General features: G+C 37.6%; 101 protein-coding genes, 1 tRNA gene and 1 pseudogene. 52 read left to right on the forward strand and 51 right to left on the reverse strand.

The window, feature by feature from the left end:
- Positions 1-288, forward strand: a 288-nt coding sequence (locus EYS08_RS25805) for a hypothetical protein (protein ID WP_208745885.1), incomplete at its 5' end; no start/stop codon positions are given.
- Positions 289-447: 159 nt separating this feature from the next.
- Here the strand turns inward: EYS08_RS25805 and EYS08_RS16795 are convergent.
- Complete coding sequence (locus tag EYS08_RS16795; protein WP_131031120.1) at positions 448-1,731, reverse strand: M16 family metallopeptidase; 1,284 nt, start codon at positions 1,729-1,731, stop codon at positions 448-450.
- Between the two features lie 11 nt (positions 1,732-1,742).
- Positions 1,743-3,032 carry a M16 family metallopeptidase gene (locus EYS08_RS16800; protein ID WP_244215981.1) on the reverse strand — a complete coding sequence of 430 codons (1,290 nt, stop codon included), beginning with the start codon at positions 3,030-3,032 and terminating at the stop codon, positions 1,743-1,745.
- Positions 3,033-3,277: 245 nt separating this feature from the next.
- Between EYS08_RS16800 and EYS08_RS16805 the strand changes: the two genes are divergently transcribed.
- The 4 genes from EYS08_RS16805 (at position 3,278) to EYS08_RS16820 (ending at position 8,016) form a co-directional block, all read left to right on the forward strand.
- The gene (locus EYS08_RS16805) at positions 3,278-3,955 is read left to right on the forward strand and encodes a 3'-5' exonuclease (protein WP_131031122.1); all 678 of its coding nucleotides are present in this window, start codon (positions 3,278-3,280) and stop codon (positions 3,953-3,955) included.
- A complete protein-coding gene (locus EYS08_RS16810; RefSeq protein ID WP_131031123.1) occupies positions 3,945-5,396 on the forward strand; it encodes a DUF294 nucleotidyltransferase-like domain-containing protein in 1,452 nt (483 codons plus the stop codon). The genes EYS08_RS16805 and EYS08_RS16810 overlap by 11 nt, the downstream gene beginning before the upstream one ends.
- Positions 5,397-5,519: 123 nt before the next feature.
- Positions 5,520-5,849: a YegP family protein gene (locus EYS08_RS16815; protein ID WP_131031124.1), complete on the forward strand. Its 330-nt coding sequence runs from the start codon at positions 5,520-5,522 to the stop codon at positions 5,847-5,849.
- A 565-nt stretch (positions 5,850-6,414) separates the two neighbouring features.
- Positions 6,415-8,016: a discoidin domain-containing protein gene (locus EYS08_RS16820; protein ID WP_131031125.1), complete on the forward strand. Its 1,602-nt coding sequence runs from the start codon at positions 6,415-6,417 to the stop codon at positions 8,014-8,016.
- Positions 8,017-8,099: 83 nt separating this feature from the next.
- On the opposite strand, the gene rplT is transcribed toward EYS08_RS16820, so the two are convergent.
- The 9 genes from rplT to EYS08_RS16865 form a co-directional block, all read right to left on the reverse strand.
- A complete protein-coding gene (rplT, locus tag EYS08_RS16825) occupies positions 8,100-8,444 on the reverse strand; it encodes a 50S ribosomal protein L20 (protein ID WP_025144714.1) in 345 nt (114 codons plus the stop codon).
- A 75-nt stretch (positions 8,445-8,519) separates the two neighbouring features.
- Positions 8,520-8,720, reverse strand: a complete 201-nt coding sequence (gene rpmI / locus EYS08_RS16830) for a 50S ribosomal protein L35 (protein WP_029279105.1) — start codon at positions 8,718-8,720, stop codon at positions 8,520-8,522.
- 29 nt (positions 8,721-8,749) lie between these two features.
- Positions 8,750-9,319, reverse strand: coding sequence for a translation initiation factor IF-3 (gene infC / locus EYS08_RS16835; protein WP_051691975.1), 570 nt, complete (start codon positions 9,317-9,319; stop codon positions 8,750-8,752).
- Between the two features lie 16 nt (positions 9,320-9,335).
- Positions 9,336-11,261, reverse strand: a complete 1,926-nt coding sequence (thrS, locus tag EYS08_RS16840) for a threonine--tRNA ligase (RefSeq protein WP_057934170.1) — start codon at positions 11,259-11,261, stop codon at positions 9,336-9,338.
- Between the two features lie 279 nt (positions 11,262-11,540).
- Positions 11,541-12,632, reverse strand: coding sequence for an acyltransferase family protein (locus EYS08_RS16845; RefSeq protein WP_131031126.1), 1,092 nt, complete (start codon positions 12,630-12,632; stop codon positions 11,541-11,543).
- Between the two features lie 193 nt (positions 12,633-12,825).
- Entirely contained in the window at positions 12,826-13,725 is a 900-nt protein-coding gene (locus EYS08_RS16850; RefSeq protein WP_131031127.1) for a hypothetical protein, read from the reverse strand.
- A gap of 499 nt (positions 13,726-14,224) precedes the next feature.
- Positions 14,225-14,962, reverse strand: coding sequence for a (Fe-S)-binding protein (locus EYS08_RS16855; protein WP_131031128.1), 738 nt, complete (start codon positions 14,960-14,962; stop codon positions 14,225-14,227).
- Positions 14,963-14,984: 22 nt separating this feature from the next.
- Complete coding sequence (locus EYS08_RS16860; protein WP_131031129.1) at positions 14,985-16,292, reverse strand: MFS transporter; 1,308 nt, start codon at positions 16,290-16,292, stop codon at positions 14,985-14,987.
- 117 nt (positions 16,293-16,409) lie between these two features.
- Positions 16,410-18,302 (reverse strand): RecQ family ATP-dependent DNA helicase, encoded by a 1,893-nt coding sequence (locus EYS08_RS16865; RefSeq protein WP_131031130.1) that lies wholly within the window; start codon positions 18,300-18,302, stop codon positions 16,410-16,412.
- Between the two features lie 72 nt (positions 18,303-18,374).
- On the opposite strand from EYS08_RS16865, the gene EYS08_RS16870 reads away from it, so the two are divergent.
- From EYS08_RS16870 to EYS08_RS16880, 3 genes are all read left to right on the forward strand, one after another.
- Positions 18,375-21,602, forward strand: a complete 3,228-nt coding sequence (locus EYS08_RS16870) for an amidohydrolase family protein (protein WP_165456491.1) — start codon at positions 18,375-18,377, stop codon at positions 21,600-21,602.
- A gap of 140 nt (positions 21,603-21,742) precedes the next feature.
- Entirely contained in the window at positions 21,743-23,155 is a 1,413-nt protein-coding gene (locus EYS08_RS16875) for a S41 family peptidase (protein WP_131031131.1), read from the forward strand.
- A 17-nt stretch (positions 23,156-23,172) separates the two neighbouring features.
- A complete protein-coding gene (locus tag EYS08_RS16880; RefSeq protein ID WP_131031132.1) occupies positions 23,173-23,364 on the forward strand; it encodes a hypothetical protein in 192 nt (63 codons plus the stop codon).
- A 199-nt stretch (positions 23,365-23,563) separates the two neighbouring features.
- On the opposite strand, the gene EYS08_RS16885 is transcribed toward EYS08_RS16880, so the two are convergent.
- The gene (locus tag EYS08_RS16885) at positions 23,564-25,780 is read right to left on the reverse strand and encodes a B12-binding domain-containing radical SAM protein (protein ID WP_131031133.1); all 2,217 of its coding nucleotides are present in this window, start codon (positions 25,778-25,780) and stop codon (positions 23,564-23,566) included.
- Positions 25,781-26,044: 264 nt separating this feature from the next.
- On the opposite strand from EYS08_RS16885, the gene EYS08_RS16890 reads away from it, so the two are divergent.
- Entirely contained in the window at positions 26,045-26,761 is a 717-nt protein-coding gene (locus tag EYS08_RS16890) for a hypothetical protein (protein ID WP_131031134.1), read from the forward strand.
- Positions 26,762-27,116: 355 nt separating this feature from the next.
- On the opposite strand, the gene EYS08_RS16895 is transcribed toward EYS08_RS16890, so the two are convergent.
- The gene (locus tag EYS08_RS16895; RefSeq protein WP_131031135.1) at positions 27,117-28,307 is read right to left on the reverse strand and encodes a BaiN/RdsA family NAD(P)/FAD-dependent oxidoreductase; all 1,191 of its coding nucleotides are present in this window, start codon (positions 28,305-28,307) and stop codon (positions 27,117-27,119) included.
- 54 nt (positions 28,308-28,361) lie between these two features.
- On the opposite strand from EYS08_RS16895, the gene EYS08_RS16900 reads away from it, so the two are divergent.
- Both EYS08_RS16900 and purE read left to right on the forward strand, forming a co-directional pair.
- Positions 28,362-29,501, forward strand: a complete 1,140-nt coding sequence (locus EYS08_RS16900; protein ID WP_131031136.1) for a 5-(carboxyamino)imidazole ribonucleotide synthase — start codon at positions 28,362-28,364, stop codon at positions 29,499-29,501.
- An 81-nt stretch (positions 29,502-29,582) separates the two neighbouring features.
- Complete coding sequence (gene purE, locus EYS08_RS16905) at positions 29,583-30,095, forward strand: 5-(carboxyamino)imidazole ribonucleotide mutase (protein ID WP_131031137.1); 513 nt, start codon at positions 29,583-29,585, stop codon at positions 30,093-30,095.
- Positions 30,096-30,473: 378 nt separating this feature from the next.
- On the opposite strand, the gene EYS08_RS16910 is transcribed toward purE, so the two are convergent.
- Complete coding sequence (locus EYS08_RS16910; protein WP_131031138.1) at positions 30,474-31,037, reverse strand: YqgE/AlgH family protein; 564 nt, start codon at positions 31,035-31,037, stop codon at positions 30,474-30,476.
- Positions 31,038-31,083: 46 nt separating this feature from the next.
- Here EYS08_RS16910 and pdxH point away from each other — a divergent pair, with 46 nt between their 5' ends.
- The 4 genes from pdxH to EYS08_RS16930 all read left to right on the forward strand — a co-directional run bounded on the left by pdxH (position 31,084) and on the right by EYS08_RS16930 (position 35,543).
- On the forward strand, positions 31,084-31,734 hold the full coding sequence (gene pdxH / locus EYS08_RS16915; RefSeq protein ID WP_131031139.1) for a pyridoxamine 5'-phosphate oxidase: 651 nt from the start codon (positions 31,084-31,086) through the stop codon (positions 31,732-31,734).
- An 89-nt stretch (positions 31,735-31,823) separates the two neighbouring features.
- Positions 31,824-32,717, forward strand: a complete 894-nt coding sequence (locus tag EYS08_RS16920) for a 3-hydroxyacyl-CoA dehydrogenase family protein (RefSeq protein ID WP_131031140.1) — start codon at positions 31,824-31,826, stop codon at positions 32,715-32,717.
- A 31-nt stretch (positions 32,718-32,748) separates the two neighbouring features.
- Positions 32,749-33,771 (forward strand): Holliday junction branch migration DNA helicase RuvB, encoded by a 1,023-nt coding sequence (ruvB, locus tag EYS08_RS16925; RefSeq protein ID WP_121283333.1) that lies wholly within the window; start codon positions 32,749-32,751, stop codon positions 33,769-33,771.
- A gap of 263 nt (positions 33,772-34,034) precedes the next feature.
- Positions 34,035-35,543, forward strand: a complete 1,509-nt coding sequence (locus tag EYS08_RS16930; protein WP_131031141.1) for a bifunctional GNAT family N-acetyltransferase/carbon-nitrogen hydrolase family protein — start codon at positions 34,035-34,037, stop codon at positions 35,541-35,543.
- Between the two features lie 63 nt (positions 35,544-35,606).
- Here the strand turns inward: EYS08_RS16930 and EYS08_RS16935 are convergent, their stop codons facing one another.
- Positions 35,607-35,813, reverse strand: coding sequence for a hypothetical protein (locus tag EYS08_RS16935; RefSeq protein WP_131031142.1), 207 nt, complete (start codon positions 35,811-35,813; stop codon positions 35,607-35,609).
- A 138-nt stretch (positions 35,814-35,951) separates the two neighbouring features.
- Between EYS08_RS16935 and queG the strand changes: the two genes are divergently transcribed.
- Positions 35,952-36,887: a tRNA epoxyqueuosine(34) reductase QueG gene (gene queG, locus EYS08_RS16940; RefSeq protein WP_131031202.1), complete on the forward strand. Its 936-nt coding sequence runs from the start codon at positions 35,952-35,954 to the stop codon at positions 36,885-36,887.
- Between the two features lie 191 nt (positions 36,888-37,078).
- Here the strand turns inward: queG and EYS08_RS16945 are convergent, their stop codons facing one another.
- On the reverse strand, positions 37,079-38,938 hold the full coding sequence (locus EYS08_RS16945) for a M1 family metallopeptidase (RefSeq protein WP_131031143.1): 1,860 nt from the start codon (positions 38,936-38,938) through the stop codon (positions 37,079-37,081).
- A gap of 81 nt (positions 38,939-39,019) precedes the next feature.
- Positions 39,020-39,973, reverse strand: a complete 954-nt coding sequence (locus tag EYS08_RS16950) for an exonuclease domain-containing protein (RefSeq protein ID WP_131031144.1) — start codon at positions 39,971-39,973, stop codon at positions 39,020-39,022.
- A 183-nt stretch (positions 39,974-40,156) separates the two neighbouring features.
- On the opposite strand from EYS08_RS16950, the gene EYS08_RS16955 reads away from it, so the two are divergent.
- Both EYS08_RS16955 and EYS08_RS16960 read left to right on the forward strand, forming a co-directional pair.
- Complete coding sequence (locus EYS08_RS16955) at positions 40,157-42,130, forward strand: DUF3857 domain-containing protein (protein ID WP_131031145.1); 1,974 nt, start codon at positions 40,157-40,159, stop codon at positions 42,128-42,130.
- Positions 42,131-44,038: a DUF3857 domain-containing protein gene (locus tag EYS08_RS16960; RefSeq protein WP_131031146.1), complete on the forward strand. Its 1,908-nt coding sequence runs from the start codon at positions 42,131-42,133 to the stop codon at positions 44,036-44,038.
- Here EYS08_RS16960 and EYS08_RS26480 read toward each other — a convergent pair.
- Positions 44,022-44,144: a hypothetical protein gene (locus tag EYS08_RS26480; RefSeq protein ID WP_255512125.1), complete on the reverse strand. Its 123-nt coding sequence runs from the start codon at positions 44,142-44,144 to the stop codon at positions 44,022-44,024. The genes EYS08_RS16960 and EYS08_RS26480 overlap by 17 nt on opposite strands.
- Positions 44,145-44,480: 336 nt before the next feature.
- On the opposite strand from EYS08_RS26480, the gene EYS08_RS16965 reads away from it, so the two are divergent.
- Positions 44,481-45,266, forward strand: a complete 786-nt coding sequence (locus tag EYS08_RS16965) for a murein L,D-transpeptidase catalytic domain family protein (RefSeq protein WP_131031147.1) — start codon at positions 44,481-44,483, stop codon at positions 45,264-45,266.
- On the opposite strand, the gene EYS08_RS16970 is transcribed toward EYS08_RS16965, so the two are convergent.
- Positions 45,263-45,706, reverse strand: a complete 444-nt coding sequence (locus EYS08_RS16970; protein WP_131031148.1) for a hypothetical protein — start codon at positions 45,704-45,706, stop codon at positions 45,263-45,265. The genes EYS08_RS16965 and EYS08_RS16970 overlap by 4 nt on opposite strands.
- A 203-nt stretch (positions 45,707-45,909) precedes the next feature.
- Between EYS08_RS16970 and topB the strand changes: the two genes are divergently transcribed.
- A complete protein-coding gene (topB, locus tag EYS08_RS16975; protein WP_131031149.1) occupies positions 45,910-47,763 on the forward strand; it encodes a DNA topoisomerase III in 1,854 nt (617 codons plus the stop codon).
- A gap of 54 nt (positions 47,764-47,817) precedes the next feature.
- On the opposite strand, the gene EYS08_RS16980 is transcribed toward topB, so the two are convergent.
- The 4 genes from EYS08_RS16980 to EYS08_RS16995 all read right to left on the reverse strand — a co-directional run bounded on the left by EYS08_RS16980 (position 47,818) and on the right by EYS08_RS16995 (position 51,871).
- Complete coding sequence (locus EYS08_RS16980; RefSeq protein ID WP_131031150.1) at positions 47,818-49,731, reverse strand: AAA domain-containing protein; 1,914 nt, start codon at positions 49,729-49,731, stop codon at positions 47,818-47,820.
- Between the two features lie 180 nt (positions 49,732-49,911).
- Positions 49,912-50,295 carry a DUF3037 domain-containing protein gene (locus EYS08_RS16985; RefSeq protein ID WP_131031151.1) on the reverse strand — a complete coding sequence of 128 codons (384 nt, stop codon included), beginning with the start codon at positions 50,293-50,295 and terminating at the stop codon, positions 49,912-49,914.
- Positions 50,273-51,085 carry a HipA family kinase gene (locus tag EYS08_RS16990; RefSeq protein WP_394343121.1) on the reverse strand — a complete coding sequence of 271 codons (813 nt, stop codon included), beginning with the start codon at positions 51,083-51,085 and terminating at the stop codon, positions 50,273-50,275. The genes EYS08_RS16985 and EYS08_RS16990 overlap by 23 nt, the downstream gene beginning before the upstream one ends.
- A gap of 597 nt (positions 51,086-51,682) precedes the next feature.
- Positions 51,683-51,871: a hypothetical protein gene (locus EYS08_RS16995; protein WP_029277933.1), complete on the reverse strand. Its 189-nt coding sequence runs from the start codon at positions 51,869-51,871 to the stop codon at positions 51,683-51,685.
- 110 nt (positions 51,872-51,981) lie between these two features.
- Here EYS08_RS16995 and EYS08_RS17000 point away from each other — a divergent pair, with 110 nt between their 5' ends.
- From EYS08_RS17000 to EYS08_RS17010, 3 genes are read left to right on the forward strand one after another with little or no spacing between them, the layout of a single operon-like run.
- Positions 51,982-52,362, forward strand: coding sequence for a hypothetical protein (locus EYS08_RS17000; RefSeq protein WP_131031152.1), 381 nt, complete (start codon positions 51,982-51,984; stop codon positions 52,360-52,362).
- A 44-nt stretch (positions 52,363-52,406) separates the two neighbouring features.
- Entirely contained in the window at positions 52,407-52,610 is a 204-nt protein-coding gene (locus EYS08_RS17005) for a KTSC domain-containing protein (RefSeq protein WP_131031153.1), read from the forward strand.
- A 1-nt stretch (position 52,611) separates the two neighbouring features.
- Positions 52,612-53,349 carry a DNA-formamidopyrimidine glycosylase family protein gene (locus tag EYS08_RS17010; RefSeq protein ID WP_131031154.1) on the forward strand — a complete coding sequence of 246 codons (738 nt, stop codon included), beginning with the start codon at positions 52,612-52,614 and terminating at the stop codon, positions 53,347-53,349.
- Positions 53,350-53,544: 195 nt separating this feature from the next.
- Here the strand turns inward: EYS08_RS17010 and idi are convergent, their stop codons facing one another.
- From idi to EYS08_RS17030, 4 genes are all read right to left on the reverse strand, one after another.
- Positions 53,545-54,087: an isopentenyl-diphosphate Delta-isomerase gene (idi, locus tag EYS08_RS17015; RefSeq protein ID WP_131031155.1), complete on the reverse strand. Its 543-nt coding sequence runs from the start codon at positions 54,085-54,087 to the stop codon at positions 53,545-53,547.
- A complete protein-coding gene (locus tag EYS08_RS17020; RefSeq protein ID WP_131031156.1) occupies positions 54,088-54,924 on the reverse strand; it encodes a phytoene/squalene synthase family protein in 837 nt (278 codons plus the stop codon). It lies immediately after the preceding gene.
- Positions 54,908-55,810 (reverse strand): MerR family transcriptional regulator, encoded by a 903-nt coding sequence (locus tag EYS08_RS17025; protein WP_131031157.1) that lies wholly within the window; start codon positions 55,808-55,810, stop codon positions 54,908-54,910. Before EYS08_RS17025 ends, EYS08_RS17020 begins: the two co-directional genes overlap by 17 nt.
- A 156-nt stretch (positions 55,811-55,966) precedes the next feature.
- Positions 55,967-56,242: a hypothetical protein gene (locus EYS08_RS17030; RefSeq protein WP_131031158.1), complete on the reverse strand. Its 276-nt coding sequence runs from the start codon at positions 56,240-56,242 to the stop codon at positions 55,967-55,969.
- A 289-nt stretch (positions 56,243-56,531) separates the two neighbouring features.
- On the opposite strand from EYS08_RS17030, the gene EYS08_RS17035 reads away from it, so the two are divergent.
- The 10 genes from EYS08_RS17035 to EYS08_RS17080 all read left to right on the forward strand — a co-directional run bounded on the left by EYS08_RS17035 (position 56,532) and on the right by EYS08_RS17080 (position 63,915).
- Positions 56,532-57,272: a LytR/AlgR family response regulator transcription factor gene (locus tag EYS08_RS17035; protein ID WP_131031159.1), complete on the forward strand. Its 741-nt coding sequence runs from the start codon at positions 56,532-56,534 to the stop codon at positions 57,270-57,272.
- 91 nt (positions 57,273-57,363) lie between these two features.
- Positions 57,364-58,446 (forward strand): sensor histidine kinase, encoded by a 1,083-nt coding sequence (locus EYS08_RS17040; RefSeq protein ID WP_131031160.1) that lies wholly within the window; start codon positions 57,364-57,366, stop codon positions 58,444-58,446.
- Positions 58,447-58,609: 163 nt separating this feature from the next.
- On the forward strand, positions 58,610-59,368 hold the full coding sequence (locus EYS08_RS17045) for a LytR/AlgR family response regulator transcription factor (protein WP_131031161.1): 759 nt from the start codon (positions 58,610-58,612) through the stop codon (positions 59,366-59,368).
- Positions 59,369-59,494: 126 nt separating this feature from the next.
- Positions 59,495-59,848: a response regulator gene (locus EYS08_RS17050; protein ID WP_244215983.1), complete on the forward strand. Its 354-nt coding sequence runs from the start codon at positions 59,495-59,497 to the stop codon at positions 59,846-59,848.
- 10 nt (positions 59,849-59,858) lie between these two features.
- Positions 59,859-60,485: an autotransporter outer membrane beta-barrel domain-containing protein gene (locus EYS08_RS17055; protein WP_131031163.1), complete on the forward strand. Its 627-nt coding sequence runs from the start codon at positions 59,859-59,861 to the stop codon at positions 60,483-60,485.
- A gap of 129 nt (positions 60,486-60,614) precedes the next feature.
- Positions 60,615-61,988: an exonuclease domain-containing protein gene (locus EYS08_RS17060; RefSeq protein WP_131031164.1), complete on the forward strand. Its 1,374-nt coding sequence runs from the start codon at positions 60,615-60,617 to the stop codon at positions 61,986-61,988.
- 16 nt (positions 61,989-62,004) lie between these two features.
- A complete protein-coding gene (locus EYS08_RS17065) occupies positions 62,005-62,340 on the forward strand; it encodes an MmcQ/YjbR family DNA-binding protein (protein WP_131031165.1) in 336 nt (111 codons plus the stop codon).
- A 316-nt stretch (positions 62,341-62,656) separates the two neighbouring features.
- The gene (locus EYS08_RS17070; protein WP_131031166.1) at positions 62,657-63,073 is read left to right on the forward strand and encodes a VOC family protein; all 417 of its coding nucleotides are present in this window, start codon (positions 62,657-62,659) and stop codon (positions 63,071-63,073) included.
- An 87-nt stretch (positions 63,074-63,160) separates the two neighbouring features.
- Entirely contained in the window at positions 63,161-63,478 is a 318-nt protein-coding gene (locus tag EYS08_RS17075; protein ID WP_131031167.1) for an ArsR/SmtB family transcription factor, read from the forward strand.
- 2 nt (positions 63,479-63,480) lie between these two features.
- Positions 63,481-63,915, forward strand: a complete 435-nt coding sequence (locus EYS08_RS17080; protein WP_131031168.1) for an SRPBCC family protein — start codon at positions 63,481-63,483, stop codon at positions 63,913-63,915.
- Between the two features lie 215 nt (positions 63,916-64,130).
- On the opposite strand, the gene bioA is transcribed toward EYS08_RS17080, so the two are convergent.
- From bioA to EYS08_RS17095, 3 genes are read right to left on the reverse strand one after another with little or no spacing between them, the layout of a single operon-like run.
- On the reverse strand, positions 64,131-65,435 hold the full coding sequence (gene bioA, locus EYS08_RS17085; protein WP_244215982.1) for an adenosylmethionine--8-amino-7-oxononanoate transaminase: 1,305 nt from the start codon (positions 65,433-65,435) through the stop codon (positions 64,131-64,133).
- 2 nt (positions 65,436-65,437) lie between these two features.
- Positions 65,438-65,890 (reverse strand): NUDIX domain-containing protein, encoded by a 453-nt coding sequence (locus EYS08_RS17090; protein ID WP_131031169.1) that lies wholly within the window; start codon positions 65,888-65,890, stop codon positions 65,438-65,440.
- The gene (locus EYS08_RS17095; protein ID WP_131031170.1) at positions 65,877-66,863 is read right to left on the reverse strand and encodes a cation diffusion facilitator family transporter; all 987 of its coding nucleotides are present in this window, start codon (positions 66,861-66,863) and stop codon (positions 65,877-65,879) included. Before EYS08_RS17095 ends, EYS08_RS17090 begins: the two co-directional genes overlap by 14 nt.
- Positions 66,864-66,976: 113 nt before the next feature.
- Here EYS08_RS17095 and EYS08_RS17100 point away from each other — a divergent pair, with 113 nt between their 5' ends.
- Positions 66,977-68,173, forward strand: a complete 1,197-nt coding sequence (locus EYS08_RS17100; protein WP_208745886.1) for a pyridoxal phosphate-dependent aminotransferase — start codon at positions 66,977-66,979, stop codon at positions 68,171-68,173.
- A 561-nt stretch (positions 68,174-68,734) separates the two neighbouring features.
- On the opposite strand, the gene EYS08_RS17105 is transcribed toward EYS08_RS17100, so the two are convergent.
- On the reverse strand, positions 68,735-69,979 hold the full coding sequence (locus tag EYS08_RS17105) for an ABC transporter permease (protein WP_131031171.1): 1,245 nt from the start codon (positions 69,977-69,979) through the stop codon (positions 68,735-68,737).
- Between the two features lie 201 nt (positions 69,980-70,180).
- Between EYS08_RS17105 and queA the strand changes: the two genes are divergently transcribed.
- Positions 70,181-71,230 (forward strand): tRNA preQ1(34) S-adenosylmethionine ribosyltransferase-isomerase QueA, encoded by a 1,050-nt coding sequence (queA, locus tag EYS08_RS17110; RefSeq protein WP_131031172.1) that lies wholly within the window; start codon positions 70,181-70,183, stop codon positions 71,228-71,230.
- 58 nt (positions 71,231-71,288) lie between these two features.
- Positions 71,289-71,954: a 2-C-methyl-D-erythritol 4-phosphate cytidylyltransferase gene (locus EYS08_RS17115; RefSeq protein ID WP_131031173.1), complete on the forward strand. Its 666-nt coding sequence runs from the start codon at positions 71,289-71,291 to the stop codon at positions 71,952-71,954.
- A gap of 97 nt (positions 71,955-72,051) precedes the next feature.
- On the opposite strand, the gene EYS08_RS17120 is transcribed toward EYS08_RS17115, so the two are convergent.
- The 6 genes from EYS08_RS17120 to EYS08_RS17145 form a co-directional block, all read right to left on the reverse strand.
- Complete coding sequence (locus tag EYS08_RS17120) at positions 72,052-72,210, reverse strand: lmo0937 family membrane protein (protein WP_116250957.1); 159 nt, start codon at positions 72,208-72,210, stop codon at positions 72,052-72,054.
- 165 nt (positions 72,211-72,375) lie between these two features.
- The gene (locus EYS08_RS17125; RefSeq protein ID WP_010603503.1) at positions 72,376-72,597 is read right to left on the reverse strand and encodes a DUF2795 domain-containing protein; all 222 of its coding nucleotides are present in this window, start codon (positions 72,595-72,597) and stop codon (positions 72,376-72,378) included.
- Between the two features lie 85 nt (positions 72,598-72,682).
- Complete coding sequence (locus EYS08_RS17130; RefSeq protein ID WP_131031174.1) at positions 72,683-73,231, reverse strand: cob(I)yrinic acid a,c-diamide adenosyltransferase; 549 nt, start codon at positions 73,229-73,231, stop codon at positions 72,683-72,685.
- A 67-nt stretch (positions 73,232-73,298) separates the two neighbouring features.
- On the reverse strand, positions 73,299-74,057 hold the full coding sequence (locus tag EYS08_RS17135) for an ABC transporter ATP-binding protein (protein ID WP_131031175.1): 759 nt from the start codon (positions 74,055-74,057) through the stop codon (positions 73,299-73,301).
- A 115-nt stretch (positions 74,058-74,172) separates the two neighbouring features.
- Positions 74,173-74,463 carry an Asp-tRNA(Asn)/Glu-tRNA(Gln) amidotransferase subunit GatC gene (gatC, locus tag EYS08_RS17140; protein ID WP_029278731.1) on the reverse strand — a complete coding sequence of 97 codons (291 nt, stop codon included), beginning with the start codon at positions 74,461-74,463 and terminating at the stop codon, positions 74,173-74,175.
- A 2-nt stretch (positions 74,464-74,465) separates the two neighbouring features.
- Entirely contained in the window at positions 74,466-75,191 is a 726-nt protein-coding gene (locus EYS08_RS17145; protein WP_131031176.1) for a lysophospholipid acyltransferase family protein, read from the reverse strand.
- A 206-nt stretch (positions 75,192-75,397) separates the two neighbouring features.
- On the opposite strand from EYS08_RS17145, the gene trpS reads away from it, so the two are divergent.
- The 3 genes from trpS to kdsB all read left to right on the forward strand — a co-directional run bounded on the left by trpS (position 75,398) and on the right by kdsB (position 77,969).
- Positions 75,398-76,396 (forward strand): tryptophan--tRNA ligase, encoded by a 999-nt coding sequence (gene trpS / locus EYS08_RS17150; RefSeq protein WP_131031177.1) that lies wholly within the window; start codon positions 75,398-75,400, stop codon positions 76,394-76,396.
- 71 nt (positions 76,397-76,467) lie between these two features.
- Positions 76,468-77,082: a deoxynucleoside kinase gene (locus EYS08_RS17155; RefSeq protein ID WP_025144984.1), complete on the forward strand. Its 615-nt coding sequence runs from the start codon at positions 76,468-76,470 to the stop codon at positions 77,080-77,082.
- A gap of 98 nt (positions 77,083-77,180) precedes the next feature.
- On the forward strand, positions 77,181-77,969 hold the full coding sequence (gene kdsB / locus EYS08_RS17160; RefSeq protein ID WP_131031178.1) for a 3-deoxy-manno-octulosonate cytidylyltransferase: 789 nt from the start codon (positions 77,181-77,183) through the stop codon (positions 77,967-77,969).
- A 75-nt stretch (positions 77,970-78,044) separates the two neighbouring features.
- Here the strand turns inward: kdsB and EYS08_RS17165 are convergent, their stop codons facing one another.
- The gene (locus tag EYS08_RS17165) at positions 78,045-78,998 is read right to left on the reverse strand and encodes a bifunctional helix-turn-helix transcriptional regulator/GNAT family N-acetyltransferase (protein WP_131031179.1); all 954 of its coding nucleotides are present in this window, start codon (positions 78,996-78,998) and stop codon (positions 78,045-78,047) included.
- A gap of 105 nt (positions 78,999-79,103) precedes the next feature.
- Between EYS08_RS17165 and EYS08_RS17170 the strand changes: the two genes are divergently transcribed.
- The 6 genes from EYS08_RS17170 to EYS08_RS17195 all read left to right on the forward strand — a co-directional run bounded on the left by EYS08_RS17170 (position 79,104) and on the right by EYS08_RS17195 (position 88,913).
- Positions 79,104-79,673: a hypothetical protein gene (locus EYS08_RS17170; RefSeq protein WP_131031180.1), complete on the forward strand. Its 570-nt coding sequence runs from the start codon at positions 79,104-79,106 to the stop codon at positions 79,671-79,673.
- A gap of 60 nt (positions 79,674-79,733) precedes the next feature.
- Positions 79,734-80,276 carry a hypothetical protein gene (locus EYS08_RS17175; protein ID WP_131031181.1) on the forward strand — a complete coding sequence of 181 codons (543 nt, stop codon included), beginning with the start codon at positions 79,734-79,736 and terminating at the stop codon, positions 80,274-80,276.
- A 447-nt stretch (positions 80,277-80,723) separates the two neighbouring features.
- Positions 80,724-82,340 carry a CTP synthase gene (locus EYS08_RS17180; RefSeq protein WP_131031182.1) on the forward strand — a complete coding sequence of 539 codons (1,617 nt, stop codon included), beginning with the start codon at positions 80,724-80,726 and terminating at the stop codon, positions 82,338-82,340.
- Between the two features lie 20 nt (positions 82,341-82,360).
- The gene (gene yidC, locus EYS08_RS17185) at positions 82,361-84,154 is read left to right on the forward strand and encodes a membrane protein insertase YidC (protein WP_131031183.1); all 1,794 of its coding nucleotides are present in this window, start codon (positions 82,361-82,363) and stop codon (positions 84,152-84,154) included.
- Positions 84,155-84,497: 343 nt separating this feature from the next.
- Positions 84,498-87,356, forward strand: coding sequence for a S9 family peptidase (locus EYS08_RS17190; RefSeq protein ID WP_131031184.1), 2,859 nt, complete (start codon positions 84,498-84,500; stop codon positions 87,354-87,356).
- Between the two features lie 285 nt (positions 87,357-87,641).
- On the forward strand, positions 87,642-88,913 hold the full coding sequence (locus tag EYS08_RS17195) for a nucleoside recognition domain-containing protein (protein WP_131031185.1): 1,272 nt from the start codon (positions 87,642-87,644) through the stop codon (positions 88,911-88,913).
- Between the two features lie 114 nt (positions 88,914-89,027).
- On the opposite strand, the gene EYS08_RS17200 is transcribed toward EYS08_RS17195, so the two are convergent.
- The 4 genes from EYS08_RS17200 to EYS08_RS17215 form a co-directional block, all read right to left on the reverse strand.
- Entirely contained in the window at positions 89,028-89,207 is a 180-nt protein-coding gene (locus EYS08_RS17200; protein ID WP_131031186.1) for a hypothetical protein, read from the reverse strand.
- A gap of 163 nt (positions 89,208-89,370) precedes the next feature.
- Positions 89,371-89,811, reverse strand: a complete 441-nt coding sequence (locus EYS08_RS17205; RefSeq protein ID WP_131031187.1) for a PaaI family thioesterase — start codon at positions 89,809-89,811, stop codon at positions 89,371-89,373.
- A 209-nt stretch (positions 89,812-90,020) separates the two neighbouring features.
- Positions 90,021-92,411 carry a TonB-dependent receptor gene (locus EYS08_RS17210; RefSeq protein WP_131031188.1) on the reverse strand — a complete coding sequence of 797 codons (2,391 nt, stop codon included), beginning with the start codon at positions 92,409-92,411 and terminating at the stop codon, positions 90,021-90,023.
- A gap of 576 nt (positions 92,412-92,987) precedes the next feature.
- Positions 92,988-95,378: an ABC transporter permease gene (locus EYS08_RS17215; protein ID WP_131031189.1), complete on the reverse strand. Its 2,391-nt coding sequence runs from the start codon at positions 95,376-95,378 to the stop codon at positions 92,988-92,990.
- A gap of 384 nt (positions 95,379-95,762) precedes the next feature.
- On the opposite strand from EYS08_RS17215, the gene EYS08_RS17220 reads away from it, so the two are divergent.
- Positions 95,763-96,221, forward strand: a complete 459-nt coding sequence (locus EYS08_RS17220; protein ID WP_029274701.1) for a MaoC family dehydratase — start codon at positions 95,763-95,765, stop codon at positions 96,219-96,221.
- 2 nt (positions 96,222-96,223) lie between these two features.
- Here the strand turns inward: EYS08_RS17220 and EYS08_RS17225 are convergent, their stop codons facing one another.
- Positions 96,224-96,868 carry a hypothetical protein gene (locus tag EYS08_RS17225; RefSeq protein WP_131031190.1) on the reverse strand — a complete coding sequence of 215 codons (645 nt, stop codon included), beginning with the start codon at positions 96,866-96,868 and terminating at the stop codon, positions 96,224-96,226.
- A gap of 933 nt (positions 96,869-97,801) precedes the next feature.
- Between EYS08_RS17225 and EYS08_RS17230 the strand changes: the two genes are divergently transcribed.
- From EYS08_RS17230 to EYS08_RS17240, 4 genes and pseudogenes are all read left to right on the forward strand, one after another.
- The gene (locus EYS08_RS17230; RefSeq protein ID WP_208745887.1) at positions 97,802-98,491 is read left to right on the forward strand and encodes a phosphonatase-like hydrolase; all 690 of its coding nucleotides are present in this window, start codon (positions 97,802-97,804) and stop codon (positions 98,489-98,491) included.
- A gap of 501 nt (positions 98,492-98,992) precedes the next feature.
- A pseudogene (locus EYS08_RS26675) lies at positions 98,993-99,076 on the forward strand (SnoaL-like domain-containing protein); the annotation flags it as partial.
- Between the two features lie 300 nt (positions 99,077-99,376).
- A complete protein-coding gene (locus tag EYS08_RS17235) occupies positions 99,377-100,276 on the forward strand; it encodes a phytanoyl-CoA dioxygenase family protein (protein WP_131031191.1) in 900 nt (299 codons plus the stop codon).
- Between the two features lie 169 nt (positions 100,277-100,445).
- Positions 100,446-101,024 (forward strand): hypothetical protein, encoded by a 579-nt coding sequence (locus tag EYS08_RS17240; protein ID WP_131031192.1) that lies wholly within the window; start codon positions 100,446-100,448, stop codon positions 101,022-101,024.
- A 110-nt stretch (positions 101,025-101,134) separates the two neighbouring features.
- On the opposite strand, the gene EYS08_RS17245 is transcribed toward EYS08_RS17240, so the two are convergent.
- The 8 genes from EYS08_RS17245 to EYS08_RS17280 all read right to left on the reverse strand — a co-directional run bounded on the left by EYS08_RS17245 (position 101,135) and on the right by EYS08_RS17280 (position 112,070).
- Positions 101,135-103,333, reverse strand: a complete 2,199-nt coding sequence (locus EYS08_RS17245; RefSeq protein ID WP_131031193.1) for a beta-glucosidase family protein — start codon at positions 103,331-103,333, stop codon at positions 101,135-101,137.
- Positions 103,334-103,382: 49 nt separating this feature from the next.
- Positions 103,383-106,199 carry a TIM-barrel domain-containing protein gene (locus EYS08_RS17250; RefSeq protein WP_131031194.1) on the reverse strand — a complete coding sequence of 939 codons (2,817 nt, stop codon included), beginning with the start codon at positions 106,197-106,199 and terminating at the stop codon, positions 103,383-103,385.
- Between the two features lie 233 nt (positions 106,200-106,432).
- A complete protein-coding gene (locus tag EYS08_RS17255; protein WP_131031195.1) occupies positions 106,433-107,131 on the reverse strand; it encodes a DUF1826 domain-containing protein in 699 nt (232 codons plus the stop codon).
- A gap of 159 nt (positions 107,132-107,290) precedes the next feature.
- Positions 107,291-107,364 (reverse strand) — tRNA-Arg (locus EYS08_RS17260).
- A gap of 230 nt (positions 107,365-107,594) precedes the next feature.
- The gene (locus EYS08_RS17265; protein WP_131031196.1) at positions 107,595-107,828 is read right to left on the reverse strand and encodes a hypothetical protein; all 234 of its coding nucleotides are present in this window, start codon (positions 107,826-107,828) and stop codon (positions 107,595-107,597) included.
- 276 nt (positions 107,829-108,104) lie between these two features.
- Positions 108,105-109,274 (reverse strand): mannonate dehydratase, encoded by a 1,170-nt coding sequence (gene uxuA, locus EYS08_RS17270; RefSeq protein ID WP_131031197.1) that lies wholly within the window; start codon positions 109,272-109,274, stop codon positions 108,105-108,107.
- Between the two features lie 53 nt (positions 109,275-109,327).
- Complete coding sequence (locus EYS08_RS17275; RefSeq protein WP_131031198.1) at positions 109,328-110,152, reverse strand: SDR family oxidoreductase; 825 nt, start codon at positions 110,150-110,152, stop codon at positions 109,328-109,330.
- 88 nt (positions 110,153-110,240) lie between these two features.
- Positions 110,241-112,070 carry a glycoside hydrolase family 2 protein gene (locus EYS08_RS17280; protein ID WP_131031199.1) on the reverse strand — a complete coding sequence of 610 codons (1,830 nt, stop codon included), beginning with the start codon at positions 112,068-112,070 and terminating at the stop codon, positions 110,241-110,243.
- Between the two features lie 349 nt (positions 112,071-112,419).
- Between EYS08_RS17280 and EYS08_RS17285 the strand changes: the two genes are divergently transcribed.
- Positions 112,420-113,436 (forward strand): LacI family DNA-binding transcriptional regulator, encoded by a 1,017-nt coding sequence (locus EYS08_RS17285; protein ID WP_131031200.1) that lies wholly within the window; start codon positions 112,420-112,422, stop codon positions 113,434-113,436.
- Positions 113,437-113,609: 173 nt separating this feature from the next.
- A partial coding sequence (locus EYS08_RS26090; protein ID WP_208745889.1) for a hypothetical protein occupies positions 113,610-113,806 on the forward strand: 197 nt, incomplete at its 3' end.

Below are 113,806 nucleotides of genomic sequence, written 5' to 3' on the forward strand. Positions count from 1 at the left end.
GTGGAAAAAGTACCCGCGTTTATTTCAGCCTGCTATGGGATGATGCTATTGGCAGCGCACGAAACCAACCTGGCCGAAAAGGTTTCTCTGCCTGGAACAAAATGGTATAAGAATGCGTTGAGGACAAGAACAACAACAGGCGATATACTAAACAGATTCAGAGCAGAAAAATGGCTGGAAAGTATCAGAATCAATTTTTCCGACTTCGTGAACATAGAGAAAAAAATAGCAAAGTTGGAAAAATTAGCCAATCCTATCCTGTCTTCACTTTTTTACATGAGAAATTAGCCAAACTCAAGGTGTCAGATGTTACCATCTGACATCACGAACAACAGAGCGCATCCTCTTTATCGTCATTGCGAGAAGGCTTTTTCAGCCAGCGAAGCAATCTTTTAAAACTATCTTCCAAGATTGCTTCGTCGTTCCTCCTTGCAATGACGAACGCTTTTACTGAAAAGCCGCTCTGCCTACCTGTTCATCACCTAAGTATATCCAAATGGCACCTTTCAAATATTTCCCGAAAGAATCTTTCATGTTCTGTAAACTCACTTTGTTAAAATTAGCTACCATATTTTCAGTTATACTATAATCACCAAGCACTTCAGCTTCACCTAAATCTTTTACAATCGAACTTGCACTTTCCTGATGCCTGTAGTATCTATCGCGATGGTCTTTTTTTAATGCCTCAAGATAACGTTCACCATACTTTCCTTCTTTAATGTTGTTGTATACTGTAATCATCGCTTTAAAAGCTTTTTTAGGTTGAGTGGTACTTACAAACATAGAGGTATATGGAATCTGTTGCACCTTAACGGTTGCTCCTGGCGCGTATGATAAACCAAGTTTAGTTCTCAGCTCATAATTCATACTACCACTTAATGCGTTAATGGTTAGTACAAAAGCATAATAATCGGCATTCGTCATGGTTGGGGCATTCATAATACAACTCATGTAATTGGTAGCAATATCTCTCTGTTCGATTACCAGATGCTCGCCTGTTAAAGTTTTACGGTCGTAAACTGGTGGCGTGTAAGCTTTTCCTTTAAGGGCACTGAAAGAAGCTTGAATTTTCTTTTCAAGTTCTTCTTTTGTAATGTTACCAGCCACTACCAAAAACATTTTATTTTTGTTCAACAACTCGTTATGGTAATAATTACTCACCATTTCGGCAGTAAAACCACCTACGGTTTTGCTTGTACCCAAAGGATTAATACTGTAAGGCGAATCTTTAAACATGCTTTCCATACTCAATTGCTCAATCCTTGTTTCGGGATCAGATTGACTATGATAAATACCCGTAATCATACGTTCTTTAGTTGTTTGAAACTCTGTTTTATCGAAAGCCGGATTAATTACAGCATCCGAAAAAAGCTTCCAGCCTTGGTCAAGATACTTAGAAATACAATCCATGCTAATGGTACCATAATCCGTTGTAGATGAACCAGAAATATCAATACCATATTCATCAGCCAACTCCTGATAATCGACAACGCTGTAATTTTTAGTACCACAGGTAGCCGCAGATGCCAAAGCCAGGTTTTCAATTCCAGCTCTTTCAGCGTTATAATTCATTACCCCACCTTTAAAAAACATGCTCATACTAACCGTTTCCTTCTGGGTAGATTTTAAAATTACCTTTAAGCCATTTACATCAAATGAAATGGCTTTGGTTTGCGCATTGGCAATATGAAAAACTAAGATAAAGTTTATAAAAAATATGAATCTTTTCATCGAGCGTTAGGTTATTTGGGTGATTTAAAAAATGTTTGTGGCTTCACTTCATTCATACCTGCTTTATCCATCATCAGGCCAGCGCAATAAGGTTTATCTTTAATATACTTGCGTACATAATCAAGCAAATCCTTCCTTGTTACTTTATTTACATTTTCTTCGTAGTGCGTATAATAATCAATCGATGCTGAAGCCCACCAGAAAGAAAGTAAATGTGCATAATCGGAAGTAACCTCTCTCCTTTCTACCTGTTCTATAGATAATAATCTTTTGGCTCTTTCAATCTGGAGATCAGATAAATAATCTTCATTGGCCCAAAGCGAAATTTGCTTCAGCACTTCCTGATAACATTCATTTATTTTTGTCGGATTGGGACTCACCATTAAACTAATTGGCCCGGTATATTTTTGCGTATAATAATTCACATCAGCCTGTTGTGCTAACCCTGAATTAATAAGCGCCTGTTTCATTTTAGATCCGTTTTGATTCACGATGAAAGAAAAAACATCAGCTGCATAAGTGGCCGGGATATCGTTTCTGGTATCAGGGCCATGCCAGCTAAAAAGCATAAACGGAACAGGGCTTTTATTCGATTCTACAAAATAATAATCGTTTTTTTGAAGTGGTTTAAACTCAGGGATTGGCCATTTAAAAAAAGGATCAACCGGCGATCGTTTCCAGCTTCCAAAAACAGAATTTACATAACTAAAAGCTTCATCAACTTTAACATCACCGGCAATTACCAGAACTGAATTATTTGGCCAATAATATTTATTTTTAATAGAATCCATTTTTGATGGAGTAGCTGACAAAATTACCTCATGGCTACCGATTACATTTTTACGGGAATAATTTGCACCCCACATATGCCGCGAATTAGCCTCTATCAACGCAAACACCGGGCTCGATTCGTGCCTTGTAAATTCAGCATTTACCACTTCATTTTCCAAAGCCATATCTTCTTTTATGAATTTTGGATAACGGATAGAGGAATTCATTAAGCTTAATCCGGGTTTTAAATTAGCAGCAGGAAGCGTAAAAAAATAATTCACCACTTCTTCTCGCGTAGTGGCATTCGAATTGATATCCAGATCGTTCATTCTCGAATTTAAACGTTCGAAATCTGGATAATCTTTGTTAGCCTTAAAGAATAAATGTTCGTAAAGATGACTTAAGCCGTTAAATTCGTCGGTTTCGGTAAAAGAACCGTTTCTGCAGGCCATTTCGATGGTAACCAGTGGCACGGTCCGGTCTACAACCACCAGCACTTCTAAACCGTTATCAAGTTTTTTGAAATGCATGTTTTCTCCGAGCTTTTCCTGTGCAAAAGCATAGCTAAGGCACAATATACAGGCTAGGGAGCTAAATAATAGAGAGCGCATATTTTAATTAAATTTTAACGCCAAATAAGTGTTAATCTTTCACTTTAACAAATAAAAAACGCTTTATTTAACAATCGCTTTTATTAAAGGATATATGAATAATTACAGTTTATATTGTTAAATAATTACCTTTGAAATAGTTCAATCTTCTAACCGCTTTAAAATTGCAAGAATACTTCCTCGTTGTTGATACCGAAACTTCAGGTCTGCCTAAAAATTGGACGGCGCCTTATTCTAAAGAGAAGAACTGGCCTCATATTGTCCAAATTGCCTGGATTATTTATGATCAATCTTATCAGGAAATTAAACGGGAGAATCACTACATTAAAAATACCGATTTCACCATAGATAAGGCTGCGTTAAAAATCCACAAAATTACCCCTGAATATCTGCATATACATGGAGAAAACAAAGAAAAAGTGATGTTGCAGTTTTCTGAAGATATAGAAAAATACAAGCCTTTGGTTATCGGGCATTTTATTGAGCTCGATTATCATATGGTGAATGTTGAATTATACCGCATCGGAAAGGAAAATATATTTAAAAATCTGGCTTTTTTCTGCACGATGAAGGCAAGTGCACCTTACATCACCAATACAGTAATCAGTCATTTAAAGCTGGATAAATTTTATACCATTTTATTTAATGAAGCACCCGAAAATACGCACAATGCTTTATCTGATACACTGAATACGGCAAAGATTTTCTTTCATCTTTTAAAAACAGGTAAAATTAGCTTAACTTCAGCCTACCATCAGGAGCATACTTTTAACCTGGAAAAGAAAAAGACAAAAGGTTTTTCGTTTAAGAGAATTTTACAGGGATTTTTTAATGGAAGATAAACTAGCCGATCAAATTTATACCGCTCGTATTGGAGACATTACTTTCAAAAAGATAGTAAGTTGCAGCCCGGGCACACCTATTTTTGAAGCTGCAATTAAAATGTCTGAACAGAAAACCAGTTGCCTCTTTATTAAAAATGATCAGGATGTTTATCTGGGCTTCGTAACCGATATTACTTTAAGGGATAATGTAATTGCCAAACAACTGAATTCAAATTTACCGATTGACGAAGTTATGGATACCAATATTGTTACCATAACTCCGGATGCTTATGTTTATGAGGCGATATTGATGATGTTCAGCAAAAAGTCGCGCTATTTATTGGTAAACGACAATGGTAATTACGTTGGCTTTTTAAGCAGGAACCGTCTTTTAAGCGAGCAGGCAGAATCTCCATTAGTTTTTATCCAATCTGTAAAATCGGCTGTAAATACCAGCGATTTAAAACTAAAATGGCAGAAAGTGCCAGGCATTGTGTCTCAGCTATTGGCGAGAGGTGTGCATTCGAAAATTGTAAACGAGGTAGTTACTACTATTGCCGATACCATTTCTTTTAAAATCATTGAAGATGTAATTACCAAATTAGGTCCGCCACCTGCAAAATTTGTATTTATGGTTTTGGGTAGTGAAGGGAGAAAAGAACTTAGCCTAAAAACCGATCAGGACAATGCCATTATTTATGAAGATACCGGAGAAGATAAAAGAGCTGCTGTACGATCCTATTTTTTAGACCTGGCTACACAGGTTTCTGATAAATTAAATTTTGTTGGCTTTGTATACTGCGATGGCGATTATATGGCCACTAACCCAAACTGGACGCATTCGCTATCGCACTGGAAATACAATTATAAAAACTGGATAGAAGAAGCTTTACCCGAAGCTGCCGTAAAATTTGCTGCTTTTTTTGATTGCAGGGCCATTTATGGTGATTTAGCGATTATGGAAAGCCTACGCTCTTTTGTTGATGAAGAACTGCAGAAACCTATCGAAAAATTCTACGTATACCTCGCCAAAAATGCCTTGCTCTATGAGCCGCCGCTCACCTATTTTAGAAATATAAGAACGCAAAAAATCCATAAAAAAGAAGTATTCGATATTAAAACAGCCATGACCCCTATTGTAGATCTGGCAAGGGTATATGCTTTACAGAACAGGATTTTCCAAAAAGAGAATACGGGCGAACGTTTAAAGGCCTTAAGAGAACTTGGTGTTTTTAGCGAAGAGCAGTTTAACGAACTTTCGCAGTCTTATTATTATTTGATGGGCTTGAGATTGAAACATCAGGCTAATCTGATTATCAATGATCAGGCGGCCCCCAATAACTTTATCGAAATTGATAGTTTAACCAAAATTGAGAAAGTAACCTTAATCGAAATTTTTAAAATTATCCAGAACTTTCAAAGCGGCATCCGCATGAAGTTTACCAATAGCCTGGGTTAAATTATCATTAATTCTTGTGTCTGCTTGTTGTAATTGGTTACAAACTTTAATAACTTTAGGAATAATACCTGCTTATTATAAGATTAAAATACTAACCAAGTACTTAATTTAAAAATCAGACTTATGGGAAAATTTGTAATTACTAAAAGATCAAACGGAGAATTTCAGTTTAATCTAAAAGCCAGCAATGGCCAGACCATTTTAACCAGCGAAGGCTACTCAGCTAAATCGAGCTGCGAAAATGGAATCGAATCTGTTAAAGAAAATGCGCAGGATGATTCCAAATTTGAGAAAAAGACATCGTCTAACGGCAAGTACTATTTCAGTTTAAAGGCTACAAATGGCCAGATTATTGGCTCTAGTGAAATGTACGAAAGTACAGCCGCCAGAGATAACGGCATCGAATCGGTTCAAAAAAATGCGCCTGATGCAAGTACTGACGACCAGAGTTAATCATAATAATTTCAATAGAAAAGTCGTCATCTCGACTGTAGTGCAGTCCCGATTTTCGGGAGAGAGATCTATTTTTTTAGATTTAGCTTCGCTGAGCCTTCGGGTTCTCGGCTACGTTGCACTCCGCTCGAAATGACGACAATTAATGACATTGCCCTCCCTCTCTTTAAGAACGCTACATTCAGGTGTAAGCATCCATTTACTAGCAAATCAAACAGCTAACACAACCCTATCAAACGTTTGCGCTTCATAAATTTTAAGACTATTTTAAATATCTAATCAAATAGCCGTAAAACCTGGCCAAACTGTACTTCTACTACACCATTCAAGCTTATTACATTTCATCTCACACAAACGTTTGCGCGGTTTTAATTCAGTCTACTGCATAAGTTTGTTTGTAACTTAAATTCAGATAAGGTAAAAATCTATTTACAATACGCTCTTTTTAAGGTTTGGAACAGTGGCCAAGACTGGCAAATTATGGCGGATTAAAGGGGCTGAGCGCAGCATATAACAAAGCAACAACCAATTCCAAATATTATCAACCTAAACCTAAAATTATCGTATGAAAAAAAACAGTCTACTTTTAACAGGGCTATTCTGTGCCTGCCTGTTCACCTTATCTTGTAAAAAGGCCGAAGTATTACAACCGGAGGAAAAAACCTTCACTATTAACAAAAAACTGGCTACCACCAACATTGTTACCCAAAGCCGCAATGTAAATATCGTGTATTTTGTACCTAACGATCTCGACACCCTTGCGGGATATAGAAAAAGATTGAGCGATCTTTTATTATGGACACAGGATTGGTACAAACAAGAAATGAATCGCAATGGTTATGGCAATAAAACATTTGGCCTTGCTGATGATGGCACAGGAAATGTAAAAATCCTAACCATTAGAGGAACGTTGCCGAAAGCGAGTTATCCATACTCTGGAGGTAGCGGGGCAGTTGCTAGCGAAGTAAACGCTTATTTTGCTGCGCACCCGGCAGATAAAACCAGCGATCATACTTTGATCATTATCCCAAGGTACTCTATCGGCACTAATGGTACACCAAGCGGAGGTCCATTTTATGGTACCGGCAGATGGTGTTACGCTTTGGATTATGAAGAAATGGACATTGTGAATCTCGGCTTAAACACTACAGTAGGCAATCGCTTCAGTGTTTGGTTTGGAGGTATGGTACACGAGCTTGGTCATGGATTAAATCTACCACACAACAGACAAAAAGTTTCTGAAAATTCAACCTTAGGTATGGCCTTAATGTGGGGCGGTAACGGAACTTTAGGCAAAAGTCCTACTTTCTTAACGGCAGCTGATGCGGCTATTTTAAATGCCAATCAGGTTTTTAATAATAACTCCAACACCTATTATGGTTCAGTAACCAGCAGCATTAATAAAATACACGCCAGCTATTCAAGCACCTTAGCATCAATTGTGGTATCTGGTAAATTTACTTCAACCGGTAATGTAACAAGCATTCTGTATTACAACGACCCTAATGTAAACAATGAAGGTACTGGTGTAAATAAGGATTACAATGCTATCACGTGGGAATCGAAGAAAATAGGCACAGATAGTTTTAGGGTTGTAATGCCAATTGCCGATTTGCAGGAAAAAGCCGATGGTATTCCATACGAACTGAAAGTTAAATTGGTACACGACAATGGAACCGTAACTGAACAGATCTACTCATATACTTTTTCAGGGGGGTTACCTGTACTCAACTTCTCAACTAAAACAGAGTTAAGCAAAACAGGATGGACCATCGATTCATTTAGTTCAGAAGAAAGTTCTGATGGTAAAGCCACAAGTTTAATTGATGGCAATGCGACTACTATTTGGCATTCACGTTGGAGAACATCGGCTACTTCATACCCACACAATGTGGTAATTAAAGTAGGAACCACTTCAAAAACAGCCAGCGGCGTAAGTTTATTGCAGCGCAGCAGCTTAAGCAGGGCCGTTAAAGATTTCGAAATCTTAACCAGTACCGACGGTATCAATTTCACCTCACAAGGCAACTATGTAGCAAAAAACATTAGTGGAGTACAATACTTTGATTTTGCTTCTGCACAAACCTTCCTCTATTATAAAATCATTACTAAATCTGCTCATGATGGTCAACAATTTGCCAGTCTGGCAGAATTGGGATTATACTAGATTTTCAAAACCAAATAAAAAAAAGGTCCTGATTTTATCATCGGGACCTTTTTTAAATATGATTATCGCCTAAGCGAAAATTTCTATTTTACTGCATCAATTACAGCTTTGAAAGCTTCTGGGTGATTCATTGCTAAATCAGCCAATACTTTACGGTTTAAACCGATTTCTTTAGAAGCTAGTTTACCAATTAATTGAGAGTAAGAAATACCGTGCTGACGAGCACCTGCATTAATACGTTGGATCCATAATCCGCGGAATTCTCTTTTCTTAACTTTACGGTCACGGTATGCATATTGCAAACCTTTTTCTACTGTGTTTTTAGCAACAGTATAAACCTTACTTCTTGCTCCCCAATAGCCTTTGGCTAGATTAAGGATTTTTTTTCTTCTTCTTCTCGAAGCTACTGCGTTTACCGAACGTGGCATGTTGTTGTTGTTTTTTGGCAAGCGGCGTTCCGTTTAATCGGAAACTTAAAGCCTGATACCTGGTGAATTAATAAATTACTTTCCGATACAAAGCATACGTTTAACGTTACCCATATCAGCATCAGATACGATACTTGCTTGACCTAAGGCACGTTTACGTTTAGTACTCATCTTTGTTAAGATGTGACTTTTGTATGCGTTGTTTCTTTTGATTTTACCTGTTCCAGTAAGCGAAAAACGCTTTTTAGCACTGGAATTGGTTTTCATTTTTGGCATAACCTGTTTTTTAATTTATAAACCTATTTTTATTTTTTTGCTACTTTAGGCGCAACTGTTAGGAACATACGTTTACCTTCTAACTTAGGTAACAACTCTACTTTCCCTACATCTTCTAAAGCCTGGGCAAATTTCAATAATAAAATTTCTCCCTGCTCTTTGTAAACAATTGCTCTACCTTTAAAATGCACGTAAGCTCTAACTTTCTCACCGTTCTCTAAAAAGCTTACTGCATGCTTCAATTTAAACTGGAAATCGTGATCGTTGGTGTTAGGACCAAAACGGATCTCCTTAATTACAGTTTGTTTCGCATTAGCTTTAATTTCTTTCTGCTTTTTCTTTTGCTCGTAAACAAATTTACTGTAATCAATAATTCTACAAACTGGTGGTACGGCATTTGGAGATATTTCTACCAAATCCAATTCCAGTTCATCAGCAAGTGCCAAAGCTTTTGCCAAAGGATAAATCCCCGGTTCAACATTATCGCCAGCTAAACGCACTTCGGGCGATTTAATATACTGATTAATGTTATGCTCTGCTTCTTTTTTCTTAAAAGGCGGACGTGGTCCCCTGTTAAATCCTGGTCTTCCTAATGCCAAATTTGTACTATTTAATTTAAACTGTTATTTCTTTTCTTAATAAATTGTTGAACTCTTCCAACGTCATTTCGCCTAAATCTCCCTCACCATGTTTACGGACAGAAACTTTTCCTTCTGCCATTTCTTTATCACCGATAATGAGCATGTATGGGATCTTTTTAACTTCCGAATCGCGTATTTTGCGACCGATTTTCTCATCACGAAAGTCAATCAGCCCGCGAATATCGGAATTATTTAGTTCATCTAAAACTTTTTTTGCATATTCTTCATATTTTTCTGAAATAGGAAGAACAATAAATTGCTCCGGACTTAACCATAACGGGAAGTTTCCGGCACAATGTTCGATCAAAACAGCAATAAATCTTTCCAATGAACCAAATGGTGCACGGTGGATCATTACTGGTCTGTGCTTCTGGTTATCGCTACCAGTATATTCCAATTCGAAACGCTCCGGTAGGTTATAATCAACCTGAATAGTACCTAACTGCCATTTTCTACCTAAAGCATCTTTCACCATAAAATCGAGCTTAGGGCCATAAAAAGCAGCTTCGCCATATTCTACAACCGTATTTAAACCTTTTTCTGCAGCTGCTTCGATAATGGCGTTCTCAGATAGTCTCCAATTTTCGTCAGAACCAATATATTTCGATTTGTTCTCCGGATCTCTTAATGAAACCTGAGCAGTATAGTTATCAAAACCTAATGATTTAAATACATAAAGCACTAAATCGATTACCTTTTTAAACTCTTCTTTCACTTGTTCTGGCATACAGAATAAGTGTGCATCATCCTGAGTAAAGCCACGTACACGGGTTAAACCATGTAATTCGCCACTTTGCTCGTAACGGTAAACCGTACCAAACTCGGCAAAACGAACCGGAAGATCTTTGTAAGAACGTGGTTTTGTTTTATAAATCTCACAGTGGTGAGGGCAGTTCATCGGTTTTAAGAAAAACTCCTCTCCTTCTTGTGGCGTTTTAATCGGCTGAAAAGAATCTTTACCGTATTTCTCCCAGTGACCTGAGGTTACATATAAATTTTTGTGCCCGATATGTGGTGTTACTACTTGCTCGTAACCTGCTTTAGCCTGTGCCTTAGTTAAAAAGTTCACCAAACGCTCGCGCAAAGCAGTTCCTTTAGGCAACCATAAAGGCAGGCCCATGCCTACTTTTTCTGAGAAAGCAAACAGCTCCAATTCTTTCCCTAATTTACGGTGATCGCGTTTTTTTGCTTCTTCAATCATTAAAAGATATTCGGTAAGCTCGCTCGCCTTAGGAAAAGTTACCCCATAAATACGGGTTAACTGTTTTTTGGTTTCATCACCTCGCCAGTAAGCACCGGCCACATTCATTAGTTTTACTGCTTTTACAAAACCAGTATTCGGAATGTGCGGACCGCGGCATAAATCGGTAAATGAACCTTGGGTATAGAAAGTGATTTTACCATCTTCCAGGCCGTCAATTAAATCCAGTTTGTATTCGTCGCCTTTTTCGGTAAAGTATTTTACCGCATCAGCTTTGCTTACACTTTCGCGTACAAAAGTTTCCTTTTGTTTAGCCAGTTCGATCATTTTGGTTTCGATGGCTTTGAAATCGTCCGAAGAAAATTCACGGTCGCCAAAGTCTACATCATAATAAAAACCAGTTTCAATTGCTGGGCCGATACCAAATTTGGTCCCCGGATAAAGTGCTTCTAAAGCCTCAGCCATTAAGTGAGCCGATGAATGCCAAAAAGTCGATTTTCCGGCAGTATCATTCCAGGTCAATAATTTTACTGATGAATCAGATTCGATCGGTCTGGTTGAATCCCAAACTTCGCCATTAACCTCAGCGGCTAATACGTTACGGGCTAAACCCTCAGAAATTGACAATGCAATTTGGTGGGCAGAAGTGCCCTTTTCATACTGACGGACAGAACCGTCAGGTAAAGTAATGTTAATCATCTACAACTATGATTTAATTTTTAAATAAAAAAGTTTTAAAGATCACTTACAATGTGATTTTATTTTGTGCAAATGTATGCATTTTTCGGCTAAAAAGCAAGATAAAGCATAACCAGTAGGATTAAATTAGAAAGATTGCTTCACTCCAACGCAATTACCATGGCTTCAGTTCGCAATGACGAATCTTTCTTTTGTGTTTATCTCCTTTACTAATAATTTCGTTAATAAATTAAGATCTTATGTGAAGCCTTGGTTCGTGTCTCCACGAACCACACTCAATTAGCTTAAAAATTTAGCCTTCAAATATTTACGCAATGGAATATCGACAAATTTCATTACAACATAAGCCAACAACACCAGCAAGGTTACCGAAACAGGAATAACCACCCATAGCGTCGACATTGTTGGCTTTACAACTGCGACATAGGTAAGAAACACCCATACAAACGGATAATGGGTCATATATAGCGGATAAGATATGTTGCCAGAAAGTTTGCAGATATTTTTTGAAGCAGGATTTAGTGAAGCGCCCGCACCTAAAGCCACTAAAAGCGGGAAATAAAACAGGACAATTATTGGTTCGGTAATCCAGTTATAAGCATCTGCATAAGGAAAAAGGAAGGCTACAAGCAAGAGCAGGCTCAGCCCCAGGAAACCAAGTTTATTTTTAATGATCCAGTTGAAACGATAAACCAACATTCCGGCCGAGAAAGAATAAAGTACCCTCACACCCCCATCCCAAAAGTTTTGTCCGCCCCAGCCCCCGCCCAAATTGCCGTTGGGAACTTTCAAAGCCACATAACAGATGCCTACTGCACCAAGTAAAACCAATGCGCCTAATACCTTTTTATTCAACTTGTAAAGCACAAGGATGTAGAAAATATTGGCGATATACTCCCAAAACAAAGACCAGGCTGGTGCATTTAAACAAAATAGGTTGGTATAACGCTCGGGCATAAGCGGATAAGGAACCAGAAATGTCGAAGCTAAAAACAATAAAGCTGTTTTCCCGAAGCCATAAACGGCATAAAAATCGCTATAAGGATCGATCAGAAAAGTAATCAGTCCTAAAATAGAACCAATAACCACCAGCGGATGCAAACGGATAAGCCTTAATTTAAAGAACTGTGTAACCCCAATATGCGGCGCGCGGCTATCGTAAGCATAGGCAATTACAAAACCCGACAAACAGAAAAAGAAGTCTACAGCAAGGAAACCATGCGAAAGAAAATTCTTATTGTAATTGGTAATAGCGATTTCCATGAAGTGATAAATTACCACCACAATGGCCGCTACCCCCCTTAATCCATCTAAAATTTCGAAATGTTGCTTGGTTGCTAATAGTTTACTGTCGTTCTGTGCTGTAATCACTCTGGTTAGGCTTTAATTAATTCCAATAATAGTTATTCTAATATTAGTTGCAAAAAGTAAAACCAGGTCTTTCAAAAATGATACATAAAAAAGCCCTGAAGACTTACAACCTTCAGGGCTTTTGGTGCCAGACTTACGAAGTTTGGGTCATTGTGTTGTAGCCATTCTAACTTCGTAAGTCTTGCGGAATGAATTAGTTTATCCCGAATGATCTGACCTGGCCACCGCCACCTGGTCTGTTTTGTCTAAAACGTTTCATCATGTTCTCCATTTTAGTTTTATACTCTTCAGCAGTGATTAGTTTTGCTTTTTTAGGCGCGGTTACATCTTTTGTGCTTACATTTCTATACTCGATGCTTTTGGCAATTGAACTATTACCTCTGCCTTCGATCGCTAAAACTGCACCTTCTGTCCACATATTTGGGTTCGGAGAAAAATCGAAACCTAAATCTTTTGTATACCAGATTTTGGTTTCTTCTACTACGTTTTTATCCATATCCAAGATTTTGATCGCTCTTGTAGATCTTATAATCGCCTGGTGACAGGTAAAACCGATAATCTGTTTAGTAGAATCTGTTTTAAGCACTTCGATTGTTGGTGCCGGAGCTGGTTTTGCTGTAGTGGTATCATTAGGATTTCTACCGCCCATTCTCATAGAACCAATCGGCCCAGAAGTAGATAAAGTTAATTTACTCGGCATGTAATAAGTGGTATCGTTCAGGTCGAAAACCTCTGTAAGTCCTTTATCTGCAAAGGTATAATAGTATTCTCTGTTACCCCCGCCACCACCAAAACGCATCATCATACGGCCCATACCGCCACCGCCTCCACCTGCTCCATTACTGTCTTCAGTTTCTTCAACTGGCATATAACTTGCGTTTGTAGCCGTAAACAATAACTCGAAGTTGCTTTTGCTAGATGAGGGCATTCTGGCTTTCATCTGATCGGTTAGCTGAATACCACTTGCCGAAGCCATAGCTGTAGGATCAATAATATTTTCAAATTGTATAGCTCCTGAGGTTTTTTTCTGCTGCGCATTTGCAATTGATGCAGTTGATAAAACGCCCAGTAAAGCGAAGATTATTTTTTTCATTACGATTTAGTTTTGTTTGTTAGATACAAAAGCCTTAAAAAGGTTTAACAAAGATATTGTAGATTGTAATGTAAAACGTGTTAAATTGTGTTAAAATCAATAGCTGGATTGGCTGAACAGGCTGTTTAAACGCAGATGTAATTTATTCTTTACAATTGATTTGTTTTTTAAAAGCAATTGCAGTGGTTCTTTGGTTGCGGTAGTCCTGCCCTCTGCTTAATCCCGATTAAACATACCCTTTTATTTAAAATTGATCTTTAAATCGGGATAACGCTGACGGTCAGGTTTATTTAACAAAAAACTGTGGTTCTTTTAAAAGAAAACCTCGCAGGTTTAATTCGGGACATTTATGCATTTAGCTGCCCTTCTCCTCGGTCTGTGTCCTCACAGACCGAAATTTTTGATTATGACAATGATGGTCTGTGAGGACACAGACCATGGAAAAAATCAAACCTATCAGGTTTAAGTATCTCATGCTCCCCCCTTTAGGGGCCAGGGGTTAATACTCTGTACTTTCCAACCAGCCATTACACAATACATCGGCAATGTGCATGGTTTTGATTGGTAAATTATTCTTCTCGATATAACCTTGAAGATGTAAAAGGCAGGACAAATCTGTTGAAATAATATAATCTGCCTGTTGTGCCAGCGCATGATTAACTTTCTGCTCGGCCATTGCAGATGAAATGGCATCGAATTTAACCGCGAAAGTTCCGCCAAAACCACAGCACATATCGGTATCTTCCATCTCGATCATTTCTAAGCCGTGCACTTTCGAAAGCAACTGGCGGGGCTCGTCTTTGATTTTGCACTCACGCAATGCGCTGCACGAATCGTGGTAAACGGCTTTTCCTTCCAATTCAGCGCCGAAGTAATCTCTTTTGGCTACGTTTACCAGAAAATCAGAAAGCTCCCATATATTCGATTGCAAACTCCGGCATTTGTTGTGTACAATGGTATTGGTAAACAGATCGTTAAATCCACCTTTCACCATGCCTACACACGATGCTGATGGTGCTACTACATAGGTGTTTTCGGTAAAATCGTTCAGAAATTTTGTGCCCACTTCTTTAGCTTCATCCCAATAACCTGCATTATACGCAGGTTGCCCACAACAGGTTTGTTTTGAATTGTAGGTTACATCACATCCCGATTTTTCTAATAACCTTAAAGTATTAAAAGCGGTTTCAGGATAGAGCTGATCTACAAAACAAGGCACAAATAATTCTACTTTCATAATATTCTTAACGACTGCAAACTTACAATTTTAGCGATTCTTTATGTTCGTTTTTTCTTAGAAGCACTAAAAGAACTAATCCAACAATAAAAAATGATGCCAAAGCGATAATTGAGTAGCGAATATTTCCGGTTAAATCTTCAATGTAAGCAAAACTGAAAAGACCAATCACAATAGCCAATTTCTCCGTTACATCGTAAAAACTGAAGAATGAAGTGCTATCTTTTGTATCAACCGGTAAATATTTAGAATAGGTAGAACGTGATAGAGATTGGATTCCGCCCATAATTAAGCCTACAATTGCGGCCAATGAGTAAAATTGATATTCGTTGGTGATGTAATAGCCAAAAACACAACAGCCTATCCATACTACAACTACCATAATTAACACATTTATATTCCCTATTTTTTTAGCTAAATACGACATGAGCATGGCGCCCGGAATAGCAACAAGCTGAATGATCAATATTACCGCAATCAATTTTGCTGTTCCTAATTTTAATGTTTTTTCAGCGAAGCCAGCAGCAGCAAGCATAATGGTTTGTACGCCCATAGAGTAGAAAAAGAAAGAAACTAAAAATCCTTTTAAAACCCTCATTTGTTTCACCTGCGCCCAAACTTTCGATAATTCGCTAAAGCCATCTTTAATGATATTCGTTTTTATTTTATCGTGTTGAGGTGTTCCGTTCGGAAGTGCTGAAAAAGGAATCTGTGAGAAACCGATCCACCATACGCCAACCAATAAGAACGATAGTCGGGGTGGAAATGAATCATCGGTAATACCAAACCATTCTGGTTTTAGCACAAATAGGAAACAAATCAGTTGAAGTAAAACCGAACCAATGTACCCATACGAAAAACCTTGTGCACTCACGCGATCCTGATGTTCTTCGGTTGCGATTTCAGGCAAATAAGAGTTGCTGAACAATACCCCTCCAATATATCCCATTGCAGCTATTGCAAACAAAATGATGCTCATTTCGAGCGTATCCAGTTTAAAGAAATATAAACCGATACAAGCCGCTCCACCTACATAGGTAAAGAATTTCATAAACGACTTTTTATTCCCTCTTCTATCGGCAATGGATGAAAGTATTGGCAAAGCAAAAGCCATAATCAGATAAGCAAATGATAAGGCATAGTTGGAAAGCGAAGTATTTACATAGGTTCTACCAAAGAACTCCACTTTATCGCCATGTTCTTTGGTGGTGGTAATAATGGTATAATAAGCTGGAAAAATAGTAGATGTGATGACTAAGTTATAGGCCGAGTTTGCCCAATCGAAAAATGCCCACGAACGGATGGTTTTCTTATTGTTTTTTGTTATCATTTGTTTTTTCGCTTCGCGGAAGATTATACTGATTGTTTGATTACACAGATTAAGTAGTTCAATACAAAACTAATATTTTATTGGTAACTTGATTGGCATTTTTCTCACATCTCACATCTAAAGATAATACTTCTTCCCATCTGTTTTAATCTTACCAGCATCTAATAATTCTCTTATGGCATCAATCCTTTCGGCTTCGCCCCCATTTTTAATGTTTGTAACCAGATCATCAAGACTTAAAGGCTGTTGTTGCAGTAATGAAACGATTTCAAATTCAATTTCCTCTTCCATCTGGTTCTGGTTTTCGGCTCTTTTTTCAGCCAGACAAACATCGCATACCCCACATTTTGTAGCATGATGTTCGTCGAAATAATGAAGTAGCTGAATACTCCTGCATAAATTTGATGAAGCGTAAGCTACCACTGCATTAATCTGTTTGTGTAGGATTTCCTTTCTCAGTTCGAGGTATTTCACATCCAGATCGAAATGGTCCATATCTACCCTCGACCTAATGTATTGCAATTGCGGCTGATCGGTTTGCTGAGTGTAAGTAAGTAACTCGATGGCCTGCAATTTATTAAGCAATGCGATAATTTCTTTATACGACAATCCTGTTTTCTTGGCTAAATCAGCCTCATTAATCTTAACAAAACCATCGAAAGCGCCACCATGCGAGCGAAGGATGGTTTTTATAATACCATCGTAAGCTTTATTTTCAATCTGAAATCGGTAAATGTCTTCATGACTGGCGATAAACATCATCCTCGAAGGAAGAAAAACACTTTCTGATAAAGTAAGATAACCGTCATGTTCTAAAAACTTCAATGCAGAAATTGTTTTTAAAACACTAATATTAAACTGTTTACAGAAATCAGCTATATCAAAAGTAAAAGTTAAACTTTCGCCTGCACCAAATGCCAATTGAAAATAATTGCCGAGGTAGTGATAGGTTTTTCTGATCTCATCTGGAGTAGGAAAACTATCGAGATACCTGGATTCTAAGCCTAGAACATCAGATTGATTAGCTAGAAGAACAGCGTAACTCCGTTTTTCATCGCGCCCTGCCCTGCCAGCTTCCTGGTAATAGGCCTCTAAGCTTTCGGGTAAATCTAAATGCACCACAAAACGAACGTCTGCCTTATCAATTCCCATCCCGAAAGCATTTGTAGCCACCATAATCCGGGTTTTGTTATTTTTCCACTCTTCTTGTTTTAAGAAACGTACATCACGTTCTAATCCTGCATGGTAAAAATCGGCTTTAATCTGATTCCTGTTGATAAAATTAGCAACCTCGGCAGTTTCTCTACGGTTACGTACATAAACCAAACCTGTACCTTTTACCTTCTGGCAAATATCGATCAGCTTTTTATACTTATCTTCTTGGCCGAAAACCACGTAGCTTAAATTATCCCTGGCAAAACTTTTAACAAAAACCTGTGGGTCTTTCATTTCAAGCTTCTCTACAATATCTTTTCGCACAAACTCAGTAGCCGTTGCAGTAAGTGCCAAAACCGGAACATCTGGAAGGATTTCGCGGAGTTTGGCGATCTGTTGGTATGGCGGACGAAAATCGTAACCCCACTGCGAAATGCAATGCGCTTCATCTACAGCAATTAAATTTACATTCATGTACGAAATGCGAACCCGTACTAAATCAGACAACAAACGCTCCGGAGATAAATAGAGGAACTTGATTTTTCCGTAAATACAGTTATCCAGTAAGATATCAATTTCACGTTTGCCCATCCCCGCATAAATGGCAATGGCTTCAATCCCTTTCGATTTCAGGTTTTCTACCTGATCCTTCATCAGGGCAATTAACGGCGAAACGACAATGCAAATCCCCTCTTTAACCAAAGCAGGAACCTGAAAACAGATCGATTTACCACCCCCTGTAGGCAACAATGCTAAACTGTCTTTTCCTTCCAGAACAGAGGAAATAATATCTTCCTGTAAAGGCCTAAAAGCTTGATGTCCCCAATATTTTTGTAAAATCTCTATTGCTGTCATAAATCGGCGGTATCAAAACTATAAAAAAGCTGTTGATATTGCTAAATTGCGCCACAATTAATCAAAAATTTGATGAAACATCTCTATTTCCTATCCGCTCTTTCCCTATTATTTTTTAGTTCAAACGCCCAAGAGAAAAAATGGGATATTGAAAAATACCAGGGCACCACAAAAAACTTTAACTTAAATACAGATGAAGGCACCTGGATGAACCTTGATGTAAGTGCTGACGGACAGGAAATTGCCTTTGATTTACTTGGCGATATTTACGTAATGCCGATTAGCGGTGGAGTTGCAAAACTAATTAGTGGTGGTATTGCCTGGGATGTTCAACCCCGTTTTAGTCCTAACGGAAAATACATTTCTTACACCAGTGATAAAAGTGGTGGAGATAATATATGGATTATGAACCGTGATGGTTCTGGCAAAAAACAGGTTACCAAAGAGAGTTTCAGGTTATTGAATAATGCCACCTGGATGCCAAATAGCGAATACCTAGTGGCCAGAAAACACTTTACTGCAAGCCGCTCCTTAGGTGCAGGCGAAATGTGGATGTATAGTATAAACGGTGGAGATGGCGTGCAGTTAACCAAACGTAAAAACGATCAACAGGATGCAGGTGAACCTAACGTTTCGCCAGATGGCAAATATGTTTATTTTAGTGAAGATGTAAGCCCAGGCCCTAATTTCGAATATAGTAAAGATCCTAACGGAACCATTTATGCCATCCGTCAACTGGATTTAACGACAGGAAAATTAACTACTTTGATCAATGAACAAGGTGGTGCCTGTCGCCCGCAGGTTTCTCCGGATGGAAATTTAATAGCTTTTGTAAAGCGTGTAAGGTTAAAATCTACTTTATATGTTCAGAACCTGAAGACTGGTGAAGAATGGCCGGTTAATGAAGATTTATCTCATGATCAGCAGGAAACCTGGGCCATTTTTGGCGTTTATCCAAATTTTGCCTGGACTCCAGATAGCAAAAGCATCGTTTTCTATGCAAAAGGAAAAATCAGAAAAATAGAAATTGGAACACTGATCAACAGCATTATTCCTTTTCAGGCGAATACGATTCAAACCGTACAGAAAGCATTACATTTTGAGCAACAGGTTTACAGTAATGAGTTTTCAGCCAAAATGTTAAGACAATTAACCACTTCGCCTGATGGAAAAATAATTATCTTTAATGCTGCAGGATACTTATACAAACAAGAATTGCCAGCAGGAACACCAGAAAGGTTAACCAATGGATTGGATTTCGAATTTGAACCTGCTTTTAGTCCCGATGGAAAATATGTGGTTTATACAACCTGGAGCGATGAATTACGAGGGGCAATAAAGCGTACGGATGTAAAATCGGGAAAAACCATTATGCTAACTGATGAAAAAGGTTTTTATTATTCTCCTCAATACTCAACAAAAGGCGATAAAATCGTTTTCAGAAAAGGAAGTGGAAACGATGTTTTAGGTTACAATTATGGCCGTGGCGCAGGTATCTTTATGATGCCAGCCAATGGAGGCGCTAAAACGCTGATTTTAGATAATGGAATCCGCCCACAATTTAACAATACCGATACCCGCATTTATTTCCAGAGTTATGCAGACGGCAAAAAAGCATTAAAAAGTATCGATTTAAACGGAGCGAACGAAAGAACACACTTTACTTCTCAATATGCCAATCAGTTTGTTATCAGCCCGGATAATAAATGGCTGGCATTTAGCGAATTATTTAACGTTTACATTACGCCGATGATCAATATTGGCACGGCACAGGATGCATCGGCAGGTAATAAAGCCATTCCGGTTACAAAGGTGACTACCGATGGCGGAACATATATTCAATGGAGCGCCGACAGTAAAAGCTTGCATTGGACGTTAGGGCCAAAATATTTTACCGTTGATGTAAATAATGCTTTCAACTTTGATGGAACTACACCTAAAACCGAAGCATCTTCCATCGACATCAATTTAGTCTTAAAATCTGATATCCCAACCGGAATAGTGGCGTTGAAAGGCGCAAGGATTATCTCGATGAAAGGCGACGAAGTAATTGAAAACGGTACCATTATTACCGATGGAAATAAAATTACTGCAATAGGGAAAGCAGATGCAGTAAGCATTCCGACCAACGCCAAAGTAATTGATGTAAACGGCAAAACCATTATGCCAGGCATCGTTGATGTTCATGCGCATTTACGCACCAGTCCGGATGGAATAACACCACAGAACGATTGGAGTTATATGGCCAATCTGGCTTTTGGTGTAACCACTTCGCACGATCCATCAAGCAATACCGAAATGGTTTTTAGCCAGAGCGAAATGCTTAAAGCTGGCAGAATGGTTGGTCCAAGGGTTTATTCAACAGGATCTATTTTATATGGAGCTGACGGAGATTTTAAAGTTGTAATTAATAGTTTAGATGATGCTTTGGCTAACCTGCGCAGGTTAAAAGCAGTTGGCGCATTTTCAGTAAAATCGTATAATCAACCACGTAGAGAGCAGCGTCAACAGATTTTAGAAGCAGCCCGACAGCTGAATATGGAAGTTGTACCTGAAGGTGGTTCTACTTTTTTCACTAACATGAATATGGTTGCCGATGGGCATACCGGAATAGAACATAGTATTCCTGTTATACCGGTATATAAAGATGTTACCACGCTTTGGAACAATACCGATGTGGCTTATACACCTACTTTAATTGTGGCTTACGGTGGCCAATGGGGCGAAAATTACTGGTACGACAGAACCAATGTTTGGGAGAACGAAAAATTGATGACTTATACCCCACGCTCGATTATTGATGCGAGGGCCAGACGGAGAACAACTTCTGAATACAGCGACTATAATCATATCGACATTGCCAAGGCTGCTAAACAGATTGCAGATGGTGGTTCAAAGATTAATCTTGGCGCACACGGGCAGATCCAGGGGTTAGGTGCACATTGGGAACTTTGGATGTTTGTTCAGGGCGGTTTTACGCCAATGCAAGCCATCAGGGCCGCAACATTAAACGGTGCAAGTTATTTGGGTATGAACAAAGAAATTGGCTCACTAGAAGTTGGAAAACTGGCTGATATGGTGATCATGGACGCCAATCCTTTAGATGATATCCGCAATTCGGAGAAAATTAAATATGTGATGATTAATGGTAGACTCTACGATAGTGCTACTTTAAATGAAGTAGGAACCAGAGAAAAACTTAGAGGTAAATTGTGGTTCGAGAATATCAGAGGAAATGGTTATATTATTCCAAACGGAGAATCAGAAACCTGGACTTTTACCGTTCCGCACTGTGATTAAACTATTGTAGCGTAATTGTTAAAACCATTTTTGACCACGTAAGATATATGAGGAAATATAAGCTTAAATGTTCTTACATTCCTCATATAGTCAAAAACAAGAATAGATACAATATTGAACTTGGCAGATAATTTAACGCTATGAAATACTGTTTTACTTTAGTATTGCTTATTTTGTTTTTCAGTATATCAAAGGCTCAATACCTTTATCATCAATTGAAAGAAAAACATCCTATTTCCAACATCAGAAAAGACATCGATCAATTATACACCGATTTAAAAAAGCATCACCTTAATCTTTATCAATATATCAAAAAAGGTGAATTGGATTTTAAGATTGATAGCCTTAAATCATCAATAAATAAACCTTTAACATCAGCGGATTTATATCTTCAATTATTACCGATTTTAAGTAAAATTGGAGATGGGCATTTAAAGATTGATTTTTTTGAACCCACACAGGTAACTGAGAAGGATTATCTGCAATACGGCAAGCCCTACTCCTCACCATTTGAACAATTGAGCTTGAAATTTATAGCAGATAAAATCTTCCTGACAGAAAATAGGAGCTTAAACACAAATCTAGGCGCTAGATCAGAAATCGTTAGCATCAATAATATTAAAGCAGTAGATATTATTAAAACTGCTTTACAAAATTCTTTTTCAGATGGTTATAACAACACATTCAAATATTACTTTTTGAATTATGGAAATCTGGACAATGTTTGGCGCATTTTTAAAAATAAGGACAGCCTGAAAATGGTGTTTCAAAATGGCGATCATATCGATAGTGCCTATCTGGTTGGTAAACCATATAATATCAAAAACGCATTACAATCCAGTAAACAGCAAACAAACAATAAATCTCAATTTTTGAGCTATAAAAAACTGGATACTCATACAGCATATTTAAAAGTGAATACTTTTACAGCTAAGATGGAACAGTATGATGTTGACCTATTTAATAACACGTTATCTAAAACTCAAAATTTAATCCTTGATTTAAGGAACAATATAGGAGGGAATATTTTTTTAATGTGCCATTTCTTAAAATTCTTCATTAATAAACCCATTAAGCCTATTGAATTTCCACAGGAATTGATTAAAGGGATGTTATTACCTACATTGGATAGCAACAGAAAAAAGCAAATCAATTATGTTAAGGAATTTAATCAAAACGCTTATGGAAACCTGATTCCTTTTAACAATGCTTATAAAAACAAGCTGTATATTTTAATAAATGGCGGAACATTTTCAGCAGCCAGTATATTTGCCAACACGCTGGCCTTATCACAAAGAGGGGTCTTAATTGGCGAAGAAACCGGGAGTGGGAGAAATAATATTAATGCAGGCACTTATTTTAACGGGAAATTAAAAAACACAGGAATTACTTACAGTATAGGTCTTATACCGTTTAATTTACCACTTCCATCTACCACAATTGGTCGTGGGGTAATGCCCGATGTAAAAATTAAATATACATTAGCCGATTATTTAGCAAAAAAAGACCTTGAAATAGATTGGGTATTAAATGATATTGAAAAGAATAAATAGTCTTAAAAGCACAGAACATGAAACCGAATAAACTCTATAATACCGCTTCTGTTGTATTCTTAGTGCTCAGTGCGCTCGTTTTTTCATACAGCGGGTATTATATTGTGGGTAACGGTAATGAAAGATCGGAAATCTATTGTTTCGTGGTTATTACTGATCTTAAATTCGATTATATTAATCTGCATCATTTATTTCCTGACGCATTTTAAAATGAAAATGTAGTAGTCTATGCTTTAATTTATGATTTGTTCTTAAAGTTCTTTCTAAACTTTTTTATAAGCGGTCCTCACCCTGAATTCATTTCAGGGTCTTAATAGCTAGAAAGATGCTGAAATAAATTCAGCATGACGATCGAATTAGACAAACCAGCTAAAAAAAGCAGTATAGCGCAGGTACAATAAGCAAAAATTATAGCACCAACAAACCGTATTCTCTAAGCATATTGATAGGTTTAGAATACCAGAACAGCTCAAAGTTTTCCATTTCTTGTTCAAAATCGGTTTTAACCTCTTGAAAAGTGTAAACTTTTTCGTTTGAGATAGAAACTTTATTTAAAACAGCAGTGAGCCATTCACCTTCCTTTTTATTGGTCTGCACAGTAAAAGTCTCTTTTTTATCGTGAAAAGTTAATGATGCCATTTCCCAGGTATTACCCTTTTTCGATTTGGTAAAATACTCGGTAGAGGGCTTTCCTCCTATCCAAACTACTTTTGCGGTAGGTTTTGTATTAAACTGATCTCCATCATTTAAAGCCTTTTCAATAAAATCTGCGGGAATTTTCGTTCTTGGAATTTTAAAATCGAACCAATCTTGCAGTTCGTAATCAAAACAGATGCCATGCATAAAATTGAACAGCGATTTTTTCAATCCAAAGCTAAATTTATTATGATCAATGCCTGTTTTATCCGTGTAATTGATATCGTTATTGGCAAAAGTACCAATCACTTCAGTGTCTTTTACCACGCCAAACTTTTCCGGGTACATGCCTACCGGACTATGTGCCGTCATGGCAAACTGATGCCAAAAGCCTGACTGTAATACCCCAACCTCAAACAACTGACGTACCATCTCCAAACTGTCGATCGTTTCCTGTACTGTTTGTGTGGGGTAACCATACATTAAATAAGCATGCACCATAATCCCCGCTTCGGTAAAATTACGCGTAACCTTAGCCACCTGCTCTACGGTTACCCCTTTATCGATCAGTTTCAATAAACGATCGGATGCCACCTCTAATCCACCCGAAACGGCAATACAGCCAGAGGCCTTTAACAATAAACATAGGTCTTGAGTGAAACTTTTTTCAAAACGGATATTTGTCCACCAGGTAACCGCTAACTTTCTTCTGATGATTTCTAAAGCTACCTCACGCATTAATGCAGGTGGTGCAGCCTCATCAACAAAGTGAAAGCCATTTTGCCCGGTCTTTTCATATAGATCTTCAATCCGATCTACAATCAATTTGGCGGCAACAGGTTCGTAAACTTTAATATAATCAAGCGAAATATCGCAGAACGTACATTTACCCCAATAACAACCATGCGCCATGGTGAGTTTATTCCATCGCCCATCACTCCACATGCGGTGCATCGGGTTAACGATTTCAATTACTGAAATATACTTGTCTAATAATAACCCTGTATAATCTGGTGTGCCTACATTAGCCTGCTTATAATCATTTTTGAAGGCATCGTTACGGTAAACCACCTTGCCGTTTTCTAGCAGGAAAGTCCTTTTATAAAAATGGGCTTCAGCCGGAACAGGGTGTGTAATATTTTGATATAAAAGTTCAATTGGTAATTCGCCGTCATCTAAGGTAATGTAATCGAAGAACTCAAAAACCCTTGCATCCGATAATGATCTTAATTCTGTATTCGGGAAACCCCCACCCATAGAAATTTTAATTTCAGGATGATTGGCCTTGATCCATTGTGCACAGCGGAAAGCACTATATAAATTGCCCGGAAAAGGAACAGAAATCAGAAATAATTTAGGTAGAACGGTTTCAATTTTCTCTTTTAAAACCGAAATCAGGATATGATCAATATAGGTTGGTTCTTTAAGCAAGGCATTGTACAGTTCATCAAAGGAATTAGCGCTTCTGCCTAAACGTTCTGCATAACGGCTAAAACCAAAATTTTCATCAACACACTCTACTATGTAATCAGATATATCTTCAAGATAAAGTGTAGCCAAATGTTTCGCTTTATCCTGCGTACCCATTGCGCCAAAAGCCCAATCTAACTCTTCTAAAGTTGCAAAACGCGAAGCCTGGGGAAGAAAATCATCGCTACAGATCTGCAAAGCCAAAGTTGGATTTTTACCCTGTAGAAACGCAATTACCGCATCGATGGTTTTTAAATATTCGTCTTGCAATGCAAAAATACGCTTAGCATTATCGCTTTTTGGATTTGGATCATCAACACTTAAACTTCGTTCAGTGTGACTGAATAAATCTTGCAGCCCTTTTTTAGAGAACAGCTGTAAAATTACTTCAATACCTAAATCGGCCTGTGCAGCGCTAATATTTTTAGTATTCAGAAAACCTTTTATATACGCCGTCGCTGGATATGGGGTATTCAGTTGGGTAAATGGCGGCGTAATGGCAAATATTTCGGTTTTCAAAGGGAATTGTTTTTGTGCAAAAGTAAGGGATTTTTTAATAGCGTCGTCACCCTGTCCAGATTTTACAGCGGGATCAGGGTCTATTTTGAAGAAATGATGCTGACCACGTAGTAGATTCTAGGTAATTGAAAATACTATTTCTGCTCGTAAAATAAATCCGATAACTATCGGATCAGCAAGAAGTGCCCCCTTCGAAAATGAAACTATTAAACTAAAATACCGATTCAAACGTTTTAACCTTACATCAACACGTTTTCTACCTGAATGAAAGTTTTCTGTTTTTACATCCTGATGCTCTGTGCGCAAATCAGTTTTGCACAAAAAACATTTGTATTCCCTAAAATCAAATCACAAGGAGCTTCCGCTGAGCAATTTACTCCTGCTAACTGGACTATTATTGATCAGGTTTATGGCGATCTAAACAATGATGCTTCAGATGATTTAGCAGTAGTTTTTGAGTTTAACAGATCGATTGATGAAACCCGTGTTTATGGAGACAATACTACAGATATCATTAAAGAAACCCAAAAACCAAGAATATTGGCCATATTTTTTAAAGATAAATCAACAGGTAATTATAGTTTATCTACTCAAAACAACGATTTTATTCTACGTTCCGAAGAAGGTGGTAAATTGGGTGATCCGTTACAACAGATTGCCATTAAAGACCAACAACTCTACCTTCGTTTCCAGGGTGGCTCAGAGTGGCGCTGGGAACTGGGGTATACTTTTAAATTCGAAAATAAAGATTGGTTTTTAACGAGTGCGATAAATCTCTACTTTAACCAGAACAGCGGCGATATGACCGAAAGGGTTTACGATTTCAAAACCCGCGAATTATTTACTACCATAGGTAATCTACACCGAAGGGATATTGCAAATCGAAAAACAAGCGAAGTTTTATATTTTTCGCAGCTCAGAACTTTCAAAACCTTTAAAAAACCATGGGCATGGGAAATTATGCCAAATGTTTATCTGTAGATCCAAACCTATCAGGTTTTCGAAACCTGATAGGTTTGATTGTATTATTTTTCTTTCCAAGAAGCCGTCACTTTGTTAAATAAACCTGATAAAGTGAGCCTGGAGCGAGGAACGAGTGAGGACTTGGAACGATAGCAGGGCTGCACTTTCCGAAGTACTACAGCCGCTCATTTTCAAAATAATATTGATCAACTAAGAACACATAAGTATTTCCAGTTGTTTTTATTGAGGTATATGCCATCTAAAAGCCTAAGAGGCTTAGACAGACCTTGAAATAAATTACCTTCTGTGAACTCGCTTAAGGCTTGGTTTACTTCGTAGCTTTCCGCTTTGCTACAGGTCAGGGTGACGGATATTATAAATTCTGCGCAATTACAAAACCGCTAGCCCAGGCCCATTGAAAATTATAGCCTCCTAACCAGCCCGTAACATCTAAACATTCGCCACCAAAAAAAAGATTCGGAATCCTTTTGCACTCCAAAGTCTTAGAAGATATTTCGTTGGTATCAATCCCCCCCCGCATTACTTCGGCCTTATCATAACCTTTATCACCTGCAGGTTTAACCTTAAAGTGATGAATGGTTTGCTCAATTAAATCAATTTCTGATTTTGTTAATGCTGCAACAGGTTTGCTTAAGGGTAAAAACTTACCTAAAGCATCGGTGAACTTTTTTGTGTAAATCCGGTTTAACAAGGTCGACAATAAAGTTTTACCGTTATTTTTCCTTTCTTCATCTAATATTGCAACTATATTTTGATGCGGCAACAGATTCAGATTAATTGTTTCACCTCGTCTCCAAAAAGAGGAAATCTGCAAAATGGCAGGCCCGCTTAATCCCCAGTGGGTAAAAAGGATATTTTCTTCGAACGAAATCTCATCATTGCTTACTTCGCAAAAAACAGAATTTCCAGAAAGCTGCGCAAACCATTCTTCGTCCTTACCAGTTATGGTTAAAGGAACCAAAGCAGGAGCCGTTTCAATAATTTTTAACTCGTGTTTTCTCGCAAAGCGTAAGGCAAAATCGGTAGCACCCATTTTGGGAATGGGTAAACCTCCAGTGGCAATAACCAGCTTTTCGGCAGTTAAAACTACAGTTTTACCATTTTTCTCGTAACTCACTTTAAAACCTTCTGGCGATATTTCAATATCTTTTACATCTGCATTACACCTAATTTCTTGCCCGAAATCTTCGCAAACGGATGTAAAAACCTCAACAACATCTTTCGCATTTTTATCATCAGGAAATAATTGGCCTAAAGTTTTTTCTTTGCCTGTTATACCATAGGTTTCAAAAAAACTAATGGTATCGTCAACTGTCCACTGCGTGAAAGCAGATTTGATAAAATGTGGGTTTGCTGATATAAACTGCTCAGCTGATGCAAATTGGTTCGTATAATTACAGCGGCCACCACCAGAAATTAAAATTTTGGCACCGGGTTTTTCATTTTTTTCGAGCACAATTACTTTTTTACCCCGATAGCCTGCCTGCACCGCACACATCAATCCGCAAGCACCTGCACCAATAATTATTGCATCAGCATTCATCAATAAAATTTATTATGGTTACTTTTGCACAAAAGTAGCATTATTTTCAAGCGCATGGCAAAACAGATTAGCGAATTAAAATTAGGTATTTTAGGTGGCGGACAATTGGGCAGAATGCTCATTCAACAAGCAATCAATTACAATGTAACCACATTAGTTTTAGACCCAGATCCTGATGCCCCTTGCAAACACATCTCTAATTACTTCGAAAATGGCTCAATTACCGATTTTGACACCGTTTATAACTTTGGAAAGAAAGCCGATATCATTACCATTGAAATTGAAAAGGTAAATATCGACGCACTTGAGCAGCTTGAAAAAGAAGGTAAAAAGGTATTCCCACAATCGAGGGTGATCCGTTTAATTCAGGATAAAGGCGTACAAAAACAGTTTTTTAAAGAAAACGATATCCCAACCTCTCCTTTTCAGATTGTAAATACGAAGGAAGATATGGAAAACAGTAGTATCCCTTTTCCATATATTTTAAAACTGCGTAAAGATGGTTACGATGGCAAAGGTGTGATGAAAATCAATAGTGCAGCCGATCTGGCCAAAGCCTTCGATGCACCTTGTATTATTGAAAAACTGGTCGATTTTGAAAAAGAAGTTGCCGTAATTGTTGCCCGTAATGCCAATGGCGATATGAAAACTTTCCCGATGGTAGAAATGGAATTTAATCCAGAGGCCAATTTGGTTGAGTTTTTAATTTCCCCATCTACTTTTGCCGAAAGCTTACAACAAAAAGCAGAAAACATTGCTAAAAATATTGCCTCAGCAATGAACATCACCGGGATTTTAGCGGTAGAAATGTTTATTTGCAAAGATGGAGAGTTGCTGGTTAACGAGGTGGCCCCTCGTCCGCACAATAGCGGTCACCAAACTATTGAAGGCAATTATGTTTCTCAGTTCGAACAACATTTACGTTCTATTTATAATTTGCCACTTGGCGATACCACAAGTATTACCAATGCCATTATGATTAATCTACTTGGTGAAAAAGGCTTCGAAGGTGTAGCTAAATATGAAAATCTGGAAAAAATACTAGCGATTGATGGTGTTTTCGTTCACCTATATGGCAAGAAATACACAAAACCTTTCCGCAAGATGGGCCATGTAACCATTGTAGATATCGATAGAGAAAAAGCCATCGAAAAAGCACGCTTTGTACAAAAGACACTAAAAGTAATTGCATAGCCTTCTTAGCCACCTGAATGGGAACTAAAAAGGTTGAAATGAGAAAAGTTTAAAAGAAGTTAAAAAAGAAATAAAATAGATATGAGTCAAGGAAATTCAAATTCGGCATTAGTTGGAATTATCATGGGTAGCAAATCAGATTTACCTGTTATGCAAGATGCCGCTGATGTATTAAAAGAATTTGGAATAAACTATGAAATTACAGTTGTTTCTGCGCACAGAACACCAGAACGGATGTTTAATTATGCTAAAGAAGCACAAGGCCGTGGTTTAAAAGTGATTATTGCCGGTGCGGGTGGTGCTGCCCACTTACCAGGAATGGTGGCTTCTATTACCACATTGCCAGTAATCGGTGTTCCTGTTAAGTCATCAAACTCTATTGATGGCTGGGATAGCATTTTATCGATCTTACAAATGCCAAATGGCATTCCCGTAGCTACAGTGGCTTTAAATGCAGCTAAAAATGCAGGTTTATTAGCCACTCAGATTTTAGCTACAGCTGATGAGTCTTTAACAGTTAAAATGCAAGCTTATAAAGATGAACTGAGAAGGAAAGTTGAGGAAAGTGCTTCCGAAATGAGTTCTCAGTTGTAAGTTTTCAATTTGCAGTATAAACAATGATTATATTGAAGTCGATTATCAAGATAGCATTGATTATATCTCTTGTTTCTTTAATATTCTCGACTCTATTTTTAATAATCTATGGTGAAATTAATGAGCTAAACATCAATAATTTCACCTCAATATTTATTTGGTATTCATTGATGTATACCATGTGGACAACATTTATATCTACCCTAGCTTTAATTATAATCTCTTTATTGAGAAAAATTAATAATCAAAAAGTCTGGAGTTATATTAAAAGTGAAACAATTCTATTGCTGATAGTAATTGGCTTTACAGCTTTGATAATTCTTTTTTATCATCACCAATATTAATTCAATACTCTAAACTCTACCCCCCAACTCCAAACTAATTCAAATTCGGGTCAACCGGAAAATTACTGATATGCGCATATTTTGGTCCTAAATTTACGATCACATCCCGCCAAAGTTTTTCATCATCGTTACTAAAAATGAGATCAGGATTAAAGGTATCGCTCACCATCCAGGCGTTCTGCTCTATTTCGCGATCGAGCTGTCCATGGTCCCAGCCAGAGTAGCCCATAAAAAATTTTATTTCCTCAGCGCTTATGGCATTGGTATTTAGGAGTATTTTAAGTGTTTCGAAATTCCCTCCCCAATACAGTCCATTCCCAATAGGCTCACCACTCTGCAATTTATCGTAACACCTATGGATAAAATGCAAGGTATCTGCAGCAACTGGTCCGCCAAAATAAATGTAGTTTTTTGCATCCCATAAATCCTGGATCACATCATTCAGCATAAGATTACCAACCTGGTTAAGTATATAACCTACAGTTCCATCATCGCCATGCTCTGTTAAGAGCACAACAGATCTTTTAAAATTAGGATCGGCCATAAATGGCTCTGAGATGAGCAAGCGGCCTGTTTTAGGTTTTATATTGTTCAGCATGATGATAATCATTTGTTACACCGTAAAAGATGTCTATTTTTGTTAAATGCAAGTTACAAATGAATTTCTACAAAACCTGCGCCAAGATTACAAAAGCGCTTCGCTGGATGAATCTGACGTTGATCAAGACCCAATTATCCAGTTTAAAAAGTGGTTTCAACATGCTGTTGATGCCCAGATATACGAACCCAATGTAATGACTTTAGCTACAGCCGATAAAGCTGGCAGACCCGATGCCCGTATTGTTTTACTTAAAGGCGTTGATACAGATGGATTTAGGTTCTTTACGAATTACCTAAGTGCTAAAGGAAAAGAGCTAAAACGTAATCCATACGCAGCTTTAGTATTTTTCTGGCCTGAATTGGAAAGACAAGTGAGGATCGAAGGAACGGTAGAAAAACTAGATAAGGAAACTTCCGAAGAATATTTCAATACCAGGCCAATTGACAGTCAGATTGGAGCGGTAGCTTCTCCACAGAGCCAGGTTATTCCGAATAGAGCGTTTTTAGAAGAAAAATTTGAAGAATTAAAAGCTAAAAGTGCCGATAAAGATATTGCAAAACCTGCGCACTGGGGCGGTTACATTGTAAAACCAACTAGAATCGAGTTTTGGCAAGGAAGAAGCAGCAGGCTGCACGACAGGATAAATTTCGAAAAGGTTAAGGGAATCTGGACTAAAACAAGATTAGCACCATAACTTAATATCAATAAATAGAGATCGGCTATCCTGCGAGATCTCTATTTAACTAATCATTTATTATTAAATTCTTTTTTTTAATTTCTAAGATGAAACAAATCGCAGTTATAGGATCTGGCACGATGGGAAATGGCATCGCTCATACCTTTGCACAATTCAATTATCAAGTCAACCTGATTGATATTAATCAAGCTGCATTGGATAGGGCCATACAAACCATTACCAAAAATCTAGACAGACAGGTTGCCAAAGGCACACTAACAGAAGATCAGAAAGCGGCCGCTCTTAATAACATCACCACATATACCTCAATAAAGGATGGCGTTCAAAGTGCTGATTTAATTGTAGAGGCTGCCACCGAAAATGTGGACTTAAAACTGAAGATTTTTAAGGATTTAGATGAGTACGCACCTCCGCATGCTATCCTGGCTTCTAATACCTCTTCTATTTCCATTACGCAGATTGCTGCCGTAACCGGTAGAGGTGATAAGGTAATCGGGATGCACTTTATGAACCCTGTTCCGGTAATGAAGTTAGTAGAAGTAATAAGAGGTTATGCCACAAGCGATGAAACAACCAGCACCATTATGTCGTTGTCTCAAAGTTTGGATAAAGTTCCTGTTGAGGTAAATGATTATCCGGGTTTTGTGGCTAACCGCATTTTAATGCCAATGATTAACGAGGCCATTTATACCCTGTATGAAGGCGTTGCAGGTGTTTATGAAATCGACACGGTAATGAAACTTGGAATGGCCCATCCAATGGGGCCTTTGCAGTTAGCAGATTTTATTGGTCTGGATGTTTGTTTGGCTATATTAAAAGTATTGAATGATGGTTTTGGGAATCCCAAATATGCTCCTTGCCCTTTATTGGTAAATATGGTTGCTGCGGGTAAAAAAGGTATTAAAACTGGCGAAGGCTTTTATAAATATACTGCCGGATCAAAAGATCTTGTGGTTTCTGATAAATTTAAAAAATCCTAATTTTTTTAGCATTTAATTTTATATTTGCTGTATGAATGAGAATCTGGATCCTGAAGCAAGCAACTTAACTCCTACCGATCGCGATATTGAAAGGGTTTTAAGGCCGCAGGCTTTTGAAGATTTTACGGGGCAGGAAAAAGTGATGGAAAACCTGAAGATTTTTGTTCAGGCGGCGAAACTCCGTGGCGAAGCTTTAGATCATGTTCTTTTGCATGGCCCTCCAGGATTAGGCAAAACCACACTTTCTCATATCATTGCCAACGAAATGGCTACTGGTATCAAAGTAACCTCTGGTCCGGTATTAGATAAACCTGGCGATTTGGCTGGTTTATTAACTGGCTTAGATGAAGGCGATATCCTTTTTATTGATGAGATCCATCGTTTATCTCCTCTTGTAGAAGAATACCTATACTCTGCCATGGAGGATTTTAAAATTGATATTATGCTCGAAACTGGCCCGAATGCCCGTTCGGTACAGATATCGCTTAATCCTTTTACGTTAGTAGGTGCTACCACACGCTCCGGATTGTTGACTGCTCCGTTAAGGGCACGTTTTGGCATCAATGCCCGCTTGGCTTATTATGACGCTAAATTGCTAACCACAATTGTACTACGCTCTTCTGACATCCTAAAAACGCCGATCAGTGATGAAGGTGCCTACGAAATTGCCCGCCGTAGCCGCGGCACGCCCCGTATCGCCAATGCACTTTTACGGAGAACAAGAGATTTTGCGCAGATTAAAGGAAACGGAAATATCGATACTGAAATTGCCCGCTATGCCCTCAATGCATTAAATGTAGATGAACATGGCTTGGATGAGATGGATAACAGGATTCTGGTTACCATTATCGATAAATTTAAAGGCGGCCCAGTGGGTTTGAAAACCATTGCGACGGCTGTTGGAGAAGATGAAGGAACTATTGAGGAGGTTTATGAACCGTTCTTGATTCAGGAGGGTTATATTATGCGTACTTCACGTGGTAGAGAAGTTACCGAAGCAGCTTACAAACATTTAAAGAAAAATTATCCAGGCCAAACCGGGAAGTTGTTTTAATATAATATTGTTTCTTGCCAAATCGTCATTTCGACTGAAGTGCAACGGAATGGAGAAATCTGATATTGTTGTGTTTAAAGATCTCTCCTCCAAAGGAGTTCCTTGGAAAACTGCGATCGAGATGACGCCCACCGCCGTCATTGCGAGGAAAGAAGCAATCTTTTGTTCGTCCTCCTAAGCTTATTTCAGCATCTTCTTAAAAATATACAGTCCATCTGAACATTTAAGCCCTTTTGGTGTTCATAAAATACAAATCAAACATTATGAATATTGAATTACGTAAACTAACGCTCGAAGATTACGAAGATCTTAAAGAATCGATGCTCCAGGCCTACGACAGTATGGGCGGTTCCATCTGGCCAAAATCAAGTATTGCGAAACTTTTAAATATTTTCCCCGAAGGACAGCTATGTATCGCTGTTGATGATAAGGTTGTAGCCTGTTCCCTTGCCATTATTGTAGAGTACGACGAATATGGAGATCGGCATACCTACAAGTTGATTACTGGTGATTATTCTTTTACAACACATGATCCCAACGGAGATACCCTTTATGGAATCGAAATTTTCGTGCACCCCGACTTCCGTGGTCTGCGCTTGGGAAGAAGGTTATATGAGGCACGTAAAGAACTCTGCGAAAGCCTAAATCTAAAAAGCATTATTGCTGGTGGCAGAATTCCGGGTTATCACCAATATGCAGAAAAGCTTAGCCCAAGGCAGTATATCGACAAGGTAAAAGCAAAAGAAATTTACGATCCTACATTGACTTTCCAGATCTCTAATGATTTTCACGTAAGAAAAGTATTGAAAAACTATTTACCTGGCGATAAAGAATCAAAAGAGTATGCCACCTTAATTGAGTGGAATAACATTTATTACCAGGGTATCGATGCTTCAGCCCGTTCGGCAATGACCATCCGTTTGGGTTTGGTGCAATGGGAAATGCGTTTATTCCCCAACATGGACGCTTTTTATGAGCAAGTAGAGTTTTTTGTTGATGCGCTAAGTGGTTACAAATCGGACTTCGTGATGTTCCCTGAGCTATTTAACACACCCTTACTGCAACCATACAATCATTTGCCAGAGATTGAGGCCATGCGCAAACTCGCCGAAAAAACAGAAGAGATTGTACAAAAAATGCACGAATACTCTTTGAGCTACAATACTAATATCATTACAGGTAGTATGCCACTTATTGAGGATGGTAAACTTTATAATGCCACTTACCTTTGTCACCGTACCGGAAAAATAGACGAGTACAGGAAAATTCACATTACACCAAATGAGCAAAAATATTACGGCATGATTGGTGGCGACAAAGTGCAGGTTTTCGATACCGATTGTGGCAAAGTAGGCATTTTGATCTGTTACGATGTAGAATTCCCTGAATTAAGCCGCATTTATGCCGATCAGGGCATGCAGATTTTGTTTGTACCATTCTTAACCGATACACAGAATGGTTATACACGCGTTAGGCATTGTGCTCAGGCCCGGGCGATAGAAAACGAATGTTATGTGGCCATTGCAGGCTGCGTAGGCAATTTACCGAAGGTAAACAACATGGACATCCAGTTCGCGCAATCGGCTGTTTTTACACCTTCTGATTTCGCTTTCCCAACCAATGCCATAAAAGCTGAGGCTACGCCAAATACGGAGATGGTTTTAGTGGTAGATGTTGACCTGCATTTACTAGACGAACTGCACCACTATGGAACAGTAAAAGTGCTAAAAGACAGAAGAAAAGACCTTTATCAGGTTAAACTTTTGAAATAATAATCCATAAAAAAATGCCGGTCAAATTAATGAGCCGGCATTTTCATTATAATCTAAAGCTAATTATTTTCTCATCACAAACCATATAATCAGACCAATAATCACAGCTAGTGGCAATACCCACTTTAAAGCTTGTCCCGCACCGTTTTCATCTTTCTCAGTTACCGCTGGCTTTGCTGGCCCTGGATCTTCTTTATGACTTTCGTAATCTTTTTCGATCGGTTTAGGAGCTGCTCCTGATTCCGTATGTTGTGGATCTATATTTTCCATAGCTAATACTCTAAAAGTTCCTCCTTTCCTTGTGTGATTTCAATCAGGACGAACTATAATTAATTAATTTAGTTTCAGTATTTAGAACAAGTGATTAATGAAAATGTTTTAAATCCTAAGCCTTATCTTTGCAGATCGGTGTACAACAATTCTGCAAAATATAGCCAACTCATCAAAGATGAAGCCCTGCGTTTGGGCTTTATGGCCTGTGGTATTTCGAAAGCTGAATTTCTTGAAGAAGAGGCACCAAGACTGGAAAAATGGCTGAATCAAAACCGCCATGGTGAGATGAAATATATGGAGAATTATTTCGATAAACGCCTTGATCCTAGACTTTTGGTAGAGGATGCAAAATCAGTAATCTCCTTATCCTTAAACTATTACACAGAAGAAAAACAATCAGATCCTGATGCGCCAAAAATTTCCAAGTATGCATACGGACAAGATTACCATACAGTAATAAAAGATAAATTAAAAGAACTAACTCATTTTATTGAAGAAAATATTGGTGAAGTTTCGGGAAGGGCATTTGTAGATTCTGCTCCTGTTTTAGATCGTGCCTGGGCGAAAAAATCTGGTATTGGCTGGATTGGTAAAAATTCTAATCTGATCAGTAAAACTGATGGTTCCTTTTTTTTTCTTGCTGAGTTGATTGTTGATCTGGAGTTAGATTATGATCACCCATACCAGGCTGATTATTGCGGAAGCTGCACACGCTGTTTAGATGCCTGCCCAACTGATGCCATTATTGCACCTCAGGTTGTAGATGGAACCAAATGTATCTCCTACCTCACCATTGAGCTGAAAAATGAAATTCCGAGTGAGTTTAAAGATAAAATGAGCAACTGGATGTTCGGTTGTGATATCTGCCAGGATGTTTGCCCTTGGAACCGTTTCTCTAAAGCCCACAACGAAAGTGCTTTTAAACCAGAAAACGGCTTACTGGATTTGAATGCAAAAGACCTGACTGAAATTACAGATGATGTTTTTAAAAAGGTTTTTAAAGGATCGGCCGTTAAGCGCACTAAATTTTCCGGACTGAAAAGGAATATCGATTTTCTGAAACCTGAATAATGTTTATCGTCATTTCGAGCGAAGCGCAATGGAGTCGAAGACCCTAGTACAGTTTAAAGCTCTCTCCATTCCGCTTCGCTCCAGTCGAGATGACGATTCATAGCGATAACTATATATCAAGGCAAATTTATTAGCAAGATCAAGTTAAACTAAGCAGATCGCCCAGAAAAACCTGAATCCTCCGTATTCATCTAATTCAACGAAAAACTATTATCGCTTTTCACTTTATCAGGGGTGTGTGGGTTTCCCATCACTACTTTTGATAATTTCTTTATTGTCTTGATATCAATTTTCACGTGCTTATCCCCTTTTTCCCAAACGCCAATAGTAGTATGGTTATTTTCGACAGAACCATCTTCATAAGTCAGGGATAAATCAATCGGCATAGCTTTAATACTTTTATTCTCAATGGTAATTGTATATCCACTTGATGTTTTGTCAACTGCTTTAATAGCCATATCGGTAACGCCATCTTCAAAAAACCATGCTTTCCAGAACCAGTTTAAATTTTTACCGCTTCCCTCGTTAATACTGTTAAAGAAATCATATGGCATCGGGTGTTTACCATTCCAGTTTTTAATATAAGTGTGCAAAGCTTTGGTAAACAGTTCGTCTCCAAGGTAATCTTTAACAAACAAATAAGCTAAACCTGGTTTAGGGTATGAATTGGTAAAAGATCCTGATCCTTTTAAATCTGGTGTTAAAGTCATTATTGGGGTATCATCTTTCCCGCCTGATGACGAAGCCGTAGGTTGTACGCCGTATTCATCAACAATGGTAGAATCAATCATCGGAGAAATCAGCCACTCGCCTATTGTGGCCCAACCTTCGTCCATCCAACCATATTTTGTCTCGTTTATGCCCATGTAAAAAGGAAACATCGTATGAAAAATTTCATGATCGGTTAAAGTAATCGCATCTGTGCGGTTATCAACCGGGTTATCGTTCACCATCATTGGGTATTCCATTTGGTCTAAACCATCGAATATTGTTTCATGATTGTATGGAAAAGGCCATTTCGGAAAAGTATAACTCATGGCTTCAACCGTTTTACGGGCGAAATCAATCACTTCGTAATAATCTTTATGTTTTGGATTAAAAACAGCATCTACACGGGTTCTTCTTTTTGTTTTAGGATCAACTACTAAACTGCTCGATTTCCACAGGTAATGATCGCTTAGCGCAAATACAAAATCAGTAACGTTTTTAGCCTCGAATTTAAAGGTATTAAAAGCATTCGGCTGAGTTACTTTTTTATCAGCTAAATCTTTGTCGGTAATCACATCAATTACAGCGTCATTTTTTTCGGCAGATAACATTCTGGAAACAATATCTTTCTGGAAAACTTCTGAAGGGTTTTTCAGGTCGCCGGTTGCCCAAACTCCATATCCACCTGGAACCGTAATTGAAGCATTGAACTGGTCAAAATCGTTATAAAACTCCTCAGCACCAGTGTATGGAAATTTGTTCCAGCCATCCACATCATCATAAACTGCTATGCGAGGAAAAAAGTAGGCTACAAAATGTGAACCTTCATCTACCTGACCTGTACGTATGTGCGATCCTTTATTTAAAGTATAGCGATAATCGATAGAAAAGCTAATGGTTTTGCCAGGTACAACAGCAGGAACGTTAACAGTCATATTTGTCCCATCAATTTTAAAATCGATGATTGATTTTCCGTTCGCTACCATTTTTTCAATAGCAACCCCATCACCCAGGTCAGACTCTGCCACTTTCGACTTTCTTGGTGTTCCTTTTTTGTACAGATTTGGATAAAGTTTAAACCATATTTCCTTCAGCGTATCAGGACTATTATTGGTATAAGTTACCTGAACCTTACCTTTTAACAGCCTGCTAATTGGATTAAAATCTACATTCAGATCATATTTTGAAGTATTTTGCCAATAATTTTTCCCTGGCTTTCCGTCCGTATTTCTTGTTTCCTTTTGATAGGTTTTCTGAAATTCAGGTGCTATTGGTAAAATAGTCTGCGCGTTAGCGTAAAATGCTGTACACAATAGAAGGCTAAATATCTTTATAGATTTCATTTTTTGAGTTTAGGGCAAAGTGCTTTGCGCATAGCGTAATGTTATCTTTTAAAAAAATCAATATTAACAATTAACCAAAATTTACTTACCAAACTTCATTTTCAACTGCTCCAACATGTCTGTATTGATTGGCTGTGCTGGCTTTTCTGTCTTCGGTTGAGGTTTTTGTTGATATTGAGGTTTATTGGCAGGTGTATTATTTTGAGGTCGTGCTGCCCTGTTCTCATTTTTCTTAGCATTGAACTTTGCCCACTCCTCGTCTAACTTCTTCTTCGTGTACAATGGAAAATCGCCATTTTTCATCCAGGCATAATAGCTAGGCTCTACCGAAAATACCTGAGCAGTGGTTTTACCTTTGTGTTTACCAAAGTTAAAACATACCTCATCGTTATCATTGTAAACCAATCGGCCAGCAAAATCTACAGGTTTATTAATGTTGGTAAATATATGCAGTGCATCTACGTCATTTACAACAGGAATACTTTTTACACCTTGTTTGCTCTCGAACTCGGTTTCCTTGTACATTTCTAACTGGCCAAGTAAAACCTTGTAAGTGGCAATAACATCCGCTTCTGCAGCGTGTGCATTAATTAAATCTTCTTGACAATAGAATTTATAAGCCGCTTTTAAAGTGCGTTGCTCCATTTGGTGGAATATATTCTGTACATCAACAAACTTGCGGTTGTTCATATCAAAATCCACTTCAGCTCTTAAAAATTCTTCTAAAAGCATCGGGATATCAAATTTATTCGAATTGTATCCCGCCAGATCACTTTCTCCAATAAATTCAGCAATTTCTGTTGCCAAAGTTTTAAAGGTAGGCTCGTTTGCAATGTCTTCATCATAAATACCGTGTATTAACGAGGTTTGCAAAGGAATCGGCATTTCTGGATTTACCCGCCAGGTTTTAACAAGTTCAGTACCATCTGGCATGGCTTTTAAAACCGCTATTTCAACGATCCTGTCAGCTCCAACATTTATTCCAGTAGCTTCTAGGTCAAAAAATGCTAAAGGGCGCTTTAAATTTAATTTCATTTCTTATGATGTGAGATTGGCGACATTAGATTTGAATCGGAATGTCAAATTCTTTTTTTCAAAAGTGCTAAAAAGGTTTCATTAGTTCTGTAAAACAGCTTTATTAATTTATAAATTTAATTGTCAAATTATTTCAGAATGTTAGTTTGTAGGATTAAATTGCGACAATTTATATACGCTCAAATGAATAAGACATTAGCCATACTATTTCTCCTATTTCTATCATTAACTACTCATGCTCAAAACTTTAACTTTGGCGCAATCACCTATGACGATTACGAATTCGACAAAAAAAAATTAGACAGTAATGCCAACGCCATTGTTTTAAAAGAATTTGGTACAGCATCTATCCAACGGGACGACAATACAGGTAGTTTAGAGCTGATTTTTGAGCATCATGTAAAAATCAAAATCTACAATAAAGAAGGCTTTAAGGAAGCTAATATTGTTATTCCAACCTACAAAGACGAATCCCGAGAAGAAACAATAAGTGATTTAAAAGCTTCTACTTTTAATTATGTAAACAATAATTTTGTAGAAACCGTGATGGACAGAAAGGCTGTTTTCACTGAAAACAGGTCAAAATATACCAGGCTGACCAAGTTTACACTTCCAAACCTCAAAGAGGGATCGGTAATCGAGTATAGCTATAGGCTAAAATCTCCAAACCTATTTAATTTCAAAACGTGGGAATTTCAAAGCAACATTCCGAAGGTAATTAGCGAATATTTGGTTTACATTCCCGGTATTTACAATTACAATGTTTCGTTACGCGGATTTCAAAAACTAACCGACCAAAAAGTTGAACTGAGCAAAGAATGTTTAAGGCTTTCAGGCGTTCCCATTGATTGCTCAAAAATCAACTACATGATGAAAAACATTCCGGCATTTATTGAGGAAGATAACATGACCGCTCCCAGTAACTTCAAATCGGCCATTTATTTTGAGCTTTCTGATGTTCAGAATTTAAATGGAGGGAAAACATCTTATACCAAAACCTGGAAAGATGTTGATTATGAGCTATCATCGTATAAAACATTGGGCGATCAGATGAAAAGGAAGGATGTTTTTAAAGACCTCATTCCAGAAATAACAAAAGGAAGTACAACTGATTTAGACAAGGCAAAAGCCGTTTATAATTACATCAAAAAACAGATCAAATGGAATAATTATTACGGAAAATACGCAGAAGATAACATTAAAAAAGCACTAGAAAACAGATCGGGCAATGTGGCAGATATTAACCTGAGCCTAATTGCGGCACTTTCTGCAGCGGGTTTAGATGCTGAGGCTGTTATCCTTTCTACCCGTGATAATGGAACTGTAAACAAACTTTATCCGGTAATGAGTGATTTTAATTACCTGGTGGCTAAAGTAAACCTTACCGATAAAAGTTATTTATTGGATGCTACTGAACCACTTCTACCCTTCGGATTGTTACCACTTCGGTGTATTAACGACCAAGGCAGGGTAATTAATTTAAAGAAACCATCATACTGGATCGATTTAAAGGCTAGCCAGAGAACAACCACCAGTTATATCCTTATGGGAAAAATGACTACTGAAGGAAAAATTATTGGCACTTTAACAACCCATACCATGGGTTACGCGGCTTATGGCAAACGTAAGGATATTCTTCGATACAATTCGCCAGATGAATATGTTGAGAAGCTTGATGAACGTTTAACCAGAATTAAGATACTGGATCATCAAATTTCGAACTTGGATAGTGTAGAAAATTCTTTAATAGAAAAATACGAGGTAGAGTTTACCATAAACGATGGCACCAATAAAGATCAGTTTTATTTTAGCCCATTTTTTATCAATACCATTTCAAAAAATCCGTTTAACTTAAACGAACGTACCTACCCAGTTGATTTGGGTGCAGCGTCTGACGAGCGCATCATCATCAATGTACTTTTACCAGAAAAATACCAATTGATAGAAAAACCAAAAGATATGGCAATAGCTTTACCCAATATTGGTGGAAGGTATTTACTGCAAACTGGTTTAGATGGGAACACCATTTCGATGAGTCAGATTTTACAATTTAACAATGCTATTTATCAGCCAGAAGAATACCTTTTCTTAAAGGAATTCTATAGCAAGATTATCCAAAACCAGAAAACAGAATTTTTATTAAAAAAAGCAAATTAAATGAGATTCTTATTCACCATATTCTCCTTGCTTTTAGTTTCTGTTACTGGCTTTGCGCAAGACAATTATGATGTTGATTTAATTCCCGCCAACCTGCGCAATCGGGCCAATGCCTGTATCAGGAATGAAGAAACAACGATTGATATGCGCTCCCCTGATAACGTTCTACTTAATGTAAAAAAAGCCATTACGGTATTTAACCAAAATGGAGAAGACGAAGCACGTTTGGTACTCTATTACGATAAAAATATTTCAATTAAAGGGATAAAAGGAGAAGTTTATAATAGCGTTGGCAAGCTCACCAACAAGTTTTCCCAGAACGATTTTGCCGATATGAGCGCAGCAGATGGATTTTCGCTCTTTGTTGATAGCCGCGTAAAACACTATCTACCATCAGTAAACCAATATCCTTACACCGTGCTTTACAATTATGAAATTAGAAATAAACAAAATCTGATTATACCCGATTGGAGCCCGAAACCAGCAGATGATGTTTCAGTAGAGAAAAGTACCTATACCTTTATTTGTAAGCCAACAGATCAGGTAAGAACAAAAACCCAGAATTATAGTGGAACGCCAGATGTGATAACTGATGAGAAGCAGAAAAAAACAATCTGGAAGGCAAATAATATCCTGGCCGTTAGAACTGAACCCTATAGCCCGGCGCACGAAACTTATGCAACCAACATCCAGATTGCCCCGAAAACGTTTTATTATTACAACCATAAAGGCAGTTATACCAACTGGAAAGAGCTCGGCAAATGGATTTATGACGATTTGTTAGCAGAACGCAAAGTCCTGCCGCCTGCCACCATTGAAATGGTAAAAGATCTTGTAAAAAACGAAAAAACGGACAAGGATAAGGCGCGTAAGATCTATCAGTATTTACAAGACAAAACAAGGTACATCAGCGTACAAATCGGTATTGGTGGTTTTCAGCCGATTGCTGCCAGCGAAGTAGACCGGTTGGGTTATGGTGATTGTAAAGCTTTGGTAAATTACATGCAAAGCCTGCTCAGTGCGGTAAATATAGATTCTTATTACTGCGTAGTATCGGCTGGCTCTGAAAAGAAAAGTATGGACCCGGAATACGCCAGTATGGTACAGGGCAATCACATTATCTTGTGTATACCGTTAAAAAATGATACAACCTGGTTAGAATGTACCAGTCAAAAGATCCCATTTGGTTTTTTAAGCGATTTTACTGATGATAGACTGGTACTGGCCTGTACCGCCGAAGGAGGAAAACTATTGCATACACCAAAACTAACAACTGCTGAGAACTTACAGATACGTAAGGCCGACTTAACTCTTCAGTTAGACGGCAGTGTATCTGGAAAGATGAATACTGTTTACGCTGGCTCACAATACGAAAATCAGGAATCGTTGATTGGTAAATCAATAACCGAACAGCATAAACTATTAAAGGAGGCTTATAACATTGACAATATTGATTTCGAAGCGGTTTCCTTTGCGCAGAAAAAAGATATATCGCCTAAATTAACGGAAGAAGTAAGCATTAATATCAGAAATTACGCTCCTGTTAATGGGAATAAAATGTTTTTACAGCCCAATGCCTTTAATCTGAGGAGGTCGATTCCTGAAATAAAGAACAGAACCCTTCCTGTTTACATTAACCGCGGATATACAGATGAAGATACCATTGTTTATACCTTGCCAGATAATGTAATTACAGAATTGATTATTGGACAGGACAAAGCTTTTAAAAGCCCTTTTGGGGAATATGTATGTAAGGCAAGCTTAGTAGGCAACCAACTAACCTATTACAGGAAATTCATACTAAACGATGGTACATTTCCAGCAGCACAGTATAATGAGTTTTCGAAATTCATTAATGATGTAAATTCTGCAGATTATTTAAAATTAGCACTTAGCTTAAAAAAATAATCCCGAGGCCAATACCAATAATCATGATCAGGTACATTAAAATTTCTGTTGAAGCAAATCTTTTGTATTTGGTCCAGAAAGAGTAGTCATTTTCTTCGTTTGGCATTTTACATTCGTTATACGGCAAAAATAGGAAAATAGATTTAAAGAAAACTTAGTAAGTTTTTTTCCGCAGATTAAGGCGATTAACACATATAATTTAATTAGAGAGGATCATTTCCATTGGGAATGACAAGCGGCTCAAATTTGCGCTTTCTGCGATTCTGCGGGAAACAAAACATATGATATAGCTTGCGCCTCATATTCCCAAAAGCTATAAAGCTCCATTTTAAGTCACGAAAATGTAAAACCAATTGTATTTGAAGCGCTACAGAATTCATTTGGGCAACATTTGAGCAAAACAACCGTATAGATAGCTCAATATCAAACTAAACCATACTGAATGAAGAAATACATCCTGGACATTGCTACGATTTTTTTGATGGGTATGAGCATTGTCGGAACAAGTTGGAAAGCAGCGGAGCTTCCCCATACACAACAAGAAGTAGTTAGGCACACAGCTACAGATAGCTTATACAGTCAATATATCTCAAATATTTACCATCAGGTTCATTTAGATTCTGCCGGATTAAGTGAACAGGTTTTTGAAAAAGCCCTAACTGGTTTTTATAACTTAAAATATTCGGGGCTTTTACATGCCAAATCTATATTAACAATTGCCGATTTTGATCAGGAAAGCTCTAAAAAACGCCTGTATATTATCGATCTTGCGAGCAAAAAATTGGTATTAAATACTTGGGTAGCTCATGGGCAAAACAGTGGTGGCGATAAACCAGCCTACTTTTCCAACAATATCAATTCGAATCAGAGCAGTTTAGGTTTTTATTTAACCGGAGAAATCTATTACGGAAAACATGGCCGTTCGCTTAAACTGGATGGCATGGACCAAGGTTTTAACAGTAATGCAAGAGAAAGGGCTATTGTGGTGCATGGAGCCAGTTATGTAAGTCAAAAAAGCATCGATCAATTGGGCAGACTGGGCAGAAGTCAGGGTTGCCCTGCTGTTCCGGCTAAGTTGGCCGATCAGGTGATCAATACCATTTCGGACCGAACGGTATTGTTTATCAATAATTCAGAACAACAATACAGTTCATCATTTTTAAATGAAACACTTGCTGCAAGTGTTATATTAAACCAGGAACAGATTTTAGCAGCCCAAATGGATTAATGTTGTTTAATATTTTTAGCGTTCAGGTTTTTAGGTAAGATCCAGATAAAAAACGATTTGCAACAGGCGAGTAAATCCCAAACCCAACGATTGCTGTCTACCTCTTTTTCGCCGCAATCGACAACTTCGGCACGTTTGAGCAGTTTTTTAACCAAAGCCTGAATCCATTTTATCTTTATTATACGGTTAAAAGACAATCCCAGATAATCGCAATACACATGTACCAGGATTTCTACAATAAGCGAAGCGTTAGAAATAACCAGCGCTTTACCGAAATGCTGTTCATAATCGGCCTTAATGGTATTTATCATCAGCTCAAACCTTGCCTCTGCTTTTCCATCAAGATAAGTCCAGAGTTGAGCATTACTATACACGCGGATTAATTGCGGTTCGAGCCCTACTTTAATTTTATTACCTGCCAGTTCATAAATTTTATCCATTCATTAAAAATCAATTGTAGCTGTTAGATAGCGATATTACCGAATTGTTAATCAATCCGATATAAAAATTTCTGACACAAATGATGGACAAAGTTATCTGATAATTGTTTGCCCAAACGAATGTTAAGTAGCATTGTGAGTAATTTTTTTAATCGGTTGCCAATATTTTAATCATCTTTGAGGTTGAAAAGATAAGCCCATTCATGAAGATTGTAATTGCAGAAAAGCCCTCTGTTGGTCGTGAACTTGCTAAAGTTTTCGGAGCAACCACCAGAAAAGATGGATACATTGAAGGTAAAGGATATTCTTTTACCTGGGCATTCGGGCATTTATTACAATTGGCTCCCCCTCAAGATTATGGCTTTATTGGCTGGAGGAAGCAACATTTGCCCATGCTTCCGCAAAAGTTTAAACTTGCAGTTAGAAAGATTAAAACAAAAGATGGTTTTGTAGAAGATCCGGCAGTACGGAAACAATTAGACACCATAAAAAAACTTTTTGATGAGGCGAGCGAAATTATTGTGGCAACGGATGCGGGGCGTGAGGGTGAATTAATTTTCAGGTACATTTATTATTACCTGAAATGTAAAAAACCTTTCAAACGCCTTTGGATCTCTTCGCAAACGGATGAAGCGATAAAAGATGGATTCAGAAACTTAAAACCGGGAACCGATTACGATACCTTGTTTAATTCGGCCCATTGCCGCTCAGAATCAGACTGGCTGGTGGGAATGAATGCCACACAGGCGCTAAGTATTTCGGCAGGTAACAGAACAGTTCTTTCATTAGGGCGGGTACAAACGCCTACCCTGGCCATGATCTGTGCTCGTTTTTTGGAGATTAAAAACTTCGTTCCTCAAACCTATTATCAAATCAGCATTTTACTTTCTAAAGATGAACAGGTTTTTAAGGCTATATCAACTTCTAACTATAAAGAAAAGGAAGAAGTAGAAAAGTTATTTGCGCTTGTAGAGGATGTGGCTTCTGGTTTTCCAACGGGCGGGAACATTACGGCTGTAGAAGCAAAGCCAAGAAAAGAACCACCTCCATTATTGCACGACTTAAGCAGTTTACAGCAAGAAGCCAATAAGAAAAAGGGATATACTGCTGATCAAACACTTAATATTTTGCAAAACCTGTACGAGAGTAAATTGGTTTCCTACCCCCGTACCGGATCTCGATATATTGGCGATGATGTTTTTGCCGGCGTTCCAGATTTGATTGCAAAATTTACCGATCATGCTGATTTTGGGAAACAAGCGCAGTTTTTGCAAACCATTACTTTAAATAAGAGAAGTGTTAACGCCAAAAAAGTAACCGATCACCATGCCGTTTTACCAACCGGCGAACAGGCATATGGCCTAAGTGCAGATAAGCAGGCTGTATACGATATGGTTGTTGGTCGTATGATCGAGGCTTTTCACCAGGAATGTCTTAAAGAATTAACCAAAATAACCATTCAATCAGGAGTTACTTTTGTAGCTAATGGAACCGTAATTCGCTCTGCAGGCTGGCGGGCTGTTTTTAACGACCCTGAAGATGATAAAAAAGATGAAGACAATGCAGCTTTACCAAAGGTTGCTGTTGGAGAACTATTGCCTATAACAGAAAAATCTCTTTTAGAAAAGCAGACTAAACCTAAACCAATGTACAACGAGGCTTCGTTATTAAAAGCGCTCGAAACATGCGGCAAGGAGATTGAAGATGAAGAATTACGTTATGCCATGAAAGATAGTGGCTTGGGTACTCCTGCAACTCGTGCATCCATTATTGAAACGTTAATCACCAGAGAATATATTACAAGGGAAAAGCGAAATCTTGTACCCACCAATAAAGGTTTGGCTGTTTACGAAGTAGTGAAGGATAAACAGATTGCGCAGGCTGAGCTTACCGGACAGTGGGAAAAAAGATTAGAAGAAATACGTTCAGGCTCATCAGTAAAAGATTTTAAATCAGAAATTACAGAATATACCAAAACCATTACGCATGAACTATTAATTGCAGGAGCCAGTATATCGGGCAAACTCGCAGAAGAAAAGAAACTGGAAAAGGTTTAGCATCAACTTGCGTCATATAACGGCAAACAAATATAAAAAGTAACAATTTTACGGTTATAACTCCATAAATTCCCAGGCGCTGTGGTATGCGTTCAGTTGCTCAGCATACTGGATAAATTCAGCATAAAAATTAGATTTCGATAAAGTAGCACTATCGCCAATAACAACCAGCTTTTTCCTTGCCCTTGTCATGGCAACATTCATCCTCCTCGTATCTGATAAAAACCCAATGCTTCCATCGCCATTACTCCTGGTAAGGCTAATATAAACCACATCGCGTTCCTGCCCCTGAAAGCTATCAATGGTATTAACTGCAATATTATTGCGATATGGATTTAAAATTTCATTTTCCTGGATCAACGCATTTAAAATCTGAACCTGCTGTTTATAAGGGGAAACAATAGCAACCGACGGAAAACCGTCGGTCAAGGTTTGATCTGCCAAACTAGCAACCAAATGCGTTAAATGTTTGACCAAAAATGCAGCTTCATCAGGATTGGTTGTACTTGTTCCATCTAATTTTTCGTCGAAACTACAGCCTGCCGTATCAATAAATTGAATCGGTTGATCGCCATTAAATAATAAATGATCAGCTACAGAGTGATGCGCAATTAACTCATTTTTGTAAAATACCTGAGATGAATAACCCATAATATCTTTGTTCATCCTGTATTGCTCTTTTAACAACACAACCGACTCTGGATGAAGATTTACTGTTTTTTCGAGTAAAGTATTACTTAAGCCATTTATAGCTGCTTCATTTGATTTTATGGTTGGAGAAAGCTGAAAATGATCGCCGGCCAATATTACTTTCTGTGCTTTTAAAATCGGTATCCAACAGGCAGGTTCCAAAGCCTGGCCAGCCTCATCAATTACAATGGTATTATACTTTAAATTCCGAACGGTATAGTGGTTGGCTCCCACCAAGGTGGCGGTAATAATCTGAGCTTTAGTAAACAGATTATCCATAATGTACTGCTCCGTTTTTTCTACTTCCTTTCCAATTTTATGCGCTTCATCAAACAAGGCCTTACGTTGCTCCCGTTCTGCTTTGCCAAAACTCCGCTTGTATTTATGGGCCATGTTTTTATACTCACTGGCCTGTTTTTTTAAAGCCTTAATCGTTTTCATCTCCGGATGATCGGCCATTTGATGATCAAGAGTAGCCGCAAGCAACTTTTCCGAAACCCTTGCCGGATTACCCACACGGATTACTTTTAACCCTTCAGCGGCTAATTTTTCAGTAAGTAGATCAACAGCAGTATTACTTGGTGCTACCACAAGGATTTTTTGATCGCTGTGTTTAACCAACGATTTTATAGCGTGCACAAGTGTTGTTGTTTTTCCGGTGCCTGGAGGACCATGAACCACAGCCAAATGATCGGCTGCAATAATTTTATTCACCGCAAATTGCTGCGAGTCGTTTAACGTATTTGGAATGATAAATTTCTCTTCACCCTGAAATGAAGGTTTTTCTCCTTTCGTTAAAATACGGATCAGTTTATTTTCCGATTCATTTTCTGCCAAATGCGTAGCCTGTTTAAGGGCATTCTGCATTTCGTCGTAGCTGTTATTATCAAAAAGTAAGTCTACACCAAGTTTGCCATCTCTGGTCCAGTCTGGTAATTCATCAACACGGAAGCTGATTTTCATCCTGCTACCACTTTGGTGATTGATAATCCCCTCTATCCGATCTTCTTTGGCATCATGATTAGAAAATAATACCACCGCCGAACCAAAACGGAACTGATGAGAAAAATCCTGATGGGTAGTCCGTTCCAACTCTACAGTTAAATAATCGCCACGGCCTATTTCGGTATTCCTGATTGCAATAGGGTACCAGGTTAAACCCAAGGCTCTCCTATCGGCAGCAGAAGTATTTTCAGTAAGTTTTAAATATGATTGTAAATCTTCGTTGCGTTCGGTATCGAGCAGATCTTGGAGTTTTTTGAAATATTCTTTTGGCAAGACGAAAGGGGTTAATTGGTTAATTGTTGTATTGCTTAATTGTTAGATTGCTTGATAGTCAACTGAAAACTGCCAATTGCAAACTGATTAATTGCTTAATTGTTAGATTGATGTCCTGTTCAAGAGCTGAAATATTTGTTCTTAATAGGTAAATCAAACGCTAACGCCATGCGCATAGCGCTATAAAACAAGCTCGTTATGCAGTCTCAACAGTGTTTCTTCAGCATCATCACAAAAACCAGGATGTACTTTTGAGCACTGCACTACCGTACTTCTGGTTGCCGTAAGCCACCTAAAACGAGAAGCTTGATCGTATTGACCAATAAGACCTGATCCTTTTGCAGACACACTTATTCTTTCAAAAGCGCATAAGTTCTCTTTTAGCTCTTCTAAATCTATCTCTGCAGAAAAAGCCTTTATTTTTTTCTCATCTAGAAAAAAAACACTTTTTAGAAATTTTTGCTTGGCACAAAACAAAATAATGCCAACATTAATAAATTCTTCACGTTCTACCCTGGGCATTACGCGAATCACGGCATACTCAAATAAGAATTTCCCTTGCATGCTGTGCTTCTTTTAAAAATATACTTGAATGAGTTAACCTGGTAGTAAGGAAATGCGTATAGGCATTACGGTGCGCTGCCTTGCTTTCGAAGTTCGTTTCGCCCTCCAACCAGTCATCAGGAATTAAATTAATAACAGATTCGATCTTCTCAGGGCTAAGTAGTTTACTAAATTCGTCATTTACACTTTCTAGTTCAGTGGCCCATGGTAACAATACATGGTCTTTTACCAAAAAGAATGGTTTAATAGCCTGTTCTTCCCAGTTTTGCCACGAATGATGAAAATATAATGCAGCTCCATGGTCTATTAACCAAAGCTCCTTATGCCACAGCAACATATTCGTGTTTCTACAGGTACGGTCCATATTCGTTAAAAAACAATCTAGCCATACAATCTGCGAGGCAAGTTTAGCATCAACAGTAGTTACAGTCGGGTCGAATGTTATTGCGCCAGATAAATAGTGTAATGCCAAATTTAAGCCCACGCTGGCTTTTAGCAGATCCTGTATTTCTTCATCGGGTTCAGTTCTCCCAAAAGCTTCATCTAAATTGGCAAAAACCAATTCAGGTACGCGCAAACCTAAATAGCGTGCTATTTCGCCACCAATTAGTTCGGCAATTAAAGCCCGGGTACCCTGTCCTGCCCCTCTAAATTTAAGTACATATAAAAAATTATCATCAGCTTCTGCAATGGCAGGCATAGAGCCACCCTCGCGCAAAGGCGTAACGTATCTGGCTACATTTACCGTTCTAAGTTGTAAATCGTTCATATCTGCAGATAGAATGGCCATTTATTTTATTTAGGCATAATTCTAAACTTGCTGCAAATTTAGCAGAATTCCAACAATAAATTAGTCAAAGTTTGGTCGTAAAGATCTTGATGGGAGGTCTACTGATCAATCGTTAAAAATAAACAGTTATTTTTTTTGAAGCGCAATACCAGTAGCCATTAGTGAGGGTTCAGTCCTGCTGTTCATTCCAATCCTTTTGGTTAAAATCCGATATAAACAAACCAACGCAAACTAAAAAGGGATTTCCATTGCCATCAGGGCTATATGGCTTTAGACAACATTCATATATTTTTCTATCTAAACGCCATGGCTCGTGTCTCCACGAGCCATTTTTATTTTGCTACGGAAGCACAGAGAGCACGGAAAATCTGTCGCATAAGTGCACTCACTATCAAACCTCAAATAGCAGCACTACCCCAGCTTAAATAAACCTGATCGTAACGAACATGAGTGCAACGAGTAAAGTGGAGAGCAGGACTGCCCGAACCGATAACAACCGGAACCTGCTTTCCAAATAATCTTCCGAAGTTTGTAGGCCATAGCCGATTAACTATTGCACAGAAAACTCCATTAGCTTGCTGTATTCTTCAACCTCAGCTAATCATGCCCCAAATAAGCATTTCCAGCAGGTGTCATAGCCGACGACCATTGTACCGAATCTCGGTTGATTTTAATCAGGCCCATGCTTTCTAATTCTTCATATTCTTCTTCCATCCCACCTAAAACAGAAGAACTAACCTGCTGATTGATTACCTCAAGTAGAGATATGATTTCTGATCTTTCCATAAAACAAATAATTAGATATATTTTAATTAACATAAATACAATCAAAATGTTTATCGCTTAATAAACATTTTCAAGGCTTTAAGGTTGTATTTATACCTGATTTAATTACTATGGAAGCACACATCTATTATCTTTTCATTATGGCCTTACCCGTAGCTTGCATCGCATGGACAGTTACCAAAGAAGAAATTTTCAAAGAAGCGCGTGAATTCTGTGTAAGCCGTTCTAAAAATTGTGATCAACTGGTAAAAAGAAAGTTCTTTTACGTATTTACCTGCGAATATTGCTTTAGTCATTATGTAACCGCGATTCTGCTTTTTATTACCAGATTCACTTTACTTTATCCCGATTGGCGCGGTTACCTTATTTCTTTCTTTTCGATAGTATGGGTTGCCAATGTTTATATGAGTTTATATAACATTATCCGTATCGATTTGAAAAAGGAAAAGATTAAAGCTCAGCGAGAAGAATCAGCACTCAAAAACGATTGAAACCATTTGTAATGGTAGCTGTTTTTAAGGTATAATTTAATATTATGCCATCATCAGTAATCAAATATTTTAGTTATGATGCAGCTACAGAAACATTGAAAATCATCTTTGTAACCGATATGATTTACCTATATAAAGAGGTCCCAGAAAAAATTTACAAGATGTTAAAGGCTTCCGGATCGAAAGGAAGATATTTTAACCGTCACATTAAGGATAAATTTAAATTCCAGAAACTAGAGGAAGAATAATATGCCCGAAGGTCCATCAATAGTAATACTAAAAGATTTAATCAAAGCGCTCCATTTGGGTAAACCTGAAGTACTGGAAGTAGCAGGCAATGCAAATTTCGACAAGGATAGATTGCTCCATGAAAAGATCCAGGATTTTAAAAGCTGGGGTAAACATTTCCTGATCCGTTTTAACGATTTCACAATCCGTATTCATTTTATGTTATTTGGCAGTTATTTAATTAATGAGCATAAAAAAGCGCCATTAAAATTGGGACTGATCTTTAAAAAAGATGAATTAAACTTTTATACCTGCAAAGTTGACCTTCTGGAAGGAAACGTTAAAAAACATTACTACTGGGAAAACGATGTAATGGCTAATGAGTGGGACAGCAATGCAGCTATTAAAAAGTTAAAAGAAAAACCCCAGGCATTGGTTTGCGACGTATTGCTGGATCAGCAGATTTTTAGTGGAGTGGGTAATATTATTAAAAACGAGGTCTTATACCGAACCCGTATACACCCCTTAACCAAAATTGAAAATTTACCACCTGCAAAATTAAAGGCACTGGTTAAGGAAGCCAGAAATTATAGTTTTGATTTTTTAAAGTGGAAAAAGGAAAATACATTAAGTAAGCATTGGGAAGTATATAGTAAGAAAGAGTGCCCGCTTAAACATAAAATCGAGAAAAAGGAAATCGGAAAAACACACCGGCAAACTTATTTCTGTAAAAAATGCCAAAAACTATATGCTAGCTAAAAAATATTTTTTCGGCTTAAAATTTCCACTCAGAAATATAAACCACTAAATGTTAAGTATTTAAATTATTGTACAACTTTTATCAAAACAACAAACTATAATCTTAAAGTAAAAGAAATGTTAATCTTTTAGGAATTTTCTAAACTAGTCCTATATTTGTCCTCGAGAGCGTTAATTTAGATACGGGTATATGGCTTAGGCTGTATGCCCGTTTTTTGTTTTAGCCGTTGATGCGTGCGCTACAACTTTATCCAAGCAGATTCTTAACCATGGCGTATAGGCACTCGGATTAACTGCAATATCCTGAGCTAAGGCTTCCAAATCCATATACTTAAAGCCTTCTACTTCATCGTGATTTATAACTGGTAATTCATCACTCGTGCCAAAAAAAACATGATCAACTTCGTGTTCCGTTAACCCATCTTCAAATATTGCCTTGTAGGTAAATTTAAACAGATAGTTCAATTCACAGTCCATCCCCATTTCTTCCATCAATCTCCTTTTCGCTGCGTGGATATTATTTTCTCCAATCCGCGGATGACTGCAACAGGTATTCGTCCATAAACCTGCAGAATGATATTTGCTCATTGCCCTCTGCTGCAGTAATAGTTCGCGTTTAGAATTAAAAATAAAAACAGAAAAGGCGCGGTGTAATACACCTTTCTCGTGTGCTTCCATTTTACCCATCTGTCCTTTCGGCACATCCTCCTCATCAACCAGAATAACTTGTTCTTCCATTTAAATTACATTTAACTTATTACGGATAATAGAACCAAACATCAAACCGACTTTACGCGTGTTCGAAATTCTTATCCTTTCAGTCATAACTTTTTCAGCACTTAAACGCTTTATCTTAGCAAATAACTTTTTATAATAGATATAAGACAAATATACGCCATTTCTCGACGCTGTGGGCAACTGCTTAATACCAGTTAAGGCCATTTCAAATTCTGCTTCAATTTCTTCTTCGATTTCTTTTTTTTGACGATCGCAGAATAGGGCTAAATTAACATTGGGAAAATAATTTCGATTAAGTGTTTGATGATCAGCCTTCACATCCCTTAAAAAATTAACCTTCTGAAATGCAGAGCCCAATTTCATGGCGTAAGGCTTCAATTGTTCGTAATCTGCATCGCTGCCATCGGTAAAAACCTTTAAACACATCAAACCTACCACTTCTGCGGAGCCTAAAATATATTCGTTGTAAAGTTCTGGTGTATATTCTTGCATTGAAAGATCCATCTCCATACTCCTCAGAAAAAGAACAATCAGCTCCTGGTCTATCTGGTATTGATTTACAACCCTTTGGAATGAATTTAAAATGGGGTTTAAACTAATACCCAGGTTAATGGCTTCGAAAGTATCCTCCTTAAATTTTTCTAATAAAAAATTCTTGTCATAGTGATGGAAACTATCTACAATTTCATCTGCTAAACGTACAAAGCCATAAATGGAGTGTATGGGTTGACGCAGTTCTTTACCAAGAAAATAAATACCATAAGAAAAGCTGGTACTATACAACTTAGTGGTAAGCCGGCTACAATTGGCAGATAGTTGATCAAAAATTTCTTTCATGTAAAAAAGGGTATTGTATTGTTTTTTCAAATTCATCGAGCGTTTTAAACCAATTGATGTGATCGATATTGTTTAGTTTACCGATAACCTCACTATTTCCCGCGAGATGAATCTCAGCGGATGAGCATATTTCAGACAATTCATCTATGTATTTTTGCGCGGCAGATTCCGATCTTGACTTTATCATAAAAAGCAAAACATGACCTACATTTAATGTGGAGAATATTCGCTTAATTGAATCCAACGGAACTTTGCTGCCTAAGAAAATAACTTGATGATGATGCATTCTTAGCATATAACTGGCAAAAAGCAGCCCAATATCATGATCCTCGTCTTCCGGTAAAAAAAGAAGCCAACTTTCGCCAGTATGCCTCGTTAAAGGAAGATTATTAATATGTGTAAATATTTTTTGACGGATAATATTTGATAAAAAATGCTCGTGTGCAGGGCAAATATCGTCTTTTCGCCACATTAAGCCCAAGCGGACCAATAATGGATACATTATTTTCCGGTAGCAGTCAGAAAGCCCCAACTGATCAATGCTTTGATCAATTAAATGATTAAATGAGTGCTCATCAAAAGCCAAACCATGCCTAATAAGTTGCGAAACATAATCTGCCTGCTCATCATGAGTAGGATATGAGAACTGTTGGTCGAGAAGTTTATCAATCGCTTCATCAGAAAGGCTGCAGATTTTAGAAATTTTTAAACCGCTTTTATTTAAGCTTACAATGTTTAATAGTCTTCGGAGCTGCTTATCATCGTATAAACGCGTATTGCCTTGAGATCGCATCGGACTTAACGCATTGTACCGCTGCTCCCAGATCCTGATGGTATGAGAATGGATGCCCGAAAGCTGTTCAAGATCTGAAATAGAATAATTCATTATTTTGTTTAAATATATTCAATAAAATCTAAACAAAAAAAAGAAGAAAAAGTTTTTACTAAAACGGACCGATATTACGATGAAATCGTCATAGTTGAGTTCGCATGAATACCAGCTGAACACAGTAAATTTTAACTTAGAGGCGTAAGTAACCGGTTAAAATAGCTTTTCGGTAAGTAATACACCCCTTTCACCATTTCCCGTTTCGATGGTATGCACATTTTTATAAGAATGGCTAAAGAAATCGTAGCCATGTTCCCTTTGTTTAATAGCAACCGTACCTAGCGGATAGCTTAAGTTAGTTTGCATGCAATGCAAACTACCATTAGCCAGTAGAAGAAAGTCACAGTCGTAACCTTGCTCCTGCAGCTCAATAACCTTTTTAGTAATAGACACGTTTAATCTATTGGCTGTGCGGATTCTATTTTTCATGGGATATTGTTTTAGGTGATTAGGGATGATTATTTTGATTATTAAATATATCTATTAATAACTACGATTCAAAATGCAATATATTGTTATACAAGTCATTAAATAAATTTGTTTTATTCTTTTTATAAAAACCTTTCATCATCGGTTTTCGCTGATCATGTTTCTTGCATAAAAAAACATATACGTATCATATTTACTACAAAAACCAATTAAACATCATTGCAGCCCTAAAATAATTTCTTTATTTAAAAAGCAACCTATAATTTCGTTTAACCTTAAAACATACCCAATGAAATTAACATGTATCGTAATTGATGACGACATTCACGCCGTCAACGGTATAAAATCGTACATCAATAATCTCGCAAACATTCATTTAATAAACTCGTATACAGATCCGTTACAGGCATTAAACGAAATTACTGCAGGAGATCATGTTGACATTGTTTTTATAGATGTTGATATGCCAATGATTTCGGGATTAGAATTATCAAAAGCAATCAGGCATAAAACAGACAAATTAATTTTTACCACTTCGCATTCTAAATATGCCTATGAAGCTTTTGAAATGAATGCAAGCGCTTATTTATTAAAACCGTATACCTTTGCCCGTTTTGCGGAGACCATAAACAGATTATTTCCCCTTAGCCCCAGCTTACCGAATGTTAGTATTAAACAAGAGGATGATTATTTCTTTGTAAGGAATAAAAATGAGAAGAACAGCTTAATTAAAGTAAGGTATACCGATATCATTGCGATAGAAAGCCTGCAAAACTATGTCCGGATTTTTACCCTAAACGAAACCATTGTATCATACATTGCACTATCAGAGATAAAGATCATTTTAAAAGATTATCAGAATTTTGCCCAGGCACACCGCTCTTTTATTATTGCTAAAAATTACATTGAGAAAGTAGAGGGCAATACCTTAAAAATGATCAATGACTTAACCATTAACATTGGAAATAATTACCGTGAGAGTATACAGGACTACATAAAAGAGAAAACGATTAAAACTAACCGCTCTTAAACTAATTTTTTAGTATTTTCGTTATCTAAACAATTAAAAGCTTACGGTTTTATTGTTTAGTATATATAGCCGTTCCTCAATTAACTAGCCAATGACGCTTATCGCTAAAAACAATAAATTACACAAAATTTCAACCTGGTTTTCCAACAAACGACTTCACATTTTAGGTTGGACCATATTCATATTTTACGAGGCCATCATCATCGGCATCTTTGTTGGCAGATTCTCTACACTGAGCACTTATATTATTTTTTATAGCTTAAACATCGCTACATTTTATTTTCATGCGCATGTAGTTTTGACTTTTGCCCTGAAAAAAATTAATGAAAGATGGTGGAAATTACCCCTGTTTATTTTACTCGAACTGGGCGCTTATTTAATAATAACGGTTTTTTTAGATTATATTGTAATTAATTATACCGATTATAATGGTCCCATTAAACTGATATTTAATGCGGCCTTTTTTGCTGCGCCGATTTACCGGGCCATATATTTTATGTGCTTTGCTACCAGTTATTATTTTCTCCTTAATTTTCTCGAAGAACGGAAAAAAATTGAAGACCTGGAGAAACAACGTTTAAATAACATTATCCAAATAGCTAAATCAGAAAATGCCTATTTAAAGGCGCAGATACAGCCACATCTGTTATTTAATACTTTAGATTTTATTTATCAAAACGCTAAAGATTCTTCCCCGGTTGCCGCAGAAGCCATTCATTCTCTGGCTGAGATGATGCGCTATTCGGTTGATAGCAATCAGGATAAAGAGTTTATTTTGCTTGATGAGGAGATTAATCAGGTAGAAAACCTCATCAACCTGCACCAGCTCCGTAAAGATCACCAGGTACAGCTCCGTTTTTGGTACGATGATGAAATACGCAATGTTAAAATCATTCCTTTAGTATTAACCACTTTGGTAGAAAACATGTTTAAACATGGCGAACTGCTTACGCCATCACATCCTGCCGAAGTGAGTTTGAACATTAAAAATGGTCAACTTACAATAGAAACCTCAAACTTAATAAAAGCAATTAAAGATAATTCAGGCTTAAGTTCTGGGATGGAAAATATAAAGAAACGTTTAGCTTACACCTATGGCAAGAATGCTGAATTCAGCTACTTTACTGATTCAAACCAGTATTTCAAAGTAATGTTAGTTATTAAAATCAAATAATATAACCCGCTTTAATAATTTTAGTTTAAAATTTCAAATTACCCAATAATCTCAAAAGAAAAGCTGATTTTCCTTGCCGAATACATAAAAATCCGTTTCGAATGTGTTTTTTTTCCATTTTAATGGTTGAAATTGTAATTTGCATCAACTAAACCTATAAAAAATGTCAATAAGTTGTATCGCTATTGATGACGACCCTCATTCCTTAGAGAGTTTGATAGCATATATGGAGAAGCTGCCTGATTTAAAGCTTATCCAAACTTTTACTGAACCGCTCCAAGCCCTGGCAGAAATATCGGTATCTAATCCTGTCGACATTATTTTTATGGATGTCGAAATGCCTTCGCTTTCCGGAATCGAATTAGCAACCCTATTAAGGCAAAAAACAAAACACCTGGTTTTTACTACGGCGCACCCAAGGTATGCCATTGATGCTTTTAAAGTTGATGCAGATGCTTATTTACTTAAGCCTTATTCTATTTTACATTTTACGAAAACAATAAACAACCTCTATCCAACTGGAAAAAAAGCACAACATCCTTTTTCCATTTTCGACGATCATTTCTTTTACATCCCTTTACAAGGGGAAAATGCTGATTTAGTAAGAATAGATCTGAATGAATTGATTGCAATAGAAGAAATGGGGGAAGATATTCAATTTAAAACTACAAAAAATGCTTTTCTAAGTTCAAAATCTAATTTTACCAAGACTTTGAAAATGTTAAAAAAGCATTCAGCATTTATCCAGGTTAACCCTACTGTTGTTATTGCAAAACAGCATATCAAAAGTGTACTCGGCAATAAAATCCTGCTTTCTGGCGAAACATCTTTTACTATTTCGGGTACATATATAGAGCTTTTCGCAAATTTTATCAAGAACAATTTGCTTCAAGAAAAGCCCCGTCCAGGCAACATAATGTAGTCTTTAATAGACTATTATCAGCATCTCGAATCAATTTTAATGCATAATCAAAACATTACGCCTAAAACTTTGTATTAGGATAATCTATTTTGTTATTAATTAATTGATTTATCTGTTTTGAAAAAAGTGTTGGTTGTGGATGATGACCCAGATGTATTAGAAGTTTTCCAGGATGTATTAGAAACCGAACATTATAAAGTTTATCCGCTACTATCGCCACGGCATATTTTTAAAACAATAAGAGATTTTAATCCCGATCTGATTATTCTAGACATTATGTTAAATGGGATGGATGGGCGTGCTGTGTTTAAAGAGTTAAGGTTAAATCCTGAAACAGCGCGCATCCCCATTATTATGGCGTCGGCCAGGTATGATGAAAACTATATCACATCGCAACAATACCATCCCGACGATTATTTAGAAAAACCCTTTAATATGGCAGATTTGCTCCAAAAAGTAAGTGCTTTAACCGAAAATTAAAAAATCAGATATGAAATTAAAATTACTATTATCTCTTCTGTTGTTATGCGCAACAGTATCAATCAAAGTAAAAGCACAAAGCAGACCAGATAAACTCTATTCCATGAGTGGAATTGGCTTTGCATTTCCATTGGGTGAAACTTCGGACTATTTTAAGCCGAAATTTTCAACATCACTAGGTTTAAACTTGGGTTTGGGCAAAGGTGGTTTGTTCTTATACCCCAAAGCAAGTTTACATGCTTTTACTTTTAACCAGATAACGCCAGATGCGGGCTATACCTATACCTTACAAAAAGGCAGAGCAACCACCTACTTGCTAAATGTTGCTTTAGGATACCGTAAAATTGTAAATAAATGGGCTTTTTATGGTTTTGCTGGTGCCGGTGGCGGTTTTATTCTTACGCCTCAGGCCAGCGTAAATACGACAACCCTGCAGGTTAGCCAAGATAATAAATCGAATGGTTTGGGTATTGCCGAAGGTGGTGCCGGTATTGAGTACAATATTGGAGGTGCCAATTTATTTGTCGAGGCCAGTTACATGTATGGCTTCAGTAAAATCCAGAACCGGGCTTTTAATACTGTACCAATTTCTATAGGCATTAAACCAAATTTAAGTAAGCTATTAAATAAGCTTTAATAGTTGTATATACAAAACACCAGAGCGGTTACGTTAAATACATAACCGCTCTTTTTTATGCTAAAGAAATAATCAAAATTATTTTCATACTAATTATTTTAGCATAGATTTGTATTTCAAATTAATTTAATGTTATACGCAGTTGTAGATATCGAAACCACTGGCGGTCATGCCTCAGCAAATGGTATTACCGAGGTTGCCATTAACATCCATAATGGCAATGAAATAGTTGAATCTTACACTACCCTAATTAATCCGAAGCAGCCTATACCCGTTTACATTACTGCGCTTACAGGCATTGATGATAACATGTTGTTGAATGCCCCAACTTTTGATGATGTTGCTTTACAGATTTATCAATTATTAAACGATAAGATTTTTGTGGCGCACAATGTAAACTTCGATTATTCCTTTTTGAAGCATCATTTGGCAGCTGCAGGATATGATTTACAATGCAAAAAGCTGTGTACGGTAAGGTTGAGCAGAAAACTAATTCCTGGTAAATCTTCATATAGTTTAGGAAAACTTTGCACAGCCTTGCAGATCCCGATTCAAAACCGACACCGGGCAGCGGGAGATGCAGATGCGACCAGTATCCTATTCAATTTATTGCTAGAATACGATCAGGAAGGCATAATAGCAGAAATGCTGAAGAAAACATCGAAAGAGCAGGTTTTACCTCCGCACTTAGATAAAGCTTCTATCCTGAGGTTACCTCATCAACCTGGCGTATATTATTTTAAAGATAGTAAAGGCAAAATTATTTATGTTGGAAAAGCTAAAGACCTTAAGAAACGCGTAACCAGCCATTTTACAGGTAATACACCTAACCGGCAACGCCAGGATTTTTTACGCACTATCCATGATGTAGACCATGTAATTTGTGGTACAGAATTAATGGCACTCATTTTAGAAGCCAATGAAATTAAACGCCTTTGGCCTGAAAATAATCGGGCAATGAAACGTTATGAGCATAAATATGATTTATATGTTTTCGAAGATCAAAACGGCTATTTGCGCTTAGCGGTAGATAAACATAAAAAAAACAATAACGCCTTCCAGAGTTTTAACAGCTTATTGGAAGGTTATAATTTCTTAAACCAACTGGTTGATAAATACCAGCTTTGTGCAAAGCTCTGTTATTTGCAAAAAACAGCAACCAAATGTTATGCCCATGAAAATGGCCAATGTTTTGGTGCATGCAGTGGAATCGAAACCGTGGCTGTTTACAACAAAAAATTAAATGCTGCATTAAGCGACGTTCAAAACCAACAACCAAGTTTCGCATTGGTGGATGAGGGCAGAAAAGAAGAAGAATTTAGCTGCCTGGTTGTTGAAAATGGAAAATTTTATGGAATGGGTTACTTCACCAATAAGAATTATCTTGCTGATGGTCTGGCACCAATCAAAAGTGATCTTTCTATCTATCAGTCCAACAGCTATATCCTAAATTTAATTCTGAATTACGCAGAACAACATCCACAGAAATTGTATAAATTGTAACTATTAATTGCATACCATGGATTCATCAACTTTTATAGCTCACTGCCTATCTTTTGATGAAGTTATTGAGCTGCCGCATTTCGAAAAAACTTCATTCCGGGTAAATAAAAAGATCTTTGCTACACTAAATCTTCAAAAAAAGCAGGCAACATTTAAATTATCGGAAATTGATCAGTCTGTTTTCTGTAATTTTGATCGCAACAGCATATGGCCGGCTACCGGGGCCTGGGGCAAACAAGGCTGGACAATTTTTCATCTAACAGCATTAACAGACGAAATGCTAATCGATGCACTTACACTTTCTTATTGCAATGTGGCGCCTAAAAAACTTTCCGAAAAATATAAATGTTAAGTGTATTATTCCCGAACATAACGGTCTATGCTTGATGAGCTAAAATGCCCTTAATGCCTTACATGGTAAGAATTAGCACAATAACTTTACTAACCAGTTAAGCCTATGAGATTATAAAAACATAGGCTAATAAAAGCATTATGATTTTTAAAGGCGCAACATTGCCGCAATACTTTAACCACATAAGGAATAGAAGAAAATATAAGTTAATTACGATAACCTAAATTGTCTCAAACAGCCCTGTTAATTTTCTTTTTTAGCAAGGGTAACTCTGTAGCTGCTTACCTATCTTTACTTACATCAAATATAAAACGTTATGATAAAATCACTTTGGATAAACCTTCCGGTAAAAGACATTAACAAGTCTAAAGCATTCTTCACGCAGCTCGGTTTCACGCTTAACCTCCAATATGGCGCCCGTGAAGATTCGGCGTGTCTTTTGGTAGGAGAAAGTAATTTAGCAATTATGCTTTTTGAAGAAGCTTTGTACGAAGGTTTTGCAGGAACCAATATTGCCGATAAACGCAATGGAGGCGAAGTATTATTCTCTTTCGATGCAGAAAGTCCGGAAGAAGTAGATGATCTGGCGGAAAAAGTGGTAGCTGCCGGTGGTACACTTTACGGCGAGCCAGGCTACAAAGATGGCTGGATGTATGGTTGTGGTTTTGTTGATCTGGATGGTCAAAGATGGAGTATTCTCTATATGGATATGAGTAAAATGCCCTTGGGTTAATTTTATCATTCTAGAAAATAAATTAATATTTGCGTAAGCGATTACTTACACTTATATTTGTAAGCAATTACTTACGCAATTAATTTTATGAGAAGAGATGTATTTCAAGCCATTGCTGATCCTACCCGAAGAGAAATCATTAATCTGATTGCTCATAACACCTTAAATCTAAATGCAATTGCCGAAAATTTCGATGTGAGCCGACCTGCCATTTCACAGCACATTAAAGTTTTAACAGAATGCGGGTTAGTAGAAATTACCCAACAAGGCCGTGATCGGTACTGTAATATACAATTTCAAAAACTAGCAGAAGTATCAAAATGGGTAGAACAATACCGTACTTTTTGGACAAGCAAATTAGATGCTTTAGAAACACACTTATTAAAAGACGCTAAATCAAAATAAAGATGGAAAACGAACCAATTATTGTAGAAAGGGTGTATAACGCCCCTATCGAAAAAGTTTGGAAAGCTTTAACCGATAACAATGAAATTAAACAATGGTATTTTCAATTGGAAAACTTTAAACCTGAAGTAGGCTTTAAGTTTGAATTTTCTGGTGGACCAGACGATGGGCCTCAATATTTACATCTCTGCGAAATAACAGAAATTGTTGAGGGCAAGAAACTCGCCTACACTTGGCGATATGACGGTTATCCGGGCAATTCGGTGGTAAGTTGGGAGTTATTTGAGCAAGGTGATCAAACAAGGTTGAAATTAACACATAGTGGTATAGAAAGCTTTGCTGAGAACGGCTCTGACTTTGCCAAAACAAGTTTCAATGGTGGCTGGACTTATTTCGTTAATGATGCGCTTAAAAATTATCTGGAACCAGGAGCGTAATTTTACTCGTTCGTCATTCTGAATTTATAGTGAAGTCAGGTGTTACCACCTGACTTAGGATATATCTAAAGATTTGATGAAGTGTAAGATGGTAACATTTTACAGCACAGATAATGCTTTAGCTTGATTTATAAGTTGCATTAAGATTCCCGCCTGCGCGAGAATGACGACCTTTCTAATACTGGTCGTAGCATCTCGCTACGACCTAAAAACACCTATACTTCTTCTAAAGCCGATTTTATGGCTGCATAAATATAATCAAGATCTTCATCGCTGATTACATACGGTGGGAGGATATAGATAATGTTGCCCAATGGCCTCAATATAATTCCCTTATTTAAAAAGTACGAATACAACAAATTACGGAGATTACTTAAATAAGAAGTTTCATTATCAGTCTCCCACTCAATTGCAATAATTGTTCCCGTTTGCCTAATGGCTTTAACTTTAGGATGCGTTTTAATTTCTTCAAGAAAAACAGCATGTTTGGCTTCTACACGCTTAATATTCTGAAGTGTTTCGCTTTTTAACAGAATATCTAAACTCGCTAAAGAAGCTACACAGGCAATCGGATTCGCTGTAAAAGAGTGTCCGTGGTAAAGTGTTTTTAATTTATCGTCGCTTAAGAATGCTTCAAAAATCTCCTTCGTACAGGTGGTTACCCCTAATGGCATTGTCCCACCGGTTAAACCTTTGCTTAAACAAATAATATCAGGCTTATTAGTTAATTTCTCGCAAGCGAAATAAGTTCCTGTTCTACCGAAACCCGTCATCACTTCATCAGCAATGGTTAAAATTGCTGCATCTTTACAGGCAGATAAGAGTTGATCCAAATATTTAGCTTCGTACATCAACATACCACCCGATCCTAGAATGAGTGGTTCGAAGATAAAACAAGCGGTATCCTTAAGATTTGAGATATGAGATATGAGATGAGAGATGTTATTTTCGTTTGGCAGATCGATAAACTCGACATCGAACAATAGACTGTTAAAGGCATCCGTAAAAATACTGCGGCCGCTAACAGACATAGCACCAAAAGTATCGCCATGATAGGCGTTTTTAAAGGCTAAAATCTTCGCTTTTGGCGTACCCTTATTGTCCCAGTACTGGAGGCACATTTTTAAGGCTACTTCTACTGCTGTTGATCCGTTATCCGTATAAAAAACTTTATCTTGTTTACCTGGCAATATAGGTAAAAGCCTTTCTGCAAGCAGTACAGCGGGCTCGTGCGTAAAACCTGCAAAAATCACATGTTCAAGCACATTGAGCTGCTCGGCTACTCTTTGTGCAATATAAGGGTGTGAATGACCATGAATATTCACCCACCAGGATGAAACCGCATCGATATACCGTTTACCATCCTCATCAAAAACGTACACCCCCTCTCCCCTAACAATCGGGATATGGGGAAGTGCATTCTTCATTTGGGTATAGGGATGCCAGATTACCTTTTGATCGCGTTCAGTTAAATTGAGTTGGGAATCTAGAGTATGGAGTTTGGACGAATCGGGCATCATGATTAGAATTTAACTGAATATTGATTTTTTAAAAGCAGGCCTACGGTTTTATCTGTTTTAAAGGTAATATCCTCAATATTTAAATCTTCGATTTTCACCCACCTGAAAGCCTGAAGAATTTCACCTTCTCCATCGAAATCGTAAATAACATCTTTAAAGGCCAGCTGCAAAGGCGCTTTTTCTTTAACGATATAATATACACTAATTACCTGGCTATCGTTAAATGACGATTTTTCAAAAAAATCTGTAGTATAAAAATGAGATAATACTTCAATTTCAGCATCGCACTCTTCCACAAACTCACGTTTTAATCCATCGATTAAGCCCTCGCCAAGCTCTAAACCACCACCCGGAAACTTACTGAAACGAAAGCCATATTCTTCTTCATCACTTACCAAAACCTCATTATTGTGATTAATTAACAATCCATAAACCCTAACATTAAAGTAGCTCATTTTCGAAATGCTTTTTATTTTTAATTACTATTTCTGGCGTCCATACAATTTCCTTTTTAAAGGCCTCTGCCCTCACCGGACATTCACTCATATGGCAATAATGGCAACACTCAGGCAAGCATGGATCTGCATGAATAAAGAGTTCTGCTTTGCGGAAGCCATTTTTATTGATCAGTTCATCAATCTGCGAGATTTCGCGGTGAACTTTATTTAAGTCAAAATAATAAGGCAATGTTACATGGCAATCGATATGAAATTCAGGGCCATATTGCTGGGTACGCAGGTTGTGCACATCAATCCACGGGTTGTGCCTGTTCTTTTGTAAAACATCTACTACTTCTTCAACAAGTGTAAAATCACTTTCATCCATTAATCCACCCACCGAACCACGGGTAAGTTTATAGCCAGAATAAACAATATAAAAACCTACCAAAAAGGAAAGCAGGCTATCTAGCCAAATAATATTTGTTAGCTGAATTAATATTAAGCCAACAACAATCGCCGCGCTGGTGTAGGTGTCAGTTAATAAATGTTTACCATCAGCCTGCAATGTAACCGAATGCTCATCTTTACCTACATTGATGAGGTATAGGCCAACAATCAGATTAATCAAGCCCGTGATACCAATAATCAGCGTTCCGGTTAATAGTTCCCCTACCAAATGAGGATAGATAAGGTTGTACGAAGATTTGAAGATGATAACCACTCCAGCGATCAGAATCAATATCCCTTCTACAAAAGCCGAGAAAAATTCAACTTTTCCATGTCCATAAGGATGATTTTCGTCGCGGGGTTGCGTGCTTAGGTAAATGCTATAAAAGGCAAAACTCCCTGCTATTACATTTACAATACTTTCTGCTGCATCTGTTAAGATGGCATTCGATCCCGTAATAAAGTACGCAACAAACTTGGCCAACATCAGCACCACACTCACCACCAGAGAAATTATTATAGCTTTCTTTTTTACCGACACCAGGATATTTTTTTCAAAAATACGCTTATCGAATAAATTAAATGAGAAAAACTATGTCTTTTTTAGTGCAGAATAATATTTGGTTTATATATTTGCGCTCAAAGTAATTAACCATGAGCACCTTATCCAAAAGAATCAACAGTCTATCTGAATCTGCAACCCTTAAAATGACCAAACTTGGCCGTGAATTAGCGTCTAAGGGCATTAACATCATTAGTTTAAGCGTTGGTGAACCCGATTTCAACACACCCGATCACGTAAAAAATGCTGCTAAAAAGGCATTAGACGAAAATTACACACGTTATTCACCGGTACCGGGCTACCCAGACCTGCGCCAGGCGATCGTAAACAAGCTAAAAACAGAAAACAACCTGGATTATGATATTTCTCAGATCGTTGTTTCAACAGGTGCAAAACAATCTTTATCGAATGTTATTTTAACTTTGATTGATCCTGATGATGAAGTAATCATCCCTACTCCATACTGGGTTTCTTACTCTGAAATGGTTACCCTTGCAGAAGGAAAATCTGTTTTTATCGATACAGACATTGAAAGTGATTTCAAAATCACCCCTGCGCAATTAGAAGCAGCCATTACGCCAAAATCGAAATTATTTATGTTTTCTTCGCCATGTAACCCAACAGGTTCGGTTTATAGCAAAGAAGAATTAGCAGCACTGGTTGCCGTTTTCGAAAAACACCCTAATATCTACATCTTATCTGATGAGATTTATGAGCACATTAACTTTGTTGACAAACATGAGTCTATTGCTCAATTCGATAGTATTAAAGACCGTGTAATCATTGTTAACGGTTTCTCTAAGGCTTTCGCCATGACGGGTTGGAGATTAGGTTATATTGCCGCTAATAAAGAAATTGCAGCAGCTAACGATAAATTACAAGGGCAAACTACTTCTGGAACCTGTTCTATTGCACAAAGAGCAGGAATTGTTGCTTACGAGCAAGGTTTGGCCAGTGTTTTAGAAATGAAAGAAGCATTTTTGCGTCGTAGAGAATTGGTTTATAATTTATTAAACGAAATCCCAGGTGTAAAAACAAATCTTCCTGATGGTGCTTTCTACTTTTTCCCAGAAATCAGTTCTTTCTTCGGTAAAAAAGACGCTGACGGAAATATAATAAAAGATTCTTCAGATTTAGCTTTATATCTATTAAATGTTGGTCACGTAGCAACCGTTGGCGGCGATTCGTTTGGTAATAACAACTACATCCGTTTATCTTACGCAGCATCTGACGAAAGTTTAGTTGAAGCATTAAGAAGAATAAAAGAAGCTTTAGGGAAATTAGCCTAATCAATTTTCAGTTAGCGGTTTTCAGTTAACTTTATAAAAAAACCCCTCGTTAATTAAATTTAGCGAGGGGTTTTTATTTTTTCTCATCTTCAATGATCGTCACCCTGAATTCATTTCAGGGTCTTATCTATTGAGATTTTACTATCGTCTTCATTTGTAACGAGGATAAAGGCGATTTTATCGCCATAAATATTATTATTTAGGCCATATCACACCAATCACATTGGGATATTTTTATGATTTGGAAATGAAAGCAAGCATTTCATCGGAGAATCCAGTCCTTCTTTCCGTTACAAGTCCAGCGCTGTGGACTTTTCCACTGCAATAAGGTTTATGAACCATGGGCATTGCAACTGAAAACGGTCTTCAGCCGAATTTCTATCGTACAATCATCATCTTGACTACATACCCATCTCCGAGCCGTCATCTCCGGAGCACAGCGTAGTGGAGAGATCTATCTCAAGAAATAAAAGAAATCATACGTTTGATGCCCTACTAATTTCCCTTCTAGTAGTTGCCTCACCGACAACTAGAATAGTATTTTTGATTGTGCAACTGAAACTAGCTCCTTATCGCCTCTACCGGATCTAATCTTGATGCTGAATATGCTGGCCAAAAACCAGAGATAGTGCCAATGATTATCGATATGCCAATACCTAAGGCAATATTGTTCAAGCCCAGTATAATGTGAAAATCAGTAGCCGCACCAATGCCCAAGGCGAGCAGAAAGACGAGTAATAAACCCAGCAAACCGCCTAAAATACAAAGCGAAATCGATTCGAATATGAATTGAAGCAGGATAAAATAGTTTTTTGCACCCAACGATTTTTGAATACCAATAATATTGGTACGTTCCTTAACCGATACGAACATGATATTGGCAATACTGAAACCACCAACCAAAATCGAAAATCCACCAATTACCCAACCGGCAATATTTACCATTTTAAACATCGAATCTAACTGGTTAGAAATAATGGTAGTTTTATTTAGTGCAAAGTCTTCTTCCTGGCCAGGTCTGATTCTGTGGATGGAGCGCATTAAACCTTTCAATTCGCTTTCTACCTCTTCTAAATTCACATTGTCCTTACCACGAACTGTAATCTGTGGACCATAACGCTCGCTTTGGATGTCTAAAACACCTTTTGCAAAAGCAATCGGAATATTTACGTTTTTATCAAGAGAAGTACCTAACATATCTTCTCCTTCTTTTTTAAAAACACCAACAACAGTTAATCTTCTTCCTAAAATCTGTACCTGTTTGCCCACTGGCGCATCCCCATCAAAAAGTCCGTCGGCTATATCAGAGCCTAAAATACAAACAGGTGAGCCATTTTTACTCTCATTTTCGGTAAAATACCGTCCGTCCTGAAGCTCGAAATTCCATGTTTTATTAAAATCGTGCGATGCGGCCCATACCGAAATCCCTTCTACGGAGCTACTTCTGTATTTGATCGTCCTATCGTTAGTCGATATTTCGAACGTAACGCCTTGTGCATTTTCAATTCTCTCGCGGAGGGCTTCAAAATCGCGCAATGAAGGCTGAGGGCGGTTCATATATTTCCACCAAGGGTAATTATCACCAAAACTCCACGGCCATTTTTGAATATAAATAGTATTGGAACCCAGTTTATCTACACTGGACTGCAATTTACCGCGAAAGGTATCTACCGCAGAGAATACAGCAATAATGGTAAAAATACCAATTGTTATAGCCAAAAGCGATAACATGGTGCGTAATTTATTCTGGCGCAACGCATCAAATGCAAAACGGAAACTCTCGCCTATTAGCCTAAAGATTATCATAATTAAAGGTTAGATGCAAAGCTTTTCAAAAGGTTACAGCTTATCTTCAAAACTAATTAATTTTTATGTCTACAATGCATTAATCGCCTTGTATTATTTGATTTAAAATGATTAAAACATAATATACATAAATTGCGTTTGATAAAATACGAAAAAGAAAAATTAAATTCGTATTTTTGCACCTCAAAAAATTCATCAAGAATGAAATTATCACAATTCAAATTCAACTTACCAGAATCATTAGTAGCCAACAATCCGGCAGAACAACGCGACGAAGCTCGCCTAATGGTTTTACACAAAGACAGCGGTAAAATTGAACATAAAATTTTTAAAGACGTTTTAGGTTATTTCGATGACAAAGACGTAATGATATTAAATAACACTAAGGTTTTCCCTGCCCGTTTATATGGCAATAAAGAGAAAACCGGTGCAACCATCGAGGTTTTCTTGCTACGTGAATTAAACAAGGAATTACGTTTATGGGATGTTTTGGTAGATCCGGCACGTAAAATCCGCGTAGGTAATAAATTATATTTTGGCGACGACGATTTATTGGTTGCTGAAGTTGTAGATAACACCACATCACGTGGCCGTACCATCCGTTTCTTATTTGAAGGTACTGACGAAGAATTTAGAAAAAATGTTGAAATTTTAGGCGAAACTCCACTTCCTAAATATATTAAACGTAAAGCTACTGCTGAAGATAAAGAACGTTATCAAACCATTTTCGCTAAGCACGAAGGTGCCGTAGCTGCTCCAACTGCAGGTTTACACTTCAGTCGCGAGTTGATGAAACGCCTTGAACTTAAAGGCATAGAATTTGCAGAAGTAACTTTACACGTTGGTTTAGGAACTTTCAGAACTGTTGAGGTTGAAGATTTAACCAAACACAAAATGGATTCTGAGCAGTTTATTATCGAGCCAAAAGATGCAAAAATTGTAAACAAAGCTTTAGAGGAAAAAAGAAAAATCTGTGCGGTGGGTACCACTTCAATGCGTGCTATCGAATCAGCTGTTTCTGCTAACAGAACATTAAAATCAGCTAACGATTGGACCAGTAAGTTTATCTTCCCTCCTTACGATTTCAGTATTGCAAATTCAATGATTACCAATTTTCACACACCGGAATCTACTTTATTGATGATGGTAAGTGCATTTGGCGGATATGAAAACGTAATGAATGCTTACGAAGTTGCGGTAAAAGAAAAATATAAATTTTACAGCTATGGCGATGCCATGCTAATTATATAAGTTTTGCGGTTGGCGTTTGGCGGTTTAGCGCTAAACGCCACACCCTAAACGCTCAACTATGAAATATTACGCTATAATTGTAGCAGGCGGTTCTGGCAATCGGATGCAAACGGAAACCCCAAAACAATTTCTACTGCTTAAAAACCTTCCGGTTTTGATGCATACCATAAAAGCTTTTGCACAAAGTGATACTCAGCCTAAAATTTTATTGGTTCTAAACAAAGATCAACAAGCATACTGGACTCGGTTATGTGAGGAATTTAATTTTCATGTACCACACCATGTTATTGATGGTGGCACGGAGCGCTTTTACTCTGTGAAAAATGCCATCCACGCTATCGAAGAAGAAAGTTATGTTGCCATTCACGACGCTGTTCGTCCGCTCGTTTCCAAATCACTTATCGACAACTGTTTTAATGAAGCTGAGCTACAGGGAAACGTTATTGCAGCCGTACAATCAAGCGATAGCGTACGCTTGCTTAGAAACGATAAAACGACAGCATTAAAACGTGATGAGATCTATTTAGTACAAACGCCACAAACTTTTAGCCTTAGCATCCTTAAAGAAGCTTACAACCAGGAATTCAATGCTCACTTTACAGATGACGCAAGTGTGGTAGAATCAATTGGTTATGAGATTAATATCATCGAAGGAGAAAGAGGAAATATTAAAATTACCTATCCAATCGATCTGGAGCTTGCCGAATTGTTGTTAAAAAATTAAAACGTAAAAAAGGAGTTTCGAAATGAAACTCCTTTTTTACGTTTATTTTGAAGTGTCACACACTTTTAAACCAATGAATATCGGTGCAATATATTTTTTACGCTGCCCGGCCAATTATTTTAAGCAGAATTGCAATAACTGCGATTACCAATAAAACGTGGATTATGCCGCCAACGTCTCCGAAGCCGTGAAACACAAACCCTATTACCCATAGTATTACCAATACTACTGCGACTAAATACAATAAATTTCCCATAGTGTTAATTTTTTAGCAATGTTATATTATTGGTGTATTAACACTTGACTTTTTACTTTTGTTTAAAAAATGTAATTATTTTATCGATATGATGAATAATATGGGAAATGATAAAGAAAAAAACCTCCCAGTTTAGCTGGGAGGTTTTTTTATGATTTCTAATGTTTAGTATTCGTCCTCGTTAAAGAAGAAATCTTCTTTAGTTGGATAATCTGGCCAAATTTCCTCAATGGTTTCATAAGGTTCGCCATCATCTTCTAATGCCTGTAAGTTTTCAATTACTTCTACTGGGGCACCAGAGCGGATACCATAATCAATTAATTCGTCTTTAGTTGCAGGCCATGGTGCGTCTTCCAAGTGCGATGCTAATTCTAATGTCCAATACATATCGTCAATTCAATTAAATTCTTGTTCTTATTATTGCGCAAAGTATATTAAAATTTTTGAGCAAAACAAACTTATTTTTCCACTATTAAACCCGCGGAATCCAAATGTTTTCTTCCGCCTTAAAATACACGGTCAGTTTTCGTGCCAAAACAAATAAATAATCGCTTAAACGATTCAAATAAACCGTTACACGCTCATCTACAAAGCTATTTTCTGCAAGCGCTACTGTCAGTCGTTCTGCCCTTCTACAAACACATCTAGCAATATGGCAGTAAGAAACTACAGTATTTCCGCCAGGTAAAACAAAATGTTTTAAAACAGGCAGCTTTTCATTCATCAGATCCATCTCATTTTCCAACAAGGTAATATCAGTATCGTGCAGATCGGGGATCTTCATTTTAGAAGTATCTGGGTCTGCCGCAAGCGATGAGCCAACGGTAAATAACCTATCCTGAATTTCCTTTAGTAGTTTCTGGTCGTGCGCCTCAATATCCTGACACATAATTAATCCGATGTACGAATTTAACTCGTCAACAGTTCCATAGGTTTCGATACGTAAATGATATTTAGGCACACGGGTACCACCAATGAGTGATGTTTGGCCCTTATCGCCGGTTTTAGTGTAGATTTTCATACCCCCTGCCCCCTAAAGGGGGAATAATATGGTTAGTCCTAAAAGTCCCCTTTAGGGGATTTAGGGGTTAATTAATTTTCTCCCAATCGCTGCCCGTATCTTTCAAAGCCTGCAAACGTGGAGATACATTTTTTATATCTGTATTTAAATAATCGTTTTCAATCAAACCATCACGCATCCGTACAATACGGTGAGCGTGCTGCGCAATATCTTCCTCGTGCGTAACCAGAATAATGGTGTTCCCTTTACTGTGGATTTCTTCCAGCAGGCCCATTATTTCAATTGATGTTTTGGTATCTAAGTTACCTGTTGGCTCATCGGCCAAAATAATAGATGGATTATTGATCAAAGCCCTGGCTACGGCCACACGTTGACGTTGACCGCCCGATAGCTCATTTGGCTTGTGATCCATACGATTGCCCAAGCCTACATTTTCTAATGCTTTAGCTGCTCTTGCATCCCTGTCCTTTTTACTTGTTCCGGCATAAATTAAAGGTAAGGCAACATTATCTAAAGATGTTGAACGTGGCAATAAGTTAAAGGTTTGAAAAACGAAACCGATTTCCTGGTTGCGCACTTCTGCCAAGGCATCATCAGTCATGTGACTCACGTTGGTTCCATTTAAAACATAGGTTCCGCTTGTAGGTGTATCTAAACAGCCTAAAATATTCATCAGGGTTGATTTACCGGAACCAGATGGGCCCATCAATGCTACGAATTCGCCTTTATTGATATCTAAAGAAACTGATTTTAAAGCGTGAATCACTTCAGATCCAATAACATATTTACGGCCAATTTCTTTTATAGTGATGAGTGGTTTCTCCATGTTTTTTCTTTTTTAGACAAGCGTAAAGGGTAAGATGTTACAAGAGGGTTAAAGATTACTGCATAAATGTTAATCTTAATGATGCTGAATTTAATCCAGCATAGCGATTACACCATTATTTCTCAATAATTTTTGGTACCATAAAAAATTGGTCGGTATGCTTGGCTGCGTTTTTCAAACCATCAGCTGTAGCTATTTCCTGCTTAACTACATCTTCTCTCCAAACATTAACTGATTCGTTCATATAAACCAAAGGTTTCACGTTTGAAGTATCTAGTTCATTTAACTTTTCCATGAATGACAAAATTTTGTTCATTTCAGGGATCAGTGTATCCACTTGTTTTTCATCAATATGAATTCTGGCCAGATCGGCTATTTTATGGATGGTTTTTGCGTCTAAATTCATATTTATACTAACTTACTATCAATCAATCTGTAAACCTTTTCTTTCAACACATCAGAATCAACATCTGCCAAAGTTGATGTATTTATGGGTTTGTGGACGTAAATATCGCAAATTCCTGGCTTACTTCCATACTTTGCGCCATCATCCCAATTAATTTTCCAAACATTGGTAATACTCACAGGTACCAGCGGTATATTTTTATCGATAGCCAAGCGGAACGGACCATTTTTAAACTCACCCAACTTTGGTGGGTAATGGTCGTCTATTTTACCTTCTGGAAAAATAATAAGGCTCATCCCCTTTTCTAGGTTTTCGCCAGCTTTTTTAAATGCTTTAAAAGCCGAAATCTTACTGTCGCGGTTTACAGAAATATCGATGGTTTTAAAAAAAATGCCCAATACGGGATTATTCAACAGCTCATCCTTTCCCATAAAGTGGAATTTACCATGTCCCATGATGCAAAAAATCATAATATCCAGGTTAGAGGTATGGTTGGCACAATAGATATATGCTTGTTTACGATCTAGTTGTTCTTCATATTGATAACGAAAAAAAACAGCTGAAAACAGACTGCACAAAAAACTGTTGGCTTTTCTGAAAAAATTGAGCGTACTGTAGTACTTCTCATTACGCGAGGTAATGTAATATATTGGATAGAACAGAGCGAAAAAAAACAGTATCCAGAATAGAAACCATATCCGGTGTACTTGTCTTAGAAGATAAATCATAGATAACCAAAAATATAAAATAGTTTCATATTTCAAACAACTGATTGCATAGGGCTAAGATTATGGTTGCAATACCAATCGCTGGCAAACCTGGTCAAAAAATCTCTCCGCTTCGGTCGAGATAACGACGACACTAAAAAAATCTTACCATTAAAATTGAAGCGATTTATGATTTGCTTGTATTTTATTTTTAATTTCGTGCCATTATGAAAGAAACAGTGGTGAGCGGTATCCGCTCAACAGGAAAATTACATTTGGGTAATTATTATGGTGCAGTTAAAAACTTCGTTCAAATGCAGAACGACTACAATTGCTACTTTTTTATCGCCGATTTACACTCCTTAACTACACATCCTACTCCAGCCGATTTACATGGAAATATTAAACATGTTTTGGTTGAATATCTGGCTAGTGGGATTGATCCAGAAAATAGTACCATTTATATACAAAGTGATGTTCCGGAAATTGCGGAGCTTTATCTATACTTAAATATGAACGCTTATATGGGGGAATTGGAGCGCAGCACATCTTTTAAAGATAAAGTGCGTGCCAACCCAGATAACGTAAATGCAGGTTTATTAACCTATCCGGTATTAATGGCCGCCGATATTTTAATCCACAAAGCTACTAAAGTACCTGTTGGAAAAGATCAGGAACAACATTTAGAAATGGCCCGTACTTTCGGAAACCGTTTCAACAGGTTATACAATACAGAATATTTTCCGGAACCTTATGCTTTTAGCTACTCTGACAAACTGGTTAAAGTTCCTGGTTTAGATGGTAAAGGTAAAATGGGTAAATCGGAAGGCGAAGCCAATGCAGTTTACCTATCTGATGATCCTGAAACCATTCGTAAAAAAGTAATGAGAGCGGTTAGTGATGGTGGGCCAACAGAAGAAAATCAACCAAAACCTGAGCCTATTCAGAATCTTTTTGATTTAATGAAAGTGGTTTCGAGTGCCGATACACTTGCACATTTTGAAGATTTGTATAGCAAAATGCAGATCCGTTATGGCGATTTCAAAAAACAACTGGCAGAAGATATGATTATTACGACTGCACCTATGCGCGAACGTATTTTGGATATTGCCAAAAATGATTCATATTTAAGGCAAGTGGCTAAACATGGTGCATTAAAGGCCCGCGAAAGCGCGCAAAAAACCATCAGAGAGGTTCGCAGTTTAATCGGGTTTAAAAGTTTTTAATTAATATTGTGGTAAGTGGTTGGCGCTATAATCGCCTTACGCAAAAAGCTCACCGCAAAACGCAAGAAAATATGCACATAGCAATTGTAGGAAATATAGGTGCCGGTAAAACTACCTTAACAGGTTTATTAGCCAAAAATTATGGATGGGAAGCTTTATACGAGGCTGTGGACAATAACCCTTATCTGGAAGATTTTTACAGCGACATGAAACGTTGGAGCTTTAATCTTCAGATTTATTTCCTAAATAGTCGCTTTCAGCAAATTACCGACATTGAAGTAAATAAACGTAACGTAATACAGGACAGGACCATTTACGAGGACGCACATATTTTTGCAGAAAACCTGCACGATATGGCTTTAATGACCACCCGCGACCATGATAATTACAGAGCCATTTTTGATAACATTACCTCTTTTATTAAACCACCCGATTTATTGGTTTATCTGCGCGCATCGGTACCTACTTTGGTTAATAATATCCAACGTCGTGGCCGTGAGTACGAAGCAGGCATCCGTATCGATTACCTGTCTAAATTGAACGAAAAATACGAAGCCTGGATTAAAGGTTATAACCTGGGTAAATTATTGATTTTAGATAAAGATAAATTAGATTTCACCAACAACCCAGAAGATTTGGGTACGGTAATCCAATCTATTGAGGCTGAAATAAATGGATTATTTTAACCCCAAGTCCCTAAGAAATGGCAAGACGGAATAAAGTATTTAATATGATAAAGATGAATAAACATCTTGAATTTTTATAAAGTCTATCAACAGAATATATGAGCGATAGAAATTTAAAGTCCCCATTTGGGGATTTAGGGGTTATCGGAATTATTCCTGCGCGATATGCCTCTACCCGTTTTCCAGGAAAACCTTTAGTAGATATTGCCGGAAAAACCATGATCCAAAGGGTTTACGAGCAAGCATCGAAAGCTGAAAGCTTATCAAAAGTCGTTGTTGCCACTGATGATGTACGGATTGCTGATGAAGTAAAACGGTTTGGTGGAGAATTTATCTTTACCTCATCTAATCACCAAAGCGGAACCGATAGATGTGCCGAGGTGATTGAGCAATTACCTGGATACGATATTGTGATTAACATCCAGGGTGATGAACCATTTATCGAACCTGCACAGATTGAATTATTGGCGAGCTGCTTTACTGAAGAAAAAGTACAACTGGCAACATTAATCAAATCTATCCAGAGTCAGGAAAGTGTATACAACCCCAATAGCCCTAAAGTGGTGATCGATGTAAACGGTCGCGCCATGTATTTTAGCCGTAGCCCAATTCCTTTTATCAGAAATGGCGAACCAGGTGTATGGGCAGAAAAGCACCAGTTTTACAAGCACATCGGAATTTACGGTTACCGCACAGAATCGTTAAAAGCCATTACCAAATTACCACCCTCTTCTTTAGAAATTGCCGAAAGCTTAGAGCAGCTTCGCTGGATCGAAAATGGATTTTATATCCAAACAAAAGTAACTGACTTAGAAACAGTTGCAATTGATACACCAGAAGACCTGTTAAAACTGAATAAATTACTTAAGGCTTTGAAACTAGACTAAATTCCATTAAACATTGGTTATAAGTTTAGTGTTTAGAGGTTAGCGCGCCCCCCTAAACACTAAACTCTTCCTAACCTACCCAATCACCAGTTCCATCTGAATATTACATCGGGTATACGGTGTGGGCTTACCTGCCACTTTTTGGAAACCTAATTTATGGTAAAGGTTTATGGCTGGTTTTAAAATGGTATTGCTCTCCAAATAAATTTTAGATGCGCCTAACGATCTTGCCTTATCAATAATGGCATTTGCTAATAAAAACCCTACATTTTTTCCTTGTGCTTTTGGCGATACGGCCATTTTGGCCAGTTCAAAATCATATTCGCCATCATTCATTTTTACTAGTGCACAAACACCTAAGGGCTCGCCTTCGTAGCGCGCAACCAATATAAAACCTCCTTTATCTAAAATATAGCCCTGTGGATTATCCAAAGCTTTATAGTCAGTTTCTTCCATGGTAAAATACTGTGAAATCCACTCTACATTTAGCGACCTGAATATTTCCTGGTATTTGGGCTGGTAATCTATAATTTCAATCTTTAAACTATCCCTTTCTTTTTTCTTTTCCATTACCCTTCTCAACAAGGTTTTTTGCTCCAATAAAAACTCCCACTCGCCTATTGCTTCCCAAAGTTTATTTTGTGACTGGGCCGAAATTTCTTCAATAGCGGCATTTACATCAATTAGCTGGTCTTTTATTTTTTCTGAAATCTCTACTCCTTTTTTAGAAAGACTCACTACATTCCTACGTCCATCGGTTTTATCCTTACTTTCCTTTACATAACCTTTTTTCAGCATTTCACTGATGATTTTGCTTACCGATGGATGAGAATGGCCAATAGCTTTAGCCAGTTCAGTAATTGTTTTTTCTTTCTCTTGTGCCAAAGCATAAAATACAGGAAACCACTTAGGTTGCATATCAATATTATACAATTTATAAATCTGCGCTGCATCTTCAGTTACTTTATCGGTTAGCATTCTTAACCTACTGCCTATAGCTACTTTACCAGTTTCTTCGAAAAAATTCATAACAACAATTAATTACGTAATCAGTTACGCAAATATAAAAACTAAATTATAGTCTGCAACAGTTTTAATTGCTTAAGGGTAGTATTTTAGTATTTTCGCCCTTATATGAAAAAGAAAACGCTCCTATTTATATTCATTTTATGTGCCTATTCCGGTTTTGCACAAGATGAGCCCGGCTTAATGATAAAAACAAATATTTTGAATTTAATAGCCAAAAGTCCTACACTAGCCATAGAAAAGACTTTTTCAAACCGCTATGGTTTGGAGCTCGCTTACACCTCTGGCGAAATTAAAAATCTGGGCTATCGCGATTATCTCCATTACGAAGGCTTCTTGCTTCGTGCAAAGAAATACATCCGCCAGATTAAGAAAAGAGAAGCCAATGCTTTTTATGGAGTTTATTTCGGAAACCTCGATAAAACTGTTGTCTCGCATCGCTCAGTTGATGAAACCGGTATTTTCAGCTGGGGCCGCAACAGGGATTTTAACGCGGGTTCTTTGCGTTACGGCGGAACATTTGGCGTATCCTTTATTCCGGGAAAACATTTTCTTTTAGAGGGCTTAACAGGCTTAGGCTATGGGGATTATTATCATATTCAAAATAATCTAAACAATAGGCTACCTGGTGGTTATTTCGACTTTCAATTGTGGTTATCTATCGGGTATTCCTTTTAAATTTAAGGTATATCATAAAATATGGGCACGAACTAAAACATAAAATTTGTAGTTTTGAATATGAGAAATATACCGCTCTTCGTTGCTATCTGTCTGTTAGCGCTCGTTGCCTGTAATTCGAACAGCAAAAAGGAAACCAATGCCATTGAGTTTAAAAATGTTAACCAGCGCCTCGCTAAATCTTTTTCTGATTTAAAACGTTTAGACACTTTTAAGATCGAACTTACTGGCCGGAAACCCGAAGAAATGGTATTGAATTTCACAATCAAAAATGCCGAAGGAAAAGAAATTTACAACACCAAAATCAAAGGAACTGAGCTATTGGGCAGCACCGATCCAAATATTGATCTTTCAAAAGAAAAAGACCAGATTATTTTCTTAAAAACCATTGCTGATGATTTTTTTAGCGATGATAATTTTCTCGAACCTGCTGTAATGCCTGAAGATAAAGCCGATAATTACACCCCCGACAAAGCACTTTACGAAGAATTAAAAAAATCGGGATTAAATGGCTTTAAGTATCGTTTAGGAAAAGAAAACAACATTTACATTGCCTGGAGCGAAAAAGAACAAAAAGTAAAAATTTACTATAACTGTTGCTAATAGACATAAATCAATGCCAAGAATTTAGAAATGAAAAGATCTGAATTTATTGCAAACCGATTAAGAGCGGTTTTTTAAATGGGTATTATTAATACTACCTGGTTTGCTACCAAGGTTGAAGCTAAAAACGTTCCTATCTTAAACATTGCTCCCCCTGTAAAAAGAAAAGAACCAATACCGAAAAAGATTTCAAAAAAATTACCGGTCTCTACAACCGTTATGAGGATAAAAAGAACCCTATAAAAATAGAATCATTAAAAAAGAACGCTACACGCTGATACTTTAAGCGACCACCTCACCTAAAACAGTCACTATCAGAGATATAATATGACGAAAAAATATTCTGGCAAGTATCTAATCGAGCGATAATTTTTTGTACCTTTGTATCCCGTACAAAAACAATTAAACAGGTCCAAAACACTTGGTTAATTCCACAAATTATCAATCATGACAAAGTATATTTTTGTTACGGGCGGTGTTACTTCCTCTTTAGGTAAGGGCATCATTTCCGCATCTTTAGCTAAACTTTTACAGGCACGTGGCTACCGTGTAACCATTCAAAAATTCGATCCGTACATTAATATCGATCCAGGAACTTTAAATCCATACGAACATGGCGAATGCTTTGTAACCGAAGATGGTGCTGAAACCGATCTGGATCTTGGTCATTATGAGCGTTTCCTTAACGTTCCAACATCACAGGCAAACAACATTACTACTGGCCGTATTTACCAGAACGTAATTAATAAAGAGCGTAAAGGTGAGTATCTGGGTAAAACAGTTCAGGTTGTACCCCACATTACCGACGAGATTAAACGCAACATGCGTATTTTAGGTGATAGTGGTGACTATGATATTGTAATTACAGAACTAGGTGGAACTGTTGGTGATATCGAATCCTTACCGTTTATTGAGGCTGTTCGTCAGTTTAAATGGGAAGAAGGCAGTACCAATGCTATTGTGATCCACTTAACCCTGGTACCTTATTTGGCTGCTGCCGGCGAGCTAAAAACCAAACCTACACAACACTCGGTTAAAGCTTTATTGGAGTACGGAATACAGCCAGATATACTGGTTTGCAGAACCGAGCACCATATCAGCCCAGAGATCAGAAAAAAAATTGCTTTATTTTGTAACGTTAACATCAATGCGGTAGTCGAATCGATGGATGCATCAACAATTTATGATGTGCCATTGTTGATGTTAAAAGAACAATTGGATAAAACGGTTTTATCGAAATTAAAATTACCTACCAAAAACGACCCTGATATGGAAAGCTGGAAAGATTTCCTTGGCCGTTTAAAAAACCCTACAGCAGAGGTTAAAATTGGCCTGATTGGTAAGTATGTAGAATTACCTGATGCGTATAAATCAATTATCGAATCTTTTGTACACGCAGGTTCGAAAAACGAATGTAAGGTTAAAGTTGAATATATACACTCTGAAGGCATTTTCCCTGATAATGTAAAAGATAAATTAGGTCACTTACAAGGCGTTTTAGTTGCACCTGGTTTTGGTAGTCGTGGTATTGAAGGTAAAATTGATGCCATAAAATATGTTCGCGAGAATAATATTCCTTTCTTCGGAATCTGCCTGGGTATGCAATGTGCTGTTATCGAATTTGGACGTAACGTTTTGGGGTTGAAAGATGCACATACTACAGAAATTGAAGAAAATGCTGCCAATCCGGTAATTAACATGATGGAAGAGCAGAAAAAAATAACAAATAAAGGTGGAACGATGCGTTTAGGCTCTTATCCTTGTGATATTAAAAAAGGAACAAAAGCTTTTTCTATTTACGGTAAATCGCACATCAATGAACGCCACCGTCACCGTTACGAATTTAACAATGCTTATTTAAAGCAATATGAAGATGCAGGAATGATTGCATCAGGTATGAATCCGCAAACCAATTTAGTTGAAATTGTAGAGCTTAAAAATCATCCATTTTTCGTTGGCGGGCAGTTTCACCCAGAATTAAAATCAACAGTTGCTAATCCTCACCCACTTTTTGTTAAATTTGTCGCCGCTGCGATGGAGTTTGCGAAAAAGAAAACGAATTAAAAGCAGTACATACATAAATAATGGATAGAAATACCTTTACAGGACTGTTCCTGATTATGATCATTTTGGCAGGATCATTCTACTTTTTGAAGCCGAACGAGGCTGAAATGAAAAAAGCCAAAGAAACAGAGCGCTTAGATTCTTTGAAAAAAGCTGGCGTTACACCAGTACAAAAAGATACCACTAAAACTGCTGCTATTGCTAATCCAGCAGTAGATTCTTTAGCCTTAAAAGGCCCTTTTGGTACCGCAATTACTGGCACAGAAGCCAATACTGTTCTGGAAAACGAGAATTTATTAATCACTTTAAGCAATAAAGGCGGTAAAATTACCTCGGTAGAAATTAAAGGCCAGAAAACCTTTACTGGCAAACCGTTAATTTTATTTGATGGTGATGCTAATAAGTTTGGTTTAACTTTGAATGCGGCTGGTAAAGTGATCAATACAAATGATCTTTACTTCACTCCTACTAAAACAGGCAACACCGTTACCATGCGTGCCAATTATGGCGCCAATGCATATGTAGAATATGTATACGATTTAAAAGCGTTAAGTAACAAAGTCGCGTTTAATATCAATTTAGTTGGCTTACAGCAAGTAATTGCAGGCAATAACATTGGTTTAAACTGGCAGACTACTTTAAAACAGCAAGAAAAATCGCTCGAAAGTGAGCACCGTTATTCTGCACCATACTATAAATATTTAGATGGCGATGTAGACCACCTAAGTGTTTCTAAAGATGAGAAGGAAGATTTATCGAAAGGTAAAATCCAATGGTTCTCATTTAAGCAACACTTTTTCTCAGCTTCATTGATTTCGAAACAGGCTTTCGAGAAAGGAAGTTTAGAAGTTAAAATCCCAACAGCTCCAGGCCTGGTGAAATTTTATGATGCCAATATGCAATTGCCTTATGCACATACAGCCAACCAAGTTTATGAAATGGAATTCTATTTCGGAACCAACAAATTCTCTGCATTAAAAGCACAAGGTTATGATTTAGAGCAGCAGGTTGATATGGGTTACTGGCCTTTAAAATACATTAACCGTTTTATCGTATTACCTGTATTTAACTTCTTAAACAGCTTTGGCTGGAACTATGGATTAATTATTTTGGTATTAACCATTTTACTAAAAGTTGCTTTATCACCACTTACTTACAAGTCATACCTATCAATGGCTAAAATGAGGGTTTTAAAACCAGAAATGGACGAAATTAAAGCTAAAGTAGGTGAAGACAATCCAACATTGGTTCAACAGGAGTATTTAAAATTATATAAAAAAGCTGGTGTAAACCCGCTGGGTGGATGCTTGCCAATGGTATTACAGTTGCCTCTGGTTATGGCTTTCTTCTTCTTCTTCCCTAACTTATTTGAGTTACGCGGTGAGAGTTTCCTTTGGATGAAAGATTTATCTACTTATGACGAGTTTATCAAATTTGGCGTAAAAATCCCTTTCATTGGCGATCACTTGAGTTTAATGTGTGTATTGATGACGATCTCTACATTGATCATGACTTACTTTAACAATCAGGTTTCTGGTGCTACAGGCCAAATGAAATACATCGGTTACATTATGCCGGTTATTTTCTTAGGTGTATTGAATAGCTACCCTGCCGGATTAAACTATTATTATTTCTTGGCTAACTTAATGACTTTCGGACAACAGTTCTTAATTCGTAAAATGGTTGATGATGATAAAATTCATGCTTTAATTCAACAGAATAAAGCGAGACCAGCTGATGAGAAAAAGAAAAAATCTAAATTCCAACAACGTTTAGATGACTATATGCGTCAGCAACAACAAGCTAAAAAATAATTTAGCGGTTTAAGTATATGAGAACCCTCGATTACCTTAAGTGATCGAGGGTTTTTAGTTTTGACAGAAATCTTTATAATTGAAATAACTGTTTATTTGTGTTCTGTGAGGACACAGACCACGGAGATGCCCATCGATTGCTTAAGTAATCGGGGGGGGTTGCTTTAGGCTGAGCGATAAGCGGATGGCGTAAACTGCGCAGTACAACCTCTGGCCTTCGGCCTCTGACTTTCCAACTAAATGCTTTTAATTGTAATATTTGGCATACAAGTTTCCGAATAAGCTAAAAAATTCCAATTTTAGAAGATTAAATCTCAACCAACAAATTAATTAACTTTTAAAAATGCAAAAGAGACTAACTATTATTCTGTTTTTCGTTGTCGGCTTTGCCTATGCCCAAAAGAAACCTTTAGACCATTCGGTATATGATACCTGGGAATCAGTAGGGACAAAGCAATTATCAAATAATGGCCAATGGGCCATGTACAGCATCTTACAGCAAGAAGGAGATGCACAGTTGTACCTTACCAATATCAAAACGAATGCAAAGCTGAACATTCCCAGAGGAATGAACTCGCAGTTTAGTAACGATTCTAAGTTTGCTGCTTTTAACATCCGTCCTTTAAATAAAGATTTACGTCAGGCTAAAATAAAAAAAAGAAAGCCAGAAGAATTGCCAAAAGATTCGTTGGGTATTGCCAACCTCACCACTAGTACCGTTACAAAAGTGGCAAGGGTAAAATCTTTTAAATTTCCTGAAGAAGGTGCTGGTGTAATGGCCTATTTAACAGAAAAGCCAGATACAGCAAAGAAAACCGTAAAACCAACTGAGAAAAAAGATGGTGAAATGGATTTTGCGGATGATGAACCTGCAGGAAAAGGCAAAACTGAAGAAGGAAGTGATTTAGTGGTAAAAAATCTTTTAACAGGCACAGATAAAACCTATAAATTCGTTACCGATTATTATTTCAGTAAAGATGGCAAACAGTTGGTTTTTGCCTGTAGCGGATCTAAAAAGGACAAAACGGCTCCACAAGGTGTATTCTTGCTAAACACAGAAAAAGGCACATTAAAAAGCTTGATTAAAGGTAAAGGAAGTTTCAAAAATTTCACTTTTGATGAGGAAAGCGAACATGTGGCTTTTGTGGGCGAGCAAAGTCCGGAGAAACAGGAAATAAAAGATTACAATATTTATTACAACTCTTTAACACTAGATACCGCACAGATACTGGTTGATTTTGATATGCCAGGACTACCTGCAAAATGGTCGGTTAACGGCGATGGTAAAATAACCTTCAGTAAAGATGGCAAGAAATTGTTTTTCGGCATCTCCCCTATCAAAAAACCAAAAGATACCACTATTATAGATTTCGAAGTGGCCAAAGTTGATGTTTGGAATTACAAAGACGATTACTTGCAGCCTATGCAGCTTAAAAATGCAGATAGAGACAGTAAAAAAAGTTATTTATCGGTGATTGATGTTTATAGCAGTGATCCAAAAGTAATTCCATTAGCGGATTTAAAATTGCCTGATGCCAATCTGATTGCTGAAGGTGATGCAAATCTGGTTTTAGCATCTACAGACTATGGCCGCAGGATCGAATCACAGTGGCGTGGTTCTACCTCAAAAGATTACTATTTGGTCGATACTAAGAATGGACAGAAAAAGAAAATCATTGATAATTTAAGCGGTTATGCAATGGCTTCTCCTGCCGGAAACTATATTTTATATTTTGATAGAAAAGCAGGTAGCTGGAATACTTATAGTGTATCCACCGGAAAAGTAACCGTATTAACAGCCGGATTAAGCGAAAAATTTGTTGATGAGGAAAACGATGTACCGGATTTACCTTCCCCTTACGGCTTAGCAACATGGACTGAAGGTGATAAAGCTATTCTAATTTATGATAAATACGATATCTGGTCGTTCTCACCAGATGGAAAATCGGCTCCAAAAAATATTACTGCTGGTTTTGGAAGAGCAAATAACATTACCTTCCGTTACGAAAGAGTGCAACAGGAAAATAGATTTGAGCGCAATGCAGATAGCAAGTTTGTAAAACCGAACGAAACGGTTTGGTTAGATGGTTTTAACAATTTAACTAAAGAAAACGGGTTTTACCGTACCAACGTAGGTTCAGCTAAAGCGCCAGAGTTGGTAGTAATGGCAAAGTTTAAATATTCAAACCTGCTAAAAGCTAAAGATGCTGATGTTTACATTTACGATAAAGCCAATTATGTAGAATCGCCAAATGTGTATGTCACTACCGATTTCAAAACCGAAACCAAATTAAGCAATACCAACCCTCAACAAAAAAACTACAATTGGGGTACAGCTGAGCTGGTTAAGTGGACCACGCCGAAAGGTTATAAAGCTGAAGGTATACTGTATAAACCGGAAAATTTCGATCCGAATAAGAAATATCCGATGATCGCGTATTTCTACGAAAAACTAACGGATGGTTTGTACACTTATCAAGCGCCAGCTCCTACTCCGTCGCGCTTAAATATTTCTTATTTCGTGAGTAATGGATACCTGGTTTTTGCGCCAGATATTAGCTATGAAACTGGTCACCCAGGCAAATCTGCAGTTGAATTCATCAATTCAGGTGTAGAAAGCCTGAAGAAAAATAACTGGGTAGATGGTAGTAAAATCGGTATTCAAGGTCAAAGCTGGGGTGGTTACCAAGTAGCCTATCTCATTACACAAAATAACATGTATGCTGCCGCTTGGGCCGGTGCACCTGTAGTCAACATGACTTCTGCTTATGGTGGTATCCGTTGGGAAACTGGTATGAACCGTCAATTCCAATATGAAAAAACACAAAGCCGTATCGGTGCAACACTTTGGGAAAAACCAGAATTATATATTGAGAATTCACCATTATTTATGTTCCCGAAAGTAAATACACCAGTTGTGGTAATGGCTAATGATGCAGATGGTGCTGTGCCCTGGTACCAGGGGATTGAAATGTTTACAGGCTTGCGCCGCTTAGGTAAACCCGTTTGGATGCTTAACTATAATGGCGAAGCACATAACTTAGTTCAACGCCAGAACCGTAAGGATATTCAAATCCGTGAGCAACAATTTTTCGATTATTATTTAAAAGGTGCAAAAGCGCCAGCCTGGATGACAAGCGGAATACCTGCAACTGAAAAAGGAAAAACCTGGGGTTTTGAACTAACGGATGATAAACCTTAGGTTGAGCCAAGAGTTATGAGTTGGGAGCTTGGAGTCCATGATTCAGGGAGAATAGTTCATAGTGACTAACCGAAAGCCCAAAGTCCATATTAAATAGTAACATATCAATGAGCTATTTATTATGGACTTTTTATTAAAGCGTTATTATCTTCATAAAACTATTTTTTGACCTTATCTCGGTTTGCAAAGCACTCCAAACTCATAACTAACAACTCCGAACTAAAAATATGAATTTTCGCTTAAAAGCGGTATTTTAACCCCTTCAAATAAAACTAAACAACACTAATGGCATTAAGCAGAATTTGGTCAGCATTTATTATTGTAGCTATTGTAGTAGCAAGTATTAAATGTTTCTTTTTCGGACATAGCGATATTTTTAACTGGATGGTAATCGGTAAATCATCCGATCCCTTAAACCCTTTAAAATTAGATGGAATTATCGAAACGTGCTGGATTGCGGTTGACCTTTGCATTAAATTAATTGGAACACTAGCTTTATTTATGGGGCTAATGAGCATCGCAGAAAAAGCAGGCGGTATCCGTTTATTGTCCAGAATTATTGGCCCTTTCTTTTCAAAACTCTTTCCCGAAATCCCAAAAGGACATCCGTCTATGGGGCACATGATCATGAACTTCTCGGCCAATTTATTAGGTTTAGATAACGCCGCCACTCCATTTGGTATAAAGGCGATGGAAAGTTTGCAGGAGCTTAATCCAAATAAGAATGTTGCGAGCAATTCGCAGATTATGTTTTTATGCTTACATGCTGCAGGTTTATGCTTAATTCCCGTTAGTGTAATTGCCATTAGGTCAACTCAAAATGCACAAGACCCTACCGATATTTTCATCCCATGTTTAATTGTAACTTTTGTTGGTACAATGGCCGCCATGCTCATTGTATCCTTTAAACAAAAGATAAACCTACTTCAGCCCGTTATCATTACCTGGGTATTAAGTATCTCGGCAGTGGTTGGTTTACTGGTTTGGTACGTAAGCAAGTTAAATGCAGAAAGCATAAAATCATTTTCAGGCTTATTAAGCGGTGGAATAATTTTGTTGATCTTTTTATTGATTGTATTGGGTGCATTATATAAAAAAATAGATGTTTTTGATGCATTTATTGATGGAGCCAAAGGTGGATTTGAAACCGCATTGAAAATCATCCCTTATTTAGTTGGAATTTTAGTTGCCGTGAGCATGCTAAGAACGAGTGGAACTTTTGATGTGATCATGAGCGGGATTAAAAACATGTTTGTATTTTTTGGATCCGATACCAGATTTGTTGATGCGCTGCCCACAGCTTTGATCAGGCCTTTAAGTGGTGGCGCCGCTCGTGGAATGATGGTAAGCACGATGATTTCTAGTGGACCAGATTCATTTGCCAGTAAATTATCGGGTATTTTTCAGGGTGCTTCTGATACGACCTTTTATGTAGTAGCGGTTTACTTTGGTTCTGTTGGAATAAAAAATACGCGTTACGCCATAGGTTCAATGTTATTGGCTGATCTAGTTGGGGTTTGTACAGCCATAGCGCTTAGTTATATGTTTTTTGCGTAGTTTTTAACAACAGATAGTGCAAAGAAGGACACAAAGTTCACAGAACTGGGTGTGTAATGAAAAAGCAAAAATATTAATCTACCGCTATCCGCTTAAATCTGAGGAAACACAGAATTAGCAAGACGTTTGTGGAATAGATATCCTGTTAATGATTTCATCAATAGCATCAGGATCAATCGCTACGTTTTTGGAAGCACACCACTTTTCTGTTTTGTTATCTAACCAGATACAGAAAGAATGGTAACCGTCTAAAACAACGGCATAAGTTTCGTGAAAATCATCTTGAATACGCATGCAAAATCCCTTAAAAATTTTGCCTCTCACAATGAATTGCAGGGTGGAATAATTTTCTAACATGGCTCATTATATTTTTGGTTAATTTACAACAAATTATAAACGAGAATGTTTCGTTAATTTAAAGGAATTAATAATTAATTCTTAAACTATCAGAAAAGGCTTAACCTATGTTTAACATGTTTGAATAGCCTTTAGCTATTAAACGCTTTTTTGAAGGTAAAAATATCTCGCATTGAAGATTTAATATCGTTCGCCCTCTTTTTACAATAGCTGTTTCTGCAATAACTTCATCGCCCGCGCCTGCCGTGGCAAAATAATCGATATAATTATTTACAGTGGTATATCGTTCGTTTAATCCCATCGTAAAAACAGTTGCACCAATTAAATCATCAATAATACCTGCCGTTACCCCACCATGCAAAATTTGATAAGGATTGGTCATTTCTTTACGGATGGTATACTGGCAAACTAATATGCCGTGCTCTGCTTTGATTAAAACTGGAGCCAGCCAGTTCATAAAGTTAGAGGGTGAATCGGTAATTACCTTGCCAATTGAATGCCTTAAAAAAGTTAAACGCTGTTCGCTCAAAGAGGGTTTCATGGACGTAAATGTTTAATGTATGATGGTTGAAAGTAAAAGTAAGGAAAAATGAGGGATAGTCCATAGTCCATAGAATGGCAAGGTTAACAGAAAAAAGGTTTAATTGGTAGTTAAAAAGAAAATGGAAGATATAAATACCTCCCATTTTCTAAACGAAACATTAACCCCTAAAACATGATTACTACAACCTTGTTATAGTTCTTTCATTCCTAAATTGGAATTATCACTTTGAAACTTAAGTTCCTGCCCATATTGTAAATTCCTGATCGGCCATTAGGTGAGCTGTTATAATATTCGAAATATTTCAACCTGTTTAAATTTGATTGGTAGGCGATATTGAAAATATTATCGGCCTGAAGAAAAATATCGAATAAAGTTTTTCCATTTTTAGTTTTTAGTGTTGACCCTATTCCCCCATTGACTAAAGTATAACCTGCGGTAAAGGTTTCGGTATTATCTAAAGCATAAAATCTATCCTGATCAGCAAAAAAAGCAGCATCAATTTTAATATAAGGCTTATCAAAAATACCTATAGGTTTTTGTGCAGTTGCTTTGATCTCCGTTCTTACCTGCAGTGGCGGAATAAAGGGCAGGTATTTAGCTTCCCTACCCTGTTTATTTAATAATTCCTGATTCTGGTTCAACCCTACCACATAAGCCAAACTATTGCTGAAACTTAACCATTTTATAGCTGAAGGATGTAGATTTACCGAAATTTCTGCACCATATAATCTTGCTTTCGACTGCTGATACTGATAAGTTAGGTTTCCAGGAACTATAACCACTGGATTTCCGTTGGCATCGGTTAAGCGCGATTGATAAATGTAGTTCTGAATATTGTTATTAAACAGTTCCATACTTATTTCTGCATCTTTTAAGTAAGCGATAATGCCAATATCTTCCTGAAGGTTAAATTCTGGCTTAAAGGTCCTGTTGCCTAAATACACAATGTGCGCACCGGGATCTAATCCATTAGAACCGATTTCTGTAATGTTCGGCGCACGGTATCCCCTGGCAATATTGGCTTTAATGAGCAGTTTTTCTGAAATGTTATAGGTTAAACCCAAACTTCCTGACAAGCCATAATAGTTTTTCTCAAAAGAAGGGAATTGCAATTTTCCAGTGGCATCAGTCGAGCTCACCTGTTTACCAAAACCTGTTTGTGCATCGGTACCTACATAAAAATCACTCCAGTGTATATTCCTTCTGTCTATCCTGATTCCCCCTGAAACGTCGATTTTACCCATCGATTTCTTTGCGAAATAAAAAGCACCGATATCGAAAAGATCATAATCGGGAATGGGAAAATCGGTAGCAGCCTTGCTCCTGTTTCCCTGGTACATGCCATTTACCCCGATAGTACTTTCGATACCGGCAAAATCGGGCAGGTTGTATTTAAGATCATAATTAAAAGTGTTTAATACTACATAAAGCCCGGCCTGACTTGGCCATGTTGGGTGATTATATTCTCTCCTTACACTTTGCTGTCCGCCAATCAGTAAATTTAAGTCACTCGTTCCAAATTTAAACTGGCTGGTGTTATAAAACCGGTAATGTTGAATGTGCTGATGTAACGGATTAATGGAGTAGGTATTCAGATCATTTTCGGGCACAATAGGTCTGTTTTTAATATCATCTCCGTCATCCAAAACCTGCCTGGTAAATCTTCGTGATAAAGAATCTCTGCTACCATCAGGAATTTCCATCAGATTATCATAATAGGTAATAGCTGTTTTAGAAAATCCCCAGGCTTTATCTACCCTGGCGCTGGCAGATAGATTATATTCTCTAAAAGCTGTTCCGTAAACCAATCCATCAATTTTGTTTTGGTAATTATGTGCTGTTTTCCCTGTCGCCCTGAATGTATATTTCCAATCGTTTTTAATGTAGGCTAGTCCAAGCGAAGAACCGATCATACCATTGTTGCTTTGGTAGTTTGCAGTAAAATCGCCTTTCAACTTACCATCTTCAAAATTCGGTGTATAAGGAATCATATTAATTACCCCAGCTAGTGCATCAGAACCATAGGTTAAGCTGGCCGGACCTTTTACTACTTCGGCCCTGGTAATACTATATTCATCTACCTCGATTCCATGTTCATCGCCCCATTGTTGTCCTTCCTGCCTTAAACCATCATACAAAGTTAACACACGGTTATACCCCAAACCTCTAATAAATGGTTTAGAAACATTTGGCCCTGTGGTAACTGCTGTAATGCCAGGAACGCCCTTTACAATGGCTTCGATCAGGTTAGTATTTACATTTTGGTCCATTGATTTTTTTGAGAGAACTGCAATAGGCACCGGGCTTTTACGCAACTGTGTAGCCCGGTTAACCCCTGTAATTACCACATCTCCTAAATCAGATGCTAAGCTTAACAAATCAGCATTAACGAGTACCGTATCTCCTTTTAGCGTTACCTTAATTCTTTTTGTTTGATAACCTATGCCCGAAAAAATGAGGTCATAATTTCCGGATGGAATACCACCTAATTGATAGGTCCCGGAAACATTTGATTTAGTGGATCCATTAGATCCTAAAATTTTAATGTTGATGTTTTCTACTGGTTCATTTTGGGAGGTGACCAAACCTTTAACCATAACTTTTTGCGCAATGGCATTGAGCGATATAAAAAAACACAAGCAGTATAGTAAGAGGGGTTTCACAAACAAAATGATTTATCTAAATAAAATTTTAGACAAATCTAAATTTTAATTTAAATATATCAAATAAAATATTTAGATAATATTTAAGACGGAGGTAGATAAGCGTTTAGCGTAAGACGAAAAGTATTTTTTAACGGCCATTGGTGGTATGGAATGCTTACAGTTTCGTGCTTTTTTTTGATCTATCGGAAAACTATAGCGTATGTCTTCCACGGATTAGCAGATTTACGCAGAGTGGATCCTTCGATTACGCTACTGTTGACAGATCGCTTAAGAAAGATCGTAATTGAGTAACGAAGCTAACCGAACGATTGAGCTCATGAATGCCTTTAAAAACATATGTAAAAATGATTAATCTTAATGCGCACGCTGGTAGCGATCGTTGCAAGATTGCTTTGTCGGCTGAAAAAGCCTTCTCTCAAGGACGATTCCTCGCAGTCTTCAAATAATCAGAGAATAAAACTATACAGAATGATCATTTGTGACCAAGGACTTGATTATATATACCAGCTATTCATATTTAAGCGCATCAACTGCATTTGCTTTTGCCGCACGGTAAGATCTGAAACTTACGGTAATTAGTGTTATCACCATTGATGTTGCCATAGCCAACATAAAAGGCCAAAGCCCCATTGAAGTACGGTATGCAAAACCTGACAACCACTTATTTGCCAGGATGTAGGCTAACGGCCATGCTATTAGATTAGCGACAAAAACCATCCTGATAAAGGAACTATTGAGCATTTTCACCAATTCTAACGTTGTAGCGCCAAGCACTTTCCTAATGGCCATTTCACGTGTACGCTGTGCCGCAACAAAAGAAACCAGTCCGAAAAGGCCTATAAACGAAATAAACATAATTACACCTGCAAATATCCTGAACAAAAGACCTGTAATACGTTCTGATTCGTAATATTTATCAATATCACTATCTATAAATTTCGCATTGTATACTTCATTAGGAAAACTGCTTTTCCAAAGGTTTTCTATCTCTTTCATTGTCTGAATGATCTGTTTAGGATCCAGCTTTAATCCCATATTATAGTATTGCCTTTTTTCCTGGTAAAAAACCATAGGCGATATTTTTTCTTTAAGCGATTGGTCGTTAAAATCTTTCACCACACCAACTATTGGCCCTGTTCTTCCATTCTGGGAAATTACTTTACCAAGTGCTAACTGAGGATTGGTAATGCCGATTTTTTTCACAAAGGTCTCATTTGCAATATAGGCATTCGCCGTATCACTTTTCGCATAAACTTTCCCTGTTAAAAACTGGAGTCCAAAGAGATCGAAATAATGTTCATCACTTGGGCTTAAACGCACCTCGAAATCTTTATTTTCCCTGCCATCAACATAAAAATTTGTGGTGTTCATCATACCCGAAAGTGGTGGTCTAACAAAGTAACTTTGTTTTTCTACGCCTGGCACATGAAGCAATTTCTCCCTGAACAGTTGTTGACGGCTCATGCTCGCACTATCTCCTGGGAAACCAAGCAGCACAACAGCATCTTTTTTAAAGCCGAGCGGTTTTCCCCTTACATATTGCATTTGCCTGATTACGACAACCGTGGCAACAATAAGTACAATGGTAATGCTAAACTGTATCACAATCAATATCATTCTCAAACTTAGATTCCCGGATTTGATGCTTACTTTATTTTTAATGGCTAAAGCCGGACTAAAGCCCGAAATAATCATTGCTGGATAAAATCCAGCCACAAAGCTGACCACTACAACCAGAAAAAACAAAAAGATAAAAACCGTAGGATCCGTAAATAGAGATAATGACACCTCTCCCTTAAAAAGATGCGATAAAAAAGGTAGCATCAACTCTGAAAAGATACAGGCCAAAAGCACAGAAATAACTGTTATAGTTGTTGTTTCAGCCAAAAACTGAAACACGAGCTGCCACCGCATTGCGCCCATAACCTTACGTACGCCAACCTCTTTTGACCGGTTAACCGACTGCGCAGTTGCAAGATTGATAAAATTGATGCAGGCAGTAAGCATTAAAAAAAGACCGATGATTGCCAAGCCATATACCTCCTTTTTGGTGATATTTGTTTCAGCAAAGTTACCATAACGTTCGCTAAAGTGAATATCAGATAAAGCCTGAAGGTGGCTACGCTGATTACCCGCAAGCTTTTTTTGTTTTAAATATTTATCGTTCATCCTTTCTAGTGACTGCTCAAATACAGCCATAGAAGCTCCTGGTTTTAATAATACAAAACATTCGTTGTAAGTACTAACCGAATCCCAATCCTGATTTTTGTTGCCATAAAACGTAGGATAACTGATCATGATCTCCAACGGAATGCTACTACTGCTTGGCATATCGGCAATTACCCCAACTACCCTTAGCTGGATGGAATTCCAAAAGGTAAAACTTTTACCGATTGCCTGTTGGGCAGAACCAAAGAAAGCTTTAGCTGTTTTCTCCGAAATAACAGTGGTATTGGGTTCTAAAAGCGATTGGGTCGCTTTCCCAAAAAGCCATTTAACCTGTAGAATATCAAATAAATCAGCTTCTGTAAAATATACATCTTTTACAGCTTTAAAATGTTCGGTACCATCACCATTGCGTACAAGCACAACACCACTATTGCGCGAAATTCTTGCAATTTTTTCTATTCCTTCCAACTCTTGTTTAGCTGCAGGAGCAAATGGTATGGGCACACCTGCAGAATAATCATCAAAATTATTGTATTTCCAATCGGTTACAAATCTATATATCCGATCTGCATTTTTAAAGTGGGTATCGTAACTCAATTGAAACCTGATAAATACAAAGATCAAAATGCAACTGGTCATCCCAATAGATAGACCAAGAATATTAATCATGGTATACGATCTGTTTCTAATCAGATTTCTAAAGGCAATTTTCAAGTTTAATCTGAACATAGGCTTAAATTTACGCAAACAGGTCTATTCTTATGCCAAATATAAATATGCGGTTTAAAACGAGGAAAAGGCAAATAAAATACAATTACTGTTCAGAAACGAACAATACTGTACGCAAGCGGACAATAATTTTAACAGCAATATATAAATTCTCAAAATAGCCTAACAATCGATATCTAGCTGATTATAAAGAACCTGCAACTGCTGTTCACAAATCAACGCAAAATGGACAGAAAAATCTTTTGAATATTTTCAATCATATCCTGCAAATACACCGTTATTATGATTATAATTGAATACAAAAGAGTGAATGAAACTATAATACCTGAATGATTGTTGTATCTAAAGGAGTTGTAAACAGTAATAATCCTATAAAAAGAATATATGTTGGTGATTAATAATTTTGAAGAGTATGAATCGCATCTAGGTAAAGAACTAGGTGTTTCGCAATGGCATACCATAGATCAAGAACAGATTAATAAATTTGCCGATGCAACCTTAGATCATCAATGGATACACACCGATCCGGAAAAAGCTAAAAATGAAGGGCCATTTAAGGCAACAATAGCTCATGGGTATTTAACCTTATCCTTAATTCCATATTTATGGAAGCAGATTGCGGATGTACGTAATATTAAAATGGAAATCAATTATGGCATTGAACGTTTTAAATTTGGTCAGGCAGTTTTAGTGGATAGTGAAGTGCAACTGAAAGCAAAATTAAATTGCATTAGCAATTTGAGGGGAATAACTAAAGTTACGATTCAAGCTACGCTTGTAATTAAAGACCAACCCAAACCAGCATATGTGGGTGATGTAGTATTCTTGTATCACTTCATCTGATATCATTCAATTTTGGCTACATAATTACGCTTAGTTTTCATACCGGGATTCTTGATACCGGGTAGCTTGATTTTAGCTAGCGACATCTCTATCGATATAGATGCATTTCGTTTTCTGACTTGGGTTGCTATGCTTGAAGTAATATTTTTTAAGGTATTCAGTGCTGCAAAATACTGACGATCCAGCGTTTTTATGGCGTTTATATCGCGATTTTTCTGTTGGTATTCCAGGTTTATTTTTTCGCAACAATACTGCTGAATCTGATCTAAGCTTGCTAACTTTTCGGTTATTATAGATAGCGCTGATGCAGATAGCTTAAGCCCTTTAATGTCAACAACTTTATCATCCTTAACTAAATAATTTAACCCATTGAACGATATGGTTTTGAGTGGAGAATTGTTAATGATTGCTGTGGGTTTTGGAAGCTGTTTTTTTGAATTAAAACCATCTTCAATCAGCGCTTTGTTGTAACTAAACCGATCGGCTAAAAGTGAATCAATTAACTGGTTGCCATCTATTCTTTCACTATCCTTTATTTGCTCAGCAGTTGTACCCATGGCATGAGAAGCCGTCAAACTCTGAATTGAGTTACAGCTAAAACAAATAAATAAACTAAAACCTAAAAAAGGCAGATTTATATTTTTCATGTCCAACAATTAATCAAATGCAAATTATAGAATTAGCGGTTTATTGCACTTCACAATTGATGGACAATTTGCTTTACATTTTTTTAAGCTTTGCCGTAGAAAAGTATGTTCTTACCAGTAATTATATTATGTTTCTATGTGAGTAAATAAAAGCTATACTGACAAATAACGGGGTGAAAATCCCGTTAAAAAGGACGCTCTCTTTCAGCAATCCTTAATGTTGGTCCTGTTATAGGAGCCAGTTTATCACAAATATGAGAATACAAAGATGGACCAGCCGTGCTGAGCTTCAAACGCTCCAGGAGGGTGATTATATTACATACGAATCATATTCGGGACGGATAAAAAAAATAGAAGTGCATCATTTTAGAAACGAACAACATTTTTATATTAAGCTTTATAATTTAAAACAAACCATACTGATTATCGCATGATCAAGATCTAAAAAACCAGAGATCATTTTAATGATCCACGTAAAATATTCTATTCTCAAACAAACCAAATCTGCATAAGCAGCCGTGCCTTCGCTTTTTTTTCGCACATTTAATTTAGAACTACTAACGGTCTATCGAACTGACGAATGCACAAGATGATCCACTTAATTTTGATATTTTCGATTTGACAATTAACATCCCGTTAACCGCTTAAGCTAAGTAGCTTTTCTGAATACTTTCTTTGAGCAAAGTAAATGCCCAACTAATTAGAGTTGCATTTTTCATATTTACCTTTTTCTATTAATGAAATCTGGCTAATCTGCTCCACCCTTTCTTAACGACTATATAATAATACAAAAATGATTTTTAATGTTTAGCTAAAGTAAACAAATGTTAATCTAAATGTTAACTATTACTAAACATTTGTTTAGCAAAATTACTGACAGTATATTTGACACCGAAGTTCAAAAATTAATTTATCTAATTTAATAGAAAGCAAATGTACCCTGAAATTAAAATGGTAGTATTCGATATGGCTGGCACTACAGTGAACGAAAACAACCTAGTTTACAAAACGCTAATGAATGCAATAAATGCCGCTGGTTTTTCCTATACCCTTAATCAGGTCCTTGCTGTTGCAGCCGGAAAGGAAAAGAAAGGAGCAATCAGATCGGTACTTAAAACTTACGAAGGTTCTTTTGATGAAGCTATGGTATTTGATATATACGAAGAATTTATTGGCAAACTGAAACTGGCATATGAAACTGAGGAAATTTTGCCTCAACCAGGTTCGATTGAACTTTTTGAAAAACTTCGTAAAGAAGGAATAATTTCGGTGCTTAATACTGGTTATGACAGGGTTACTGCAGAGGCTATACTGAGCAAACTGGGCTGGAAGGCTGGTACCGAATTCGATACACTCGTTACTGCTTCGGAAGTTAGCCAAAACAGACCTGAACCTGATATGATTTTATTGGCAATGAGACACCATGGTCTTACCGATAGCAAATCGGTTGTTAAAGTTGGAGATTCAAGTATTGATATTGAAGAAGGCAAAAATGCAGGTTGCGGCCTAAGCATTGGTATTACCACAGGCGCACATACACAAAAACAACTGGAAGAAGCTAAACCTGACGCAGTAATAGACAATTTAATGGAGATCCTGGTTATGGTAACCAAACAGAACTAAATAATTTGACAGTTACTATTCGCATAAACTATTGACTTCTTTAGTGTTTAGTGTTTAGTGTTTAGTGAAAAACAAACGAAAATAGATTAGTTGCAAAAGGCTTCCAGTTTAATACTAGAAGCCTTCTGTAAATTCAAATTATCTATCCAGGCTAGAACGGTTCTTTTTTAAACATTGGAGTGTAACCTACCAATTATTCTTATTCTGTTATTGAAGAAAAAAGCGCCATATTAAGTTCTATTATCAGCTCATTTGGCGATTCTATCGTTTCAAAGGTCATGGTGATGTCGAAAAAACTGATCTGGTAATGACCAACCTCATTGGCAATGCCCAGAATATTCGTCAGAAGGTGGTTTATCTCATAACTTACATCACCACATATATAGCATACGAATATTTAGGAAGTAGCTGACAAACTGGTGCAGCTTTGCCGTGAATGCAAACACGAACAAGCCATTGATGAACTGAACTTTACGCTGACAATGTTATAAAGCCCATGGAAGAATGACCATGAGTGAAATCTGTGTTTATGAAGTTAAAGACGGAAAAATCGTAGCCGACGATTTTTTCTATCGCATGGGTTAAAATATAAAAAGCCCAGACATCCATCTGGGCTTTTATAATCAACTAACCTAAACTTATAAATACTAACCAAATATTTATACCGCAAAACTAATGACCGATTATTAATTCAGTGTTAAATGTTTATCACTTGTTATCTGAAATTGGTTACACTACATTAGCTCATTAAATCGTAAAATGCCGCTTATCGGGCAAAAAATAATTAGAATCAAATTTGCCTTGCCTGTTCTATGAAGGAAAATGTTTTATTACCTTTAAATAAATGAGCAATTTCTAACCATAAAAAGTATAAAATTGATGACAATGCCCAATCAGCAAGACCTTTCAAAAAAACATCAACTCATTTCCGACCTATTTAAATGGCCTACAAAAGCTTCTGAGTGGGAACAGTACAAGCTCAGCAACGAGCAACTTGATTTTTTTAAAACGTATGGATACGTAAGTGATGTGAAATTACTGGAGGAATGGCAGGTTGAGCGGTTGAACAAAGAATTAGCAGAAATTGTAGATCCTGCACACCCGTTAAACGGGCTGTTTCATGAGTTTCACAGTAATGAATCTGCAGATCCCAATTCAGTATTATTTCATGCTTTAGGTGCCTGGCGCATTACCGAAAGCTTCCATGATGTAATATGGAATCCGGCTTTCGTGATGGCGGCCAGTCAAATTTTAGGCAATAAAGGTGTACGTTTCTGGCACGATCAGTTGTTCTGTAAACCAGCAAAACATGGAGGGGTTGTAGCCTGGCACCAGGATTATTCTTATTGGACACGCACCGGCCCCATGCAACATTTAACCTGCTGGGTTGGATTAGATGATGCAACTACAGAAAACGGTTGTTTATACTATGTACCTAAAAGCCATAACTGGGGCTTGTTAGATAAACCAGATTTAGCTGGGGATATGGAAGGTTTAATGCAGTATTTAACTGAAGCGCAAAAGGCAGAATTTAATCCTGTTCCTATCGAACTTAAAAAGGGATATGCTACGTTTCACCATCCTTTGATGGTTCATGGCTCGTTCCAAAATAAATCACCACGTTCAAGAAGCGCTTTCGTTTTAAATGTATTTACTGATGGTACCGAATCGAATACCGACGAGGCCTTACTTAAAGGAGTAGCGCCTATCATGGCAGGGCATAAAATGGAAGGGCAGTTTTTTCCACTGATATTTTCTCCGGATAGCCTAATGTCATTAAGTTGATCAGATGATGGTTTAAATATGGAGGTAACTGTGACTTAAATCTAAACAATCTGTGCAAAGAAAAAAAATTAATTACCTCTTGTTGATCACTTTACAATAAAACTATCAATTCGTTTCCCCTGCACACTTTATATCACTTCAACGAAGCCGTACATTTGTAAAAAAAACAATGAACGATATTACAGATTACCCGGTGTTGGCATATGTTGTTAAGCTCATTAAAAACACCATAACCGACATCAAAACAGAATATATTGCTCCAGCTAGCGTAGAGCTTAAGGACGGCAATGACACGATATACCTCCAACAGCGATCGGATGAAAATGGTAACCCCTCAACAATTTTCATTAACGACCCTAAGGATATCATCTTCAGTGAAGACCTGCTTCCCTCTTTGAAGAACCTACAGACAGGAACTGAAGGAAAAATTGCACAAGAGCTGTTGAATGCCAGGGTGATCATCAACGAATTGGATGTAGAAACACACCTGATCTTCCATGCAGTAAAGGATCATTTTGACGAGATTAGCAATAGCTATGAATTTTCTAAGGCAATTGAAAAACAGGCAGACAAAATAAAAAGCAAATTTAAGTTCGGAAGTCATGCCTTTGAGCTTACTGTGACCAATCATACGCAGCTGATCTCTGTTACAGCAGGTTTCCCTCCTTCATTTGACGGGTCCATCAAAAAAACTATCGAAAATGACGCAGCTAAGGTTCAACTGGCCGTCCAAAAAATATTTAGATAAAGTAACTATAGTAGCATATTAAAAATTGAAACTAAAAAGAAATGCCCTAGCTTGTGCAAGGGCATTTCTCCACAAATAATGCTGTTTTATTTTGCATTCTTCTTTGCCGGCTATTTAACAGTTATCTTCAGTTTCTGGGAAATATTATTTGATGAATTTCCAAGCTGCAGGATAAAGTCTCCAGGTTCAACGTTCCAATCCTTTTTACTTTCATCATAGAAGGCGAGATCTGCCACTTTTACATCCATTTCTACAACTTTCGTTTCCCCAGGTTGCAGGAATACTTTTTCAAAGGCTTTGAGCTCTTTTAGAGGGCGCGGAACACTGCAAACAGGATCGTTCACATACAACTGAGCAACCTCAGCGCCATAGCGTGCTCCTGTGTTCTTAACAGTGAATCTGACTCTGATGATATCGTTTTTACTATAAGCCGATTTATCTGCAGAAAGAACGCCTAAATTAAAACTGGTGTAAGAAAGGCCGTATCCGAAGGCGTATTGAGGCACTATTTTTTTTGTATCAAACCAACGGTAACCGACCAAAATATCTTCCTTGTAATATTGGTTAATACTGTCTCCGGGATAGGAAATTTTACCATAAAAGTGTGCACCGTTATCTTCCAGCTTTTTTGGAAAAGAGAATGGCAGCTTACCAGAAGGGTTTACCTCGCCCGAAATAACATCAGCCAATGCAGATCCAGCCTCTGAACCAAGATACCATCCCTGAATAATAGCTGGCACCTTATCTACCCAAGGCATTGACACGGCATTGCCGCTAAGCAGCACTACAGCTGTGTTTTTATTTACTTTCAATAAAGCATCAATCAGTTTATCCTGACCGAAAGGAAGGCTTAGCGATTTACGGTCGCCACCTTCGCAATCCTGAAAGTGATTTTTATTCAGTCCTCCGATAAAGAATACAACGTCGGCATGTTTAGCAACTTCGATCGCCGCATCCATCAAAGAATCAGCATTTAGCTTGGATGGTTCTTCACGTCCGTACATTGATGGCCCTGAAGCATATCCAAGACTGTATACCACATGATCTTTCCCATATTTAGCAATCAATCCATCCAATGGCGATTTTTCATAAGCCACCTTCAGTGATGATGATCCACCGCCGATTACCAGACTGCGATCGGCATTTTCACCGATAACAGCAATCTTTTTGAATTTACCGTTTGTAACAGGAAAAAACTGTTTATCATTCTTTAAAAGCACAATTCCTTCCTGAGCAATTTTACGTGCAGCTTCACTGTGTTCGGGAGACACAAAACGGCCAAACGGGCGGTTGGCGCTCATGGTTGTACGGAAAATCAAACGTAATATTCGGCGGGCTTTATCGTTAAGCAAAGCGATATCATATTTCCCTTCTTTAATGCCTTTAAGGAATGGATTGGCCAGATAGTATTCTGAGTAAGGAAACTTTCCCTTTGTTGTTAAACCATCGGTGTAAGTACCCATTTCCAGATCCAGCCCGTTGTTAACCGCCTGATCGGTACTATGTACACCTCCCCAGTCGCTAATCACCACGCCATCAAATTCCCAGTCTTTTTTTAATATTTTATTCAGAAGCAGGTCATTGTGGCAACAATGTTCACCTCTAAATTGATTGTAAGCCCCCATAATCGACCATGCTTTTCCTTCTTGCACTGCGGCCTTAAAAGCAGGTAAATAAATTTCATATAATGCACGGTCGCTTAGATCAACATTGATGTGCCCACGCCATTCTTCCTGGTTATTCAGTGCAAAATGTTTTACGCATGCCGCTACGCCAATGGATTGAACGCCTTGAATATAAGGCACTACCATACGCGAACTGAGATAAGGATCTTCACCCAGATATTCGAAATTACGCCCGTTTAATGGTGTACGGTAAATGTTTACGCCAGGGCCTAATAACACCGTTTTATTGCGGTAACGCGCTTCTTCTCCGATTGACTTGCCATAAAGCAGCGATAATTTAGGATTAAAAGAAGCTGACAGACAGGTAAGTGCCGGAAAGGCTGTACAAGAATCGTTTGTCCAGTTGGCCCCGCCCCATTCATCCCACAAAACTTCCTCACGGATGCCATGAGGCCCGTCATCGGTCCAAACCTCAGGGATTCCTAACCGGGGCACACCTTTCGAACTAAACTTAGACTGGGCATAACAAAGTGACACTTTTTCTTCGGTGGTCATTGCTGAAAGTGCATTTTCAACCCGCTCTTCTATGGGTTTATTTATATCAAGGTAAACTGGCAGCTTTTGTTGCGCACTAACCATTAACCAGGCTCCTGCTGCTACTACAGTTAAAAATATCGATTTCATTTATTATATTCTTTTGAGTTCTGTTTCTATTGTTTATTAATCAACCTTATTAGAGTTTTACCACCATTTTAGCACCATTGTATTGCACAACTTTAGCCGGCGCTGTTGAATTACCGATGGCAACTACACGAAAAATCCGCTTGCTTAACATCCCTTCGTAAGTCCCCTCGCGATCGCCGATTGTTAGCGTGCCGTTAGCATGATTATATTCAAAATTGATCGTTGAAAATGCACCCTTTTCGTAATTATAGTTGTTTCCCTCGTCTTCGTATAAACTGAACTTGCCATCTTTACCTTTGTAAACCCTGATCTCAATATCATCAGCTTTCTTTTCTGATGTATATTGCATCACATCACCCACAGGCAAAATAGTACCTGCAGGAACAAAAAGAGGAATACGCTCAAGCGGTGCTTCTATATTCAACTTTTGGCCGCCTTCAATCTGCTTGCCTGTATAGAAATCATACCATCTGTTTCCTGATGGGAAATAAACTTCGCGGCTACGTGCTTTGTAACTATAAACAGGACAAACCATTAAGCCTGAGCCCAAAAGGAACTGATCACTCACGCCGTAAGTTTGTTTATCGGCAGTATAATCCATTGCGAGCGATCTCATTAGTGTATAATCTTTATGATACGCCATTCCTGCCAACGAATAGATGTAAGGCATTAAGCGGTAGCGTAGTTCATCGTAATAAACCAGACTTTTGTAAACCGGATGGCCTTCTGGAGCAATGTTATAGATTTCGCGGTAAGGAAACTGGCCATGACTACGGAACAGCGGACAAAATGCCCCAAACTGGAACCAACGCAAATTTAATTCACGCCATTCTTTCAGGTCTGCATTCTCATTGCCTGTCTCGTCAAAAATAAGCTGGCCATCTCCATAACGTTTCTCCACACAGAAGCCACCAATATCCATTGTCCAGAACGGAATGCCCGACATCGCAAAATTAAGCCCAGCAGGAATCTGTGCTTTTAAGTCTTCCCATCTTGATGCGATATCGCCACTCCATGTAGCGGTAGAATACCTTTGTAAACCCGCAAAACCAGATCGCGTTAATAGAAATACCCGCTTGTTATTATCCGTTTCACGCTGCCCGTTATAAATAGCGTTGGCGTTCATCAGTGCATATGCATTAAAATATTTTGTAGAAGAACCCAGAGCAGTAGGCCCACACAGTTTCTTGCGGTATTCCATATCGGTACAATCACGAATATTGGGCTCAGAAGCATCCATCCACCAGGCATCGAATCCCTTTACGTAAAGGTTTTCTTTCATCTGTTTCCAAAAAAGTTTTTGCGCATCGGGGCTATATGCATCGTAGAAAGATCCTACATAACCCGGACCGATCCAATCGCGTACACTATCCTGCACCGCCTGCATATACATCCATCCTTTTTGCTTAAATTGTTTAAAATGATCTGTTGTAGCATAGAATTTTGGCCATACCGATATCATGATATTTGCATTTTCTTTATGCACGGAGTCTACCATTCCTTTAGCATCAGGAAACCGTTTCAGGTCAAACTGGTGGCTTCCCCAAGCATTTTCTGGCCAATAATTCCAATCAAGCACAATGTTATCAAGCGGAATCTTACGCTTCCGGTATTCACTTACCACATTTAATAGTTCATCCTGGGTTTTGTAACGCTCACGGCTCTGCCAAAAACCCATTGCCCATTTGGGCATAATGCTTGCCTTGCCGGTCAGTGTGCGGTAACCACTGATTACATCGTCCATGTTTTTACCGGCCACGAAATAATAATCCATCTTATCGCCCATTTCTGACCAAAAGGATATATTGCCATTTTTTTCTATCGGGGATGATGAAAGTGCTTTAAGACCAACATACGAAACGCCTCCATCGGGTTTCCACTCCAGTTTTATTTTGGTGCGTTTTCCCTTTGTTAGCGAGAAAGGAAACCTATAAGTATTCGGATTCCATGAAGTTCTCCAACGCTCTGGTACTACCAATTTTCCATCAAGCCATACTTTGGTATAACCTGCATAATAGAGGCTAAACTTGTAAATATCAGTTTGGTTGGCAAGGATTTCTCCTTCCCAGACTACAGAACCGTTGTTAAAATTAAAATCTGCAGGAAATTTCTTCACAGTTGTGAGGTTTTCGTAGTCGATTGCCGACTCCTGGCGGATAATAGGCGCGTTATTTTTTTGATTATATGTAGCGGTAAGAAAACCTTTTTTGCCTTGTTTATTAAAGAGGGTAAACTGGTTCAGGTCTTTATAATCTCGGGGATCGCCGTATTTGCTCTGCGAATAGTTATCCCACAATACACCATAGTTGTTTGTAGACATGATGAATGGCACAGCCACTTTCGTATTGTACTGGAAGAGGTCTTCGCTTTTATGTTTATAGTTAAAATCGTCAGACTGATGCTGCCCGAGCCCATAGATGGCCTCGCCTGGAGTACCCGAGAAGACCTGTTGCATGGTATATCCTTTATCGTTTTCGACATTAATAGGGCTAAAGCTTCTTTTTGCTTCCTGCAGCACTACTTTCCCAAATTTATCGGTAAATGAAACCTTACCTGTAACAAGGGAAACCTTTACGGTAAGTTCCTGGGTAGAAAGTTGGGCAAATTCTGCATTTTCTGTTACTTTGAAAGGCACAGTCGGAGTCAATCCGGCTATTACGCAAAGGCTTGTAACCTGAGGAATAGTGCTTTCGGGTGAAGCCTGCACCCTAACAATACGGCTGTTGATCACATTTATTTCAATAGTTTTGGCAGCTCCTCCCTTTGGGTGGACCTTCATCCCATTCTCCAGCGTCTCAACAGCTTCAGCGGCAAGCAATCTCCCAGCAACAAATAAAAATATAACAAAGAAAGAGAATCGTTTCATAACGGAACAAAGAATTAATTGGTTAGAATATGGTGGTATGTTTTTATGATGCAAAACTACAGTGCCATATCATGACCACAGAGCAGTAATGTTAAATTAGTAAGCAGAAATGTTAACTACGAAACTTTTCGAGGGGTGTTTTTTAAACAGAAAGATTGCCTGGCAAATAACTAAACCAGCATAACCTATCTGATTAACAACAGATTAATGGGATTATATTAAAAAATTTAATTTTAGCAGATCAGAAGCAATCTACATTCACCATCTTTTTCATTGGGTGCCCGGTGCACGCATGGTAAAACCTGTTTATCAGGATAATCTACTGCCAACCTCCATAAATGACCCAATCCCAAATTAATGGGCCTTGCACCAACTTTGGCCTGGTAATGCAGGTCAAAATAATGCTCCATCAAAAAATTTTCAAATTCAGATTCCGGGCCGTTATGTAACTCTTTGAGCTTTTGCCGGATCTCAGGGACCAGGATTTTTTGTTCAGCCTGATGATTAGCTAAGATTTCACTGGCCGCACCATAATAAGTACATAAAAAAGTATCCGTACCGATGGGCGAACGGTCTACATGGAATGAATATACATCTGTTGAAATGAAACCGAGTTCCTCATCCCGCTGATAACTTTTGATTAAATTGAGCGAAGGTGATGCTCCGGAATCTGCCAACAACTGAAAATCACTTGAGATAACTTCCCTTGCCATATTACCTTGTTCCGATAGCTTAAGCGCGTGGAGATCTTCCATAAAAACTTCCGTGAGATCAGCTTTCAGTTCAAGTTTGGATACAATTTCCTTAAAGTCGCCAACCAGGTTTCGCTGCCAGCAAACTGCGTTTATATCTCCCTTAAAATTCATATTTAAAAGATGAGAAAAAGTGGAAACCACCGCAACTTGTTTGCTGTTAGAAAATCTATTATCCATTGATTAATTAAGCTATTTAGCCGTTATTGCCTGCAAAAGTAAGGAATAGCTGAGCGGATAATTGAAAAACCGAACGCTTTCCCATCTACTGAGTACCAACAAAAAAGGATTGCTCGAAATCGAACAATCCTCTGAATCTTTGACAAACATGTCTTTATGTACCCCGGAAGGGACTCGAACCCCTGACCCTCGGTTTAGAAAACCGACGCTCTATCCAGCTGAGCTACCGAGGCTCATTTTTTAATGAGCTGCAAATATAGAAGTTCTATTTAATATGTAAAAATATATTTTAAACTATTTAGAGGCTGCTTTTCACATTCCAAATAAGTAATTAAGAACGAAGCAATTAAAATTAAATTCAGGCGGAATAAATTTGACTTTAACCCATAAAAAACGTTGTTTTTCACCCTATTCTGTACCAAAAGCACAGAGCGATTATCCAAAAAACATGATCGAATCTGAATTACGCGTCTTCTCCGTTCCAAATATCATCATCGGCATGCCGAATTTTGTCGTGACTGGCAGTTGCACTCTTTAATTCTTCATGGTGATAATTTCTTTCAGGATTTTCGGGCAATCCACTATCGTGATTTAGCGGCACCTTCCGTAAATGCTCAGGCTTCTTAACCTCAGGTAAATCATCATGTACAACAGAAGGCGTTAAGATCTTCTTCTTGGGGTTATTGCTGTTTTCCATAATTTTAAGAGACTCAAATTTCAAGCCACAAGCAAAGGTGAGTTAAAATTTCGGGAATTGGTGTGTATTTGTGGATAATAAGGATCGGCGATAAGGGTTTGGCGGTTGGCAAAAGGCAGGTGCAAGCCCAGCTATTATAAAAAATGCGCACAAATAAAACAGTGTTTATCTGTGCGCATATGTGGTAAATTAACGCTAAAAGATCCTTCGACTACGCTCTCAACAGGAGTCCTTTGGACAGGATGACAAAGCGAATTTATTCTCTAGGAAACTTGTTTAGTAATTCCCTGTAACGCCTATTTCTAAGCCTCTTAATTCGGCCAAACCTCTTAATCTGCCTATAGCCGAATAACCTGGGTTGGTTTCTTTAGCCAAATCATCCAACATTTGGTGGCCATGATCTGGGCGGAAAGGAATTGATTTATCACGTAATGCATTTTCTTCTGATAAGGCTTTCATGATTTCGTACATGTTCACATCACCACCTAAATGATCTGCTTCGTAAAAACTCCCGTCCTCATCTTTTTTAACGTTACGCAAATGCGCAAAATAAACACGTTCTTTAACTGCATTGAAGATTTCTAAAGCATTATTCCCCATTCCGGCACCTAAAGAGCCTGTACAGAAACAAACACCGTTAAAAGCCTGATCTACTTCTTTAATAATATAATTAAAATCTTCGAGCGTACTCGCAATTCTTGGCAAACCTAAAATAGCATAAGGAGGATCGTCAGGATGGATGGTCATTTTAATGCCTTCTTCTGTACAAACCTCAGCAATAGATGACAAGAAAAATTTCAAATTTTCTTTTAAGCCTTGTGTTCCAATGGCTTTATATTCATTAATGCTATTGCGCAAAGTCTCCAGCTCGATTTCTTTTTCGGTTGGGATACCCATTAATACATTTAAGCGAAGATCAACTAAATCTTGTGGTGTTAAAGTAGCATATTTAACTGCAGCCCTATCTAAAATAGATTGCGAATAATCTGCTTCTGCTCCCTCTCTCTTTAAAATATAAAGATCAAAAATGGCCAGATCGATCCAGTTAAAATAAAGGGCCTTCGATCCATCGGTCATTTCCAGATCCAATTGTGTACGTGTCCAATCTAAAACCGGCATAAAGTTGTAGCACACAGTCTTAATTCCGCAGGCCGATAGGTTACGCAAAGAGGTTTTATAATTTTCGATATACTGCCCTGCATCTGCCCTACGCGTTTTAATCGCTTCGTGCACAGGAACACTTTCTACTACCGACCAGGTTAAACCTGCTGCCTCGATAATGGCTTTTCTTTCCTGAATATCATTTAATGGCCAAACTTCACCATGTGGAATATGATGCAGTGCGGTTACAACGCCTGTAGCACCTGCTTGTTTAACATCTTGTAGGCTAACTGGATCGTTCGGACCATACCAACGCCAGGTTTGTTCTAATTTTTTATACTTCATTGTATTTGATTGCACAGATTAAGATTACACTGATTATGTGGATATATTGATATCTAAACGCCAGAAAATGCTGTAAATCCCCCATCCACTGTAACATTCTGTCCATTTACAAATTTAGAGGCATCACTTAGCAAATATACTAAAGCGCCAATCAATTCTTCTGGCGCTCCAAACCGTTTAAATGGTGTTTTAGAGATGATGGCCTGCCCTCTTGCCGTTAAAGAACCATCTTCATTGGTTAATAATGCCCTGTTCTGGTTAGTAATAAAAAAGCCGGGTACAATGGCATTTATCCTGATTTTATCCTGATAACGATTGGCTAATTCAACAGCCATCCATTTGGTATAACAATCTATAGATGTTTTGGCCAATGAGTAACCCAATACGCGTGTAATGGCCTGGTTAGCAGAAACTGATGAAATATTTACAATACTACCCCCATTTTTCGCGATTTCTTTACCGAAAATCTGTGTAGGCAAAATAGTTCCAAATAAATTGAGGTCAAATGCTTGTTTTAGGGCTGAAATATTAAGATCAAAAATATCACTTCCGGGCTGAATAACAGCTTCCGCCACATTTCCACCTGCTGCATTAATCAGCGCATCTATGCGGCCAAATTCTTTGATAATGATTTCATTCGCATTAAGCAGATTCTGCTCATCCAATACATCAGCAATAATATAAATAGCTTTTCCTCCTGCGTTTGTTACATCAGCAACCCTTTGCTTTGCAGCGTCTTCATTTCTTCCTATAACAACGATTACAGCACCAGCTGCGCATAATCCATTTACAAAAGCCTCGCCCAAAACGCCTGTAGCACCTGTAACGACTACAACCTTGTTTTTCAGCGAAAACAGGCTTTCTACTTCTTTTACCATTTGTTTAGTTCTTTTTTAAGTTTATTTAACAGCGCCATCGAAAGCATTATTTTAGGAGCAAAACTAGTTTCTGTAAGCTGTTCATATTTTATTTGTATTTGACCTGCATCTGGTCATAAAAATCTTTCAGCACGAAGAAGGCTTTCTTTTTCTTACCTGTTTCGCTGATCAAGCCTTTACGGTTCCAGAAATTCTGATAAATAGGGTGTTGTCTTCTTGGTGATCTGAAATCGGTTAAAATCCATGGTGTCATGCCCCGTAAAGCGCCAATTTTGCTTAACATAGTGATCTGATTTTTGTACAATGCCTCTTGGTATTCTTCGCTCCAACGTGTATTTTCATCGGCGTGGAAACCGCCCAAAGCATCGCCACCAAACTCAGTAACTACCACAGGTTTTTTATATTTAATATCGAAATTGTATTTGGTAATTTCGGATGGATTACCTCCCCAGTACCAGCCAGCATATTCATTAAAACTTACCAGATCGATTTTTTCGCCCAGGGGATCGTTTAAAATGATATTATTTCCTTCACGGTGTACTTCTAAAGCAGCAGCCACTAAACGGGTATCATCCAAAGAGCGGGCAGTTTCTGCCAAATTGCTCATAAAACTCAAACGGGCATCGCTTAACGGCGTTTCGTTACCAATAGACCAGACGATTACACTTGCCCTGTTTTTATCGCGTACGATTAAATCAGTCAATTGTTTTTTTGCGTTGGCATAGGTTGCCGGATTTGTCCAGCTGATGGTCCAGTAAACAGGAACTTCAGCCCAAACCAATAGCCCCATTTCATCGGCAAGGCGAATCATTTCTTCGTTATGCGGATAATGTGCAAGGCGAACGTAGTTACAGTTCATATCTTTTGCCCATTGCAACATCATGCGCATGTCGCCTTCTGAACGTAAACGACCAGCTATAAGCGGGTTTTCGTCATGTAGTGAGATTCCTCTTAAAAAAACAGATTTACCGTTTAACAGAATGCTATCGCCATCAACCTGAATGGTTCTGAAACCAATTTTATCGTTGATATTTTCTTTATCGGTTTTAATATTTACTGCATATAATTTTGGCGTTTCCGGCGACCATAAACTTAAATTGTTCCAGATAAACTCATCTACAATTTTACCTTCGCTATCTGTTTTGTATTTCTTTTCGAGCTTCAGCTCTGGAATAGAAAGCGTAATTTCCTGTCCAGCGGTTGCATCAGCAAGTTTTACCGAAAAATTCAATAAGTTATTGCTTCCTTTAACGAGCTGAAGTTTATAATCACTGATAAAATGTTCAGGAAATTCAGCCAAGTAAACATCCCGTGTAATGCCCCCATAGTTCCACCAATCGGTATTTACAGTTGGAATTTCATCCTGTTTGCGGATATTATCAACTTTAAGCACAATGGAATTTTCGCCAACTTTTAAGTTATTGGTTACATCGAACTGGAAAGGCGTAAAACCACCTTTGTGTACACCCAGTTTTTTACCGTTGAGGTAAACATGGGCTTCGTAATTTACTGCACCGAAATACACGAAGTATTTTTTCCCCTTTTCTGGTTTTGCATCAAACTTTTTGCGCAGCCACACATTGCCTTCGTAAAGTTCTAATTTTTCTGATTGCGAGTTCCAATCGCCAGGAACATTCATTTGAGGTGAATGATCGAAATCATACTCAATCAGCTCTGACTTATCTTTCTGAATTTTATCATCGTAATAACCTCCGGTTCCGGTTTTCGACTGATCGAATGGATCGTGACGATAATCGTAATAACCGTTTTCGTAAGGATCAACAATATAATTCCATTTACCATTAAGGCTCTGGATTTTCCGGCCCTGAATGTTTTGTATAGCGGTAACCTGACCGTAACTGATTGATGAAAGGAGCGATAAGCAGATTAAAAATACGCTATAGGTTGTTTTTAGCATAACTTAAGTTTTAATATTAATTAATTGATCGTTTCAAAACTAACAATTAATTAACAGACGGTGTTTCCACTGCCCTCCTAAATTTGAGCAAAATTTAGTTTTTCATTAATAACGAGCAATTTGCTCCAAAAGCATAAGTTAAATTTTTGACAGGATTGGCTGACAGCAAGTAATGATTTCATCATGTTTATTTGGGTAGTTTGTGCTAGTGATCACGAATTTAGAAAAGCTTAAAAAATTAAACGTTTTAAAATAGGCCAAAACGTAACAAATTCCACTGAAACAACATTTCAAACGTTTGAAATAATTGCGTTTTTTTCTTAACTATGCATGGAGATTGGAAAAGATAATGAATAATACCCCTGTTACACTAAAATTCTTGGCTGAGAAGTTAAAGATGTCAGTATCAACAGTATCAAAAGCCCTTAATAACTACCCAACCATAAATGAGTACACGAAACAACGTGTTCAGGAAATGGCCCGCGATCTGCATTTTACGCCCAATAAATCAGCTATTAATTTAAAGGAAAAGAAATCGCACATTATTGGTATTATCTTACCCAATCTTTTAGATCATTTTTTTACCAGAAGTATTTATGGTGTAGAGCAATTTGCCACACAAAACGGATATAATGTAATCATCAGCCAATCTCACGATGACCTGAAAAAAGAAATCCAATCTGCAAATATGTTGTTGCGGAGCCGGGTTGATGGTTTGATTGTGGCCATTTCAAAACACACACAGGATTTTGCGCATTTAGACCAGTTCGAAAACATGGGCATTCCGGTAGTATATTATACCCGAAACCCGAGTTTTAACTTAAGTTGCCATAAAGTTTTGGGCAATACTTTTCAGGGCTGTTATCAGGCTACAAAGTTTTTAATAGACAGGGGGCACAAAAAAATTGCTTATTTGGGCGGTCCAAAAATGATTAATTTTACGCACGAACGCTTTAATGGCTACATCAATGCTTTAAATGATAATCAGGTTCCTTTTTCATCAGAATTGGTTGCTTATACCGATTTCGACAAAGAAAATACAATCTCAGCAATTAAGAATTTATTTGCCAACCCAGAAAATATGCCTACTGCGCTCGTGGCTTTTAAAGAACCTATTATGTTCGATGCGATGAAATACCTGAAATCGATAAACCACCCTGACTTTGACAAAATTGAATACGTAGGATTCGGGAACACCTCTTTTATCAGTTATCTCGATTCACCACCTATTGCCTCAATTGAAGAAAACCCAGAATCAGTAGGCGAAAATGCAATTAAACTATTGATACAATTGATCAACAAAGAAATTGATATTCATAATTACCAGAAAGTAATGGTGGATTGTAAGTTGATAGTACATGGGTAAGCGTTTGGCGGGAGGTGTTTGGCGTTTTGTGCGCAACGTTGTATTCACTCGATCGTCATGCTGTCCCGAATGTTCGCATTAGCGTCAAGTTAATGATATTGACAAAGGTTGAAAAGTCTGTGATTATTATTTAAAAGGGAAAAAGCAACTTGTAGTTCTAAACACATTTGACAATGTCTACAAGCCGCTTTTTCAACTCTAAAATAAAGAAAAGATTTGATATTTTTTTTAATGGATCAACCATTGATACTATAGCTCGAAGCAGTGGTTTTCTTCAGCGCAGTGCAAAGAAGATTTCTCCGATGGATTTTGTTATGGGCTTTGTGTTAAGCTGTTCTCAAATACAAAACACATTCAGTCAATGGGCTTT

Source organism: Pedobacter kyonggii (assembly GCF_004310665.1).
Classification (GTDB): Bacteria; Bacteroidota; Bacteroidia; order Sphingobacteriales; family Sphingobacteriaceae; genus Pedobacter; species Pedobacter kyonggii.

Bases quoted from the DNA above. Each gene is read 5' to 3' on its own strand.
- EYS08_RS16890 (WP_131031134.1), top strand. From the start codon at position 26,045: ATGAAAGTTTTCTGTTTTTACATCCTGATGCTCTGTGCGCAAATCAGT.
- EYS08_RS16965 (WP_131031147.1), top strand. From the start codon at position 44,481: ATGAAGAAATACATCCTGGACATTGCTACGATTTTTTTGATGGGTATG.
- rpmI (WP_029279105.1), bottom strand. From the start codon at position 8,720: ATGCCAAAAATGAAAACCAATTCCAGTGCTAAAAAGCGTTTTTCGCTT.
- EYS08_RS17005 (WP_131031153.1), top strand. From the start codon at position 52,407: ATGCCATCATCAGTAATCAAATATTTTAGTTATGATGCAGCTACAGAA.
- EYS08_RS17230 (WP_208745887.1), top strand. From the start codon at position 97,802: ATGTACCCTGAAATTAAAATGGTAGTATTCGATATGGCTGGCACTACA.
- EYS08_RS17040 (WP_131031160.1), top strand. From the start codon at position 57,364: ATGACGCTTATCGCTAAAAACAATAAATTACACAAAATTTCAACCTGG.
- EYS08_RS16910 (WP_131031138.1), bottom strand. From the start codon at position 31,037: ATGCTGAACAATATAAAACCTAAAACAGGCCGCTTGCTCATCTCAGAG.
- EYS08_RS16955 (WP_131031145.1), top strand. From the start codon at position 40,157: ATGAATAAGACATTAGCCATACTATTTCTCCTATTTCTATCATTAACT.
- EYS08_RS17245 (WP_131031193.1), bottom strand. From the start codon at position 103,333: ATGAAATCGATATTTTTAACTGTAGTAGCAGCAGGAGCCTGGTTAATG.
- EYS08_RS16850 (WP_131031127.1), bottom strand. From the start codon at position 13,725: ATGAAAAAAATAATCTTCGCTTTACTGGGCGTTTTATCAACTGCATCA.
- EYS08_RS17020 (WP_131031156.1), bottom strand. From the start codon at position 54,924: ATGAAAGAAATTTTTGATCAACTATCTGCCAATTGTAGCCGGCTTACC.
- EYS08_RS16945 (WP_131031143.1), bottom strand. From the start codon at position 38,938: ATGAAATCTATAAAGATATTTAGCCTTCTATTGTGTACAGCATTTTAC.
- EYS08_RS16880 (WP_131031132.1), top strand. From the start codon at position 23,173: ATGAAACCGAATAAACTCTATAATACCGCTTCTGTTGTATTCTTAGTG.
- EYS08_RS16795 (WP_131031120.1), bottom strand. From the start codon at position 1,731: ATGAAAAGATTCATATTTTTTATAAACTTTATCTTAGTTTTTCATATT.
- EYS08_RS17275 (WP_131031198.1), bottom strand. From the start codon at position 110,152: ATGGTAAAAGAAGTAGAAAGCCTGTTTTCGCTGAAAAACAAGGTTGTA.
- EYS08_RS17250 (WP_131031194.1), bottom strand. From the start codon at position 106,199: ATGAAACGATTCTCTTTCTTTGTTATATTTTTATTTGTTGCTGGGAGA.
- gatC (WP_029278731.1), bottom strand. From the start codon at position 74,463: ATGAATTTAGACGCAAAAACCATCCATAAAATAGCCGATCTGGCCAGA.
- EYS08_RS17070 (WP_131031166.1), top strand. From the start codon at position 62,657: ATGATAAAATCACTTTGGATAAACCTTCCGGTAAAAGACATTAACAAG.
- topB (WP_131031149.1), top strand. From the start codon at position 45,910: ATGAAGATTGTAATTGCAGAAAAGCCCTCTGTTGGTCGTGAACTTGCT.
- EYS08_RS16865 (WP_131031130.1), bottom strand. From the start codon at position 18,302: ATGACAGCAATAGAGATTTTACAAAAATATTGGGGACATCAAGCTTTT.
- EYS08_RS17235 (WP_131031191.1), top strand. From the start codon at position 99,377: ATGCCCAATCAGCAAGACCTTTCAAAAAAACATCAACTCATTTCCGAC.
- EYS08_RS16820 (WP_131031125.1), top strand. From the start codon at position 6,415: ATGAAAAAAAACAGTCTACTTTTAACAGGGCTATTCTGTGCCTGCCTG.
- ruvB (WP_121283333.1), top strand. From the start codon at position 32,749: ATGAATGAGAATCTGGATCCTGAAGCAAGCAACTTAACTCCTACCGAT.
- uxuA (WP_131031197.1), bottom strand. From the start codon at position 109,274: ATGAAGTATAAAAAATTAGAACAAACCTGGCGTTGGTATGGTCCGAAC.
- EYS08_RS17145 (WP_131031176.1), bottom strand. From the start codon at position 75,191: ATGATTTATCTTCTAAGACAAGTACACCGGATATGGTTTCTATTCTGG.
- EYS08_RS17165 (WP_131031179.1), bottom strand. From the start codon at position 78,998: ATGAATTTTTTCGAAGAAACTGGTAAAGTAGCTATAGGCAGTAGGTTA.
- EYS08_RS16855 (WP_131031128.1), bottom strand. From the start codon at position 14,962: ATGAAAGTAGAATTATTTGTGCCTTGTTTTGTAGATCAGCTCTATCCT.
- EYS08_RS17135 (WP_131031175.1), bottom strand. From the start codon at position 74,057: ATGGAGAAACCACTCATCACTATAAAAGAAATTGGCCGTAAATATGTT.
- EYS08_RS16960 (WP_131031146.1), top strand. From the start codon at position 42,131: ATGAGATTCTTATTCACCATATTCTCCTTGCTTTTAGTTTCTGTTACT.
- EYS08_RS17090 (WP_131031169.1), bottom strand. From the start codon at position 65,890: ATGAGCTACTTTAATGTTAGGGTTTATGGATTGTTAATTAATCACAAT.
- EYS08_RS16875 (WP_131031131.1), top strand. From the start codon at position 21,743: ATGAAATACTGTTTTACTTTAGTATTGCTTATTTTGTTTTTCAGTATA.
- EYS08_RS17175 (WP_131031181.1), top strand. From the start codon at position 79,734: ATGAGAAATATACCGCTCTTCGTTGCTATCTGTCTGTTAGCGCTCGTT.
- EYS08_RS16870 (WP_165456491.1), top strand. From the start codon at position 18,375: ATGAAACATCTCTATTTCCTATCCGCTCTTTCCCTATTATTTTTTAGT.
- EYS08_RS17265 (WP_131031196.1), bottom strand. From the start codon at position 107,828: ATGGAAAACAGCAATAACCCCAAGAAGAAGATCTTAACGCCTTCTGTT.
- EYS08_RS16815 (WP_131031124.1), top strand. From the start codon at position 5,520: ATGGGAAAATTTGTAATTACTAAAAGATCAAACGGAGAATTTCAGTTT.
- EYS08_RS17030 (WP_131031158.1), bottom strand. From the start codon at position 56,242: ATGAAAAATAGAATCCGCACAGCCAATAGATTAAACGTGTCTATTACT.
- EYS08_RS17205 (WP_131031187.1), bottom strand. From the start codon at position 89,811: ATGAAACCCTCTTTGAGCGAACAGCGTTTAACTTTTTTAAGGCATTCA.
- EYS08_RS17155 (WP_025144984.1), top strand. From the start codon at position 76,468: ATGCACATAGCAATTGTAGGAAATATAGGTGCCGGTAAAACTACCTTA.
- EYS08_RS16930 (WP_131031141.1), top strand. From the start codon at position 34,035: ATGAATATTGAATTACGTAAACTAACGCTCGAAGATTACGAAGATCTT.
- EYS08_RS17065 (WP_131031165.1), top strand. From the start codon at position 62,005: ATGGATTCATCAACTTTTATAGCTCACTGCCTATCTTTTGATGAAGTT.
- EYS08_RS17280 (WP_131031199.1), bottom strand. From the start codon at position 112,070: ATGCTAAAAACAACCTATAGCGTATTTTTAATCTGCTTATCGCTCCTT.
- kdsB (WP_131031178.1), top strand. From the start codon at position 77,181: ATGAGCGATAGAAATTTAAAGTCCCCATTTGGGGATTTAGGGGTTATC.
- EYS08_RS17115 (WP_131031173.1), top strand. From the start codon at position 71,289: ATGAAATATTACGCTATAATTGTAGCAGGCGGTTCTGGCAATCGGATG.
- EYS08_RS17180 (WP_131031182.1), top strand. From the start codon at position 80,724: ATGACAAAGTATATTTTTGTTACGGGCGGTGTTACTTCCTCTTTAGGT.
- EYS08_RS17210 (WP_131031188.1), bottom strand. From the start codon at position 92,411: ATGGTTAAAGGTTTGGTCACCTCCCAAAATGAACCAGTAGAAAACATC.
- purE (WP_131031137.1), top strand. From the start codon at position 29,583: ATGAGTCAAGGAAATTCAAATTCGGCATTAGTTGGAATTATCATGGGT.
- EYS08_RS17035 (WP_131031159.1), top strand. From the start codon at position 56,532: ATGAAATTAACATGTATCGTAATTGATGACGACATTCACGCCGTCAAC.
- EYS08_RS16900 (WP_131031136.1), top strand. From the start codon at position 28,362: ATGGCAAAACAGATTAGCGAATTAAAATTAGGTATTTTAGGTGGCGGA.
- rplT (WP_025144714.1), bottom strand. From the start codon at position 8,444: ATGCCACGTTCGGTAAACGCAGTAGCTTCGAGAAGAAGAAGAAAAAAA.
- thrS (WP_057934170.1), bottom strand. From the start codon at position 11,261: ATGATTAACATTACTTTACCTGACGGTTCTGTCCGTCAGTATGAAAAG.
- EYS08_RS16995 (WP_029277933.1), bottom strand. From the start codon at position 51,871: ATGGAAAGATCAGAAATCATATCTCTACTTGAGGTAATCAATCAGCAG.
- EYS08_RS16990 (WP_394343121.1), bottom strand. From the start codon at position 51,085: ATGGCCATTCTATCTGCAGATATGAACGATTTACAACTTAGAACGGTA.
- idi (WP_131031155.1), bottom strand. From the start codon at position 54,087: ATGGAAGAACAAGTTATTCTGGTTGATGAGGAGGATGTGCCGAAAGGA.
- EYS08_RS16985 (WP_131031151.1), bottom strand. From the start codon at position 50,295: ATGCAAGGGAAATTCTTATTTGAGTATGCCGTGATTCGCGTAATGCCC.
- EYS08_RS17285 (WP_131031200.1), top strand. From the start codon at position 112,420: ATGAATAATACCCCTGTTACACTAAAATTCTTGGCTGAGAAGTTAAAG.
- bioA (WP_244215982.1), bottom strand. From the start codon at position 65,435: ATGATGCCCGATTCGTCCAAACTCCATACTCTAGATTCCCAACTCAAT.
- EYS08_RS17215 (WP_131031189.1), bottom strand. From the start codon at position 95,378: ATGTTCAGATTAAACTTGAAAATTGCCTTTAGAAATCTGATTAGAAAC.
- EYS08_RS17045 (WP_131031161.1), top strand. From the start codon at position 58,610: ATGTCAATAAGTTGTATCGCTATTGATGACGACCCTCATTCCTTAGAG.
- EYS08_RS17120 (WP_116250957.1), bottom strand. From the start codon at position 72,210: ATGGGAAATTTATTGTATTTAGTCGCAGTAGTATTGGTAATACTATGG.
- EYS08_RS17105 (WP_131031171.1), bottom strand. From the start codon at position 69,979: ATGATAATCTTTAGGCTAATAGGCGAGAGTTTCCGTTTTGCATTTGAT.
- EYS08_RS16860 (WP_131031129.1), bottom strand. From the start codon at position 16,292: ATGATAACAAAAAACAATAAGAAAACCATCCGTTCGTGGGCATTTTTC.
- yidC (WP_131031183.1), top strand. From the start codon at position 82,361: ATGGATAGAAATACCTTTACAGGACTGTTCCTGATTATGATCATTTTG.
- EYS08_RS17240 (WP_131031192.1), top strand. From the start codon at position 100,446: ATGAACGATATTACAGATTACCCGGTGTTGGCATATGTTGTTAAGCTC.
- EYS08_RS17195 (WP_131031185.1), top strand. From the start codon at position 87,642: ATGGCATTAAGCAGAATTTGGTCAGCATTTATTATTGTAGCTATTGTA.
- EYS08_RS16895 (WP_131031135.1), bottom strand. From the start codon at position 28,307: ATGAATGCTGATGCAATAATTATTGGTGCAGGTGCTTGCGGATTGATG.
- EYS08_RS17000 (WP_131031152.1), top strand. From the start codon at position 51,982: ATGGAAGCACACATCTATTATCTTTTCATTATGGCCTTACCCGTAGCT.
- EYS08_RS16800 (WP_244215981.1), bottom strand. From the start codon at position 3,032: ATGCATTTCAAAAAACTTGATAACGGTTTAGAAGTGCTGGTGGTTGTA.
- EYS08_RS17225 (WP_131031190.1), bottom strand. From the start codon at position 96,868: ATGAAAAATATAAATCTGCCTTTTTTAGGTTTTAGTTTATTTATTTGT.
- EYS08_RS17010 (WP_131031154.1), top strand. From the start codon at position 52,612: ATGCCCGAAGGTCCATCAATAGTAATACTAAAAGATTTAATCAAAGCG.
- EYS08_RS17080 (WP_131031168.1), top strand. From the start codon at position 63,481: ATGGAAAACGAACCAATTATTGTAGAAAGGGTGTATAACGCCCCTATC.
- EYS08_RS17190 (WP_131031184.1), top strand. From the start codon at position 84,498: ATGCAAAAGAGACTAACTATTATTCTGTTTTTCGTTGTCGGCTTTGCC.
- EYS08_RS17125 (WP_010603503.1), bottom strand. From the start codon at position 72,597: ATGTATTGGACATTAGAATTAGCATCGCACTTGGAAGACGCACCATGG.
- EYS08_RS17060 (WP_131031164.1), top strand. From the start codon at position 60,615: ATGTTATACGCAGTTGTAGATATCGAAACCACTGGCGGTCATGCCTCA.
- pdxH (WP_131031139.1), top strand. From the start codon at position 31,084: ATGCAAGTTACAAATGAATTTCTACAAAACCTGCGCCAAGATTACAAA.
- EYS08_RS26480 (WP_255512125.1), bottom strand. From the start codon at position 44,144: ATGCCAAACGAAGAAAATGACTACTCTTTCTGGACCAAATACAAAAGA.
- trpS (WP_131031177.1), top strand. From the start codon at position 75,398: ATGAAAGAAACAGTGGTGAGCGGTATCCGCTCAACAGGAAAATTACAT.
- EYS08_RS17220 (WP_029274701.1), top strand. From the start codon at position 95,763: ATGTTGGTGATTAATAATTTTGAAGAGTATGAATCGCATCTAGGTAAA.
- EYS08_RS17100 (WP_208745886.1), top strand. From the start codon at position 66,977: ATGAGCACCTTATCCAAAAGAATCAACAGTCTATCTGAATCTGCAACC.
- queA (WP_131031172.1), top strand. From the start codon at position 70,181: ATGAAATTATCACAATTCAAATTCAACTTACCAGAATCATTAGTAGCC.
- EYS08_RS17200 (WP_131031186.1), bottom strand. From the start codon at position 89,207: ATGCGTATTCAAGATGATTTTCACGAAACTTATGCCGTTGTTTTAGAC.
- EYS08_RS16920 (WP_131031140.1), top strand. From the start codon at position 31,824: ATGAAACAAATCGCAGTTATAGGATCTGGCACGATGGGAAATGGCATC.
- EYS08_RS16970 (WP_131031148.1), bottom strand. From the start codon at position 45,706: ATGGATAAAATTTATGAACTGGCAGGTAATAAAATTAAAGTAGGGCTC.
- EYS08_RS16810 (WP_131031123.1), top strand. From the start codon at position 3,945: ATGGAAGATAAACTAGCCGATCAAATTTATACCGCTCGTATTGGAGAC.
- EYS08_RS17075 (WP_131031167.1), top strand. From the start codon at position 63,161: ATGAGAAGAGATGTATTTCAAGCCATTGCTGATCCTACCCGAAGAGAA.
- EYS08_RS17255 (WP_131031195.1), bottom strand. From the start codon at position 107,131: ATGGATAATAGATTTTCTAACAGCAAACAAGTTGCGGTGGTTTCCACT.
- EYS08_RS17055 (WP_131031163.1), top strand. From the start codon at position 59,859: ATGAAATTAAAATTACTATTATCTCTTCTGTTGTTATGCGCAACAGTA.
- EYS08_RS17025 (WP_131031157.1), bottom strand. From the start codon at position 55,810: ATGAATTATTCTATTTCAGATCTTGAACAGCTTTCGGGCATCCATTCT.
- EYS08_RS17170 (WP_131031180.1), top strand. From the start codon at position 79,104: ATGAAAAAGAAAACGCTCCTATTTATATTCATTTTATGTGCCTATTCC.
- EYS08_RS16935 (WP_131031142.1), bottom strand. From the start codon at position 35,813: ATGGAAAATATAGATCCACAACATACGGAATCAGGAGCAGCTCCTAAA.
- EYS08_RS17130 (WP_131031174.1), bottom strand. From the start codon at position 73,231: ATGAAAATCTACACTAAAACCGGCGATAAGGGCCAAACATCACTCATT.
- EYS08_RS16950 (WP_131031144.1), bottom strand. From the start codon at position 39,973: ATGAAATTAAATTTAAAGCGCCCTTTAGCATTTTTTGACCTAGAAGCT.